A 113948-nucleotide genomic window follows, 5' to 3' on the forward strand; every position below is an offset into this window, starting at 1 on the left:
TGCACTTCACGCCCACCTCGGCGTCATGGATCAACCTGGTCGAACGCTTCTTCGCGCTCATCTCGGAACGCTGGATCAAACGCGGTTCGCATCGCAGCACTCGGGAACTCGAGGATTCCATCCGCGAATACCTGGAGACGTACAACGATGAACCCCGACCGTTCATCTGGCGCAAAACAGCCGACCAGATCATCGCGTCCATCGCCCGTGTAAGTGATCGCCTCAATAATGATGCGAACTATTGTTAAAGGACACTAGGGAGACGCTGATTTAATCGCGCGTTCGCGCTCGAGTCGCTTTTGCGTGCGAACAAGGCGCGGTGACTGCCGTGCAGTCACTCTGCACAAGGGAGCCGCAACGCTGTTCGCGCGCCCGTTTTTGATCAATAACGGGCGGCCGAGCCCGCTCTTTCAATGATTTGTCGGGTTGGTGCCCCTGTTCCCCGATCCTGCGTTGCGCCACTTGCGGGTAGAACCACTACCCGCTGCACGACGCGCCTTGGCTCGGGAAAAAGGGGGCACCAACGCGAACGCGCGATTGAATCAGCGTCTCCCTAGAACGGAAGGACGGCCTGCTGCCACTGCTCCATCGCCCCCTGCCGCGCGTCCAGGGCCCGCTTGCCTATCCGCACCCCCAGCAAGCGCATGGGGCGATCCAGCGGAGTACGGCGCAGGCAGTCGCGGGTGGCCGCCAGGATCTGCTCGGGATCGGCCGTCCAGGCCTCAAGCGTCAGATCGCGCGTGGCCGTACGGAAATCGTCATACCGGATCTTGATACCAACCGTCCGCCCCAGGTAACCCGTGGTCCACAGATGCGGCACGATCCTTGGGCCTGGCTGACTCTCGTTGCTAATCAGGTTTTCGTTTGCGCTGGCACAAAGGATTCGAACCTCCGCTCAACAACCCGGTTCGATCCCGAGCGCAGCGAGGAACGTGTCGACCGCAGGCCGCCACCCGGAAGGGCGAGACGCGCAGCGTCGCCGCTATCCTTCCGGGCACGCCACACTCCAGAGAAAGGGCACCCCATCCGGGTGCCCTTTCTCGTTATGGGCTCCAGGGCGTTGGTGACCCCCTCTTACCAGTCACGGCAGGCCCCCGTCGTACAAACCATCCAGCAGACCTCTGACGCTGCCCCCCCCTCGCGCAAACACCCTCGAACAACCCCGATCTGACAATTGAAGCGCGCCGGAACTGAGAGTCCGTTTGGCGCTTATCCGGACCGTGTTTCTCTGACCAGTCCTGAGGCCTCCCCCTTGTCGCTGCATCACATCTGCGTGAACCCCACCGTGCGCTGGCGAACATACGGCGCTGACGCAAGGTGCAAGACTGAAGTCGTTGCCTACGACGGGGTAGGCCAGCCCGGCCCTGACCCACCTGCGTCCGGACAAGGAGAAGGTCATCGACATCAAGGCGTTCGGATCTTCCTCGCGTACGCGCGAGGCGCTTCGCCACGACCGCGACACCGAGTTGCTGCGTTCGGAGCTTCTGAGCGTCGAGCAGCTCAAGCGGCATGCGGTCACGCTGGCCGAGCAGCACCGTATCGATCCCCGCCCCGGACCGGACCGGCTGCTGCCGCGCCTGGCGGACAATGAACAGGTCCTGATCGCGGCCTACGATGTCATCACCGCGACCCGTGCCGAAGTACCGGGCCAGCGAATCGTGCCGGACGAGGCGTGGCTGCTCGACAACTTCTATCTGATCGAGCAGCAGATCGCGATGGCACGACGCCATCTGCCCGACGGCTACAGCCGGCAGCTGCCGCACCTGGCCGATGGCCCCTCGGCGGGATTCCCGCGCATCTACGACCTGGCGCTGGGACTGATCTCGCACATGGATGGGCGGGTCGATCGCGACAACGCCACCGAGATGATCGCCGCCTATCAAACCGTCGAGCCCCTGAAACTGGGTGAGCTGTGGGCGTTCCCGATCATGCTCCAGCTGGCCTTGCTGGAGAACCTGCGCCGCGTCGGGGTGCGCATCGCCCAGCGTCGCGTGGAACGTGACGCGGCCATCACCTGGGCGGACCGCATGCTCGCGGCCGCCGAACGCGAACCCGCGCAGCTGATCCAGTTGCTGGCCGAGTTTGCCAGTGCCGATGTACCGCTGACGGCGCCGTTTGTGGAGGAGTTCTACGGCCGGCTCCAGGCGCAGGGGCCGGCCATGGCCTTCGTGCAGACCTGGGTCGAGCAACGGTTGCAGGAACAGGGGGTCACCACTACCGGGTTGTCCGAGGCGTATGGACGCACGGCGGCAGCCAACCAGATTTCCATCGCCAACTGCATCGGTAGCCTGCGGTTCATCTCCTCGATGGACTGGAAGCAGTATGTCGAGTCACTCAGCGTGGTGGAGCGGATTCTGAGCGAGGATCCAATGGGCAGCTACGCCGGCCAGGACTTCGCGACCCGCGACCGGTACCGCCACGTGATCGAGGAAGTGGCTCGCCACAGCGGCCGCAGCGAACCGAGCGTCGCGCACGAAGCCATCGGTCTGGCGCAAGCGGCAGCCACACACCGGAACCACCGCGACCGCAATGTGCATGTGGGCTACTACCTGGTCGACCGGGGACGTCCGGACCTGGAGCATGCGGTGGGCTACCGGCCCTCGTGGAGATCCCGCATCCGCGGGGTGTTCCGGGAACACAGCCTGCCCCTGTATCTGGGGCCCATTGGGTTGCTCACACTCCTCATCGCAGGGGGTGCGGCAGCCCTTGGTGGCTTCTTCGGCGCCGGTTCCGGGTGGAACTGGCTGCTTGCGCTTCCGCTCTTGATCGCCGCCTCGGCGCTGGCGATCGCCCTGGTGAACCTGCTGTACACGCGCGTTTTGCCACCACGGGCCTTGCCCCGCATGGATTTTTCCCACGGGATTCCCGACCGCCACCGCACCATGGTGGTCGTACCCACCCTGCTGGGAAGTCCGCAGGATGTCGATGATCTGCTCGAAGCCATGGAGATCCGCTATCTCGGGAATCGCGATCCCAACCTGTTTTTCGCCCTGCTGACGGACTTCCGCGACGCGCCCGAACAAACCATGCCCGGGGATGAGGCGCTGCTCGCCCATGCGCGCAGTGCAGTCGAACAACTCAACCAGACCTACAGCGACGACCGCCCCTGCATCTTTTACTTGTTCCACCGGCCCCGGGTGTGGAATCCGTTCGAGCAGAGTTGGATGGGCCATGAGCGCAAGCGCGGCAAGCTGGAGCAGTTCAATGCGCGGCTGCGAGGCGAAGCCCTGACCGCCTTCTCCGATCTTGTTGGCGATCCGTCCGTGCTCGCGTCGATCCAGTACGTCATCACCCTGGATACCGATACACAGCTACCACGCGACGCAGCCCGCGCCCTGATCGGCAATCTGGCGCATCCGCTCAACCGCCCGGTCTACGACCCCGACAAGGGCCGCGTGGTGGAGGGCTATGCGATCCTCCAGCCCCGCGCGATGATCAGCCTGACCAGCGCCGAGCAGTCGCACTTCAGCCGATTGTTTGCCGGTGAGTCCGGCCTCGACCCGTATACCCGCGAAGTGTCGGACGTCTACCAGGACGTCTTCTGCGAAGGCTCGTTTATTGGCAAGGGCATCTACGACGTGGATGCGTTCCGCCAGGCCGTCGACGGACGCTTTCCGGAAAACCTGATCCTCAGTCACGACCTGCTCGAAAGCGGGTATGCGCGGTCGGCCCTGGTGACCGATATCGAACTGATCGAGGAACACCCGGCCAGCGTTGCCACCGAGGCCAGTCGGCGCCACCGCTGGATACGGGGCGACTGGCAACTGGCAGGCTGGCTGCGCCCGCGGGTACCGGGGCCGCCCGGCCCGGACGGATCCATGGGACCGCGCCAGCCGAACCCGCTCTCGGCCCTGTCGCGCTGGAAACTGTTCGACAACCTGCGGCGCAGCCTGGTCGCGCCCGCGCTGGTGCTCCTGCTTGCAGGGGGCTGGCTGCTGGGACCGGCGTGGCTGTGGACCCTGCTGGTCGTGGCCGTGGTGCTCCTGCCCACCCTGCTGTCCAGCATCATCGAGCTGATCGACAAGCCCACCGGACGCGACTGGGCGCCACACTTGAACCTGACCGGACGGTCGACCGGCCGGCCGCTGCTGCTCGCCCTGCTGACCCTGGCCTTCCTGCCCTACGACGCGCGGATCAGCGTGGGTGCGATCCTGCACTCGGGCATCCGCATGTTGTACACGCGCAGCGGCCTCCTGCTGTGGCACCTGCCATCGTACGCGCGCCGCAATGCCCGCCAGACGCCGGCCGGCTTTTTCCGGGAGATGGCGATCGCACCCGGCCTTGCCGTCGTGCTGGGCGTGCTACTGGCCCTAACCAGCAGCCCGGCGGCGATCTCGCTTGCTGCCGTCCCGATCCTGCTGCTGTGGCTGGTCTCGCCGGCGATCGGCTGGTGGATCAGCCGGCCGCTGAGCGTTTCCACTCCGGACCTGAGCGCCGATCAGCGGGCCTTCCTGCGGGCCGTGGCCCGACGTACCTGGCGCTACTTCCTGGACTTCGTCGGCCCCGAAGATCACTGGCTCCCACCCGACAATTTTCAGGAATCCCCCGCCCCGGCCATCGCCACGCGGACCTCGCCGACCAACATGGGCATGGCGCTACTGGCCGATCTGGCGGCGGTCGATTTCGGCTATCTCACGACCGTGGAATGCCTGGAACGCATCGGCAATACCCTGGGCTCGATGGAGCAGCTGGAGCGCTATCGCGGGCATTTCTACAACTGGTACGACACCCGCACGCTGCAACCCCTCCAGCCGCAATACGTATCGTCGGTGGACAGCGGTAACCTGGCCGGCAGCCTGCTGACCCTGCAAGCCGGCCTGGAGGAACTAAAGCACCAACCGATACTGACCGCGAACGCGTGGCAGGGCCTACAGGACACCCTGGAGGTGCTCGCCGAACACTTGCCCCCTGCTTCCGCGCCCGAGTTGACGAAAACCGTCGGCCGGCTGCAGGAGACCCTGCGCACCCTGATGCTGAACGGCCCCCCGCAGACCCTGGATGCCGCCACCCGTGCGCTCGGCGAGCTTCACCGCCTCGGAGGCATGCTCCTCGAGGAGCCGTCGCCAGGTACCGAGATCGACCCTGAACTGGAGGCCTGGACGCAGGCATTCCAGCGCCAGGCCAAGGCCCTCCAGGAAGAGTTCGCGCAGCTGGTTCCCGCCACGTGGCCGGACAACGGCCTCCCGACGCTGGCGGAACTGGCCCGGGCAGATTCCGGAGGTGGCGCCGCCCGGGAACAGATCGACCGCATCGATGACCTGATCGGGCGTTGCAGCGCACTGGCGACCATGGATTTCGAATTTCTCTACGACGCGCCGCGCGACCTGCTGGCCATCGGCTATGACGTGACCGAACGGCGGCGTGACCCATCGTGCTACGACCTGCTGGCATCGGAAGCCCGCCTGGCCAGTTTCCTGCTCATCGCGCAGGGACAGGTGCCGCAGAAACACTGGTTCACGCTCGGCCGCCTGCTGACCCGCCATGGTGGCGACATCAGCCTGATCTCATGGAGCGGCTCCATGTTCGAGTACCTGATGCCGCAGCTCATCATGCCGAGCTACGCCAATACCCTGCTGGACCAGACCGGCAAGGCGGCCGTGGCGCGGCAGATCGAATACGGCCGTCAACGGGCAGTGCCCTGGGGTATATCCGAGTCCTGTTACAGCGCCACGGATCTCCATCAGGTGTACCAGTACCGCGCCTTCGGCGTTCCCGGCCTCGGGCTCAAGCGGGGGCTGGGCGATGACCTTGTGATCGCACCCTACGCCAGCGCCCTGGCCCTGACCGTGGCACCGCAGGACGCCTGCCGTAACCTCCAGAACCTGGCGGATCAGGGATTCCTCGGCGCCTACGGGTTCTACGAGGCGATCGACTATACGGCGACCCGGGTGCCGCACGGCAATCCGCATGCCGTTGTGCGCTCCTTCATGGCGCATCACCAGGGCATGAGCCTGCTCGCCTTTGCCCATGTCCTGCTCGATCAGCCAATGCAGCGCCGTTTCATGTCCGATCCGCTGGTGCGGGCGACCGAATTGCTGCTCCAGGAACGGGTGCCAAAGAAGGGCGCCACCGTGCACCCGCACGCCGCGGAGGTCAGTGCCGCCGCTCGACCCTCCGGCGCGGACACCGGTTCGATCATGCGCATGTTCACCGACCCGGACACGCCGATGCCCGAGGTTCATCTGCTGTCGAACGGTCGTTACCACGTCGTGGCGACACATGCCGGCGGCAGCGCCAGCCGCTGGCGCGACCTTGCCGTCACCCGCTGGCGCGAGGATGCCACCACCGATGGCTGGGGCACGTTTATCTACCTGCGCGACCGCGACAGCGGCACCTACTGGTCGACAGCCCACCAGCCCACCCTGCGCCCCGCCGACCACTACGAGGCAATCTTCGTCCAGGGGCGGGCGGAATACCGCCGCCGCGACCACGCGATCGAGGCCCACACCGAGATCTGTGTCTCGCCCGAGGACGATGTCGAGATCCGCCGCGTCACCCTCACCAACCAGTCGTCCAGTACCCGCCACATCGAGGTGACCAGCTACGCGGAGGTGGTGCTGGCGCCGTTGAACAACGACCTCGCGCACCGCTCGTTCAGCAATCTGTTCGTGCAGACCGAGATCCTGCCGGAGCGCCAGGCGATCCTCTGCACGCGGCGCCCACGCACGCCGGGCGAACAAGTGCCCTGGATGTTCCACCTGATGGCGGCCCCGGGTGCGACAACCGACGAACCCTCCTACGAGACCGACCGTGCCCGCTTCATCGGCCGCGGGCGCAGCGCCGCCAACCCGCTGGTGCTCGACAAGCCGGACAGCGAAGCGACCCTTTCCAATACGGATGGGCCGGTGCTCGACCCCGTGGTCGCGATCCGCCGCACCCTGACCCTGGCGCCCGACGAGTCGGCCAGCGTGCAGATCATCTCCGGGGCCGTGGACACCCGCGAGACCGCACTGGCCCTGCTGGAAAAGTATTGCGACCGCTACTTTGTCGAGCGGGCATTCGAGATGGCCTGGTTCCAGAGCCAGGAGGTGCTGCGCCACATCAATGCCACCGAAGTCGATGCCCAGCTCTTCGGTCGCCTGGCCAGTTCCGTCGTCTACGGCAACGCCCTGCGCCGCACCGAGCCCGCCACCATCGCGCGCAACCGGCTGGGCCAGTCCGGGCTGTGGCGCTTCGGCATCTCGGGGGACCTGCCCATTGTCCTGTTGCACATCCGTAACCTGGATCGCATCGGCCTGGTCAGACAGATCCTGCAGGCCCACACCTACTGGCGCCTGAAGGGCCTTGCCGCGGACCTGGTGATCGTGAACGAGGACTTCTCCGGCTACCGCGCCCTGCTCCAGGATCAAATCATGGGGCTGATCCACGCCGGACCCGAGGCGCAGGTCGTCGACCACCCCGGCGGCGTCTTCGTGCGCCGTGCCGAAGAACTGACCGAGGACGAACGGGTCCTGCTGCAGACGGTGGCGCGGATCGTCTTCAGCGACACGGCCAAGACCCTGAGCGAAGAGATGGACCGGAGGCTGTCGGCCAAGTCGCTGGATCGGCGGGTCTCGAACAAGGGACGATCGGTGGATCGGCGCCGCTCGAAGCCGGGCCGATCGGTGGACCGGCGCGTGACCGCAACGCGTGCCTCCGATCTGCTGGAACCCGCCAAGCCCGCCACCCCCGAAGCGGTTCATCCGCTGGCGTCACGCGAGCGGGTATTCAGCAACGGGCTGGGCGGCTTCACCCCCGACGGGCATGAATACGTGGTCACCCTGGAACCCGGCCAGACGACCCCGGCGCCGTGGGTCAACGTCATCGCCAGCCCCCACATTGGCACGGTCGTCAGCGAGAGCGGCAGTGCCTACACCTGGGTCGAGAACGCGCACGAGTTCCGCCTCACCACCTGGCATAACGATCCGCTCTCCGACGCCAGCGGCGAGGCCTTCTACATCCGCGACGAGGAGACCGGGATGTTCTGGTCACCCACGCCGCTGCCAGCCCGCGGCCAATCCGGCTACGTATGCCGGCACGGGTTTGGCTACAGCGTGTTCGAACACACCGAATCGGAGATCGCCTCGGAGCTGCATACCTACGTCGCCATGGACGCGCCGGTGAAGATCGTGCGGGTCAAGCTGAGCAACACATCGCAGCGGCCACGCAGCCTGTCGCTGACCGGGTACTGGGAACTGGTGCTCGGCGAGTGGCGGCACGCGAACATGATGCACATCGTCACCGAAGCCGATGCGCAAACCGGGGCGCTGCTGGCCCGCAATGCCTACGGCCGCGAATGCGCCAACCGGGTGGTGTTTGCCCATGTCGGCGGACGCGAGCGCTGGATCAGCGGGAGTCGCAACGAATTCATTGGCCGCAACCGCTCGCTGGCCAGCCCGGAGGCGATGCGCCGTAAGCGGCTGTCCGGCAAGACCGGACCTGGCCTCGACCCGTGCGCCGCGCTCCAGACCCGGATCGAACTGGCTGCAGGAGAGGAACAAGAGATCGTGTTCGTGTTCGGTGCGGCCGCCAACGCCGACGAGGCGCGCCAGTACATCCAGCGATTCGGCGGACGCGCCGGCGCGCGCCACGCACTCGAAGCGGTCTGGGAATACTGGAATCACACGCTGGGCGCGGTGCATGTGGACACGCCCGACCCCGCCCTGAACGTGCTGGCCAACGGCTGGCTGGTGTATCAGACGATATCGTGCCGGCTGTGGGGCCGCAGCGGCTATTACCAGTCCGGCGGTGCCTACGGGTTCCGGGATCAGTTGCAGGACACCATGGCGCTCGTCCATGCCACGCCCTGGCTGGCCCGCGAACAACTGCTTCGCTGTGCCGGACGCCAGTTCCCGCAGGGCGACGTGCAGCACTGGTGGCACCCGCCCAACGGCCAGGGCGTGCGCACCCGGTTCTCCGACGACTACCTGTGGCTGCCCTATGCCGCCTGTCGCTACGTGGCAGCCACCGGGGACAGCGGCGTGCTCGACGAGTCCATCGCGTTCCTGGAGGGCCGCGAACTCCATGCGGACGAGGAGGCCTACTACGACCAGCCGCAGACCTCGTCGGAATCGGCCAGCCTCTATGAACACTGCGTGCGCGCCCTTCGGCACGGCCTGCGTTTTGGCGAGCACCACCTGCCGCTGATGGGTTGCGGCGACTGGAACGACGGCATGAATCTGGTCGGCAACGAGGGCAAGGGCGAGAGCGTATGGCTCGCGTGGTTCCTGTTCGAGAATCTCGAGCAATTCGCCGACCTCGCGCGCAACCACGGCGACGCGGACTTTGCCGAGTTGTGCACCGCGCAGGCCGAAGCGCTTCGCGACAACATCGAAGCCGAAGCCTGGGACGGTGCCTGGTACCGGCGCGCCTGGTTCGACAATGGGACTCCGCTGGGTTCGTCCAGCAACGGGGAGTGCCAGATCGATTCGATCAGCCAGAGCTGGGCGATCCTCTCCGGGGGTGGCGACCCGCTGCGCGCCCGTCAGGCCATGGCGGCGGTGGACACGCGCCTGGTGCGACGCGACGCGCGGATCATCCAGCTGCTCGACCCGCCCTTCGACCACTCCGACCTGGAACCGGGGTACATCAAGGGCTACATCCCCGGTGTGCGCGAGAACGGCGGCCAGTACACCCATGCCGCGATCTGGACCACGATGGCATTCGCCAGGATGGGCGACACGGAACGCGCCTGGGAGTTCTTCGCCATGCTCAATCCCATCCACCAGGGCAGCACCCCGGAGGCCATCGAACGCTACCGGGTCGAGCCCTACGTGATGTGTGCGGATATCTACGGCGCCCCACCGCACACCGGCCGCGGCGGCTGGACCTGGTACACCGGGGCGGCCGGCTGGATGTACCGGCTGACGGTCGAGACCCTGCTGGGCCTGCACCTGGAGGCCGATCATCTGCGCATCGCGCCCCGCATCCCTGCGGACTGGGACGCCTACCGCATCCACTACCGCTACCGCGAGACGGTCTACCACATCACCATCCGGCCGACCGGGGAACCTGAAGGTCAGGCGACGCGCATGACGGTGGACGGTGTCGAGTGCCCGGATTCACGCATCCCATTGGTGGACGACCACCAGGAGCATCATGTCGAACTCCATCTTGTTACAAAGGCGTGATCACGCCCCCACCCACCAGCGACCGCGGCCGCATGGCCCACACGGCCCGGCCCATCGGCCCGGAGGGATGGCCACACCCATTGAACCGGCCGCATGTTCGCTAGCGCACAGACCCCCTGGAGGGTCGGTGCCAGGGTTGGGCATGAGCGTTCGACCCCGCGCGGACACCGCGCCGCCCTGCCAGCATCATGCGTCCGGTCGAATCGTTTGTGATGAATCTTACACCTGGGGGTACACGCATGCGGCCACGAGGCGTGCCGAGCATCGAATGCGACAGGGACGATACCATGAGGCTTGAGTACCAGATGAGGGATGAGTACCAGACCAAGAACGCATTGCGGCGCGCGGCGGAGGCCCGACTCGCAAGGGTCGCTTCCCGGGAGCCCCCCGAATCGACCCAGGCGCTCGTGCACGAACTCCGGGTTAACCAGATCGAGCTGGAGATGCAGAACGAGACCCTGCGTCAGGCCCAGCATGAACTGGAGGAATCGCGCAACCGCTATGTCGATCTCTTCGAATCCGCCCCGGTGGCCTATGTCATCGTTGCGCGCGATGGCCGGTTGACCGACGCCAATCAACTCGCCACCCGGCTCCTGGGCCTCACCCAGGCACAGTTGCTTGAACATTCCTTTGACCAGTTCATCGCTTCCTGCGACCGGGAGCGATGGCAGGAACGCGCCGCGGCCGTGTGGGCCGGCCGCCTCGACACACCCCAGGAGCACGAACTTCTACTCCAGAACGCGGAGGGCTCACAGTTCCCGGCCCAACTGCAATGCGGCGCGCTGGACCGCTCCCACACCGGGAACACCATGCGCATCGCGTTTTTCGACATCACTGAGCGCGCCGAGGCCGCAGCCGAGATCCACCGGCTCGCCTATTTCGATGCGCTGACTGGCCTTCCCAACCGACGTCTGCTGCTGGACCGTCTGGCCCAGACACTGGCGGCATCCGAGCGCAAGGGCCTCTACGGCGCGATCGTGTTTCTCGACCTCGACGATTTCAAGGTGCTCAACGATACCCGGGGTCACGACGCCGGCGATCGACTCCTCGCCGAGGTGGGTCAGCGCCTGCGTGCCGGGCTGCGCGAAGGCGATACCGTGGCGCGCATGGGCGGCGACGAATTCGTGGTCATCCTGGACGGTCTCGGCCCAACGCGGGACAGCGCCGCCCTGCTCGCCCAGAGCATTGGCGAAAAGCTGCGTCAAAGCATTGCCGAGCCCGTCGATTTCGGCGACTTCGCGTTCCACTGCACGACCAGCATCGGCGTGCGCCTGTTCGGTCCGGGCGAAACCCAAGCAGAATTGCTTCAGCATGCCGATCTGGCCCTGTACCGGGCGAAATCGGCCGGGCGCAACCGGGTAATCTTCTTTGACCCGTCGATGCAGGCAGTGCTCGATGCCCGGGGCATCCTGGAGGACGCACTGGGCCAGGCACTCAGCAAGGGGCAACTCGAACTGCACTACCAACCCCGGTTCGATGGAACACGGCGCGTGGTGGGAGCCGAGTCGCTGCTCCGCTGGCGACATCCGAAACACGGATTGATGGCGCCTGGCGCCTTCCTCGGGATGGCCGCACAGACCGGTCTGATCCTGCCCATCGGTCGCTGGGTTCTGGAGATCGCCTGCGCCCAGCTCGCGGCCTGGGCACAGGATCCCACCACCCGCGAACTTACCCTGGCGGTCAATATCAGTGCGCTGGAGTTCCGGCAGGACGATTTCGTCGATCAGGTCCGCAAGGCACTGGAGTCCACTGGCGCCAATCCGGAAAGGCTGACCCTGGAGCTGACCGAGGGCGCGACCCTCGACAGCAGTGAAGCGACCATGGCCCGGTCGCGGCAACTGAGGGAGATCGGCGTTCGCTTATCGGTGGACGACTTCGGAAGGGGTTGGTCGTCCCTGTCTCGCCTTACCCGGCTGCGGCTGCAGGAAATCAAGATCGACCCCTCGCTGGTGGCCAGCATGGGCCAACCGGGTGCCGACACCACCCTCGTTACGGCCATCCTCGCCCTGGCCAAGAGCCTGGGGCTCGCGACCGTTGCCGAAGGCGTGGAAACCGAGGCACAGCGCCGCCTCCTCGCCGACCAGGACTGCGATACCTTCCAGGGTTTCCTGTTCAGCGCGCCACTGCCACTGGACGACTTTCAGCGCCTTCTGCGCAAGGCAGGGCCGTGCCCTTAGCCGTTGCGGTGAGCAGCGCTCGTCGAGGTTCGGCTCCGCATTTTCTGCCGCAGCCGTTCCTGCCCGCTCCAGATTCTGGCAAGGGCACTCCTGGAGAAGACCGGGCCATCGCCCCCGTCTGCGCAGCTACCCGTACGGTCGAGCGCATCACCGGGGGCGTTTCCGAGCTCGTTGGCGGCCATGATCACTCCTCTCTGCGGACTGAATGCGAGTTCCACAGCGCGGACGGCCCGTCTCGTCCAGGCTCCCCCGAGTAGAAAACCGACAGCCCGCTACCCGGGCTGACCCGACTTAGGGAAACGCTACCGAACAAGAATGCCATTTTCCTGCGGACGACTCTGTTCGCCGCCGAACATAATCACCTTCCGTGCACGGCCCCTCCGATCGCCCACCGGCCCAGGCGAGGCGTACCCGCCCCTTGGTCCACACGGTTTGGGTGGGCCACGCGCCGGGTGAACTCAAGCCCGCAAGCCTGCTCGCCGGCCCCGCCTTAATGCCCGGTCTTTCTCGCCTCGGGAAAGACCCGCTATGTGTGCGGGATCGTACAGACAGCCCATCGGGTACACGCCAGACTTTCTCACAGGTGCTGGTCAAGAAGACCCGGCCACAAAACGGCCCACAACACTGAGGGAAACGCCATGACACTGGGAACCATTCTGCTCATCGTCCTCGTCCTGCTGTTGATCGGCGTGATCCCGACGTGGCCGCACAGCCGGAACTGGGGTTATGCCCCGGGCGGGGTAATCGGCGTGGTGCTGATCATCCTTCTCATCCTGCTACTCACCGGCCGGATCTAGTCCCATCGTTCCTGCCGACGGACAAGCCGCCACCGACACCCCGAAGTCAATGCAGCGCCTGACCGACACCGTCCACGGTGACCAGGTCCATACCCATCTGGAGAACAAGAAATGAGACAGTTGCGATATTTACCCCCGATCTTCCTGACCCTTTTGCTGGCCCTGCTCCTCGCGGGTTGCGCTGCATCGAATGAAAGACAGACGGTCGGCGAGTACGTCGACGACAGCGTGATCACCACCAAGGTGAAGGCGGCATTGTTCAACGAGCCATCCCTGAGCGGCTTCGAAGTCACCGTCGAGACCTACGAGGGCCGCGTGCAGTTGAGCGGCTTCGTCAGTTCCCAGGAGGACATCAACAAGGCCGTCGAGATCGCACGTGGCGTCGAGGGCGTACGGTCGGTCAAAAACGACATGCAGCTCAAATAGCGCTCGGACCCCGCTACGCACGCTCGGCCACCCTGCCGAGGCCGCGATCGCGGTGGCGCGCCGCCACTCGTCCATGCTCCATGACGGCCCGCCCATTGGGGCGGGCCGTCATCGGTTTGGCTACTCCCGCAACGCGGCTTCCAGCCTCTTGGTCTCGGTGATATCGACCATGGTAATCACCACCCCGTCGATCACGTTGTCCACCCGCCGATAGGGCATGATGCGGACCGTGAACCAGCGCCCGTCGTCGGTCGTGATCTGTTTCTCCGAGACCGCCAGGGTGCGCAGGGTATCGCGGGCATCGTCATGCAGGTCCGGGTATTCCAGGCTGGTGGTCAGATCGCTCAGCGGCCGGCCGACATCGCTCTCCCGGAGACGAAAAATCCGGGCCGCCTGATCGGTATAACGCCGGACATCCAGATTCTGATCCAGGAACAGGATGGCGATATCGATGCTGTTGAGCACGTTCTGCATGTCGCTCTGCGCGAGCGCGAGATCGTCCAGCTTGGCCTGCAGCTCGGCATTGATCGTCTGCAGTTCCTCGTTCATGGACTGCATCTCTTCCTTCGAGCTATTGAGCTCCTCGTTGGTCGATTGCAGTTCCTCGTTGGCGGATTGCAGCTCCTCGGTCGCAGCCTGCGAGTCTTCCCGGGCTGTGCGCGCCTCCTCGCGCAAGGCCTCGATCTCGGCACGGTATTGCTGCAGCTGGGCGGCATGCGCGGCCGGCATTGCCCCCTTGCCCTTGTTCCTGCGCCCACCCTGCCCGGCCGTGCTCGGGGCCAGATCACGGAATACGATCATGGTCATGCCCCGCAAGGGGGATGCGTCATGAAAGGCATGCACGGTGACATCGACGCGCTGCACTCCGGCGTGCGTGGGCACTTCCAGGCTATGCAGATGCACGGGGCGGTCGGCCTTCGCGGCCTGCTTCAACGCCCCGACCAGAGGTCCACCCAGGCCTTCGCGCGCCATGGCGAAGATATTCCAGTTGGCCTTGCCAGCGGCCGGCTCGAGGTACTTTCCGGTATGGCCGCTGACGTAGACGATATCCCCATCGGCGTTGAGCACCACCGCGGCCGGCGCATACACCTGCAGCAGGACCTGATCGGCCGCCTCCTGCAGCGCATCGGTGGGTTGGGAGGAAACCTCGGATGGGGACACGGGACGCTCCTTGCTCGGGCCCGACAGCGGCGGGAAGGCATGCAGCAGGAAATCACGCCCACCCATGTAGGTGTGATCCTGGCGCTGATAGAACCGCAGCCGCGACTCGATCGGTGTGAACAGATGGTTGAATTGCCCGACGGTCTCGGAAGTCCCCAGAAACAGCACGCCACCCGGGCGCAGGCTGTAGTGGAACAGGGGCAGCAGCTTGCGTTGCAATTCCGGCCCAAAATAGATCAGCAGGTTGCGGCAGGCAATCAGGTCGAGCTTGGTGAATGGCGGATCGAGGATCACGTCATGCTGGGAGAACAGCACCATGTCCCGAATGCCCGGTATCACCTGATAGTGGTGTTCATGGGCGGTAAAGAAACGCGCCAGCCGTTCGGGCGACACATCATCCGCGATCGCGAGTGGGTACCGGCCCCGTCGCGCGGTCGCAATGCCGTCCGGACTCAAGTCCGACGCGAAGATCTGCAACGTGACGGCAGGCGGCGGCTGCGATCGCTCCATGACCTCGGTGAACACCATGGCCAGCGAATAGGCCTCCTCGCCGGTCGAACAGCCAATCACCCAGGCGCGAAGCTTCTCTGCCCCCTTCTGCCGCTCCAGAAGCTCGGGCAGCACCGTATCCGCCAGATACTCCCAGGCGGCGGGATCACGGAAGAAACTGGTCACGCCGATCAGCAGTTCCTTGAACAGCAGTTCGGCTTCCTGCGCGTTGTGTTCGAGGAACGCTGCGTACTCCTCCAGCGAGGCGATGCCATGGATGGCCATGCGCCGTTCCGTCCGGCGCTGCAGCGTGCTGGGCTTGTACAGCGAAAAGTCATGGCGAATCCGCTGCTGCAACGCGGCAACGATCCGTTCCAGAGGCGTGGAGCTATCCGAGGGGAGCGCCTCTTCCGCAACGGCGCTCGCCTCGCGCACGACGGCCAGAATCCGTTCCGGCAGCTCGTTCGGCGTCGCCACGATATCGGCACACCCCGCATTGATGGCGCTTCGGGGCATCGAGTCGAACTGCGCCGATTCGGGGTCTTGCACCGCCGTCAGGCCGCCCACGGCCTTGATCGCCTCCAAGCCCGCCGTACCGTCCGAGCCCATACCGGAGAGCACCACTCCGATGGCGCGCTCGCCCTGCCCACTGGCCAGCGACGAAAACAGGACATTGACTGGTAAGCGCATGCCGCGCGGCTCCGCGGGTGCGGCCAAATGCAGTGTCGTGCCGACTACGGTGAGTTCCGTGTTCGGCGGAATCACATACACGTGACCCGGTTCGATGCGCATCCCCTGTTCGGCCGCACGCACTGGCATGGCCGTAACCCGCTGCAGCAGTTCGGGCAGCAACCCCTTCTGGGTGGGATCAAGATGCTGCACCACGACACAAGCAATGCCACGATCCGGCGGTATACGGTGCAGAAACTCCTCCAGCGCGACCAGACCGCCGGCCGATGCCCCGATTCCTATAATACGTACCGCCTCCGGAGCATCGACAGGGGAACGGTTACCCATGCTCAGCGCCTCCCGGGCAGGCTCATCGCGGCGATGATTCGCACCTCGAGACGATCAGCAATACGTCCTCGCCCCCCGGGCCCAGGCTCGCGGTGATTCGCAACGGCTCCGCGCCATTACCCCCTCGACCGCTGGATTCGACCGAGCAGCAGACACCCCCGGCGCCTTCCCGGCACGCTTCAACCACGCCCTGGATCGCCGAGTGGCTGCCCTGCGCGAACCACGACGCCAGGGGCTCGCCCTCGAGTCCATCCGGTACCGTACCGAGCAGCTCCGCGCCGGCACGATTGCCTTCGAGAATTCTTCCATCGAGCCCAACCACCAGATACCCCACCGGCGCAAACTCATAGAGACCCCGATAACGCGCCAGGGCGTGATCCAGTTCCTCCTGGTCGGTTCTCAGCTGGGAGTTCTGCAGATCCAGCTCGACCTGGTGGGTCTGCAATTCACTCAGCAGCCTGAGCGCATCCGCGGCGGTATCGGGGTCGCTTGCCAGGCGATAAAGGAGCGTCAGCGAATCCGGGCCAACCGTCCAGCCACCATTAGGCGGAGCCGAGCCCTCTTTTAGCCGGGACTCGGCCTCATGGCGCAATTGCAACTGTCTCTCGAACTCCGGGCTCAGCTTCCGCATCGGTCCTCCAGTCAAATCCATCCCGAGGTCACGACCTCTGGTGCCCGCATGATAGCCCGGTGCCGGGTCGCTCTGCTTCCCGGCGCACGCACCGCGATCGCAGCCGGTGACCGGGGTCACCCGTCGGAAGTCCGGGTCAAGTGGAATCCTTGATATCCTTCTTCAGGTTGCCATACCCCGCCTGGAGCTTACCGCCCGCCTTCTGAGCGCGCCCTTTCACTTCCAGCTCCTTGTTGCCAACGACCTTCCCGGCCGTCTGCTTTGCCTGGCCCTTCGCCTCTTCGACGCGGCCCTTGATCTGGTCCTTGTTCATGCTTGTTCTCCCATTAACGGTTGTCGATAAAAAGGAGTCACGTCCGGGATGGCCGCCCGGCCCATCCGTCATTCACTTACGGGACCCGACCCGCGTCCCGGAGGCGGTCTCCGGCGTGCTCGAGCGACCGCCCACGTTCTCGGCGTTTCGCCAGCTTCAAGCTACGCGGGCCCCAAGCCCGGCGTCTGTCTGTTGCCGAACAAAACCCGGCAGCCGAACACAATGCGTCCTGCTTCGGCATGCGGCCCTGCGGGTGTCTGTGCGCCACAAGCCAGCCAATGCAGTGACCTCGCAGCTTGCGCGGCCCGCTTGAATGAGTCCCGAAACGCCCTGTGCGGTGCCGCACCGACGGGCAATCCGGCCACGCATACGCTTGAAGGCGAATCACGGGGTTCGGACAGCCTGTTGCCGAACCCGTCCAACCCAGGAAAGAGCTCATGAACCAGATCATCTACATCGTCGGCGCCATCGTTATCGTCCTGTTCATACTGGGATTCTTCGGACTCCGATAGGACCCGCATCGTCGCCGCGGAGGATTTGCCCGCAGCTTTGCCGGGCCGCCGAACAGCCCGCCGGTCATTCGGGGAGCGACCACAGGCCCCCATCCGCCAGACAGGGTGCACGATCCGGCATGGCCGGTTGCACGCGAGGGAGACCCTGATCCATTCGCACGTCCGGCACCGGCGGCCGACACACGCGTCGAGCGCTGCCGGAGACCCCGCGCTGTACGCCTACGCTCGTACCGGAGGTGTCTGCGTGCTTGCGTGTTCGAAGGGGACCAGACGCTGCCGCTCCTCGTCCCACAGGGCGAGCCGGGCGCAATGGAGGCTTTGCTTCAGCGTGACACGGCTGATCTTGCGAAGCTGCGGATGGTCTTCCAGCACCTCGGGCAATCGATAGAACGGAATGCGGCTGGCGAGGTGGTGGACGTGGTGTATCCCGATATTCGCGGTCATCCAGCGAAGCACCGCAGGCAGCTCGTAATAGGAACTCCCGTAAAGCGCCGTTTCCTGGAAGCTCCACGCCTCGTCGTGCGCCCACCGCGTATTCTCGAACTGGTGCTGGACATAGAACAGCCAGACACCGATCGCGCCCGCCAGAACCGCGATCGGCAGGTGCACCAGGAGGAAGGTGCCCGCACCCACCAGCCACATCATCCCAACGACGACCAGCGCAATGCCTGCATTGGTACCCATGGTGCTCAACCAGGGCATCCATCCCGCGCGCAGGAACCCGACGGGTAGGCGGTTGCTCAACATGAAAAGGTACACCGGACCCAGCCCGAACAGGATCAGCGGATGCCGGTACAGCCGGTAACGCAGGCGTTGCGAGGCAGACAGGGCCTGGTATTCCCGCACACTCAAGGTATCGATGCTCCCCTCGTCCGCGCGATCCAGATTGCCGGAGTGCGCATGATGGAGGGCATGCGTGCGGCGCCAGAAGTCGTAGGGCGTGAGCGTGAAGATGCCCAGTGCCCGTCCGACCCAGTCATTCGCGCGCCGGGACGGGAAGAATGACCCGTGCCCGCAGTCATGCTGGATCATGAACAGCCGCACGAGAAATCCGGCAGCGGGAATGGCCAGCACCAGGCCGATCCAGTAGCCGGCGCTCACACTGGCCCAGGTCAGAAACCAGAAAAGGCCGAACGGGATCACGGTAACGACCAGTTCAAACACGCTGCGCGCGAGAAGCGGCGTACGATACGCGGACAGTGCGCGCTGTAACGCTCGGGGATCATCGGCGGGTTCGACAACCGCTGCTGGTGGCTCCATGCTGGGACTCCGTACTTGGCTCGACTCCAGCGGCCGGGTTCGCAACCCACCGCCGGCGAGCCGGTTTCTAACACCGGGCTTTCGGTCTCGATACTAGGAGCGGGTCCGAAAGCCGTACACTTCCAGCCTATACTGGGGCCAGGCGCGTTCACCGTATGTTCGATCCCGCACATTGCGCCTGCTGCACCATGGCAGCTTCCGCTCCGCCCCCCGCGAGCCTTGTCGTCTGTTCGCCTCCGCAAGTTCGTGCAGACGCCCGGGTCACGCCAATTGGACACGCACATTGAACGTGGAACGTCCAAACCTCTGTAGCACCCGGGTGTTACTCGATCTGCCCGCCATGCAGGCTCGGCGCCGCGTGGCCCGGGGCAACCCGTGTAGGAGTGGACGCCCCCGAAAGAATCCTTTCAAATTCACGTTCACGTGAATCAAGCGTTGACGTCCAGCAGCCGTGAGGCTATTAAAACAACATGGCTTGGTAACGATCGAATCCATGAACACTTCAGCCAGCAGCGATGGAGCACCGTCGCGCTTGCGGCCACCGGGGGGGGCTTATGTACTGATTCAACCTTCGGGCAGGGGGGCCAGGATGCCGTACTCCGATAGACTTCGCGCGAACCAGTTGCTCGCAGGACTTCCGCTCGACGATTACGCGCATCTTTCCCCGCACATGGAGGCGGTACCCATGCCGCTGGGGGAGGTCCTGGCCGAACCCGGACACCCAATGCGCTACGCCTACTTCCCCACCACGGCCATCGTGTCCCTCCTCAACGTGATGCAAGATGGCGGAACGACCGAAGTTGCCGTGGTTGGATACGAGGGCATGATCGGGGTCTCCTTGTTCATGGGCGGCGAAAGCACATCCAGCCGCGCGGTCGTGCATAGCGCCGGACACGGGTTTCGGCTGAAGGCCCAGGTCCTGAAAGACGAGTTCACCCACGGTGGGCACATGCAGCAATTGCTGTTGCGCTATACCCAGGCGCTGCTGACCCAGATGGCACAAACGGCGGTATGCAACCGCCACCACACCCTGGACGAGCAACTCGCCCGCTGGCTGCTACTGAATCTCGACCGTCTGCACGCGAACACCCTCGAAATGACCCAGGAACTGATCGCCCATATCCTGGGCGTGCGCCGGGAAGGCATCACCTGCGCCGCCGGAAAACTGCAAAAAGCGGGCCTGATCGAGTATCACCGCGGGCACATCACCGTGCTCGACCGGCCCGGTCTGGAGGCGTGTGCCTGTGAATGCTATGCGGCGGTGCGGGCGGAATACCATCGTCTGCTGTCAATGCCGCCCGAGCGGCAGCCGGGGGGCCGATTAAGCGTGTCTCGCTGACAGCCCCCGCGATCGCCATGGATGCAGCGCCTGGTGCCGGGCCCATCCACCACGAACGTCGCGGGCCCGGGTGCCATTCGCATGCTCTCGCACGCCTCCCCATCGCCGCAGTTATACAAGAACCGCCGCAACCTCCAGCCAGCCCTCCTGCCGCAAACCACACGATACGATCCCGGGCGCCTCGACCCGCCGTACCCATGAATGGGTGTCTCCCTCCGCGACAGCATGCCGGTCAATCCCCCTCGACGCGGTAATGATCGTGTTTCTTGCGCCCCGGCCCGCCGCACCCTAGCGTGGCGGGCTTACTCAGGCACGGATCGACCCATGCGCCAGATGTCTCCCCGAGAACTACAGGACTACCTCGCCCAGGCGGAGCACCCGCCGTTGCTCCTGGATGTACGCGAGCCCTGGGAATACGAGCACTGCCACATCGGGGGCTCGCAACTGCTCCCGATGGGCCAGATTCCGACGGCCTATCAGGATCTGAACGCCGAGGGCGAGATCGTGGTGATCTGCCACCACGGGGTGCGCAGCCAGCAGGTCTGCGGATTCCTGGACCGGGCCGGATTCCAGCACGTGATCAACCTGACGGGCGGCGTCGATGCCTGGGCGCGCGATGTCGACCCCCACATGCCGACCTACTGACCCACGTGTCCCGCAGACCGGCCCTGTCGATCATCATCCCGGCCTGGAACGAGGCCGAATGGCTGCCGCGCACCCTGGCGGCGGTGCAGGAAGCGCTATCCGGCATTGACCGGAACAGCGAGATCATCGTGGTCGACAACGCTTCGACCGACCGCACGCCACAGATTGCCCAGGCCGCGGGATGCCGCGTCGTGTTCGAACCCGAGCGCCGCATCAGCCGCGCCCGCAATGCCGGCGCGGCCGTAGCCTGCGGCGATTACCTCCTGTTCGTCGATGCCGACACCTGGCCCGACCGCGCCCTGTTGCAGGCGACACTGGAAGCACTGGACAGCGGCGACGTCTGCGGGGGCGGCGCACGGGTCACCTTCGACCACCTCAGCCACCGGATCTATCGCTGGGGTGCCACCGCGTGGAACACCCTCTCCGCGCGCCTGAGCCTGGCGGCGGGTTGCTACGTCTTCTGCACCCGCGAGGCCTTCGCGGCGGTGGACGGCTTCAGCGAGGCCGTGTACGCGGGGGAAGAGGTGTTCCTGTCCCGCGCGCTGAGACGCTGGGGCCGCGCGCACGGCCAGCGTGTCGAGATCCTGGAAACGCCCGTACTGACCTCCGGCCGCAAGGCGGACTGGTTCCATCCAGGTCGCCACATCCTCGTGGTGACGCAGGTGTTGCTGTTCCCCTGGAGCCTGCGCTCACGCCGCCTCAGCTGGTTCTGGTACACCCGCCCACGACGGCAGTAAGAAAGAGACCGAACGCCGAAATCGGGCCCCGATGATCACGATATCGACAACGTCGGCCACCGAACCGTCGATCCACCACGACCTGAACTCGTTCGGACATCGTGCTCCCCCGCCCCGAGTATCAACGCCGCCCCATCTCCCCTTCCACCACCAGGCGGCGCCAGCGGAACAGGCCCTCGACGTCAATCCGGTAGGGGCCCGGACCCAGGTCCCCCGCCACATGGACCCGGATCCCCTCGATCTCGCGCTCCGTGTAGCCGTCGGCCCGGCGGGGCGCGCCGCGCTCGGCCACTGGAACCGCCGCCTGGCCGCCACAACAACCGTGGCGCGTGGACCATCGCACCACCACCTCGCCGCCCTGCCCGGCCAGCCACTCGCGCGCGGCGTCGGTCAGGGTGATCGTGGTCATGCCGGTTTCGCCTCGGTGTCCGTCGGGAACCAGTGGCGGGTGCGATTGGCGATGCGCACCAGCGCCAGCATCAACGGCACCTCGACCAGCACACCCACCACGGTCACCAACGCCGCCCCCGACTGCAGCCCGAACATCGCGATCGCCGCGGCCACCGCCAGCTCGAAGAAATTGCTCGCGCCGATCATCGCGCCGGGGGCCGCTACCGCATGACGCACCCGCCAGGCCTTCGCCCAGTAGTAGGCGATGTAGAACACCAGGAAGGTCTGGATGATCAGCGGGATCGCGATCAGCACGATATGCCCCGGGTTCTCCAGGATGCGCTCGCCCTGGAAGGCGAACAGCAGGACCAGCGTCACCAGCAGGCCGATCGGCGTGACCGGGCCCAGACGCTTCATGAACACGTTGTCGAACCACTCGATGCCCTTTTTGCGGATCAGCCAGATGCGCGTCAGGTAGCCGGCGACGAACGGAATGACGATGTACAGCAGCACCGACAGCGCGACCGTGTCCCAGGGCACGTGGATATTGGACACGCCCAGCAGGAGCACCACGATGGGCGCAAAGGCGAACAGCATGATGATGTCGTTCACCGCCACCTGCACCAGCGTGTAGGCGGCATCCCCGCGGGTCAGGTAGCTCCAGACGAACACCATCGCGGTACACGGCGCCGCGCCCAGCAGGATCGCCCCGGCCAGGTATTCACGCCCGAGGTCTTCCGGGATCCAGGCGGCATACACCACCATGAAGAAGAACCAGGCGATCGCGAACATGGTGAACGGCTTGATCAGCCAGTTCACCGAGGTGGTAATGGCCAGGCCCTTCGGCTCGCGGCGCACGCCCAGGATGGCGGAGAAGTCGATCTGCACCATCATCGGGTAGATCATCGCCCAGATCAGGATGGCCACCGGGATGGAGACCTGGGCGTACTCCCACTGCGACAGGGTCTCCGGCACCACCGGCAGGAACTGCCCCAGGGCGACGCCTGCCACGATGCACAGCGCCACCCAAACGCTCAGGTAGCGCTCGAAGATGCCCATGCCTTCCTTCGTCGAGATCTCCTCGACGGAGGCGTTCCGGTCGGTCATTGCTTCCTCCGTATCTGCCCAGGTAACGCGTCAACAACAACCCTTGGCTTCATTGTCACTAGCTGGCCCGCACGAGAAGGTTGATGTCCCTTCCGGTACACAGCAGTCACCGGTCCCTTCATCCTGTGCGCCGAACATCGGGATGCTTCCGAGCGTTTGATAGCTCTCCCACGCGATCCCGGCCGGATCGGTGGTCCAGTACTTGTCGGATTGCGCGTAGCAGCAATGCGTGCCCATCTCCTCGCGCACGTCCGCGTCGATGGCGTCCAGACGCTGGCCCAGCTCGTCGAGCTCGCCCGCCTCTTCGGCCTGGATGCCGAGGTGGTTCAGGCCCACCGGCGCACCGCGGGCCGACACCGCGAAATTGACCCGCGGGTCCTCCAGCATCCATTTCGCGTAATCGCCCTTGACCACGCTCGGCTCGGCCGCAAACAGATGCGAATAAAAGCGGATCGCCGGTTCCAGTTCCGGCACGGAAACGTGCAGGTGCATGCGCTTCATGGATCAGACTCCTCGATTCACTCCATCTCGCGGATCGGCCCGGGGTCCCACCGGCCATCCCGGGTGGACCCGGCCTGGCTCGGTTGTTGCAGCCCCCACCCGGGCGCGTGGTCTATCGAACGTGCCGGCCCGGCACTTGCGGAGCCGCTGTGGCTTCCGTATCCCCTGCACAGTCCAGGGCCGCAGGCAACGCGCAGCCGTCGGAGTCGGCCGCGCAGCAGTTCTCGGTCAGGTAGGCGACCAGCTCCTGCATCGCGTCGAGATTCACCCGATAGCGCTGGTAGCGCCCTTCCTGCGTGACGGTCAGCAGGCCCGCCTGCGTCAGGGTCTTGAGGTGAAACGAGAGGTTCGTGCGCGGCAGTTCCAGGGTTTCGGCGATTTCGCCGGCGACCCGCCCAGCGTGGCCATAACGCACCAGCAGGCGCACGATATCCAGGCGAATACCGGAGGCCAGCGACTCGAACATGTGGGTGGCGGTGACCTTGTCCATGGACGAATATTTCAACTCTCCTTGCATCGTTGTCAAGTGACAGGACCCAGTCGCCGTGGCCGCGCGCGCGCACCTTTTTCTCAAGAACCGCCCGATGCCTCCCCGCTCATCCTGCAGGGTTCGCGCCGGACCACCCGGTCGCCGCCGGTCTGTCGGGGTTTTCCCGCGGGGCATCGAGGCCCGGTATACTGCGCGGTCTTCCGTTCAACTCCGACCACGACGCCCGAGCCGCCATGAACCCGCGCCTGGACCGGCTACAGCCCTATCCGTTCGAACGCCTGCGCCGGCTGTTCGCGGACCTGCAACCGCCTGCGGACCGGGAGCCCATCGCACTGTCGATTGGCGAGCCGCGTCACGCACTGCCCGATTTCGTCGAACCCGTCCTGCGGGCCTCCCTCCAGGGCTTCAACCACTACCCGACCACACGCGGTGAACCGGCCCTGCGCGAGTCCATCGCGGCGTGGCTGCAACGGCGGTTTGACCTGGGCAATGTGGACGCGGAACGGCAGGTGCTTCCGGTCAGCGGAACCCGCGAGGCCCTGTTCGCGATTGCCCAGGCGGTCGTGGCGGAGAAGCCCGGCGCCCGCGTGCTGATGCCGAATCCGTTCTACCAGATCTACGAGGGCGCGGCGCTGCTCGCCGGGGCCACGCCGGCCTTCTACGACCTGGCGCCGGAGAACGGCTACCTGCCCGACTTCTCGGCGGTCGACGCGGCCACCTGGGAGGACGTGCAGCTCGTCTACATCTGCAACCCGGGCAACCCCGCCGGGGCCTGCATGTCCGAGGCCGCGATGCAGGATCTGATCCGCCTGGCCGAGCGCCATGACTTCATCATCGCGGCGGACGAATGCTACTCCGAGATCTACCACCCCGATGGCGAGCCGCCGGCCGGCCTGCTGGGGGCCGCGGCGCGCATGGGCAACGCCGCGTTCGAGCGCTGCATCGTCTTCCACAGCCTGTCCAAGCGCTCCAACCTGCCGGGGCTGCGGTCCGGTTTCGTGGCCGGCGATGCGGCCCTGCTCGACCGCTTCGCGCTGTACCGGACCTACCATGGCTGCACCCTGCCGCCGCCGACCCAGGCCGTCAGCCGCGCCGCCTGGTCAGACGAGGCCCACGTGGCCGAGAATCGTGCCCTCTATGCCGAGAAATTCGCTGCAGTGGTCCCGATCCTGGAATCGGTGATCGACGTGCGAGCACCCGCCGCCGGCTTCTACCTGTGGCCGCGCGTGCCGGATGGTGACGACGAGGGCTTTGCTCGACGCCTCTACGGCGAGGCGGGGGTCACGGTCCTGCCGGGGCGCTACCTCTCCCGGACCGACCCGGAGACGGGGCACAATCCCGGGGCCGGACACGTGCGCATGGCGCTGGTCGCCGCGCCCGCCGCCTGCATCGAGGCGGCCGAGCGAATCACTGCGCTTTATCGTTAACGCCACTCATCAATTTATTTTTCATTGCCTTAAAGGGAATACCTAATGTCCGATATCCAGAGCACCATCGAAGCCGCCTTTGAACGCCGCGCCGACATCAACCCGCGCAACGTGGAAACCAACGTCCGCGACGCCGTGAACGAGGCGCTGGATATGCTGGACACCGGCCGTGCCCGCGTCGCCGAGAAGAAGGACGGCGACTGGGTGGTGAACGAATGGCTCAAGAAGGCCGTGCTGCTGTCGTTCCGCATCTCCGAGAACGAGTTCATCAAGGGCGGCTTCACCAACTACTACGACAAGGTCCCGTCCAAGTACGCGGACACCTCCAGCCGCGACTTCCGCGAGGCGGGCGTGCGCGTCGTGCCCCCGGCCACCGCCCGTCGCGGGAGCTTCATTGCCCCCAACACCGTGCTGATGCCGTCCTACGTGAACATCGGCGCCTATGTCGATGAAGGCACGATGGTAGACACCTGGGCCACGGTCGGCTCCTGCGCCCAGATCGGCAAGAACGTGCACCTCTCCGGCGGCGTGGGCATCGGCGGCGTACTGGAGCCGCTGCAGGCCGCCCCGACCATCATCGAGGACAACTGCTTCATCGGCGCACGCTCCGAGGTGGTCGAGGGCGTGATCGTCGAGGAAGGTGCGGTCATCTCCATGGGCGTGTACCTGGGCCAGTCGACCCGCATCTACGACCGCGAGAACGACGAGATCCTCTACGGCCGCGTGCCGGCTGGCTCCGTGGTCGTCTCCGGCAACCTTCCGTCGAAGGACGGCAAGTACTCGCTGTACTGCGCCGTGATCGTGAAGCGCGTCGACGAGAAGACCAAGGCCAAGGTGGGCCTGAACGCCCTGCTGCGCGATGTCTGAGATCGCGCTCTACGGCATCGCCAACTGCGATACCGTCCGCAAGGCCCGTCGGTCGCTGGATGCGGCCGGCGTGGGCTATCGTTTCGTGGACGTTCGCAAGGACGGGCTGGCGGCGGATCGGCTGCGCGGCTGGGTCGACGCCGTCGGCTGGGAGACCCTGGTCAACCGGCGCGGGACGACCTGGCGCCAACTCCCGGACGATCAGCGCGAGGGACTGGATGCGGAACGCGCCATCGCGCTGATGCTCGAACACCCGGCGCTCATCAAGCGGCCCGTCATCGAACAGGACGACGCGATCACCGTCGGCTGGACCCCCGAGACCGCGGCCCGGTGGGGAGCGGCCTGAGGCACTCGCGGCCATGCTGAGACGGGCCAGCATCCGTTGGCGGGCCTTACGCTGGCGCGCCCACAACTGGCTGGCCCGTCATCCGCGCCTGCATTCCGGGTTGCATGCCGCCGGGAGCATGAAGAGCGGCCCGGAGGCGCTGGCCCGCGGGGTCGCGATCGGGCTGTTTATTGGCCTGACCCCCACGGTCGGCTTCCAGACCGTGTTGATGATCATTCTCTGCATTGCACTGGCGGGCAATTTTCCGACGGCGTTCGTGGCCTCGTTCGTCAGCAACCCCTTCACCGCCGCGCCGCTGTATTGGGTCTTCCACGAACTCGGCGAGGCCGTGTTCTATCATGTCCCCCTGATCTCGCACGACCCCGACGCCTGGTATCTGCAGGGCATCGGGGACGAGATCACCTATACCCTGATGGGCAGCCTGCTGATCGCCACGCCAACCGCCATTGCCGGCTACTGGGCCTCCCGCCGCCTGTCGGCCGCCTGGCAACGCCACCGCGACCGGCGCCGTGCCGAACGCGCTGCACAGCGGGAGCGTTAGAGAGCCACTACTGGACCCCGCTCCGAAGTCGTTCACGCCACACCGAATCACCCGGGTCCGGGTCACCAGCAGGCGCCTCCAGCCACGCATCCAGCAGCTCCACCTCGCCACCATTGCGCTCCAGCGGGGGCACGTCGGCGTAGGGATCGGGGTTGAGGCGGCCGTCATGCCAGGCCCAGGTGAAGTACCCCAGGTTCACCAACGCGAGAAACAGGATCAGCCAGCGCATTCGGCGCCCTCCCAGCGCGACAGCTCCCAGAGGCCGTCCAGCACCAGGTTCGGGAAGATCGTGGACTCTGCACGCAACACCGGCGCCAGCCAGTAGGCATCGCCCCCCGTCAGCCAGCAGGCCGCGTCCGCCCGCTCCGCGGTCCGCGAGCGCGCGATCAAGCCATCCAGCGCGCCGGCCAGCCCCAGGCTCCATCCGCGCTCCAGGGCCTCGGTGCTGTTCAGGCCCGGCGCGGTCTCCAGGTCATCCGGCCACTGCGTGGCCTCGCGCGGCGCAATGCGATCTGTCAGACGCGTCTGCAGCGCCTCCCAGCCGAGCTGGCGCCCCGGTAACAGATAGCCTCCCGCATGGCGACCATCCGCCTCCAGTACATCCACGGTGACGGCGGTGCCGGCATCGACCAGGATCATCGGCGCATCGCAGCGGGCCCGCGCCGCCACCAGCGCGCAGTAGCGATCCACGCCCAACTGCCCCGCCGCATAGTCGATCCGCAGGCCATGCGGGCCGTCCGCCGGCACCGTCACCGCGTGTACCGGCGCGTCGATCCCGGCAGCCGCCAGTTCGACCGAGAACGCCGCCTCGCGCTCGCCGGGCCCGACCCGCGACAACCAGACGGCCGTGAGCGGGGCCTCGCACGCCATCGAGGCCAGGCCACGGACACAACCGGCCGGGTCACGATTCGCCCCGGACCCCAGCACTTCGCCCTCCGCGTTGCGCACCTGCCACTTCACACGGGTACTGCCGATATCCACCAGGGCAATGTCAGACATGTTCGCAACTCCGTACCGAGACCTCGCCCGAATGCAGGTGCCGGATCGCACCGTCGTCGAACTGCACAACCAGGCAGCCGCTCGCCGGATCGATTCCATGCGCCTGTCCGCGGACGCCGTCATCCAGGATTTCGATCGGCCGGCCGCGCAGGCAGTCCAGCCGCACCAGCTCACGCTCCAGCGGCACAAGCCCTTCGCCCATCAACAGCGGATGCAGGCGACATTGCTCCGCGATCACCCGGGCTGCAAGCTCCAGGAGATCCGGAACCAGACCGGGGAGCTGGGTCGCGAGATCGGTCACCGCACGGTCCAGCTCCAGGGCACCGGCGCCTTGCCGGTTGAGACCAATCCCCACCACCAGCCAGCCTGGCTGGCCACCACTCGCCGCGCGCTGCTCCACCAGGATGCCGCCCAGCTTGGCGGCATCGACCATCAGATCATTGGGCCACTTGAGTCGCACACCTTCCAGACCCAGCGCTTCCAGCGCACGGATGACCCCAACGCCAACCCCGACCGGATAGGCGGGCGGCACCCGCCCCTGCATGATGGGCCATGCCAGCGACAGCGCCAGGCTCGCCCCCGGAGGCGAATGCCAGACACGACCGCGCCGCCCGCGACCCGCTGTCTGGGCCTGCGCCACGCAGGCGCGTGGCAGATCGCCCGCCTCGGGGCGGGTCTCCAGCAGATAGCGGTTGGTCGAGTCCACCGACTCCAGCACCTCGACCGCCGGCGGCGTCACACCCGCCCCGTCGACCAGGCGTTCGACACGCGCTTTCAGGCGTGCGCTCTCCGGCGCCATAATGCAAACTGTGAACGCGGTCTCGGTCATCGGGATCAGTACTCGGCTCGCATCCGGGCCAGGGGGAACAGGGCTTGCATACAAGGCACCATGGTAAGCATTCCGGTCGGACGGTGCTGCGCCTGCTGATACTGGTGGCGGGGCTGGCTCTGGCCGGCACCAGCGCGGCCGAGCTCTACTCCTTTCGCGATGCCTCCGGGGCCCGGGTCCTGACCGACGAGCGCCCGCAGGGCGTTCCCTACGAGACCATCCGTTCGCCCGGCGGTGCCGGCACGGTCACCTCGACACCCGGCGGTGGAAACTGGTCACCCAGTCAGATCTTCGTGTTCCAGGGCCCGGGTGGAGAGCGCCTGATCACCAACCAGCGTCAGCAGAATAGCGGCATGGAGTTGATCGCCACCTACGGCCGACCCACCGCCCGCGCACGTTGCGGTGCCCGCGCCCGCAATGCCCTGGCCACCGGCGGTGGCGATTTCGCGGACCTCATCCACAACGCCGCCCACCGCCAGGGCGTGGACCCGGCGCTGGTGCAGTCGGTGATTCACGTGGAGTCCTGCTTCGATCCGCAGGCGGTATCCCGGGTGGGCGCGCACGGCTTGATGCAGCTGATGCCCGCTACCGCCGCCGATCTCGGGGTAACCGACCGCTTTGATCCCGCCCAGAATATCGATGGCGGCACGCGCTACCTGGCCGCCATGCTCGATCGCTTCGAGGGGGATCTGGATCTCGCCCTGGCCGCCTACAATGCCGGCCCCGGCGCGGTGGAACGGCATGGCGGCGTGCCCCCGTTTCGCGAGACACAGAACTACATCCAGCGCATCCGCGCCCAGTACGACGGCAACGGGCGGCCCGACTGACGACCCCGACTGACGACCCTCAGGCCTTGGGCTTGTCCCGGCCGCAGTTCCAGCACTGGGTGAACTGCGGCTCGATCACCTCGCCGCAGCGCGGGCACTTCCAGTCGCGGCCGTCGTGTTCGGGCTCGCCCTCCAGATATTCCAGGATGATGGCGCGCGCCTCCTCGGCCTGTTCCTCGTGCACCACCATGATGCGGGCCCAGGTCTCGGTCGGCGGGACTTCCCCGACGGCACCGTAAAGCCCGGCCTGGTTCACGTAGGCCGGGATGCCGGCCTCCTGCAGCAGGGTCTCGATGAACCCGGCCATCACCGGGTCGGCGGCAGAATAGACGGTCCTCATGATCGCGACCGTAGCACGCAGCCCGGACCCGGCGCAGCGGCGGCAGTGCCTACTGCACGGTGCCCTGGTTGGCGGCCTGGAAGTACTCCATCGCCTTCTGGATGGCGAAGAACGGGGCCTCGTCGAGGGCGATCTGCGTATGCGGCAAGTTGATGTCCGCGTAGTACTTGCGCATGGCCAGCACGTGGATCGGCAGCTCGCGCGCGAACATCGGATTTTCGAAGTTGAAGTACTGCCCGAGCCCCAGCACGAGGTCCTGGCGTTCTTCGGCCGTCAGGCTCTCCGGCGACACCACGACATCCGGCAGCTGCCCGGCCTGGCCATCGACCGAGACCACCACCTGGCGATCGCCTTCGGCCGCGGCGGGGACATCGTCCCCAGTCACGAGCTGCAGGTTCTCGGACAGGTCCAGGTAGCCCTTGGACAGGATATGGCCGTGGGGCTGAAACACCTTGCTGGACATGTTCACTGCCCACAGCTCCAGGGTCTCCTTGAGGTCCTGGGCCGCCTGCACCTCGCCCAGGGCGAACAACTGCCGGGCGTAGAGGATGTCCCAGACCCAGACCTGACCGTATTCGGGCAGCTCGCCTTCGGCGACCACCGAGACCTTGTGCAGCTCCGGCTGTGCCTCGTCGCGCGCGTGCAGTGTCAGGGTAAATTCGGCCAACGGACTTCTCCTTACGGCAGCGCGTTTCGCGCTGCATGATCAAGCATTCAAGTATAGCCACCAGCGCCGAGACAGCGCAGTTCAGGTACGCCGCCCGGGGACTTCCAGGACCGTTCCGGGCCGTCCCAACCGACCCCGGTTCACGGAACTGACATAATGCCGTCATAGACTCTCGGTCCCACTTCTGCCGCGAGTCGTGCATGCCGGATGCCGACGTGACCCAAACCGACCTGTTCCTCAACCGCGAGCTGTCCCTGCTGGAATTCAACCGCCGGGTACTCGCCATCGCCCAGGACCCGGCCTTCCCGCTCCTGGAACGCCTGCGCTACCTCAGCATTTCCTCCACCAACCTGGACGAATTCTTCGAGGTCCGGGTGGGCTCGCTGCGCCAGCAGGTCGAACTGAACGTGCAGGCCCCGGGCCCGGATGGCCTCTCGGCCGCCGAACAGCTGCGCCAGATCGCGCCGCGCGCCCACGACCTGGTGGAACAGCAGTACAGCACCCTGAATGACGAACTGATCCCGGCACTCGCAGCGGAGGGGATCCACTTCGTTCGGCGCACCCACTGGGACGCGGCCCAGCGGGACTGGGTGCGGGAGTACTTCCGCCAACAACTCCAGCCGGTCCTCAGCCCGATCGGCCTGGACCCCGCCCATCCGTTCCCGCGCATCCTCAACAAGAGCCTGAACTTCATCGTCACCCTCAAGGGCAAGGATGCCTTCGGGCGGGAATCCGGCCGCGCCGTGGTCCAGGCCCCGCGTTCCCTGCCGCGCCTGGTACGGCTACCGCGCGAGGTCGCCAGCGGCGACAACGACTTCGTGCTGCTGTCGTCCATCCTGCATGCGCACGTGGACGAGCTGTTCCAGGGCATGAAGGTCACCGGCTGCTACCAGTTCCGGCTGACCCGCAACTCGGACCTGTTCGTGCAGGAAGAGGAGATCGACGACCTCCTGAACGCCCTGGAGGGCGAGCTGCCCCAGCGCAACTACGGTGCCGGCGTGCGCCTCGAGGTCGCGGACAACTGCCCGCAGGAGGTCGCGGAGTTCCTGCTGCAGCAATTCCACCTGGAGCCAGACGACCTCTACCAGGTCACCGGACTGGTCAACCTGAACCGCCTGATGGCCGTGCACGAACTGGTGGACCGGCCGGACCTCAAGTTTCCCCCGCTGGTCCCGGCCCTGCCCCGCAGTGACACGAGCGGCAGCGGCATCTTTGCCTGCATCCGCGACCAGGAGTTGCTGCTGCATCACCCCTACCAGTCGTTCATGCCGGTGGTCGACTTCCTGCGCCAGGCGGCGGCGGATCCGCGGGTGCTGGCCATCAAGCAGACGCTCTACCGCACCGGCACCCGCTCGCCGCTGGTCGAGATCCTGATCGAGGCGGCGCAGGCCGGCAAGGAGGTCACCGTCGTGATCGAGCTGCGGGCGCGCTTCGACGAGGCCGACAACATCGAACTGGCCAACCGCATGCAGGACGCCGGGGTCCACGTCACCTACGGCGTGGTCGGCTACAAGACCCACGCCAAGCTGGCGCTGGTCGTGCGCCGCGATGGCGACCGCATCACCCGCTACGCCCACCTGGGCACCGGGAACTATCACTCCGGCACCGCCAAGGCCTATACCGACTTCGGCCTGCTGACCGCCGACCCCGTGCTTACCGAGGACGTCCACCGCGTGTTCCTCCAGCTCACCGGCCTGGGCAAGGTGACCCGACTGCGCCAGCTGCTCCAGGCGCCGTTCCGCCTGCATGCCGCGATGCTGGAGAAGATCCAGCGCGAGATCGACAACCACCAGGCCGGGAAGCCCGCCCGCATCGTCGCGCGCATGAACTCGCTCAACGAGTCGAAGATCATCCAGGCCCTCTACAAGGCTTCGCAGGCGGGCGTCCCTATCCAGCTGGTCGTGCGCGGCATCTGCAGCCTGCGCCCCGGGGTGCCCGGCATCTCGGAAACCATCGAGGTGCGCTCGGTCCTGGGCCGGTTCCTGGAACACTCCCGCGTGTTCTATTTCGAGAACGGCGGCGACCCCGAGGTGTTCCTGTCCAGCGCCGACTGGATGCCGCGCAACTTCTTCCGCCGCGTCGAGGTGGCCTTCCCCGTACGCGACCCGGAACTGCGCGACCGCGTCGCCGAGGAATCCCTGTTCAACTACCTGCAGGACAGCTCCACCGCATGGGCACTGCAGCCCGACGGCAGCTACCAACGCATCCGGCCAACCGCGGGCGAGATCCCCTATTCCGCCCAGGAATCCCTGAGCGCCCAACTGTCGGGTGCCACCACGGGCTGAGCGACCCTCTGTCTCGCCGACTTCAGACTCCCTCATTGGCAACGAGCTTCAGCCAATTGCAGGGAACGTTCTTCCAGGCGTTGGCTCCCTTCCGCCGCGGTAGGGTGCCGTTGAGCGCAGCAAAACGCACCATTTCCCGCGTCATGCCAATCCCTTGATGGGATTCGCTGCGCTCATCCCATCCTGCGACCCGGCGGCTGGCTGAACGTCATGGCTGTCAGGTCAGGATTTGCCGTGGTCCCGGTCCGCTGAAGCGGTGCCGGAACGCGGGACATCGTGCATCCCGCCCAGCAAGCTGACCTCGGCGTCGCCGTGCCGCAGCAGGTCCTGCAGCAGGACCACGATCCCGGCCACGCAGAGGAATAGCCCGAAATTCAGGCCGATCGACTGCACATGGCGGAGCAGGACGGGCAGTGCCAGCAACCGGTTGTGTCGCATCAACCGAAACCCGGTCGCCGACCACCAGATGCCGATCCACTGCGGCACCGCGAGCACTTAGATCCAGACCACCAATGTCAGAATCCTGCGTTCCTTGTGTCAGGTTCGGAATAGGGGCTCACTCGAACTCCAGTTCCAGCTTGTGGCGCGCCCAGTCCTCGCGTTCCGCATCCAGATCGGCGCGCGTTAGCGGGTGGGTATCCAGCCAGTCAGGCGCGAAGGTCAGCGTCAGACCCTCCTGTGTCGCCTCGATGCGCTCCAGCGGCACCGGATCCGGCGCGCGCGAACGATGCAGCAACACGGCCAGACGCAGCAGGGCCGCCATGAACAGCAGCGGCCGCGCGCGATCCTCTCGCACCCCGGACAACAACTTGGGCTTCAGCCCGCCCCGGTGCAGGCGCACCAGCCACGCCAGCTCGGCCTGTTCGGGCTGCGAGAAACCCGGCAGGTCGGCCCAGGTGAGGATGTACTCCCCATGTTTGTGGTATTTGCTGTGGGCCAGTGCCAGGCCGATCTCGTGCAGTTCGGCCGCCCAGTCCAGGCGTTCCGCGTCGTCCTCGCCAAGCTCCCAGGCAGCGCGAACAGCGGTCACCAGGCGCGCCACCGTCGCCTGCACCCGCTCCGCCTGGGACGCATCGACTGCGAACCGCCGGCGCAGATGGTGAATGGTGCTGGCACGCACGTCCTCGTGCCGAAAACGTCCCAGCAGGTCATGGATCACGCCCTCGCGCAGGGCCCCGTCCGAGGGGTGCAGCCGCTCGATCCCCAACGCCTCGAAGGCACCCAGAAGCACCGCAAGGCCACCGGCAATCACGGGCGCCCGGTCCTCGGCCAGACCGGGCCATTTCAGCCGCTTGATGGCCCCCTGCTCGATCAGCGCATCGCGCAGCCGCTCCAGGTTCTCGCGGCTTACACCCGGCGTCTCCTCCAATTCCCCCTCATGCACCATGCGGTCCAGGGCCAGGATCGTACCCGACGCCCCCAGCGCCTGCTCCCAGCCGGCCGCGCGGTAGGCACTCGCGATGGGTTGCAGCTCCCGCTGCGCCTGCAGTTGCGCGGCCGCGAAGGCCTTGCGCGTCAGTTTGCCATCGGCGAAGAAGCTGCGGGTGAACGTCACGCAGCCCATCTCCAGGCTCTCGGCCAGGACCGGCTCGAAGCGCTCTCCAATAATGAATTCGGTACTGCCGCCACCGATATCCATCACCAGCCGGCGGCCGCTATCGTCCGCCAGCGCATGCGCCACGCCCAGGTAGATCAGCCGCGCTTCTTCGCGCCCGGCAATGATCTCAACCGGATGCCCCAGGGCCTCTTCCGCCGCGCGCAGGAAGGCGCGGCTGTCGTCCATCTGGCGCAAGGTGTTGGTGCCGACCACGCGCACGCAGCCGCGCGGCAGCTGGCGCAGTCGCTGGCCGAAGCGATCCAGACAAGCCAGGGCACGCTGCCCCACCTCCGGATCCAGCTGTCCATCGGGATCCAGACCGCTGGCAAGACGCACCGTTTCCTTGATGCGGTCGACCTTCAGGACCTCGCCGTCCTGGCGCCGTGCCACGATCATGTGAAAGCTGTTGGAACCCAGATCAACGGCCGCAACCGTCTCGGCATCGTTCTCCGTGTGCATGTTCAATCCGCCTCACCGCCGGCCAGCCGTTCGAGGATACGTCGAGGCAGGTGCCAGGCGAGCTGCATGGGGCCCGGCAGCGCGCCCGTCAATCCGCAGGCATCGCCCTTGCCCATATGAACCAGACTCCGCCCGCCCGTCGTGCCCAGCAGACAGCTTACGAGCAGCGACAGGTCCGGCTCGTGTCCCACGATCACCAGGCCGCCATCCGCCGGGAGATTGCGGGCCAGGGCCTCGACCTCCAGCCCCGTGGGTTGCCCGGGCGCCAGCCATTTCTTCTGCCGCACCGGGACATCCAGCGCCTGGGACAAGGGGATCGCCGTCTGGCGGGCACGCAGATAGGGGCTGCAAAGGAGCTCGACCGATCCCGGCAGCAGATCCCCGAGCGCCTGCGCCATGCGTACCGCACTCACCTGGCCCTTGTCGGTCAGCGGCCGGTCACGATCCGCCCCGTCCCAGTCGCCGGGGTTTCCGGCCTGGGCGTGCCGCACCAGCACCAGCCGCGGTGCGCGCATCCCGCTCAGTCCGCCCCCGGCCGCAGCAGAAACAGGGAGTACCACTCCTCGGGCGCCGACCACTGTGCCGCATGTTCGAGACCGGCCGCCGTCAGCAGACGGTCGATGGCCTCGCGGCTGAACTTGCGCGAGATCTCGGTCCGGATCACCTCGCCTTCGGCGATCTCCAGAACCGCCTCCGGCTCCGACACGCGCACCGTCTGCTGCCGCCGCGACACCAGGTGCATCTCGATCCGCGAGAGGTCTTCGACGAACGGAGCGCGATGCTCGAAACCCTCCGGATCGAAGTCCGCCCCCAACTCGGTATTCAACACCGACAGCAGGTTCAGATTGAATGCCGCGGTTACCCCCGCCGCATCGTTGTAGGCCGCCTCCAGGACCGGGCGCGGCTTGACCCGGTCCAGCCCCAGCAGCAGCCGGTCTTCGGGGTTCATGGTGTCGCGGATGCGTCGCAGCAGTGCAGCCGCCTCGGCGTCCTCGAAATTCCCCAGACTGCTGCCGAGAAAGGCAAACAGACGCGGACCGTCGGTTTGCGCACCGGAAACATCGGCCAGATGGGTCAGCGCCGCCGCATAGTCCCCGCACAGGCTGTCCACCCGCATCTGATCGAAGCGCTGCAGGAGTCGCGCGCCGGCCTCGTCGAGGATCTCGGCACAGACATCGTTCGCGACGTAATGGGGCGCGGAGACGCGGGCTTCCAGCGCCGCCAGCAGGTACTCGGTCTTGCGCGACGTCCCGCTGCCGAGTTCAAACAGCGTGCGCGCCCCGGACGCCTCCAGGATCGCTTCGGCATGCCGCTCCAGCAGGTCGGCCTCCAGGCGCGTGGGGTAATACTCCGGGGTATCGCAGATCGCATCGAACAGCTGCGATCCGCGCGCATCGTAGAAATACTTCGGCGGCAGGGACCGGGGCGGCTCGAGCATCCCCGCGCGGAAATCGGCCAGCAAGTCGGCGTGGGCGTCGCGTTCCTCCACCACCTGGCGGCTGTAACGAGGGGAAATAGAGACAGCACTGGGTTCGGCGGACATCCGGGCTTCCGTATCGGGGTGGTTTGCGGCACGCTAGCACGAAACCCCGGACGCCCCAACTGACCCTAGCCATGTGCCGACACCTCGCCTATCTGGGTCCTTCGATCACGCTGCGCAGCCTGATCCTGGATCCGCCACACAACCTGATCGAACAAGCCATGGCCCCGCAGGAGCTGGTGTATGCCCGCGTCAACGCCGACGGCTTCGGCTTCGGGTGGTTTGGCGAGGGGGGCATTGCGCGCCACTACCGGCGCGCCGATCCGCTCTGGCAGGATCCCAACCTGGTGGATCTGGCCAGCGACATGACCCAGCCCCTGTGGGTTGCCGCCATCCGCAGCGCAACCCCCGGCTTTGGTGGCGACACCGTCAACGCCCAGCCATTCGCCCGCGATGGCCTGCTGTACAGCCACAACGGCCTGATCAGCCGCTTCCGTCCCGACATCCGGCGCCAGATCCAGAACATCCTCAGCCAGGAGGTCGAATCAAGCATCGAGGGAACCACCGATTCCGAATACCTCTTCGCCCTGGTCCGGCAATACCTGGCCGATGACGACAACGCGACGCTGGAGGGCGCCCTCGGCGAGGCGTTCTCCACCGTGGAGACCTGGCTGGGTTCCGACACCGCCCTGCTGAACGTAATCCTGTCCGACGGCCGCCGCATCATCGCCAGCCGCCATGCGGTCAATGCGCCCTGTCCCAGCCTCTACTACACCACCGATGACGAGACGTTCCCCGACGACAGCGTGGTCGTGGCCTCCGAGCCCCTCACCGACCGCGAACGCTGGCGTCCGGTCCCGCCCGGCCATCTTTTGATCCTCGATCCCGACGAACCGCCGGAACTCCTGGCGCTCTAACACGCTCCACCGGATATGAATGCCGCCCATCCGCAGCCGAGTGCAAGCCCGCACCCATCCGACCTCCTGGACTGCCTGGCGACCCAGCACGACCGCCTGAACACGGCACTGGAGTCGACACCGGGGAACGAATGGCGCAATCAGTATCACCCGGACCTGAGTCCCATCGGGTGGCACTACGCCCATTGCCATTTCATCGAGGCGGTATGGCTACACGAACGCATCCTGGGTGAACCTCCGCCCGACCGGCGCGACTGGCACGATCTCTACTTCCCGGAACAGAGCCCGAAGTGGCGCCGCGGCGGAAGACTCCCGACGCGCCCATCCCTGCTGGAATGGGGCAAGGCCAGCCAGCAACATCACCTGGACTTGTTGCACAACCATCCGGCGGTGCGGCGCCATCCCCTGCTCGAGCGGGACTACCTGACCGGTTTTCTCGCGCAGCACCACGCCATGCACCTGGAAAGCCTGGAGCAGGTGCGCTGGTTCGCCCGCCTGCATCGCCCCGCCCCACCCCAAGCGCAGGAGCCAAAACCCGCACTGGCGGCCGGCGGCGACTGGATCGAATGCCCGGGCGGCGAACATGTCAGCGGCAGCGACGCGGCGACCGCCTTCGACAACGAGCGTGGCCTCCACCCGGTCCGGCTCGCGCCCCACACGATCCGCTCGCATCCGGTCTCCAATACCGAGATCGCCGCGTTTATCGAGGCCGGAGGCTACCGCCCGGGCCCCCACTGGGACCCGCCGGGTCGAACCTGGCTGGTACAAACGGGCATCGAGGCACCTCTCGGGTGGTGGAAGCTACCCGACGGGACCCGGGTACAAACCCTCCCCCACGGCACCCAGACACTCGATCCGCATGCACCCGCCGTGGGACTCTCCTGGTTCGAGGCCTCGGCCTACGCCCGCTGGGTGGGTGCCCGCCTCCCCCACGAACACGAATGGGAACACGCCGCCCAGGCCGGGCGGTTGCGCGCCACGGGCCAGGTATGGGAATGGTGCGGCAACACCTTTCAGCCCTACCCGGGCTTCCAGCCGTTCCCGTACGAGGAATACTCCCTACCCTGGTTCGACGGCGAACACTACGTTCTACGCGGCGGAAGCGCCTGGAGCGATCCATTGCTCACCCGCTCTACAATGCGCAACTTCTTCACCCCCGAAAAACGTCACGTGTTCGCCGGCCTCCGGCTTGCGCGCAATCTGTAGAGGTTCATGAACATGCCACCGAAGAACACCCCCCTCGCGTCCCGCCCGTCCTGGCTCGTCGCCGGGCTCGCCGCCCTGGTCCTGGCGTTTCCGGCTACGGCCATCGCAAGCGACGGCGGAACCACGCTGGCCCTGACCGGCAAGGCCGAGCGCCAGGTCGCCAACGACCACATGACCGTGCTGATGACGACCGAGGCCCGCGCCCCGGAGGCCGCCTCGGCCGCTGCCACCGTCAACCGAAACATGCAGGCCGCACTGGAACGCGCCGGCGAACAGGATGGGATTGACGCCCGCACCATCGGCTATTCCACCCGCGCCATTCACGACTCCGACGACCGCAGCCGCATCAATGCCTGGCTGGTCCAGCAGAACCTGGAACTGACCGGAGCCGATTTCGATCGGTTGACCGAACTGGTCGGCGCGCTCCAGCAGCGGGACCTCAACGTCAGCCAGATCCGATTCTCCCTCAGCCCCGAGGCACGCCAGGAACATCGCGAGGCGATGATCGAAGAGGCTATGGAAGACCTGAAGGAACAAGCGCGCGTCATCGCCCGCTCGCTGGGGGCCACGCACCTGCGCACGCTGGAAGTGGAATTGCCGGACGACCACTACGATCGGCCGCAGCCCATGATGGCCATGCGCGCCATGGACGAGTCAGCCAGCCAGCCGTCGCTGGAGGCCGGACATTCCACCCTGACCCTCAGCGTGCGTGGACGCCTGCAGGCCCTGGGCGCCGAGACCCTGCGCGTCACCCCGCGTTAGCACCTACCTCACCGTAGGGTGTTGTGAGGTGCCAGCCGAACCGCACCGTTCCCATGCAGGCCCCGGTCCCCGAGCGCCCCGCGCCACCATCGGTGCAATTCGCTGCGCTCATTGGCACCCTACGTCGTTCATGATCAGGGATAGCCCTCGGATATGTAGAGTCCGTAAACCGCCCCTCGGCGGGCTACCAACGGGCGCCTCAAGGCCGTACGCAGCCCAAGCCGACGCCCGCAGCAAACAGCCCCCAATCCTCATCCCGGCCACAGCGCTCCCATTCCCGTCATCCCGGCCGTAGCGCTCCCCTCCCCGTCATCCCGGCCGTAGCGCAGCGAAGAGCCGGGATCTCCTCACGCACGAACACCCCGACGTCTCTACGCCTTCCAACGATGGAGATCCCGGATAACCGCTGCGCGGTTTCCGGGATGACGAGGGTTGGGTGGTCATTCCGAGGGTTAGACGGTCATTCCGAACGTGGGTGCATCCATCCAGCCCCAATCCCCCCGGCCGTTATCGCGGCGGGACCCTGCTTTCCCATCATCCCGGCCACAGCACCCCCTACCTCGTCATCCCGGCCGTAACGCCCCCGTTCTCGTCATCCCGGCCGGAGCGAAGCGAAGAGCCGGGATCTCCCCGCGCACAAACACCCCGACGTATCTACGCCTTCCAACGATGAAGATCCCGGATAACCGCTGCGCGGTTTCCGGGATGACGGGCTCACGGTGAGGATCCGGGCGGCCGATGGGCTTGGGACTCCATGCCATCGCCGTTTATGCGTTGCGTCTCCCGGAGGATCGAAACGCATCAGGAGAACCGCAACCGCCCCGCACTCCTCCGCGCCTACTAGAGGCACTGACGGAAAGATGAACGCGTGCGGGAAACAGTGTGATTCGCGGACGGACTCGGGGGCGGCTTTAGCGGGCGAGTTCCAGCACCAGTTCGCCGTCGCGGACCTCGATGGACTCGATGCCCGCGCGCAGTTGCTGGAAGGGCTCCAGCGCCAGCAGGTCTTCGTCCTTCAGCCCGCCCAGCCAGGCATCCGGCAGCGGGATTCCCGCAACACTGACGCCGACCAGGCGCGCATGCACCCGCCCATCCTCGGTCTCGAAGCGCACCCCCGAGCGTACATTCAGGACACGACCTCCCAGCAGTGGGATATCCGCCGGAACGTCGATGCGCACCCGAGTGCTCACCTGCCCCGGCGTAAGACGCATGGCCACGCGTCCGGCCAGGTCCGGGTCCTGGGCGATCAGGGCATTCAGTTCGCGCTCGCTGAAGCGCACGCTGCGCGCCTCGGCGCGTTCCTCGTAGAGTTCCGGGACCAGCGGCTCGGCCTCGGCGTCGAGATCGATGATCGGGTCGCCGGGTGCCTGATCCGGGCGGGGCTCGGCATCGCGCGGCCCCAGCGCCTGCAACTTGGCCTCCAGCTCGGCCTGCTCCTCGACGTCCAGCGTCACCGCCTCGGGCTCGCCCGACTGCAGGTGAATAACGCCCCAGAAGCCCGCCCACAACGCAGCCAGGATCAGCAGGACGATCAGATAGCGCGGGGGACGCCCGGTGGAACGGTACTGGATGGGCGCGGAGGGTTCGTTGTTCTTGGCCATGCCGGACTCTCGCAGATCAGGACGGCGTCATGGTCGCACAAAGGCGCAACCATGGCCCGCCCGGCCAGGGAGACGGATCAGAGGAAATCGAACAGCGACAGGCGGTTCACCTGGGTATAGGTCTGCTGCGCGGCCTGCAGGGCCACCTGCTGCTGGTTGAAGCGGCTGATCGCCTCGGCGTAGTCCAGGTCGCGAATCTCGGACACCGCGCTATTCAGGTCCACCAGCCGGTCCTCGTTCAGATCCTTTTGCTGATCAAAGGTCTTCAGGCGCGACCCCACCTCGGCGCGGATATCGCTGAAATTCCCCAGCACGGTGTCCAGGTCGGCCAGTGCGGTATTGCTGGCCGTCGCCAGATTCGCCCGACTGGGGCCATCGGCTCCGCCCTGTTCCAGGGCAGCAATGATGGCATCCAGGGTATCGAAGACACTCTTGTTCTCCGCCGGCCTGGACAGGACCATGTCCTCGTCATCAGGCGTGCCACTCACTGTGACGGAACGCCCTGCAAACTCAATCGCGGCGCCCGGCACGTAATCGCCTGTCACTGCTCCACCGTTAACTTCGAGCGGCTCTGGATTACCATCTTCATCCTCCACCAGCTCGCCATCCTCGTCCGCCTGGTACACGTGATAGCTAAAGCTACCCTCAGGACCTTCCTTAAACTGAATCAGAAAATTGTCATCGGTGTTCAGGGCGGCTTGGTCACTTACCCCAGTCTGCTCCACAACCAGCCGACCGGTGTTTTCGGGATGCGCGGCGGCCCCAACCCGTCCGTCGTTCTCGGGGATGGCCATGAACACTCGTTCGCCGGTGTCACCCACCGCAACCTTCCGGTTCGGGGAGATTGCGACCTCGCGAACGCTGCCCGTTCCCTTGGCCCCATCGTAGATGACTTCCCCGTCGCCATTCTGGCGGAAGGGCTGATCCAGGGACTTCGTGCCGGCGAAGAGATATTCGCCGTTCGGGTCCTTTGTGTTCGCGATATCGAACATCCCTTCGCGCAGCTGGCGCAGCTCGCCGGCGAGATAGCTACGGGTCTCGTTGGTCTGGCTGTCGTTGTTGCCGGCCACCACCAGTTCGCGTGCGCGCTGCAGCAGGTCGGTCCCGCTTTGCAGGACCGATTCCTCCTGCTGCAGCCGCGGCTGGGTGTTGTCGATGTTGCGCTGGTACTGCTTGGTCGACTGGATGATGCGTTCGAACTGATTGACCTGGGTCGCACCGCTCGGGTCATCGGATGGCGACAGGATGCGCTCGCCCCGTCCCATCTGCAGCGAGGTCCGGTTGAGCTCGGTCTGGCCGCGCTGGATCTGGTCGATCCCGGTCTGGAAAATCTGGGTGGTCGAAATGCGCATGTCCGTGTCTCCCGATGGCCGCTAGCGGCGGACCGCGCCGAGCAGTGAATCGAACAGCGAATTGCTGACCGAAATAACCTGGGCCGCGGCCTGATAGGCCTGCTGATAGCGGATCAGGTCCGCCGCTTCCTCGTCCAGGTTGACGCCGGACACCGCCTCGCGCTGGGCGCGCGCCTGCTCCAGTTGCGCATTGGCCGATTCCTGCGCGACCTGCGCCTGGCGGGTGCGCGTGCCGACATTGGCCAGCAGGCTGTTGTAGCCATCCCCGAAGGTACGATCACCGCCTACCAGCCGTTCATCCGACAGCTCGTTCATCGCCAGCATGTTGCGGTTGTCACCCGGATAGCCCACGTTGCTACTCACATCGAAGGTGTCCCCCGCCTCCGGCGTGCCCCGGATCTCCATCTCCCAGCCATTGAACGCAATGGTTGTCACGCCGTCAGGGCCAGGCTGAATGGGTGTGTCGTTATCGCCGTTGACGATGAAATTACTACCATCAAATTCAACGCTAATCGCGTCCAAGTCGAGGGTGTCAGCGTCCACGGCGCGAACCGAGGCGATCGTGGCATCCCCTTTGTTATCCTCGCCGAGGTCGGCCCGCACGGCGGCGGCGGCTGCAATCCCAGCCGGATCGGTCATTTCAACGGACAAATCCCGCGCGCCGTTGCGCGTCGGCTGGATCAGCCATTGGTCACCCTCCTCCGCCTCCAGGCCGTCCACGTGGATGACCAGACCGTCCTCATCCTCGTCCTCGGGTGCGACCAACAACAAATCGTCGTCCGGGACGAGGGTAATGTTTTTGCCATCAGACAACCGGGTCAACTCGTATTCACCCCCGACGTAGCGCAGGCGGTAGTCGGACGAGGTGATGGCACGGACATCCGAGACTTCCACCTCCGGGATACCATCGGACCCATTTCCCGGGAACCCACGCACGGTCGGCTCACTGATCCCGAAGATATTCGCACCCAGATTGCCCTCCAGGTCCAGCCCAAGGTTGTTCTGGTTGTTGAATTCCTCTCCGATGCTGATCGCGAGGCGGCCCAGGGTGTTCTGGGCCTCGTCGATGATGCCGGTCCGGGTCTCCAGCAGTGCACCCAGCTCGCCGCCCTGGATGAAGCGGGAGATGTTGACCGGATCGCCGCTGGTGGCCAGTCCGATGTCCGGCGAACGCGGGTCCCCGGTCAGCGACTCGGCGACCAGTTCGCGGTTGTTACCGCCCAGCACCAGCGCCTGGCCGTTGCCGACAAACACATTGACCGCGCCGTCGTCCTGCTCGGTGATGCGGACGTTCACTTTCTCCGCCAGCTGGTTCAGCACGCGGTCGCGCTGGTCCAGCAGATCGTTGGGGGTGCCTTGGGTGGACTTGGACACGATCTCGCGGTTGAGCCCCGCGACCGCCTCGGTCAGCGAGTTGATCTCGTCGACGTTGGTACGGATCTGGCCGTTGATGATGTCGCGCTGCTCCTCGATGCGCCGGTCGATCGAGGCGAATCGCTCGGCCAGAGACTCCGCTTCGGTCAGGAAGACCGTGCGCGCGGCGCTGGAGGTGGGGTCGTTGGCCAGATCCTGGCCGGCGTCGAAGAAGTCCTGCAGCACCGGCGTCAGCCCGGAACTGGAGCTGCCCAGCAGGTCGTCGATGCGCCCGGCCAGCGACGCCTTCAGCTCGGCATTCGACTGATCGGAGATCGAGTTGCGTAGCTGGGTATTCACAAAATCGTCGGAGATACGGCGGATCGTGTCCACCTGCACGCCCTGACCCTGGAAGCTGCCCCCCAGGAACTGCGGCGTCAGGTTGGACAGCTCGGTGCGCTGGCGGCTGTAGCCTTCGGTCGCCGAGTTCGCAATGTTGTTGCTGGTCGTGCCAATCGCGCGCTGGAACGCCAGCAGCGCGGAGGTGCCGATGCCGGACGCGCTCATGCCCGTGCCTCCCGCGACAACGCCTGTTCAATCACCGGATTGGGCCATTTCTGCTTCATGCTCTACCCCTTGGTACGGGTAACGGCCGCATCGGCCGCGACTTGAGTCGATCCGCTGTCACGATGCGCGGCCATCTGGTCGCGCACCCGCAGGACCTTGTCCGCGTAAGCCGGGTCGGTGGCATAGCCGGCGTCCTGCAGCTCGCGGATGTACTGCGCGTCATCGCCGGCCTGCAGGGCCCGGTGGTAACGCGGATTGTTGCGAATGAAATCGACGTAATCGGAGAACGACTCGGACGGATCGGCATAGGCCCGGAAGCGTGCCTGTTCGCGCTGGGCGACGCCCTCGCGGAACTCCAGCGTCCCCACGGAGACGCGATCGCCATCCCAGCGGCTGTCGGCCTTGATCCCGAACAGGTTGAAACTCGGCTGGCCATCGGCCCGCGACGGCACGTGCTGCCCCCAGCCGGTCTCCAGCGCGCTCTGCGCCAGCAGGATGCCGGGCTCGACGCCCAGCTCCGCCGCGGCATCCCGCGCCAGGGGTTCCAGGGTCTGCACAAAGTCCGCGGCATCCCGCGGCGGCCACGCGATGGGGGCCGGTTGCGGCGCCGCCTTGCGAGCCGCCTCCGGCGACACAGCTTCCGGGCGTTGCGGGCCCACCGGGCGCAACTCGAATTCCGCCTCGCCCTGCAACGCCCGCAGGGTATCCAGCTCCGACCGTCGACGCGGCATTTCAAGGGCCGCCTGGCGATCCGGATCATTCAGTGTCTCGGGATCGACAGGCTGCTGGGCGGAGAGCTGGCGCATCAGGGCATCACGGAGGCCGATGCCGTCGCCCTGGCTCATGGCCTTGGCGAACTCCTGATCCTGCATCTCCAGGTACATCTCGCTCTGGTCGTTGTCGAACAGGCCGTCGCCCAGAGAGGCCTCACGCATCTGCTTGAGCATCTGGCCGATCAGCATGGCCTCGAACTCGCGAGCCACGGCCTCCAGACCCTTCTGATCGCCCGAACGCGCGCCCCGGGCCAGGTCCTGCAGACCACTGGGGTCCGAGGCCATGGCCGCGCGGGCCTGCATCTGGGTATCGACGCCCGAGCCAATCATCAGATCACCACCAGCTCCGCACGCAGGGCACCGGCCTCGCGCAGGGCCTCCAGGATCGCGACCAGATCGCCCGGGGCCGCGCCCACGTTGTTCACGGCGCGGACAATCTCGTCCAGCGAGGTGCCCGGGTCGAACAGGAACATGGTGTTGTCACCCTCCTCGATCGCGATGTCGGTATCCGGCTGGATGGCGGTCTCGCCCCCACCAAAGGGCGCAGGCTGGACCACTTGCGGTGCCTCGCTGATGGTGACGGTCAGGCTGCCGTGGGAGACGGCCGCAGGCGTCACCTGCACACTGGAACCGATCACCACGGTCCCGGTACGCGAGTTGACGATCACGCGCGCCGGCGGTGTGCCGCGTTCGATCGGCAGGTTCTCCAGCTCGGCCACGAAACCGACCCGGTGATCCGGGTTCGCCGGCGCCCGCACCCGCACGGACGAGCCGTCCAGGGCATGGGCCACGCCATGGCCGAAGGTATCGTTCACCGTCTGCACCAGGCGATTGGCGGTGGTGAAGTCCGGCCGGTTGAGGTTCAGGGTGACGTGATCGCCCTGGGCAAACGCGGTCGGGACCTCGCGCTCCACGGTTGCGCCGTTGGGGATACGGCCGACGCTGGGCACGTTCACGGTGATGCGCGAGCCATCGGTGCCCTCGGCGCCAAAGCCACCCACGATCAGATTGCCCTGGGCGATACTGTAGGTCTGGCCATCCGCCCCCTTGAGCGGCGTCATCAGCAGCGTGCCACCGCGCAGGCTGGTCGCGTTGCCCATGGACGACACGGTGATATCGATCCGCTGGCCCGCCTTGGCGAACGGTGGCAGTTCAGCCGTGACCATCACCGCGGCCACGTTGCGCAGCTGCGGGTTGCCCGCATCCGGAGTCAGCCCCAGCTGGCCCAGCATATTGTTCAGGCTCTGCACGGTGAACGGGGTCTGGGTGGTCTGGTCCCCCGTACCATCGAGGCCGACCACCAGGCCATAACCGATCAGCTGGTTATCCCGCACGCCGGAGACACTGGCCACATCCTTGACCCGCTCCATGTAGCTGCGCTCCTGCATGGCCACCTGCTGCTGCATCGCGGTTTGCGCCGAGACCGCGGCACTCCCCAGCCCCGCCACCAGCAGCGCCGCCAGGAGCAGCAGTCCCAGCCGGCGCCAGTCGCCGAACGGCGCAGCCGGTAAGCCTGAGGCGCGTTGTGTCGTGCGTATGGGATCCATGTCGTACCTCGCCACGGTCATGCCGGGTCAGAAGGGCCAGATCGGGCTGTTGAAGAAGCGCGTGATCCACCCGGGTGTGTTGCTGTCCGCCAGTACGCCGGAACCGCCGTAGTACACACGGGCGTTGGCCACCTGGGTGGAAAGCACGGTGTTGTTGGTAGTCACATCCACTGGGCGCACGATGCCGCGAAAGCGCACGTACTCCTCGCCCTGGTTGATGCCCAGCCATTTCTCGCCCTGCACGACCAGGTTGCCGTTCGCCAGTACCTCGGCCACGGTCACGGTGATCTCGCCGTCGAGCTGGTTGCTCTGCGAGGAGTCCCCGGACCCATTGAAGTCCCGCGAACTCGAGTTGCTCGCCCCAAACAACGGGCGACCGTTGAACGTGGCATCGCGGCCGAAGGCCGAGAGATTGCCCAGCTCCAGGTTGGAATCCTTGCCGGTGGAAGTCGACGCCGACTTCTGCGCGTTGGTGCTCTCCGCCAGGATGACCGTCAGGATGTCGCCGACATTGCGCGCCTTGTAGTCCTCGAACAGCCCCTGGGAGTGGGCGGCCTGGTAGATGCCGCCATTGTTCTGCGACTGCGGGACCGGCTGCGCCGGCATCACCGGCTGGTACTCCGGGTTGTCGTCCGGCTTGGTCGTCTGGGTGGCGGCGCAGGCGGACAGCAGCAACGCGGCGGTCACGGCCAGGGCCGGGCGGAGAACGGTTCCGAGGCGCGTCATCAGATCACCCGATCGTCTGGTTGACGAACTGCAGCGACTGGTCGGCCGCGGAGATCGCCTTGGAGTTGACCTCGTAGGCGCGCTGGGTCTCGATCATGTTCACCAGCTCCTCGGCAATGTTCACGTTCGAGGTCTCCAGTGAGCCCTGCACCACGGTGCCGGTGCCGTTCAGGCCCGGCAGGGACTGCTGCGCCACGCCCGAGGCCGCAGACTCGCGGAACAGGTTCTCGCCCACCGCCTGCAGACCGGCCGGGTTCACGAAGTCCGCCAGCTGGATATTGCCCAGCTCCACCGGTGCGGCCTGCCCCGGGATCTGCGCGGTCACCGTGCCGTCCTTGCCGATCGAGAGGGACTGGGTGTCCTCAGGCACGAACAGGCCTGGCTGCAGCGGGTAGCCATTGGACATCACGACCTGGCCATCCGAATTCAACTGGAAGCTGCCGTCCCGGGTGTAACCCACATTTCCGTCCGGCAGCAGGATCTGGAAGAACCCGCGGCCCTCGATGGCCATGTCCAGCGAGTTGTCCGTCTGCTGCAGGTTGCCCTGCTGGAACATCTTCTCGGTGGAGACGGCGCGCACCCCGGTACCGATCTGCAGGCCCGAGGGCAGCTGCTGATCCTGAGTGGCCTGGGCGCCTGGCTGGCGCACGGTCTGATAGATCAGATCCTCGAACACCGCCCGGTCCTTCTTGAAGCCGGTGGTATTCACGTTGGCCAGGTTGTTCGAGACCGTCGACATGCGCGTGTGCTGCGCGTCGAGGCCGGTCTTGGCGATCCACAGTGCCTGGTTCATGGTGTTCTCCTGTTTTCTCTCAAGTGCCGCGCGAGTCCCGGGAAATTACCCGAGGCCCAGCAGGCGGTTGCTGCTTTGTTCAAGCGTGTTGGCGCTGTCCATCATCTTCACTTGCATCTCGAAGTGGCGGGACAACTCGATCATCCGGGTCAGCGCCTCCACCGTGTTCACGTTGCTGCCCTCCAGCATCCCGGAGACCACGCGCACCTCGGCATCCGCCGGCGCCTCGCCCCCTTCCGCCAGGCGGAACAGGCCGTCATCCCCGCGCTGGAGCTCGTCGGTGTCCGGGTTGACCAGGCGGATGCGTTCCACCGCCGCCAGGGCCTCCGGGCCCACGCCCAGGGGGCGCACGCTGATGGTGCCGTCGGTGCCGATCTCGATCTGCTCCGCCGGCGGGATGGCAATCGGACCGCCATCCCCCAGTACCTGGTGACCCTGCGCGGTGCGCAGCAGCCCAAAGGCATCCACATGCAGCGAGCCGGCGCGGGTGTAGCCTTCCTCCCCGTCCGGGCCCTGCACCGCGATAAAGCCTTCGCCCTCGATGGCGATATCCATATCGCGCCCGGTGCTCTGCATCTTGCCCTTGGTGAAGTCCACCGCATCGTTCCCGATCTGGGTGTAATCACGCGAGGCATGGCCCGGCCCGCGCACCGGCAAGGTGTCCGCCGTAGCCAGGGCCTGGCGAAAGCCGTCGGTATTGGCGTTGGCCAGGTTGTGGTTATTGATGGCCTGTGCGTGCATCGTCTCCTTCGCACCGGACATCGCGATGTACAGAAATCGATCCATGCTCAAGCCCTCTTCAGCGTCTCATCCGGGACTTAACGGATGTTGATGATCGTCTGGGTGACCTGATCGGCCGTGGAGATCGTCTGCGCGTTCGCCTGGAAGTTGCGCTGCGCGGTGATCAGATTCACCAGCTCCTGGGCAATATCCACGTTGGAGGCCTCCAGCGCACCGGCCTGGATGGTCCCCAGGTTGCCGGTCCCGGGCGCCGCAAACACTGGCTCACCAGCGGCAAAGGTCTCGGCCCAGTTGTTGTTCCCCAGCTGCTCCAGCCCCTGCGGATTGGTGAAGTTGGCCATCGCCACCTGACCCAGCACCGTCGACTGACCATTGGTAAAGCGGGCGAACACCACACCCGAGTCGTCGATATCCACGCCGGTCAGGCGCCCCGACGCGAAGCCGTCCTGATTGAGGTCGTTAACGGCAAAATCGCCGCCGTACTGCGTGGTACCGCCGAAATCGATTTCGAACTCGAGATCGTCCGCGCCATTGTCAAAAGCCACGGTCACTTCGGGCGGGGTACGCTCAACGCTTTCGATCGAGCCACTGCCATCGAAGGTAAGTTCGTATGGCGTGTCATCCGCTACACCGTCCACCGCGACATGAGCCGCCCATTGACCGACCTCTTCACCCTTGACGAAGTAGATGCTTGCATCACGCGCGGTGCCAAGCGAGTCATACAGTGTCAGCGACGTTGAAAAGTTGTAGGTATCGGGCTCATTCAAGTTGAATGGCTCCTCCGGCGGCCGTTCGGCATCGGAGCGCAGATTGAGCAGAGCTTCCACCGAAGTTGTCGCGTTGGGCGGTGCCGCGCCGGTCTGCAGGCGAATGTCTTCAAGCTGCCCCGTGTTGAAGTTCGGGTCGGCCGTATTGGGGTCCTGCGGGGGGTAGCCCTGCAACTGCTGGCCCTGGTTGTTTACCAGGAACCCGTCGCGATTGACCTGGAATTCACCGGCGCGGGTATAGGCGGTGCTGCCCTGGTCGTTCAGGACGAAGAAGCCCTCGCCGTTGATGGCCAGGTCCAGGCCGTTCTCGGTGAACTCGGTGCGGCCCTGCGAGAACTGCTGGGTCACCGCCTGCAGGCGTGTGCCGGAGCCGATGGCCGTCTGGCTAATGCCACCGAAGCTCTGGGCAAACACGTCACCGAATTCCGCCCGCGAGCGCTTGAAGCCAGTGGTCCCCGAGTTGGAGACGTTGTTGCCGGTGGTCTGCAGGTCGGCCTGGGCCGCGTTCAGTCCGCTCAATCCGATATTGAAGGGCATGGGGTGTTTCCTCCGTTAGGGTTCGTTCGACGCGCGCCGGCCGTTAGCCGCCAATCCGCCGTACATCCGAAAAGCTGATCTCGCCCAGGCCTTGCACGGTCAGTGCCAGCCCGGAATCATTGCCCACCGCGACGCTCTCCACGCGGGCATCCAGGAAGGTATCCACGGCCTCGGACTGAGTCCCGGAGCGGGCCGTGGCCTTGAACTCGTAGACGCCCGGGGGTGCGAAGGTCCCGTCGTCGCGCATGCCGTTCCAGCTGAACTCCTGCAGTCCGCTGCCGGCGGCCCCCAGGTTCATGCGGCGGATGCGCTCGCCGTTCGGGCTGTACACGTCGATCTGCAGCTCCTCCGTGGAGCGATCCAGGTCCACCGCACCCTTGACCATGCCGTCCGGACCCAGCTCGCCGAATTCGACGGGAACCAGCACGTCCTTGCCTACCAGTGAGGCGGCCTGCAGCGTCTGGTTCTGGCCCAGCGACTGCGCCAGCTGCTGGAAGGACTTGGACAGTTCCTCGATGCCGGTCACGGTCGAAAACTGCGCCATCTGGCCCAGGAAGTCGCCGTTGTCCATCGGCTCCATCGGGTCCTGATTCTCCAGCTGGGTCGTCATCAGCTTGAGGAAGTCGGACTGGCCCAGGCGGTCCATGTCCTTGTCCTGTTTCTGCTCGGGGCGCGAGAGGCCCAGGCGATCCAGCAATTCGGGGGATATCTGTGTCATCGATGGCTCCCTAGCCTTGACCGATCTGCAATGTGCGCTGGAGCAGCTGACGCGAGGTCTCCATCACCTCCACGTTGGCTTCGTAGTTGCGCGAGGCGGACATCATGTTGGCCATCTCCTCCACCACGCTGATGGCCGGACGGAAGATGTAGCCCTCCTCGTTGGCCTGCGGGTGATGGGGTTCGTAATGCGCATGCGGCGCTGCCTGCGACTCGGTCACGCCGGCCACCCGAACGGCCGTCGACGAACCGTTCGGATTGGCCTGGTCCATCACGCTCTGGAACAGCACCTGTTTGGCGCGATAGGCCTCGTCGGGGTTGGTCGCGGCGGTGTTCGCGTTGGCCAGGTTCGAGGCCACGGTGTTCAGGCGCACCGACTGCGCCGACAGCGCCGAGGCGGAGGTGTTGAACAGGCTGAAAAGGTTGCTCACGACATCGATCTCCCGATCAGGTCCGCGTTAGCGGTCGCCCCGCAGGGCTTCGCGGATGCCGGAGACCCGGCGATTGAGGAATTCCAGGCTGCTCTGGTATTGAACGGCGTTCTCGGCAAAGGCGGCCCGCTCCATCTGCGGGTCCACCGTGTTGCCATCCAGAGACGCCTGCGAGGGGACGCGGTAAAGCGCCTCGACCTGCCCGTTCATCGCGCCGGCGTTGGGGTCGAGATGCGCCGCCTGGCTGCGCGCCATGGGCAAGCTATTGCCGCCGCCGGCCGCGGATTCGAGCACCGACCGAAAATCGATATCCCGCGCCTTGTAGTTCGGGGTATCCGCGTTGGCGATGTTGGAGGCCAGCAGCTCCATGCGCTGCGCCCGCACATTCACAGCCTGCGGAGAAATACCCATCGCCTTGTCGAGAGAGAGACTCATCGCTTCCGTCCTGTCCGCCCGTGGCGGACCCTCGCTTGGAGAACGGGGCGCACCGATTGCGACCCTTCGCAGGGGGACTGAAGCAATCGTTATGCCACTCTCGAGCGACGCGCCGCAGGGGCGCAGGCACAGCGGGCAGCCAGGGGAAGGGATGGAACGACTCGCCGCCCGCATTGCACGGGCGTTCCCGGGAATCAGCCCCGGGGCTGGATTACGTCAGGACTTCAGACGAAGTACCGAGCCGTACTCGGTTCGTACGGTCTCGAAAGCCTGGGTATAGGGCCCTGCGGTCTCGGAAGCGCCAAGAAACAGATACCCGCCCGGATTCATCTGCCGGGCGATAGCGTCAAGAACCTGTCGCTTGGTGTCGCCCGAGAAATAGATCAGCACGTTGCGGCAGAACACCAGGTCAAACTTGCCCAGCGCCGCATAGCTGTCGATCAGGTTGAGCTTCTGAAAGCGACAGCGCCGCTGCACATCCGGGATCACCTTGTGGCCATCCGCGACGGTCTCGAAGAAGCGCGCGCGCCGGCTCTCGCTGAGCCCGCGCACGATGCTCAGGCCGTCGTACACGGCCCGCCGCGCATCGTCCAGGATCTTCTCTGACAGGTCCGTGCCCAGAATGGAGACCGGAAGCTTCCGGGCCGGCCGCGACTCCTCCCATTCCGAGACTACCATCGAGATCGTATAGGCCTCCTGCCCACTGGAGCAGCCCGCGGACCAGACCTTGATGCTGCCTCCCTTCGCGGCCAGTTCCGGCAACAGCACGTGACGCAGGATCTCGAACGGAAAGCCATCGCGGAACCAGGACGTCTCGTTGGTCGTCATCGCATCGATCACGCGGGTGCGCAGGCGCGGATTCGGGGCCTGCCGCATGGCATGCAGCAGTTCCGGGACGCTCTTGAAGTCAAACTCGTCGAGCAGGCGCGACAGACGACTGGAAACCAGGTACTGGCGGCTGTCGCCCAGCACCAGACCGCAGCAGTCCTGCAGAAAGCGGGAGAACTCCTCGTAGTCGCGGGAATCGATCACCGAGTCATCCCTGAGCGCTGTCCATCGTGATTAGGCATCCTGATGACGAATCCTTGACCGGGGCCTCTTGGCCGGAAAACCGGGGTGATCCCGAAGATCGGATCGAGTATACGGCGTCGCGCGCATGGCACCATACAGCCCGAGTGGCGGCCACCCGTCGCCGCTCCGGGCTTGCCGAGCGGCAACGCGGTTCCGCCCGACCGGTCATTCGGCCTGTTGATCCGGGCGCCCGGTCTGGTCCAGCACCGCATTCGCCAGCTCGTCGGGATTGAACTTGGACAAAAAGGCATCGGCCCCGGCGCGCTTGACCATATCCGTGTTGAATTCCCCACTCAGTGAGGAGTGCAGCAGCACCCGCAAATTCTGCAGCGCGGGATTGTCCCGGATGCGCGCGGTCAGGGTGTAGCCATCCATGCGTGGCATCTCGATATCCGAGATCACCAGTTCGACCTGGTCGCCTACCGGCCCTTCCGCGGCCTTCTGCTCAAGGAAGTCCAGTGCTTCCTGGCCATCCTTGAAGACATCGTATTCGAAACCGAGTCCCTTGATCGCCCCCTCGATCTGCTTGCGCGCCACCACCGAGTCATCGACGATCACAACCTTGCGCCCGCTGGCCTCGCGGGCGTTCTCGCGGATGTATGGCGATATCTCGCTGGGCAGCGGGTTCACGATGGAGAGCACCCGTTCGACATCGATAATCTCGACCAGCTTGTTGTCGATCTCCGTGACGGCCACCAGGAAGGATTCGCGCCCGGTTCCGCGCGGGGGCGACTTCACGTCCTGCCAGTTCACGTTGACGATACGGTCCACGGCCGACACCCAGAAGCCCTGCACCGAACGATTGAACTCGGTGACCACCACCTTCTGCTCCCCGTTGTCGACCGCCCCGACGGCGCCACGCAGGCCCATCGCTCGCGCCAGGTCAATGATCGGCACGGTACCGCCACGCAACGTCGCCACTCCGCGTACCACGCTCATGGAGCCGGGAATCTGACGCAGCGGCGGCGACGGAATCACCTCGCGGACCTTGAAGACATTGATCCCGAAGGTCTGCGACCCGCCCAGATGGAACAGCAGCAGCTCCATGCGGTTCTGCCCCACCAACTGGGTTCGCTGATTCACATCGTCAATGAATTGACTCATCGTGCCGCTCTCCTTGCCCCGATTGCTCTTAGCACCGGACAGGCCTCAAAGGCCAAGTGTGCACCGCGCAACCCCGGCCTGTCATTTGCATTTGCGTGCATGCGCCTTCTGACGCCGCCTCATGGCCATAACGGCCGCCTCCGACGGGCCTTGAATGCGCGCGCGGCGCGGGGTGCCCATTCATTGGCACGACATCTGCATGTTTTTGCGTACTGAAACCGCACGCGACTCGCTCGACATCGACGCAAGATCCGTCAAACCCGAGCCATTCGCGCACAGTCCGACGCCCGCACCGAACTGGCTGCGCAGGACAGGACCAAACAGGACCGCAACATGAACCAGCGCCGACCCATTTCAGAATTTTCTTCCGCTGCCAGGAAGACGCTGATCCGTTCGCTCGTTCGCGTTGGGGCCTCATTCGTTCCAGGAAAAGGCGGGCCCTCCGGTGCCTCGCCAGCGAGCGTGATCGACTCGAGCGCAAACGTGCGAGCCATTCCGCGTCTCCTTGCCGGAGTCGCCCTCTTGTTCACCCTGGTACTGCTGTCTACCAGCGTCCGGGCCGAAGTCCACCCGGTTGACGACATCCGCCACGCCGCCGAGCAGTTCCTGATTCAGGAACTGGGCGTTACCGATACCGAGAAGGATGTTTCCATCGAGATTGGCCAGCTCGACAAGCGTCTGCGCCTCGTCCCCTGTACGGACGGCCTGGAAGCGCGTTTCCCACCCGGCGGGCGGCGTGACGGCAACACCGCTGTCCATATCCAGTGTGCCGGCCCGGTGACCTGGCAGTTATACGTGCCGGCGACGGTCGAACGTTACGCCGAAGTGCTGGTTGCGAACCGTACCCTGCCGCGCCAGCACACCCTCTCGGCGGGCGACCTGCGTTTCCAGCGAATCGAGACCTCGCGCCATGCCGGCAGTTATCATGAGGAAAAGAATGCCCTGATCGGCCAGCAGACCCGGCGCAGCATCCGCCCGGGTCAGATCATCGGAACCCAGCACGTGAGCCCGCGCGAGATCATCAGTCGCGGCCAACGGGTTACCATCCTGGCAGAGAACGGCTCAATCGCCATCCGCATGCAGGGCGAAGCGCTGGAGAACGGGACGCTGGGCGAACGAATCCGCGTCAAGAACGCATCCTCCGGGCGCGTCGTCGAAGGCGAAATCCAGGCCTCCGGCCACATCCGGGTAGCGCTTTGAGGCCTCGCCCCACCATGCACGCCAACGATCTTCGAGGCGGACTGTGAAGCCCGTTACACTTTTCCGCCCCCGAGGCCTACAGTTTCAGCAACGCTGGCCGTAAACAATTGCAGCACAGTTACAACGACAGGAAGGCATCATGGATATCAAGGGCCTCAATACGAACAGCCTGCGCCCCGACAGCCAGAACCCCGGGGTAAAGGGTCGCGACGAGTCCGGCAACACGGCAAGCCGTGCCCCGGCCTCCGGTAACGCATCGACGGCAAACAATGATTCGGTCACGCTCACCGGGGCCGCCCAGGCAATGAATGCCGCGGCCGGCGCGGGCGACACCGCCCCCTTCGACGCCGCCCGCGTTGCCGAACTGCGCGAGGCAATCTCCAGCGGCAACTATCCAGTGGACAACCAGCAGCTGGCCGATCGCATGATCGACCTCGAAAGCCTGCTGCGCTAACCCGGTCTATCGCCCATGAATGCCGACGCGCACCATAAACTGCAACGCTCGCTCGAGACCTCAATCCGGCTGGCTCATCAGCTGGAAGAGAGTCTGCTAAAGGAGACGCGCGCGGTCGAAGCGCGCCAACCCGATACGCTGCAGGACGTGGTGACCGGCAAGCAGACCCTGCTGCATGAACTGGAAACCGAGACCCGCAACCAGCAAGGCCTGGTCGAGGCCGCCGGCGAGGCCTTCAGCCCCGAGGGCATCGCGCGCCTGTTCTCGAAGATGGACGATGGCGTCGTACTGAACGACCTTTGGCAAGCCCTGCGCCAGTCCATCGAACGCTGCGACACTCTGAATCAAGGCAATGCGCGCCTGATCGACCGTGACCGCCAGCGCGTGGAACTCTCCATGCAGATCCTCCGCGGCGAGGAAACCGGCCCCGCGGCCACCTACGACCCGTATGGCCGCGCCCGGCCCGGAAACCGCGGCGGACGCCAGATCACCCAGGCCTGAGAGGCCGGTCCTGGTGGAGGCTGGCTTTTCGCGGCATCCACCAGTACCTTGCGTCCTCACACCTTCCTAACACTTCGGACGCATGGACGACACGGACTACACCGTCGATAAGCCGGACCGGATTGCCGGCATCCTCAAGGACCTCGACCACAAGCTCACCGTCGTGAGCGTTCGCGTGGATACCGACGGCCCCCTGTACACCTCGGCCCTGGTCCGTCTGGACCCAGCCGCCAAGGAACTCTTTCTCGACGAGCTGACCCCGCCTCGGGCGCACCAGCAGGTCCGTGCCGGCATGGACTTGCGCGTATTCGCGGCGCTGCGCGGGGTCGCAGTGCGATTCGGCACGCACGTAACACGCATCGAGCAGGAGCAAAAAGGCGCGCTCTACGTCTGCACCTATCCGGAGACTTTGCACTACCTGCAACGCCGCGAAACGTTCCGCGTGCACATCCCGATGGCCCAGCGGCCTCAGATCGAACTCCATGCGAAGGCCTGGAAGGATCCCGTGATTGGCGAGGTTGCCGACCTCTCTGCCCAGGGCATGTGCATCGAGTTGTCCACCACCCTTCTGGATGCGCTTGAGGACCAGGCGAACCTGGCCTTCGAGAACCTCTTGCTCCCCGATGTCAGTGAACGCCTTTCCGGGGACCTGCGGCTAGCCAACCGTCGCCGCAGCACGCGTGATGGCTTCGAGTTTGCGGGCTTCGAGATCGTCGGAATGACCCAGTGGATGGAACGCCAGACCAACATCGCCCTGCTCCATTACCAGCGCGAGGCGCGCCGCCGCTCGATGGATTGAGCCTGAGCCCAGGCGACGCCGCCACCTGCAACTCCGAACACAAAAAAGGCCGCTTGAAGCGGCCTTTTTTGATCGTTCCCGTTTGGTCGGGACGGCAGGATTTGAACCTGCGACCCTCTGCACCCCATGCAGATGCGCTACCAGACTGCGCCACGCCCCGAAGCCGCGAACTATATCCGATTCCCCGCCTTCACGAAAGCATCGGCCACCCCATTGCTGCGAGATCCGTGCGGACCATTCGTGTCACGTACACCGAGAATGGCCCGTTGATGCGATTCGCTACGCTCATCGCATCCTACAGAGGGGCAATTTCGAATTGGAGTTGGGTTCAGACGGACACCGTAGGATGCGACGAGCGTAGCGAATCGCATCAACACAACGTCCGGGCGCCCCCCTAGGGTCGGAGCCTCAGGCGCGCAGAACGCGCAGAACCGACTCGAGCTCGGAGATGGTGTCCTGGATGATCTGCTGGGCCTGCTGACGATCACCCTTGGCCTCGTCGCCGGAGAGCTTCTGACGGGCACCATTGATGGTGTAGCCCTCTTCGTACAGCAAAGCGCGAATCTGACGGATCAGGATCACGTCCTGACGCTGGTAGTAGCGACGGTTGCCGCGCCGCTTGACCGGCTCCAGCATCGGGAATTCCTGCTCCCAGTACCGCAGCACATGCGGCTTGACCTGGCACAGCTCCGCGACTTCGCCGATGGTGAAGTAGCGCTTGCCCGGGATGGCGGGCAGTTCCTGGTGGTTACTCGCCTCCAGCATAGCTCTCTACCCGCTCGCGCAGTTTCTGTCCCGGCCGGAAGGTCACCACACGACGCGCGGAGACCGGAATCTCTTCGCCCGTCTTGGGATTGCGCCCTGGCCGCTGGTTCTTGTCGCGCAGGATGAAATTCCCGAACCCGGAAAGCTTCACGCCCTCGCCGGTCTCCAGCGACTGCCGCATCTCCTCGAAGAACATCTCGACGAATTCCTTGGCCTCGCGCTTGTTGAGACCCAGTTCCTCGTTTAGCGCGGCGGCGAGATCCGCCTTGGTTACAGCTGCCATCGGCTATTGTCTCAAGGTTGCGTTGAACCGGGCCTGGAGATGCTGCACCACCGCATCGGTGACGCCAGCCACGTCCTGTTCGCCTAGGGTGCGATCAAAAGCCCGTAAAATCAAGCCCAAAGCCAGGCTTTTTTCGTCCGGATTCAAGCCTTTGCCCTGGTACACATCGAACAGGCGAACGTCCTGAAGGATCTCCAGGCCAAGCTCGTCGATAGCCGCCAGCACATCACCCGCCGCCACCGACTCGGCCACCACCAGCGCCAGATCCCGACGGATGGACGGGTACGGCGACAACGGCGAGAACTGCGCCACCGGGGCGCGCACCACGGCGGTCGCGTCCAGATCGAACAGGTAGACCGGTTCCACGTCGAAGCGCTCGCACAGCGCCGGGTGCAGGCGCCCGACCCAGCCGATCGGATGGCCGTCGACCAATACCCGTGCGGATTGCCCGTCATGCAGCGCCGGATGACGTTCCGCGCGAAAGCCGAGCGCGCCAGCGACACGTTCGCACAGGCCTTCCACGGTGCCCTTGGCGTCGAAGAAATCGACCTTCTTCGCCTCGCCTTCCCAGGCTTCCGGAGCCACCCTCCCGCCAAGCAGGCCGGCCAGTCGCGACTCCTGCCGCAGACCGGACGCATCCGGAACAAAGCGCAGGCCATGCTCGAACAGGCGCAGGTCCGATTGCTGGCGCGCCTGGTTGTAGGCGGCAGTGGTCACCAGCCCGGGCCACAACCCCGGGCGCATCACCGCCAGATCGGACGAAATGGGATTCGCCAGCGCCAGGGGTTCCACGTCCGGGTAGAACGCACTGGCGGCCTCGCGAGCGATAAAGCTGAAGCTGATCACCTCATGGAAGCCCTGGCGGGCAAGCCCGTTGCGCAGTGACGGCAGACCCGACTCCGGCGTCACCGGCGCAACCGGCTTCGGGAGTGTCTGCGGCAGGGCGTCATAACCGTGCACCCGGGCCAGCTCTTCGATCAGATCCTCCTCGCGTTCGAGGTCGAATCGGGCCCGCGGGGCGCGTACCGACCAGCCGCTCGCGCTCGTTTCGATGCGGCAGTCCAGTGCCTCCAGGATCCGCTCGACCTCGGAAGCCTCAAGGGTCACCCCAAGCAGGCGCTGGACACGATCCGGGCGCAGGACGATCGCCTGTTCCGCATGGGAGGCCGGCGTCGCGCCCACTTGCTCGACCGGGCCGCACTGGCCGCCGCAGAGTTCCAGCAGCAGCTGGGTCGCGCGTTCCATCGCCTGCGGGACCAGGGTCGGGTCGACACCCCGCTCGAAACGGTGGGAGGCATCGGTATGCAGGCCGTGGGCCCGCGCCCGACCGGCCAGGGCGCGCGGTGCGAAATGCGCACATTCGAGGATCACGCGGGTGGTGCTGGCATCGACCGCGCTGGCGGCGCCGCCCATCACTCCGGCCAGCGCCAGGGGGCCGTCATCACCCGCAATGACCAGATCCTGCGGCGACAATTTCACCGTCTGGTCGCCTCCGAGCAGCGTCAGAGTTTCCCCCTGTTTGCCCTGGCGCACCTGGATCGGGGCGCCCGTGCGATCGGCATCAAAGGCATGCAGTGGCTGGCCCAGTTCCAGCATCACGTAATTGGTCACATCCACGATCGCGCTCAGCGGGCGCACCCCGGCGCGGCGCAGGCGTTCGGTCATCCACAGCGGCGTCGCGGCCTTGGCGTCCAGGCCCTCCAGCACCCGGGCGGCATACAAGGGGCAGGCCTCCGGGTTTTCGATGATCACGCTCACCCCGGCATCGCTGGCGACGTCCACGCCCGGCATGGCCGGGGCATGCAGCGGCCGGTCCAGCAATGCCGAGCACTCCCGCGCAATCCCGCGCATGCCCAGGCAATCGGCCCGGTTCGGCGTCAGGTCCACTTCCAGGATGGTGTCGTCCAGCCCCAGCGCCTCACGCAGGTCCTGACCGGCCTCCAGCGTCGTCGGCAGCGACATCAAGCCTTCGGCATCATCCGCCAGGCCAAGCTCGCGAGCGGAGCAGAGCATGCCCTCGGAAGGCACGCCGCGTAGCTTGGAGCGCTTGATACGGAAATCGCCGGGCAATACCGCACCGACCACCGCCACCGGCGCCCGCATCCCTTCATGCACGTTGGGCGCGCCACAGACGATGGTCAGCGGCTCCGCCTCTCCCGCTTCGACCCGGCACACCCGCAGGCGATCCGCGTCCGGGTGCGGATCGACCGCCACCACATGGCCCACCCGCACCCCACTGAACGCGGGCGCCGCCGCTTCCATCGCATCCAGTTCCAGACCCGCCATGGTCAGGCGATGGCCGAGTTGTTCCGGGGTCTCGTCGATCTGCAGCCATTCCTGCAGCCACTGCACACTGATACGCATTAGCCTGTCTGCCCGAATTGCCCGATGAAGCGGATATCGTTGTCGAAGAACAGCCGGAGGTCATTCACGCCATGCCGCAGCATCGCCATGCGCTCGACCCCCAGGCCAAAGGCAAAGCCGGTGTACTGCTCGGCGTCGATCCCCACATGACCCAGCACGTTGGGGTGCACCATCCCGCAACCCATCACCTCCAGCCAGCCGGTGTGGCTGCATACGCGGCAGCCGTCACCGCCGCAGTGCACGCACTGGATGTCGACCTCGGCCGACGGCTCGGTGAACGGGAAGTACGACGGCCGAAAGCGCGTGGCCAGATCGTCCCGATCAAAGAAGGCCTGAAGAAATGCACTCAACACGCCTCGCAGATCCGCGAACGTGATATCCGTATCCACGCAAAGCCCTTCCACCTGGTGGAACATCGGGCTATGCGTCAGATCCGAATCGCAGCGATACACGCGCCCTGGCGCGATCACGCGAAGCGGCGGGCGCTCCTGTTCCATGGTGCGGATCTGCACCGGCGAGGTATGCGTGCGCAGCACGCGGTGCGCATCAAAGTAGAAGGTGTCGTGCATCGCCCGCGCCGGGTGATGCTCGGGGATGTTCAGGGCCTCGAAGTTGTGGAAGTCATCTTCCACCTCGGGGCCCTCGGCCACGCGGAAGCCCAATCCGGCAAAGAAGGTCTCGATGCGTTCCAGGGTTTGTGTAATGGGGTGCAGCGCGCCATCAGCCTGACGCCGCCCCGGCAGGGTCACGTCGACCTGTTCGCCCGCCAGCTGTTCCGCCAGTGCGCTCTGCGCCAGGGCCTCCTTGCGCGACTCGATCAGGCCGGCGACCTCGGTCTTGGCCTCGTTCACTTTCTGCCCCGCCGCCGGCCGTTCCTCCGCCGGTAGCTTGCCCAGCTCCTTGAGCTGTGCCGTGAGTGCGCCCTTCTTGCCGAGATAGTGCACCCGGACCTCGTCCAGCGCCTTCAGGTCCGTGGCCCCTTCGACGCGCTCGCGCGCCTCGGCGACCAGCTGTTGCAGTTGTTCCACGACTTCCCCCGACTGGTACGGGCCTCCACGGCCCCCTATTCGCCTGCAAGGCAGCGGCCCCCGAGTGCGGGCCGCTGCCTTGCAGGCGCCTCGTTTCCTGTTCCCGAAACAAAAAAGGGAGGGCATCGACCCTCCCTTCTCGGGACCCGCCGGCACACCGCCGGCGGGCAGTCCTTCAGGCCCTGCGGCTCAGGCCGGCAGTGCAGCCTTGGCCTTCTCCGCGATCTTGCCGAACGCGGTCAGGTCGTGCACGGCCAGATCGGCCAGGGTCTTGCGGTCGATATCGATCTCGGCCTTGTTCAAACCGTTCATCAAACGGCTGTAGGAGAGATCGAACTGACGGGCCGCCGCATTGATGCGGACGATCCACAGCGACCGGAACTGACGCTTCTTCTGGCGACGGTCACGGTAGGCATACTGACCGGCCTTGATGACGGCCTGGTTGGCAACGCGGAAGACGTTCTTCCGGGCGCCGTAGTAGCCCTTGGCTTGCTTCAGGACTTTCTTGTGACGGGCGTGAGCGGTTACACCGCGCTTGACTCGTGGCATGTCTCGATTCCTCGGTCAGTTCAACGGTACGGCAGCAGCTTGCGCACGGCCGGGGCATCCGACTCGTGCACCATCGCCGGACTGCGCAGGTGACGCTTACGCTTGGTAGGCTTCTTGGTCAGGATGTGGCTGCGGTGCGACTGGAACCGCTTGAACTTCCCCGACCCGGTACGGGTGAAGCGCTTGGCCGCACCCCGATTGGTCTTGATCTTCGGCATTACTCTCTCCGGCATTTTGGGCCGTACCCACTGCGGGCCGACCGTTTATGAAAAAGCGATGCGGGTATGCGGAAACCCGATCGCCCTTGTCGTCTGACGGACTTACTTCTTCTTGCCCGTCAGCACCATGATCATCTGGCGTCCTTCCATCTTCGGCCGCTGTTCCACGATCGCGATGTCGGCCATGTCTTTCTCGACCTTGTCGAGCAGCTCGCCACCCAGTTCCTGGTGGCGCATCTCGCGCCCGCGGAAGCGGATGGTCACCTTGCCCTTGTCACCGGCCTCGATGAAGCGGCGCAGGTTGCGAAGCTTGACGTTGTAGTCGCCCTCGTCCGTACCCGGACGAAACTTCACTTCCTTGATCTGGATCTGCTTCTGCTTCTTCTTGGCTTCCTGCGCCTTCTTCGCCTGCTCGAACTTGAACTTCCCGTAATCCATGATCCGGGCCACGGGAGGCTCGGCATTCGGCGAGATCTCGACCAGGTCCAGACCACCTTCCTGGGCCATTTCCAGGGCCTCTGCAGTGCTGCAGACACCGCGATTCTCGCCTTCGGCGTCGATCAGTCGGATCTGCGGACTCGTGATCTGATCGTTCAGGCGGACCGTTTTCGCTGCGCTAATAGCCTTCTCTCCAGTTCAGGGTTCAGTGTTGGCGACTGCCGACCTCCTCCCGGAGGCGTTCGCCGAAGTCCTCGAGGCGCATCACGCCGAGGTCTTCCCCGCTCCGCGTACGCACCGCCACCTGCCCATTTTCCATCTCCTTGTCTCCAAGGACCAGCAGGTACGGCACGCGCTTGAGCGTGTGCTCGCGAATCTTAAAGCCGATCTTCTCGTTTCTCAAGTCGGCCTCGACCCGGAACCCCATCGCGCGCAGTGTCTTCGTGACCTCGCGGGCGTATTCGTCCTGCCTTTCGGTAATGGTCAGCACCTCGGCCTGCACCGGGGCCAGCCACGCCGGGAAGTGTCCGGCATAGTGTTCGATCAGCACGCCGAAGAAGCGTTCCACCGAGCCTAGCAGCGCGCGGTGGATCATGATCGGACGGCGTCGCTCGTTGTCCTCGGCGACGTATTCCATGTCGAAACGCTCGGGCAGATTGAAGTCCAGCTGTACCGTGGAGCACTGCCATTCGCGGCCGATCGCATCGTGGATCTTGATATCGATCTTCGGACCGTAGAAGGCACCGCCGCCCTCGTCCACCGAGTATTCCAGGCCCTTCTTCTCGATCGCCGAGCGCAGCGAAGCGGTCGCGTGTTCCCAGATTTCATCCGACCCGACCGCATCCTCGGGCTTGGTCGACAGGTTCACGTCGAACTTCTCGAAGCCGAAGGTCTGCAGAACCTCGAGGGTCAGATCGATCACGCCCATGACCTCGGCCTCGATCTGGTCCTCGCGGCAGAAGATGTGGGCATCGTCCTGGGTAAACCCGCGCACGCGCATCAGCCCGTGCAGCGCACCGGACATCTCGCGGCGGTACACCGTGCCCATCTCCGCCCAGCGCAACGGCAGGTCGCGGTAGGAATGCAGCCGGTCCTTGTACATCAGCACATGAAACGGGCAGTTCATCGGCTTGAGCTGGAAGGACTGGTGCTCGTCCTCCATCGGCTCGTACATGGACTCGGCGTAGAAATCCGCGTGGCCGGAGGTCTTCCACAGCTCCAGGTTCGCGATATGCGGCGAGACCACGAAGTCGTAGCCGGCCTTCTCGTGCATGTCGTACCAGTACTTCTCGATCTCGCGGCGGATGCGCGCGCCCTTCGGGTGCCAGAACACCAGGCCACCACCGGCCTCGTCCTGGATCGAGAACAGATCCAGTTCCTGACCGATCTTGCGATGATCGCGGCGCTCGGCCTCCTTCAGCCGATCCAGATGCTCCTTCAGCTGGTCCTTGTTCGGCCAGGCGGTACCGTAGATACGCGTCAGCATCTCGTTGTCGGAGTCGCCGCGCCAGTAGGCGCCGGCCACCTTGGTCAGCTTGAAGGCCTTCAGCTTGCCGGTGGACGGGATATGCGGGCCCCGGCAGAGATCGACAAAGTCGCCCTGCTTGTACAGCGAGATGTTCTCCCCCTGCGGGATGCTCGCGATGATCTCGGCCTTGTACGCCTCGCCCATGTCGCGGAAGTACTTCACCGCCTCGTCGCGATCCATCAACGAGCGCTCGACTGGCAGATCCTGCTTGGCCAGTTCCTTCATGCGCTTCTCGATCTTCTCCAGATCCTCCGGCGTGAAGCCGCGGTCATAGGCGAAGTCGTAGTAGAAGCCGTTCTCGATGGTCGGGCCGATGGTCACCTGCGCGTCGGGAAACAGCTGCTTGACCGCCTGCGCCATCAGGTGCGCGGTCGAATGCCGGATGATCTCCACCCCTTCCGGGTCGCGGTCAGTCACGATCGCCAGCGCGGAGTCTGTGTCGATCTCGTGGCGGGCATCGACCAGTTCGCCATCGACCTTGCCGGCCAGGGTGGCCTTGGCCAGGCCGGGACCGATGTCCTTCGCCACGTCCAGCACGGTGACCGGGTGATCGAACTCGCGGCGGCTGCCGTCGGGGAGGGTTATTGCGGGCATTGCGAGGCTCCTTCGCCGACCCATACGCGGGGTCGAACGTCGCGTATCAGAAATTTGGAGTTGCCGGAAACGACAACGGCGCGAAGCATACCATGTGCCCCGCGCCGTCGGCAGATCTCCCGGGCTGTGGCCGGGATTACCTTGTGGTTGTTACATGTTGCCTTCGATGAACAGGTAGGTCCGGTTCACGTTCGGGCGGTGCCAGTCATCGTAGTGGCGCAGGTGCTTGAACTGTTCCAGATCCGCCAGGCGGTCGACCACCTCGTTAAGCGACTCCCAGTCCTCGATGCCTGCCGTCACCTCGCGCACCAGGAGTTCCAGGTAATCCCCCGTGTCCTGGCGCGCCTCGGCCATGTCGGTCGCGCGGCCGTGCCCCGGCACGACGATCTCCGGATCGATGGATTCCAGGTGCCGGAAGGCCTCGAGCTTCTCCACCGGGTTGCTGAAGGGATGGATGCCCAGCATGCGCTCGGTGTAGACGATGTCACCGGTAAAGACGACGTCCTCGCCCGGAAGGTGAACCATGATGTCGCCCGGGAAGTGGGCATCCCCGGCATAGATCAGCTCGAAGTCCACACCGCCGACGGTCAGGGTGTATTCATCGGCATCGATGGGGTTCGGTGCCGGAACCGGCTGGGTGCCCTCCATCGCCTCTTCGCCCACGGAGTTAGCCAGCGAGGCGATCTGCCCCTCCCCACGATCGGCCTGGGTGCTCGCGGTCCGCTGCAGCGCAACCAGCTCCGCCCCCTGCTCGTGGAAGTAGCCGTTGCCCAGCCAGCGGTGGTCCTGGCTGCCCACCGAGATCACGTGCGTGATCGGCTTGTCGGTGACCCCGGCAATCGCCTTCTCCATGCGCTGGGCGACCTGGTAGCTCGGCCCCGAATCGATCAACACCACGCCTTCGTCGGTCACCACGAAGCCGGTGTTATTGGTGAAACCGAGATTGGTCGGCGTGCGGTTCTCGAGCGAGCCGTAGAAGTAATGAACCCGGTCGGTCAGCTGAATCGGCTCCAGCACCTTCTCGATCGGACGATCAAGCGACGCTTCCTCCGCCTGCACGGCGGCCATGCCGAAGCCGATCAGGCCCAGCGCGAGGAAGGCCACCTGACCCTGGCGCAACAAAACATTCAATGTCATGGAAAACTCCTTGTGTCGTTCGCGCCCCGAGTCGGACAGCGCACGCAATATGTGACGGGATCGTTCGTTGAACTTCCAGATTGTGTCCGGCGGCGCGCGCTCCACGGCCACCTCCCAACGGTAAACCCTATTATATACGCGATGGCAGATACTGCGTGCGGGTTAGTCCGCGCCCGGGTTCTCCAATCGAGCCCGCCTGCGGCGCACGGCATTCACCAGCCACCGCGCCAGGAGCGGAAACAACCCCGTGGCAACCAGGGACAGGACCAGCACCGGCGAGAGAATGCCCTCGATGCCATCAAGCCGCCCCAACTGCGTCCCGGCATTCGCGAACACCGCCGTGGCCGGCAGCATCCCCACGAGTGATACCCAGAAATACGTCCAGAGCCGGATCGGCAACAGGCCCATCCCGGCGTTGATCAACAGGAACGGGAACACCGGAATCATCCGCAGCGCGAACAGGTAGAACGCGCCCTCGCGCTCAAAGCCCGCATTGATGCGCCCAAGTTGGTTCTTGTAACGATGCTGAACAGCATCGCGCGCCAGCGCCCGCGCCACAACAAAGGTCAGGGTCGCCCCCAACGTCGAAGCCAGCGACGACAGCACGGTGCCCCAGACCACGCCAAACAGGGCACCGCCGGCCAGGGTCATCACCACGATCCCCGGCACCGAAAAGGCGGCCACCACCATGTACAACAGGAAGAACACCCAGGCCGTGACGAACGGGTGCGCGACCCGCCAGTCCTCCACCTGCAGGCGCGCGACCTGCAGGGTCTCCAGATCCAGACCCGGGCCCATCGCAACCACCAGCCAGACGGCGACGAGACCCACCAGGGCAACAACCAACCCCCAGTAATAGCGATTCAATCGCGACTCCTCGCGGTCAATTTGCCGGAACCATGCGCGGCAAACCCGTACACTGCAAGCATGCATGCACATCCGTACGACGAACTGAAACCCGGTGTCATCCTCGACGCGGTGGAAACGACCGGTCTGCGCTGCGACGGGCGCCTGCTGGCCCTCAACAGCTACGAGAACCGCGTCTACCAGGTCGGCATCGAGGACACCACACCGGTCATCGCCAAGTTCTATCGTCCGCAACGCTGGACACCCGCCGCCATCCGCGAGGAACACGGCTTCAGCCAGGAACTTGCAAGCCGCGAGATCCCGGTAGTCGCCCCTCTGGCCGATCCTGAAGGCGAAACCCTGCACGATCACGCCGGGTTCATGTTCGCCGTCTACCCGCGCTGCGGCGGCCGCGCGCCGGATCTGGAGCAGCGCGAAACCCTGGTCCGCATCGGCCGCTTCATCGCCCGCATCCACGAGGTCGGACGCGCCGCCCGCTTTCACGAGCGGCCCGTGCTCGATCCCGTCCCGCGTGGCGAGGAGGCACGCCAGGCCGTGCTCGACTCCGGCTATCTGCCCCTGGAGCTGGAATCCGTGTACCGCGATCTCAGCGCCGACCTCCTGGGGCGGATCCAGCGGGACCTCGACACGATCGGCCCGGTCCCACAGCTGCGCCTGCACGGCGACACCCACCCCGGCAACATCCTGTGGACCGACGACGGCCCGCACTTTGTCGATCTGGACGACGCCTGTACCGGCCCCGCCATGCAGGACCTGTGGATGTTCCTGTCCGGCGAACCGCCCGAGATGGCCTGGCAGATGCAGGCCCTGTTGGAAGGCTACGAGACCTTCGTACCGCTGGATCGCCGCCAGCTCGGGCTGATCGCCCCGCTACGCACCCTGCGCATCCTGCGCCACGCCGCCTGGCTGGCCCGGCGCGCCGACGACCCGGCCTTTGTCGACGGCTTTCCGATCTTCTACACGCCGCGCTTCTGGGAGGATCACATCCTCACCCTGCGCGAGCAGGCCGCCGCCCTCGACGAACCCGCCCTCGACCTGGGTTACTGAGGCCCGGTCTCACCGAAGGTTCCGGATCAGCTCCAGCACCGAGTCGCGTGTGTAATCGAGGGAGGAGAGTGCCATCTGCGAAGAGACAATGGCGACGCTGCGCCAACGCAACTGCGGGCGCATCCGATGGCCCCTGGGGGACAGCGACTTCCTGCCTCCCTTGCGGCTGCCCTGGACGTTCGTTGCCCATGCCCAGGCGTCCGGTACTGCGACGTCCGCTTCCAGTCCCTCCGTCTCAGGCGGACGCGCGGTCAGTCCGGGTCCCCACGAGGGCCCCCAGCCCGCGGTAGTGCTCCAGCAACTGGCGCCCACTGGCCACCAGCTCGTCCGAGAGTTCCAGCCCGAAATCGCCGGCCACCCCGCGGATCTGTTCGTCGCCGGTCGCCGGTGTCTCGATCACCCGCCACAGCAGCCGGGCGCCGAGCGGGTTCAGCTCGGCAAACCGCACCCGCTCCTCCCCGGTGCGGTACGCCAGCAGGTAGGTGGGCACCTCTCCCGGTTGATCGGGCTGGAAGTCGGCCCCGATCCGGTGCACCGGGTACTCGTAGGCCAGCAGCCGCGCGGCGGCCGAAAACACCGGAACCTGAACCATAAGGTCACCATCCGGCTCGACATCTGGAGGCGGCGTGGCATCCGCATAGACCAGTTCGGTCTCCACGCGCTCGTAGTGGGCCAGCTCGGCCAGGAAAGGCAGATCGCCGGGCTGCGCCGAGCGTTCCTCCGCCAGGTAGCGCACGAACTCCGCCGCCAGCTGCGGAAAATACGGCGTCTCGCTGCCATGATCGCGATAGAAGTCGCGCACCAGCTGTCCCCAGGCGGCCGCCTCCAGCAGTCCCCGCAGGACCGGGAACCCCTTGGCCAGCAGGTTCGCCACGTTGTTGAAGAAAAGACGCCGGTAGATCGCCAGGCGCCGGCTCTCGATCCCTTCCGGGGCCGGATAGCGCTCCGGGTCACGCAAGTGCCGCGCGAATGCCTCCTGTACCTGCTGGAAATCCGCCTCAGGCATGCAGGAGCCGCTCTTCCTGGCCGGCGCGCGCCCGCAACTGCAGATCCCGTATCCGGTCGGTCTCCGCCAGCAGCTCCTCCAGCGGCGGAAAGTTGAAGTCGCGCTCGAGCAGGGTCGGCACCGGCCCGATGCGGGCATAGGCGGCCTCCAGCAGCGCCCAGACATCGGAGCAGATCGGCTGGCCATGGGTATCGACCCGCAGGTCCGGGGCCTCCTCATCGTGCCCGGCAATGTGTAGGTAGCGCACTCGCTCCAGCGGCATTGCATCCAGGAACTCGGTCGGCTCGTAGCCGTGATTAATGCTGTTGACGACGATGTTGTTCACGTCGAGCAGGAGGTCGCAGTCGGCCTCCTCCAGCACCGCCCGCACGAAGGTGATCTCGTCCAGTTCGGCCCCCACCGGGGTGTAATAGGAGACATTCTCCAGCGCCATCCGGCGCCCGAGGATGTCCTGCACCTGGCGCACGCGATCGGCAACGTAGCGCACCGCCTCCTCGGTGAACGGGATCGGCATCAGGTCGTACAGATGCCCCTGGCCGTCGCCACAGGCCGAGAGGTGCTCGCTGTAATCCTCGATCCCGTGGGTATCCAGGAAAGTGCGCAGGTCCTGCAGGAAGGTCTTGTCCAGCGGGCGCGGCCCGCCGATGTCGAGAGACAGCCCGTGGCATACGAAGGGCTGGGCCTCGGTGTATTCGCGAAAGATGCGGCCCAGACGTCCGCCCAGGTGCATCCAGTTCTCCGGCGCCGCCTCGAAAAACCCCAGGCGTTCCGTCGCCTCCGGGGCCTCGGCCAGCGGGCCCAGCAGGGCCCGCCGCAAGCCGAGCCCGGCGCCGCTGACGCGGGCCGGGTTGGCAGGGTGGACGACCTTAGCCGCCACAGGTCCCCTCGCCACAGGCGCCTTCGGAATCCTTGTCGTCGCCGTCCGAACCACCGCAGGTGCCCTCGCCGCAGCTGCCTTCACTGTCCTTGGTATCGCTCGCGCCACCACAAGTGCCTTCGCCACAGGAACCCTCGGCCAGCATCAGCGGCGACTGGCCGCCCTGCTGATAGCCGTGGTTCAGGTCGGCCGAGGCAAACACCGGGCTGGTGGCCATGGCCATGCCGATTGCCGCCGTGCCGACGGCACCGGCCAGGGTCTTGGTGGAAAACAGATCGTTCTTCATGGTCGTACTCCTCGTGTTGCGATTATGGATCCGCTGGACCCGTTGTGTAATGGCTGCTGAAACAGCTCTTGGAGTTATCCCCTGCTCATCATCCTCCGACGGATGTAATAGTCGATGCTGACATAGCGTCCCGCTCCCCAGAAGAACAGGACCAGCAGCATCACGAAGAAGGTCGCGGCCATCTCGATCCCGTTGTTCACGATCGCGAAGTTTCCGGTCTCGGTCAGCCAATTGTAGTTGCCGTGCTCCTGCAAAATGGACTTGGCCCGATCCAGGCGCATCTGTGCCTCCTCGATCCCGGAACAGTTGAACAGACACATCATCGGGTCGGAGATCCGTTGCCACCCGTGTTCCAGATGCACGGTCACGGCCGCCACCACCATCGTGATCATCAGCGGGATCGAGAACCAGCGCGTCGCCAGACCGAGCAGCAACGCAATCGCACCCAGCACCTCGGCATACGCCGACAGCATCACCATCAGATAGGGGAAGGGCATGCCCAGCCCCCAGTCCGCGTTGCCGTACCACATCACCACGTTCTCTTTCGGCAGGATCCCGTCCAGCTTGTTGGTTCCCGCCATCCAGAACACCGGCGCGAGGTAGAGCCGCAACAGCAGGGGCGCCAGGAAGTCCGCGCCTCGCGTCCAGTCCAGCCAACCCTGCAAGCGCACTGCCAAGGTTCCAGTCGCAACCATCGTCCTGATCTCCTTTTCCCCTTCTACTGGGTATAAAGCCTAGACCCCGGGCTCGCGCCGTACGCGGGGTGATCCGCCGGCTTTTATGTCCGATCGTCCGGGACCACGGGGAGAGGCCCGTGACGCCCGGCAACCGGGCGCCCAAAGGTCTAAGGTGAAGAAAGGCAAAAGGAAGGTTTGATGGACATCAGCCCCCACGAAGACGTGCTGTCGACGGTTCTGGCCGCCTACAACTTGCGTGCCCGCATCGACACCAACCCGCGCCTGTGCGGGGAGTGGCAGCTCAGCACGGCGGGCTCGGGGAATGCCAGCTTTCACCTGGTGGGGGAAGGCGGATGCTATCTGCACATGGAGGCGATGGCCCCCGTCTGGATGGAGGCCGGCGATCTTCTCCTGCTGCCGCATGACGACTGGCACCTGATGTCCAGCCGCGACACCGTGCCCGACCGCGACAACCATCTGACGCTGGTGGAAGGCGAGGATCCGCCGGATATCCCGGTCACCCAGCTCCTGTGCGGCCACTTCGAGTTCGATTCAGGCCGCCGCAACCCGATCCTGGCCGCACTCCCCGACCACATCATCATCCGCCGCCGCGAATCCGGCGACCGGCTGTCACACCTGGCGGACCTGATGAACATCGAACTCGCGGAGCGTTCGTCGGGCTACCGGCCGGTCCTGGACCGCCTGGCGGACACCCTGTTCGTGATGGCCGTGCGCCATCACATCTGCTCGCAACGCGAACACTCGGAGGGATCGCTGATCGCCGCCCTGGCCGACGACCGCATCCGCCGCGCACTGGATGCCCTGCACGCCCACCCGGAGGCGGCCTGGACCCTGGAGGGGCTGGCCAGCGAGGCGGCCATGTCGCGCAGCAGCTTCGCGGAGCGCTTTCATGTGCTGGTCGGACAGACGCCCATCGACTACCTGACCCAGTGGCGGATGGTCCTGGCGGAACGCCTGCTACGTGACGGGCGGGAGTCGGTCGCGGGCGTGATGGACGCGGTGGGCTATACCTCGGAGGCGGCCTTTCGCAAGGCCTTCAAGCGGGTGCACGGGTTCGGGCCGGGGCGCATCCGGCAGCTACTGCGCCGGCTCGGTGCCGGCCAGGCTTGACTGCCGAAAAACCGATTCAGAAGGTGTTGGCGACGCTGGCCACGCCCGGCGCACGCGACCGAACCAGGCGTTCGACCACATTCTTGAGGTCCAGCGTGGAGCGCGGACAGCCCACACAGGCCCCCTTGAGCCGGACCCGCACGGTGCGCCCATCGAGCTCCACGAACTCGATATCGCCACCGTCCTGCATCATGATCCGCCGCGCCTCCTCGATCGCGGCGCGCACCGCGTCGACGTCGATCGGGCCATCGGCCGGCACGTCGGCCGCCTCGCGTTGCGCATGGGTCTGGGCCCGGTCCAGGCGCAGCGCGAGCTCCGGATCAAGTTCCTCGATCGCGTCCAGTTCATCCTCGCTGTACACGTGATCGGGCTCGTCACTCAGCAGGTGTGACACGTCCACCATCACCTGCGCATTGTCGGGTCCAGCCATGTTCGGGCCTCCGGGTACTCGGCTTTTCGCCAGTATAGCAACGCCCCGCTCCACCCCCGCGCGAAGCCGCACCCGCCAGCCGGGATCCACCACCTCGCGCGCGGGCGACCAGCGCAACCGCACGCGCAGACGGCGCAGGTCCTCCGGATGCATGCGCCCGGCGTGCAGCCACAGGCGCCATACCCGGCCGGTCGCGGGCACCCGAACAACCAGGATGACGATCCGGCGCAACACCCGTGTATCGGGAAGCACCTCGACCCAGTCCACCTGCTCCTGGCGCAGGCCCTCGGCGGTGGCCAGCCAGGTTGCACCCTCGGGCGTCTGCCCCAGCCAGTCCCAGGCCGGCGGTTGCGAGCGCCCTTGCCACCACCACCCGGCGATGGCCAGCCCGAAGACCGGGGCCAGCGTCCACAACGGGCTGTACACCAGCACATAGGCGGCCACAGCCAGGAGCAGGAGGATCTGGCCCGCGAGCGCGAGCCGGGGAAGAACCGGGTCAGGCCGGAGCCGAAGCCTGAGTGGCGGCGCGGATCGCCGGGACAAGACGGGCTATCCCCTCGTCCACCGTGGTCTGGCGACCCATGACCACGTCCAGCAGCACGTTGTCGGGGTAATCGAGCAGGCGCTCGAAGGCATCGCGACCCTCCTGGTCCAGTTGCGCATATCCCTGCGCGAGAAAGTGGCCGAGCAGCCAGTCGTTCTCCAGCATGCCGCGGCGGCAGCGCCAGCGTGTCCGGTTATCGGGTTCCATCACCCAAACACCCGTCCAGGCCCCCTGTGGGAGCCTGCTTGCAGGCGAAGCCCCTGCCCGCGTCCTGCTTTGGCAGGGGCATTCGCCTGCAAGCAGGCTCCTACCGGGGTGGAACAACCGTTGGGGGTCGCGCCAATCACAGCGATTTCTTGAGCATGGTGCGGCGGATGTCGCTGATCGCGCGGCTCGGGTTCAGGCCCTTCGGGCATACCTGGGTGCAGTTCATGATGGTGTGGCAGCGGTAAAGCTTCCAGGCATCATCCAGCTGTTCCAGCCGGTGCTCGGTGGCCTCGTCGCGGCTGTCGTGGATGAAGCGCGCGGCCTGCAAAAGCGCCGCCGGCCCCAGGAACTTGTCCGGGTTCCACCAGTAGGATGGGCAGGCAGCGGAGCAGCAGCCGCACAGGATGCACTCGTAGAGCCCGTCCAGTTGTTCGCGGTCTTCGGGGCTTTGCTTGCGCTCCACCTCGGGCTCCGGGCTGTCGTTGACCAGCCAGGGCTCGGCCTTGCGGTATTGCTCCCAGAAGTTGTCCATGTCCACGATCAGGTCGCGGATCACCGGCATGCCCGGGAACGGGCGCAGGGTCACGGGTGAGTCCAGCTCCGCCAGCGGCGTGATGCACGCCAGGCCATTGGTGCCGTTGATGTTCATGCCGTCGGAGCCACACACCCCGTGCTGACAGGAGCGGCGAAAGCCCAGGGAGTCGTCCTGTTCCTTCAGCAGAAGCAGGGCATCCAGCAGCATCATCCCGGGCTCGACCTGGTCATCGGGCAGGCTGAAGCGCTGCATCTTCGGCAGCGTGTCCGTCTCCGGATTGAAGCGGTAGATCGAGAACTCCATCGGTATCTCCTGTCGGTGACCGCGGCCACCGTTGTCACACGCTGCGGTAAGCCCCAATCAATCCTGTTCCTGCGCCTCGGCACAGGCAATGCATCGCTCGGCCGACGGGTCGATCTCCAGCCGCGAGCGCGCAATCGGCTCCAGGCAGTCGATGCACAGTCCACCCTCGCCCTCCTCCAGCCGCTTCAGCGCCCGGCGGGCACGAACACGCTGGGCCTCGCGCCGCTGCTGGCTCGCCTTGGCCATGGCCTGGCCCTGCAGCGCGTCCATCCGCGAGAGCCGTCCGGTGCGTTGCTGGTCCAGCTCCACGGTCGCACCGCTGTCGGCGGCGCCCGCGAGCGCGGCATCCAGCTCCGTCAGCAGCACCTCGAGCTGCTCGTGCAGCCACGCCTCGGGTACCGGTTCGGCAGGGTTGCTCATTGCTCGTCTCCCATTGGGCACAATGCCCATGGTTGAACGCGCGGGCTGCCATGCCCCCTGATGCGATTCGCTGCGCTCATCGGCATCCTACGGCCTGTATTGATGCACCGGTGTCGTAGGGTGCGTTGAGCATCGCGAAACGCACCGATGCCGGTGGGAATATCCGCCACATGATGCGATTCGCTGCGCTCATCCGCATCCTACGGTCGAGTCGACCCATCAATAGACGCGTTCCTTCGGCGGGAACGAGGCGACGGTATTCGGCTGCGTCCGCACCGGCTTGTAGTCCAGGCTGTCATCCGCCAGCGAGTACAGGCTGTGCTTGAGCCAGTGCTGATCGTCGCGCTCGGGGAAATCGATCCGCGAGTGGGCGCCGCGGCTCTCCTCGCGCCCCAGTGCGGAGCGGATGGTCGCGATCGCGCAATCCATCAGATTCTCCAGCTCCATCGCCTCCACCCGCGCGGTATTGAACGTGCTGGAGTGATCCGCGATCACCGCATGGTTCAGGCGCTCGCGCAACGCACGGACCTTCTCCACCCCCTCGCGCATCACCTCGTCGGTGCGGAATACCGAGCAGTGGTCTTCCATCACCTTGCGCAGGTCGCGCTTGAGCGGCTCGACCTGCTCGGCGGAGCCATCGCCCGGGTCCTTGCGATCCCAGCGCGTGAGCCGCGCCATCGCCTGTTCCACGGCCGACTCGTCCAGCGGCCGGTGATAACGGTTCTCGGCCAGGTACTCGAGGATGTGATTGGCCGCCGCGCGGCCGAACACCAGGATGTCGAGCAGTGAATTGCCGCCCAGGCGGTTGGCCCCGTGCACCGAGACACAGGCCGTCTCGCCGGCCGCGTACAGCCCCGGGACCGGGTCCTCCGGCGTGTCCTTCTCCGGCGCCACCACCTGCCCGAAGCGATTGGTCGGGATGCCGCCCATGCTGTAGTGGCAAGTCGGGAAGATCGGGATCGGCGCCTCGATCGGATCGACCCCGAGAAAGGTCATGCTCGTCTCGCGAATCCCCGGCAGGCGCTGCATGATCGTATCGGCCCCCAGATGGCGCAGGTCGAGCAATACGTGATCCGTATTGCGCCCGCAGCCGCGTCCCTCGCGCACCTCGGTGGCAATGGAGCGGCTCACCACGTCGCGCGAGGCCAGGTCCTTCGCCCGCGGGGCGTAGCGCTCCATGAAGCGCTCGCCCTCGGAATTGATCAGGAACCCGCCCTCGCCGCGCGCGCCCTCGGTAATCAGCATGCCGCGCCCGGCGATACCGGTCGGGTGGAACTGGACAAACTCCATGTCCTCCAGCGGCACCCCGGCGCGCAGGGCCATCGCCATGCCGTCACCGGTGTTGATCAGCGCGTTGGTCGTGGTGCGGAACAGCTGTCCCGCCCCGCCGGTCGCGATCAGGGTGGTCTTGGCCTCGATCACGATCGGCTCGCCGGTCAGGATCTCGAACGCCAGCACGCCCAGCACGTAGCCCTGCGCGTCGCGCAGCAGGTCCACCGCGAAGTACTCGTCGAAGAAGTGCGTGCGCGCGCGCAGGTTCTGCTGGTACAGCGAGTGCAGGATCGCGTGCCCGGTGCGGTCCGCCGCGGCGCAGGTGCGCGCCGCCTGGTCCTGACCGAAGTTCTGGCTCTGCCCGCCAAAGGCGCGCTGGTAGATGGTGCCGTTGTCCAGGCGCGAGAACGGCACGCCGAAGTGGTCCAGCTCGTAGACCACCTTGGGCGCGGCGCGACACATGTATTCGATCGCGTCCTGGTCGCCCAGATAGTCCGAGCCCTTAACCGTGTCGAACATGTGCCAGTGCCAGGAGTCCGGCAGGACGTTGGCCAGGGCGGCGTTCACCCCGCCCTGCGCCGCCACCGTGTGCGAGCGCGTGGGAAACACCTTGGAGACCACCGCGACCTTGGCATCGCCATTGGACAGCTGCAGCGCCGCGCGCAGGCCGGCCCCGCCGGCCCCGATGATCAGGGCGTCGAACTTGCGTCGCGCCACGTTCATGCCAGTCCCTTCATGCCAGTCCCGCCCGAATCAGAATGAAAAATGCCCACAGCCCCGTCAGGAGCAACCCGCCGGCGGCCAGCACGAACACCAGGAGCCGCGTGCCGGGCGCATGCACGTAGTCCATCACCACGTCGCGCAGCCCGATCCACGCATGCAGGAGCATCAGCAGCACGAACACCGCCGTCAGCAACCCAATCACCGGGTGCCCGACCACACCCAGCCATGCGGCATGATCCGCCGGCGCGGCCAGCACGAAGAATCCGAGGGCCAGGATCACGTACACGCCCACGTACACCGCCGTGATGCGTTGCAGCAGCCAGGCGCGCTGTCCGCTCAGGAGCCTCACAGCACCAGCCCCAGCCACACCAGAACGGTGCCGAGGATGCCTGCGTACAGGGCATCGCGCGCCGTGCGCAGCGAGCCCGAGTGATCCTCGCCAATGCCGAATTCCATCAGCAGGTAGCGAATCCCGGCAAACAGGTGATGCAGCAGCCACCAAAGCCCCAGGGCCAGCGCCACCAGGCCGATCGGGTGATAAATGATCGCCACGACCTGGGCGAAGCCCTCGGGGCTGGCCAGCGAGCGGTCCAGCAGCCAAAGCAGCACGGGAATCGACAGAATCAGGAAGACACCGGTGATCCGGTGCAGAATGGAGACCACGGCATTCAGCGGCAGTCGGATCTTGCGCAAATCCAGAAAGACGGGACGTCCCTGCCGAGTCATGCCACCTCCAAGGGGGAGAAAGGAAACCAGGGCTGACACCCTGCGAATGGTTCGTCTACTATCGAGCCGCTTGGTTCAGCTTACCACCTCAAACCCTGGCCGTGCGCCCCGGATACCGATAGCCAATCGAGCCCGACGGCGGACGACAGCGAGCGCTTCCACGGGAGATTTCCGATGCGCGAAGACTGGAAAAACCACTTGATCGATGCCGGCGCCGAGTTCGAGGAGGACGACCTCCTGCACTACGGCAACCCGGAACGCGAACGCCGCATGGCCATCAACGGCGAGGTGATCTGCGACCTCTCCCATCGCGGCCTGCTGGAGGTTCGCGGCCACGACGCCACCGACTTCCTGCAGGGCCAGTTCGGCAACGACATCCGTGCGGTGGATGCGCAACACAGCCAGCTGTCCAGCTACTCCAGTCCCAAGGGCCGCGCCTACGCCGTGTTCCGCGTGCTGCGTACCCGCGACGGCTACCTGCTGGAGATGCCCGCAGACCGGATCGAGCCGGTGGCCAAGCGCCTGCAGATGTTCGTGCTGCGCGCGAACGTGATCATCGAACAGGCCGGCGACTCCCGCATCCACTTCGGCTGCTCCGGGCCGGATGCCGAGAAGGAGCTGCAAAGTGCGCTGGGTGTCTGTCCCGCCGAGGTCGAGGAGGTCGTCGAGAAAAACGGCGTCACCGTGGTCCGGGTACCCGGGGTCCACCCGCGCTTCGAGCTGTTCGGCGAGATCGACGCCATGCGCAAGGCGTGGGACGGCCTGAACGTCCACGCGGCCCCGGTGGGCCCGCGCGACTGGGCACTGCTGGACATCCTGGCCGGGGTCCCCACCGTGGTGGAGGAAACCAGCGAGAAGTTCGTGCCGCAGATGCTCAACCTGCATGCCCTGGGCGCGGTCAGCTTCGAAAAGGGCTGCTATCCGGGCCAGGAGGTCGTGGCACGCATGCACTACCTGGGCAAGCTCAAGCGGCGCATGTTCCGCCTGGCGATCCATACTCAGACTCCCCCCCAACCCGGCTCGCCTGTGTTCCAGGCCGGCGGCAACCCGGACCAGTCGGACGGCGAGATCGTCGCAGCCGAATTGCACCCGGACGGGCTGTACTCCGCCCTGGCGGTACTGCAGGTCGCGGCCGCCAAGGGCGAACTGCGCTGGGACGCACCCGACGGCGCCAAGGCCGAGGTCGTCGAACTGCCCTACGCAGTCCCCGAAGGAGCCTGACGCATGCGCTTTTTGTTCTTCTTTTTCGTCCTGATCCTGCTGGCACTGTGGGCGGCCTTCTTCAGCCGCCCCGACAACCCCACGCTATCCAACTGGCTCTACGCCCTGGCCGGTGTATTGGCAGTGCTGTTCCTGATCGGCTATTTGCGCCTCGACGGGGTCATATGACCCGAACCCTCTGATCCGCATCGCCGCCCCCCGCGGGCCCGGCACCGGCCGGGCCACGCGGCTCAGGACGCCAGCCGGGTTCGGGTATCCGCCACCGGCTCGCCCAGGCGCGTCTCCAGGTCCCGCGCCTGGCGTGCATGGCCACCCGACAAGGCAAACCCCTCGAGCCGTGCATCGGCGTGATACTCCAGGTGACGCCCTTCGCCGTCGCCCGAGATCTCCACCCATTCGCCCCCGTCCGTCTGCGGCGGGCAGACGTTCAACGGCAGGCTCCCGGTCTTGACCTGCACGATCCCGGCATCCGGCCGGTACACCGTCGGCTCGCCGGACAGCGTTCGCGCCAGTGCAGCTGCTTGCCCGCGCAGGGTCTCCACGTAGGGGCGTAACTGGCCGTCGAACTCGCAACCATCGCCCAGGGCGAAGACCGCCGGGTCGGTGGTGCGCAAGAGTGCGTCCACCTCGATCCCCGCGTGGCAGGCCAGACCGATCCGCTCGGCCAGCTCGCGGTTGGGCACCAGCCCGAGCGCGCTGATGACCACCTCGGCCTCTACCGATTCGCCGCTGGCAAGGACGAGACGGGTCGTTCCCTCCGCCACCGGTTCGGTGCGCTCGACGGTCGCCTCGGTGTGCCACTGCACGCCGCGGTCGGCCAGCGCCTTCTTCAGATCGACGCTCAGCGGCTCGGGCAGCAGATTCGGCAGCGGCCGTGACGCACACTCGATCAAAGACACCGGATAACCACCGGCCGCCAGGTCGTCCGCCAGCTCGCAGCCCACCAGGCCGGCGCCGATGATGGCCACACGGGTATGGGCCGGTGACCCGGCTTGCGCCTCGAGGGCCGCACGCAGCGCGCGGTAGTCCTCCAGCGTGTTCACCGACAGCGGCGCCCCGGCCCCACCCGGGAACGCCATTTGCCGCGGACGCGCCCCGGTGGCCAGCACCAGCTGGCCGTACGGCACGCCGCCACGGGCGGTGATGATTTTTTGCTGCGCCCGCTGGACATCCAGCACACGGACAAACGGCATCAGGTCAATGCCGAGCCGGGCCGCCCGCGCCACGCCAGTCTCCTCCACCAGATCCGCGACCGCGACGCCACGGGCAAAGGCATTGGAGATCCGCGGCTTGGTGTAGTAATCACCGGAATCGGCGGTCAGCAGGCGGATCGTGCGCCGCGGATCCCGCTCGCGCAGGGCCTCGGCCAGGGCCCAGCCCGCCATGCCGCCGCCGACGATCACCACCGCGTCCGGATCCGCCGCGCCGGCTCCGGCACTCCAGGCCATCGCGGCGGCACCGGCGTCCGCGGTCTCGGCGCGCGGCTCCAGGGCGGTGAAATCCGCCTTGGTCACATTACAGTCGGGGCAATACCAGTCGTCGGGAATATCCTCGAAGCGGGTCCCAGGGGCCAGACCGGAATCCGGGTCGCCCTTAGCCTCGTCGTAGATATACCCGCAGACCTTGCAGATATAGCGCTTGAACTCGTCGGTTTCGGTGCTCATCACGCGGCCTCCACGGCATCGAGAATGGCCTTCAGCTTGGGGTCCAGTTCGGACCCGATGGCGTCCAGGTCGGGGTTGGCCCATGGCGCGAACACGTCCCCTGCGGAGCGCGCGCTGACGCGCAGCATCTCGCCATCTCCGGAGACGTGGATGCGCAACGGGATGTCGATGCCGGCCGGCTTGCAGGCCTCCCAGACACGCACCGCGTAGCTCGGGTGAAAGATCTCCAGGATCTGGTCGGTCGGGACCTCGACCCCGATCTTCGCGGCATTGGCCTGGCCGTTGATGTGCGAGACCAGCTTCAGCCCCTGGGCGTCAATCGCCTCCTTCAGGGTCGCGACCGCGGTCTCGGGGTCCAGTCGGGTAGTGGTTTCCAGCATGACGATTCCTTCGTTCGGTGCGGGGCCCCGGTAGGCCCCGACCGTGGGTGGTGGACTAGTGCGCGTGGATCCGCGCCAGCTCCTTGCGCAGGTGCTTGATGGCCGGGGTCACGATGGCCACGAAGTACGACTCGCGCAGCTTGCGCTGGGCGGCGGCGTTCGCCAGATACCCCCGGGCCCCGGCATGCAGCAATGCCGACTGCGACGCACGCAGCGACAACTCGGAACCGGTCAGGCGCATCTGCAACACATCGGCAAAGAAGCGCTCGGATTCATCAAAGGGGGTCTCCGACAAGGCATAACAGGCCGAACGACCATCCTCCAGTGCCTCTTCCAGCTCGCCCACCTGGTCATCCAGGTAGCCATTTACATGGGCCAGCGTCTCGTTGGCCTCGCGCATGGTCTGGATGCAGCCATCGATCAGCCCCAGCCCCATGCCCATCTGCAGCAGCACGAACCCCGGTCGGATCCGGCGGATGTATTCGGGCAGGGCGTCGGCCAGCACGTGCTCATCGGGCACGAACACGCGATCGAAATGGCAGCCGAAAGTGCGCGAACCCTCCAGCGCGGTGAACTCGGGGCAGGCCGTCAGGCTGAACCCGGGGTCGGAGCAGTTGATCAGCGCCATGACCGGCCGCGGGTTCGCGCCGGTGGTGCGGAAGATCGCGCCGAAGTAGTGGTCCTCGCCCAGGTTGGATACCCAGGGCAGCGCACCGGAGACCACATAACCGCCGTCCACACGTTCGGCGGAGAGCTTGAGGTCCTCGATATTGGCAAACCACTTCATCGGGTTGGACAGCGCGGTGGCACCCAGTGCCTCGGCATTTGCCAGCCTCGGCAGGGCCTCGCGCTTCAGGGTGTCCGAGGCACTGTTCTCCACATACCAGGCACAGGCGTTCTGGCACCAGGCGACAAAGCCGGTGGTCATGCACTCGGCCGAGATCACCTCGGTCGCGCGGATGGCACTGGCAATATCCGTGGTGCCGCTGGCGTTCTGGCTGGCCAGGTGGCGGTTGAAGGCGCCGAGGCGACCGGCCTCGCGCAGGAAGTCTTCGGGGTACAGGCCTTCGCGGTCGATACGGGCGGTCAGCGGAGCCAGATCGCGCTCCACCAGCGCCTGCAGCGCGGCATCGGCATCCGCCGGCCCTGCGGCCGGCGACACCCCCGTCACGTCGTGAGTGCGGGTTTCAAGCATTGGGGTTTACTCCCGTTGGGCAGCAGGACCGGAATCAGGCCAGCTCGACGCTGAGCTTGACCGGGTTGCGCATGGTGTTGGCCACCGGCGACCAGAAGTCGGCATGGGCGACCAGCTCCTTCAGCTGTTCCTCGCTGGCATCCCCTTCCAGATTCGCCTTGACGCGGATATCGGAGAAGCCGAGGTGCTTGTTCACATCGGTATCCCCGACGCCCCATACGGCGGTCACGTTGATGTCGCCCTCCAGGGTCAACTCGAGCTTGGTCAGGGTGATACCGCGATCGATGGCGTTGGCGTGCATCCCCACGGACAGGCAGGCACCCAAGCTGGCCAGAGCGGCCTCGGAGGGGTTCGGCGCGGTGTCGTCGCCCAGCAGGTGCGGCGGCTCGTCGATCACGTGGGCCTCGAGGTCGCGCACGAAGGTCAGGTTGCGGAACTTGCCTTCGCAGACCGTGGTGGCCTTCAGCGTCACGATGTTCTCGGGGTTGGCCTTGCCCTTGGCGGCGAGGTTATTGAGGCCATCCTGGTCGATCGGCTCCAGGGCGTTGATGGACAGGGAGGTGGTGGCTTCGGCTGCAGACATGGTGGTGCTCCTGATAGTTGGGATTCGTGGATCCCCGGCATTCGACCGGGTCGTCCATCCCGGTGCAGAAGCCGTGCCAAAACCGTGCGGACCGCACCACAAAGCCATTTCCAGCCGGGCCACCCGAATCCAACCCATCCCCCCGTCGGACAATCCGTCCGCTTTGTCCACTCGAACTGGTCCGCATTGTCCGGATTGTCCACTTCTCGCCCCCCCACGCCGGATCCCCCCGCTTCTGCGATGCCTCGTTCGCCGCTCACTGTATTGCGCACCAGCGCGCCGTTTCGCCCCCGGTCCGGACGAAATTCCCGGGCAACACGACGGGTTTGGCACGCCCCTTGTAAGGAACCCCCTTGAACGCGCCGCCGATCCGATCCATCCGGCGGCTCATGAACGAAGGTCAAGAGGGAAACGCCATGGGCGCCGCCATCTCCATCGACTACATCACCCACCACTATCCCGGGCAGGAAGCCCCCACGCTCAAGGACATCCAGGTCACCGTCGCACCGGGCGAGACCGTCGCCCTGATCGGCCAGAGTGGCTGCGGCAAGTCCACCCTGCTGCACATGCTCGCGGGGCTCCTGCTGCCGAGCGAAGGCTGTGTACGCATCAACGGCCACCAGGTCATCAAGCCGAGCCCGCGCTGGAACATGATGTTCCAGAAGCCCTCGCTCTACCCCTGGATGACGGTGCGCAAGAACGCCTCGCTGGGCCTGATCTTCCAGGGCCGCAAGACCGACATGCGCGAACGCATCGACCAGCTGCTGGAGACCGTGGGTCTGAGCGAGAAGGCCGAGGTCAACGTGCAGTCGCTCTCCGGCGGCCAGCAACAGCGCGTCGCCCTGGCCCGCAGCCTGGCCACCGACCCCGAGCTGCTCCTGCTCGACGAACCGTTCTCGGCCCTGGACGCCTTTACCCGCGTCGCCCTGCAGGACGAAGTCACCCGCCTGGCCCGGGAACGCGGGATCTCGGTGGTGTTCGTCACCCACGACATCGAAGAGGCCGTCGCCATGGCCGACCGCGTGCTGGTCATGGGCTCCAACCCGGGGACCATCACCGCCGAACTGCCGATCGACATTGCCCACCCGCGCGATCGCAACAGCCAGGCCTTCGTCGACCGCAAGGCCGAACTGATGGGCTACTTCGGCGCCACCCGCACCCCGGCCGCTGACAAGGGTTCAGCGGAGGCCGAAGCCCCGACGCCGGATACCGAAAGCGAACAAGACGAGTCTTCTTCATCCGAATCCCGGGCGCGCGTACGCGCCGCCTGATCCATCACCCCACTGCCCCGAACCCGAGCGAGGAACCGCCACCATGTGCAACTGCGACAACCACCACGACATCGACAGCGAACTGGACCGGCTGCTGGATCGCAGCTTCTCCCGTCGCAACTTCCTGCGTACCGCCGCCGTCGGCGGCCTGGCCGGGAGCGGGCTTGCCCTGCCCGGTTCCCTGTTCGGGGCCGAACCCGGGAGCCTCGAAGAGCCCGAAGGCGTCGTCAGCGACTTCGACGGCGTCGTGCGCATCGGCTACATCCCGATCACCGACGCGGCCGCCCTGCTGGTCGCCCACTCCGAGGGCTATTTCGAGGACGAAGGACTGGAGGTCGCCGATCCCCAGCTGATCCGCGGCTGGTCGCCGCTGATCGAGTCCTTTGCCGCCAACCGATTCAACCTGGTGCACCTGCTGAAGCCGATCCCGCTGTGGATGCGCTACCAGAATGACTTCCCGGTGAAGATCATGTCCTGGGCCCACACCAACGGCTCGGCCGTGGTGACCGGCCGCCATGTGGATGTACAGAGCTTCGCCGATCTCGGCGGCAAGAGCGTGGCCGTGCCCTATTGGTACTCCATGCACAACGTGGTCATGCAGATGGCCCTGCGCGATGCCGGCCTGACGCCGGTGATCCGCGATCAGGGCGACGCCCTGGAGGCGCACGAGGTCAACCTGATGCTCATGCCGCCGCCGGACATGCCGCCGGCCCTGGCCGCGCGCTCCATTGATGCCTACATCGTCGCCGAGCCGTTCAACGCCGCCGGCGAACTGCTGGCGCGCGGCAACGTGCTGCGCTTCACCGGCGATATCTGGAAGAACCACCCCTGCTGCGTGGTCTGCATGAACGAGCGCCTGACCGACCGCGAGCCGGAGTGGACCCAGAAGGTGATGAACGCCGTGGTCCGCGCCCAGGGCACGATCCAGGAAGACAAGAAGAGTGTCGCCACCATGCTCTCGCGCGACGGCAAGGGGTATCTCCCGATGCCCGCCAACGTGGTGGAACGCGCGATGACGAACTATCACGACGACAGCACCTACGCCGACAGCGGCGCGATCCGTCACCCCGAATGGGAGAACGGCCGCATCGACTTCTCGCCCTGGCCCTACCCGTCCGCGACCAAGATGCTGGTCGGCGCCATGAACGAGACCCTGGTCGGCGGCGACACCACCTTCCTCGAAGGCCTGGACCCGGACTTCGTCACCGACGACCTGGTGAACTACGACTTCGTGCGCAAGGCGATGGAAAAACACACCGCCTGGCAGGGCGCCCCGGGCGTGGACATGGATTCGCCCTATGCCCGCGAGGAGGTGGTGGTCCTATGAACCGCGAAGCCACACTCTCCGTCGACACCGCGACCGTGGAGCGGCTCATGCCGGTGCTGCGGTTCGCGGACCAAGCGCGCCGGGCGCTGCAGTACCCGGCGCTGGGCATCGCCGGCCTGTTCGCCCTGTGGTACTGGGGCGGCTGGGCCATCGGCAACAACGAGGACACGATGGCCTTCGCCAGCTTCGCCCCCGGGCCCACGCTGGCGGCCTTCTGGGACATCGTCAGCTCCGGGGCCGTGTGGTCGCCGATCGAGTCCAGCCTGTACCGCGTGGGCTGGGGCCTGGCCTACGCCATTGCCATCGGCGTGCCACTGGGCGTAATGATCGGCTATTTCCTGACGCTGAAGCAGGTCACCCACGTCCCGTTCCAGTTCCTGCGGATGATCTCGCCGCTGGCCTGGATGCCGGTCGCGGTACTGGCCTTCGCCACCTGGGATGCGGCCATCATCTTCCTGATTGCCATCGCGGCCGTCTGGCCCATTACCTACGCCACCGCGCACGGGGTGCAACGGATCGATCCGATGTGGCTCAAGGTGGGCAACAACCTGGGCGCCAATCCGTACCACACCCTGCGCTACATCGTGATGCCCGCGATCGCCCAGGATGTGTTCGCCGGGATCCGCCTGGCGGTGGGTGTGGCCTGGATCGTACTGGTGCCGGCCGAGTACCTGGGCGTCACCTCGGGGCTGGGCTACGCCATCAACGATGCCCGCGACACCCTGGAGTACGACAAATTGGCCGCATTTGTCCTGGTCATCGGCATTATCGGCTACATGCTCGACGCCATCTGCGTACGCCTGATCAAGCGCAGCAGCTATCACGCGGAGGGCTGACCCTCCAGACCATGCCCGGGCCCGGCCATTCATGGCCGGGCCTTTTTGTGCGCCCGCAAAGCGGGCAAGCGCAACCCAACAGTGCAAGGCCCTGCCCCGCCTCGAGGCAACCGCGTCATCCCGACCCTGCCAGACGCCCCCGAACGCCCACCAACACGTCGTTTTCGCACTGGCAGGCTTTCTGCATAACCCACGGCATGGCACTCCACCGCATATCCGATTCGACCCCACCGGACCTGGCCACCCGGGAGCAGGAGATCACCCTGCTGCTGGAGGTTGCCAAGCTCATGGGCCGCTCCGGCGACCCGGATGCCGCGATCTACCGCATCCTCGGGATGATGTCCCAGCTACTGGGACTCAACCGCGGCCGCGTCCTGTTGCCGGATCCGAACAGCGGCCAACTGCGCATCCGCCACGCCTACGGCCTGACCGATGCCGAGCGCGACCGCGGCAGCTACAGCCTCGGCGAGGGTGTCACCGGGCGCGTCATGAAGACCGGCCAGATCGCCCTGATCCAGGACATCGACAACGAGCCCGAATACCTCGCGCGCGCCATTGACCGTTCCACCCTGCCGCAGGAGACCGTCGCCTACATCGCCGTGCCCATCGTCCAGGACGAACACGCCATCGGCGTGCTGGGCGTGCACCGGCTGCGACGCCGCTCGCGCCAGTTCCAGGACGACCTGAACCTGCTGCGGGTGATCGCGAGCATGATCGGCCAGGTCCTGCGCATCCACCAGCTGATCGCCGAGCGCACCGCCGAGCTGGTCTCGGAGAACCGCTACCTCAAGAGCGCCCTGGATACCCAGGGCGGGCAGTACGGCATCCTCGGCGAGAGTCCGGCCCTGCGCCATGTCCTCAAGCAGGTCCACCGCATTGCGGATACCCAGGCCACCGTCCTGATCACCGGGGCCTCCGGGACTGGCAAGGAGAAGATCGCGCGCATGGTCCACCGGATCAGCCAGCGCAATGCAAAGCCGTTCATCTCCATCAACTGCGCCGCCATCCCGGCCGACCTGCTGGAATCCGAACTGTTTGGCCACGAAAAGGGGGCCTTCACCGGCGCGTCCAGCGCCAAGACCGGCAAGATCGCCCTGGCCGACGGCGGCACGCTGTTTCTGGACGAGATCGGCGACATGCCGGAGGCGTTGCAGTCGAAGATCCTGCGTGTACTGCAGGAACGGGTGGTCCAGCCCATTGGCGGCAACCGCGATCTCCCGGTGGACGTACGCATCATCGCCGCAACCCACCAGAACCTGCAGGCCGCGGTGAACGCCGGGAACTTCCGGCTCGACCTGTTCTACCGCCTGAACGTGATCCCGCTGCACATGCCGGCCCTGCGCGACCGCGCCAGCGACATCCGCCTGCTCACCCGCCACTTCCTCGACCGCTACACCCACCTGCACGGCTGGAACGTGGTCGTCGACGAGGGCGTGCTGGAACGCCTGGAGGCCTTCGACTGGCCCGGCAACATCCGCCAGCTGGAGAACGTGCTGGAGCGCGCCGTGCTGCTGTCCACGGATGGCCGCATCGGCACGCCGCTGATCGACGAGATCCTGCACGAGGAATCCCGCATCAGCCCGTTCGAGGGCGAGAGGCACGGCCTCCGAGACGAGCATGCACCGGCACCATCGCGGCACAACGAGCCCCGAACCCTGCCCTCTTCCGGCGCGTCCTGCACCAGCGCGGTGCGCCCATATCAGCGCGTGCACGCCACCGAGGCGGAGCGCCTGAAGCGCGCGATCGAGCAAACCGGGGGCAACAAGACCCGCGCCGCGATGGACCTGGGCCTGACCCCGCGGCAATTGCGCTATCGCCTGAAAAAGCTCGGCATAGAAACCACTTAGGCCCACCGCTCAGACACCAGCGGACCTTTTGTCCGCTTCGTCGACAATGTCGACCAATGGTCCGATCTCCCGGCACTCGCGCGCCGCCCTGGCGGCCCATTCCCCACGCTTGGCATGGCACCTGCAATGACCCTCGACATGCGCGGCAACGATGCCCGCATCGATTCGACCCACGAGGAGAGCCGACCATGCCGACCAAGAGTCTTCACGATCCCTTTGACGCCAACGCCGACCTGCGCCACGGCTCCAGCTGCCGCCACGGGCACACCGGTCCCGGCAGCTGCAGCTGCTTCGACACCGCGTCCCCGGACCTGGAAGAGAAACTGGAACGACACGCCACCCATGAGCCCGTACAGGCCGATGCCCACACCACCGGCGAGGACCTGAGCGACGAGGCCATGGTCGATCGCGCAGTGGAGAGCGCCATCGTGCGCGGCATGTTCGGCCACAACGAGATCAACCGCCGCCGGTTCCTGCAGATGATCGGGGGCGGCACGGTGGCCGCCGCCCTGGGCTCCATCCTGCCGCTGGACAAGGTCAAGGCCGCAATCAAGGACGGCGGGCCGCTGGAAAAGACCAAGCTGCGCGTCGGCTTCGTCCCGATCACCTGCGCCACGCCGATCATCATGGCCCACCCCATGGGCTTCTACGAGCGCCATGGCCTGGACGTCGACGTGATCAAGACCGCCGGCTGGGCGGTGGCCCGCGACATGTCGCTGTCCGGTGAGTACGACGCCTCGCACATGCTCTCGCCGATGCCGCTGTCGATGACCCTGGGCTCCGGCTCCTCGCGCGAGCACTACATCATGCCGGCGGTGGAAAACATCAACGGCCAGGCCATCACCCTGCACAACAAGCACAAGGACAAGCGCGATCCCAAGGACTGGAAGGGCTTCACCTTCGCCGTGCCCTTCGAGTACTCCATGCACAACTTCCTGCTGCGCTACCTGGTGGCCGAGCACGGGCTGGATCCCGATCGCGACATCAGCATCCGCGTCGTGCCGCCGCCGGAGATGGTCGCCAACCTGCGTGCCGAGAACGTCGACGGCTACCTGGCCCCCGACCCCTTCAATCAGCGCGCAGTCTGGGACGGCATCGGCTTCATTCACATGCTGACCAAGGACATCTGGGACGGCCACCCGTGCTGCGCCTTCGCCTGCTCCGCGGCGTGGGCCGACGAGCATCCGAACACCTTCGGTGCCCTGTTCCGCTCGCTGATCGAGGCCACGCAGTACAGCTCGGACATCAACAACCGGGCCGAGATTGCCGAGGCCATCTCCCCGCGTGCCTATCTCAATCAGCCACAGTCCGTGGTGGAGCAGGTGCTCACCGGTCGCTACGCCGACGGCCTGGGCAACGTGCAGAACGATCCGCACCGGATCGACTTCGACCCTTTCCCCTGGCACTCGATGGCGACCTGGATCCTCACCCAGATGAAGCGCTGGGGCTACGTGGACCGCGACTTCGACTACAACCGCCTGGCGGAAGACGTCTTCCTCGCCAGCGAGTGCGCCGAGGTCATGACCGAGCTGGGCTACGAAGCGCCGAGCGACACCTACAAGAACTTCGAGATCATGGGGAAGGTGTTCGACTACACCGACCCGGAAGGTTATCTCGACAGCTTCGCAATCCGCAGGAGCTAAGCCATGTTGAGCAATCTCAACTTCCGGGCGACCGTTCTCTCGCTGGTGATGCTCGTGGTCTTCCTGGGCGTGTGGCAGCTGGCCACCGCCCCGGAGGTCCTCGCGCCGCAGCAGGGCGAGCTGAGCGAATACGAACAACTGATGGGGGGCGGGACCGATCGCAGTTCCAGCAGCGGCATCCCGGCCCCCACCCAGGTGTTCAGCCACGCCTTCAGCGAACTGAGCAACCCGTTCTACGACGCGGGCCCGAACGACAAGGGCATCGGCATCCAGCTGGCCTACTCGATCTACCGGGTCCTGCTGGGCTTTGCCCTGGCCGCGCTGATCGCGATCCCGCTCGGCTTCGTGATCGGCATGTCGCCGCTGCTGAACAAGGCGTTCGATCCGTACATCCAGATCCTCAAGCCGATCTCGCCACTGGCCTGGATGCCGCTCGCCCTGTTCGTGATCCGCGACTCGAACATGTCGGCGATCTTCGTGATCTTCATCTGCTCGATCTGGCCGATGCTCGTGAACACCGCCTACGGCGTCGCCTCGGTGCGCAATGACTGGCTGAACGTGGCCAAGACCCACCAACTGTCGAACCTGCGCACCGCGTTCACCGTGATCCTGCCTGCCGCGGCCCCGACCATCCTCACCGGCATGCGCATCTCCATCGGCATCGCCTGGCTGGTCATCGTCGCCGCCGAGATGCTCGTGGGCGGCACCGGCATCGGCTACTACATCTGGAACGAGTGGAACAACCTCGATCTCGCCAGCGTGATCTTCGCGATCATCATGATCGGCATCGTCGGCTTCCTGCTGGATGCCTCCCTCGCCCAGGCCACCAAATTCGTGCGCTACGCCGACTAAGTCGGCGCAGCCCAACCAGGAGACCTATCATGAGCAAGGGATTCCTCGAAATCGAGAACCTGAGCCAGCGCTTCCCGCAGCCCGACTCCAGCGAACTGATGACCGTGTTCGAGGGCGTCGACGTGACCATCAACAAGGGCGAGTTCGTCTGCCTGATCGGTCACTCCGGCTGCGGCAAGTCCACCATCCTGAACGTGCTCGCCGGTCTGGCCACACCGACCGACGGCAACGTGATCATGGACAACAAGGAGATCAACGGCCCCAGCCTCGACCAGGGCGTGATCTTCCAGAACCACAGCCTGCTGCCGTGGCTGTCGGCGCGCGACAACGTGATGTTCGCGGTGCGCGCCCGCTGGCCGAACTGGAGCAAGGCGCAACGCCTGGAACACGCCGAGCGCTACCTGCACATGGTGGGCCTGGACCACGCCATGGACCGCAAGCCCTCGCAACTCTCCGGCGGCATGCGCCAGCGCGTCGGCATCGCCCGGGCCTTCGCCATCGAACCCAAGCTGCTGCTGATGGACGAGCCGTTCGGAGCCCTGGACGCCCTGACCCGCGGGGTCATCCAGGAGGAGCTGCTGAAGATCTGGTCGGAGACCCACCAGACCGTGTTCATGATCACCCACGACGTGGACGAGGCGATCCTGCTTGCCGACCGCGTGCTGCTGATGACCAACGGGCCGCATGCCCAGGTCGCCGAGTCGGTGAAGATCGACATCCCCCGGCCGCGGGAGCGCGCCAGTCTGCATCAGCAGGAGGCCTACTACCCGATCCGCAACCACCTGGTCGACTTCCTCGTGAACGGCGCCAAGGAGATGTCGGCCAAGGCCCAGGCGGGCGCCGCCCGCGGTGACAACCCGCGCCACAGCCCGCGCATCGTCAACCCGGCCAAGCCCGAGGCCAACCCGGAACCCGGTCCGCGCATGGTTCGCGCGGTCTGACCCCCAGTCCATCCATCGCATTCAAGGAGCACATGATGAGTCTCAGCAAGAGCGCCATGACCACCACCATCCTCGAGGCCAAGGAGAACCGCGGAACCACCTGGGCCGCGATCGCCGAGGCCACCGGGCTGCACGAGGTCTACGTGACCTCCGCCTGCTACGGCATGAACCACCTGGAGGGCGACCAGGCCGACAAGCTGGCGACCTTCCTCGGTCTCGGCCCCGAGGTCTCGCAGGCGCTGCAGGCCTTCCCGCACAAGACCTGGGACAAGACCATCCCCACCGACCCGGTGATCTATCGCTTCTACGAGGCGATCAACGTCTACGGCGACACCATGAAGGCGCTGATCCACGAGAAGTTCGGTGACGGCATCATGAGCGCCATCGACTTCACCATGGACATCGACAAGGTCGAGGACCCGAAGGGCGACCGCGTGAAGATCACCTGGAACGGCAAGTTCCTGCCCTACAAGAGCTGGTAGCGTCCCCATCGGTCACGCGGCGGCCGGGCTCGCCGCGTGACCGCCCTTTCCCGCGAGCCGGTACCCCAACGCCCGTTCGCGCCCGAACGTGTACGGCAAGTCCCTTCGCATAGTAGGCTCTTGCCGATGCGCCATCCATCCACCCTGCCCCGTCTGCTGATCCTGCTGATCAGCCTGTCCGTTGCTGCCCCCGCAATGGCGGCAAATAGTGACGACGCCAGCGTATACACCATCGGCGTGCTGGCCTTTCGCGATGCCGAAGAGACCACGGCCCAGTGGCAACCCACAGCCGACTACCTGAGCACGCAGGTCGACGCGGCCGAATTTCGCATTCAGGCACTTAACTATCCGGACCTGGAGCAGGCCGTCGCCACCGGAGGCGTTGATTTCGTCCTCACCAACACCGGCCATTACGTGCGCCTGGAGGCGCAACAAGGCATCACCCGCCTGGCCACCCTCATCGCCGAGGAGCAAGGCCAGCCCATTCGTCAGTTCGGCGGGACGATCCTGGTCCTTGACGAACGCAATGACCTCCAGTCACTGGACGACCTTCGTGGGCAGCGGTTGCTGGCGGTGGAAGAAGACTCTCTGGGCGGTTGGCTGGCCGGTTACGGGGCCCTGCGCAGCGCTGGCGTGGATCCGTTCGAGGACCTGGCGTCGGTCCACTACACGGGCATGCCCCACTACCGGGTGATCGAGGGCTTGTTAACCGGCGAGGCCGACGCCGGCATGGTGCGCACCGGCGTGCTGGAGGAGCGGCTGCAATCGGGCGACCTGCCCGCCGACACCCTGCGCGTACTGGCGCCCCGCAAGACAGCGGGGTTTCCATTTGCCCACTCCACCCGGCTTTATCCTGAATGGCCGTTCTCGCGTCTTGGACACACCCCTGACCAACTGGCCGAAGCCGTCACGATCGCCCTGCTGAGCCTGCCCGCGGATCACCCCGCGGCGCGTGAAGGCGGCTACCACGGCTGGTCAGCCCCGTTGTCCTACGGGGCGGTACACAAACTCCTGGAAGAACTCGGCTACCCGCCCTACGACCGCACCGTGGCAATCAGCCTGCGCGCCTACTGGGAGGCCCGGCCGGAGGTCCTGCTCGGCTTCATGGCGGGGCTATTGCTGCTGAGCGGGTTGGCTGCGCTCTACTACCGGCGTCTGACGCGGCGGCTTTCACTGGAGGTCGAGCAACGCCGCGCGGCGGAGGGCCGCCTGCGCGCACACGAAGCTCGCCTGGCGTACCAGGCCGGGCATGACCCGCTGACCGGACTGCCCAACCGCACGCTGCTGCAGGAGCACCTTGACGAGGCCATGCAACAGGCTCGCCAGCGGCAAGGCCTGGTGGCCATCCTGTTCGTGGATCTGGACCGCTTCAAAAACATCAATGACAGCCTCGGCCACCGCGTCGGCGATGACCTCCTGCAAATCCTGGGCGAGCGCCTGAAGACGCGCTTCGAGGCCCGCACCGTGGCCCGGATTGGGGGCGACGAATTCATCGCGGTAATCGACGACGCCGCAGAGCATCAAGAGCTCGAGGCCCGCGCCCGCCAGCTTCTGGAGCTCATAGCCGAACCCTTTGCCGTCGGCGGCTGGACCAACTTGCAGGTAGGCGCGAGCATCGGTATTGCACTGTTCCCGGAGGACGCCACCGAAGCCGGTGAGCTTCTCACTCAGGCCGATGCGGCGATGTACGAGGCCAAGGACGCCGGGCGCAACACCTTCCGCTTTTACCGTACCGCCCTCACCGATGCCGCCAACCAGCGCCTGGAGATCGAGAACCGGCTGCGGCACGCCCTGGCCCAGAACGAACTGGAGGTGTTCTACCAGCCTCAGGTACACATGACGTCCGGGAAGATCACCGGGATCGAGGCACTGGTGCGCTGGCGTGACCCCGAACGCGGCCTGATCGCGCCGGACGTGTTCATACCGCTGGCCGAGGAAACGGGCCTGATCGCCGCCGTCGGGGATTTTGTTCTGCGCGAGGCCTGCCGCCAGGTCGTGGAATGGGATCGTCAGGGCCTGCCGCCGCTGGAAGTCTCGGTCAACCTGTCGGCGCGCCAGGTCGCCGCACCGGGCCTGCTCCATCAGCTCCGCCAGGTCCTGCACGAATCCGGACTCCCCGCACAACGCCTGACCCTGGAGCTCACCGAAAGCACCCTGATGGAACAGGCCGACACGACCCGTGGCACCCTGCAGCAGATCAAGGGCCTGGGCATCGCGCTGGCCATCGACGACTTCGGCACCGGGTATTCGTCGCTGGCCTACCTGAAGGAATTCGCGATCGACATCCTGAAGATCGACCAGACCTTCGTGCGCGACCTGCCGGAGGACCGCAACGATGCCGAGCTGGCCATGACCATCATCGACATGGCCCACAACCTGGGGCTGGATGTGCTCGCCGAGGGGGTTGAAACCGAGGATCAGCTCGGATTTCTGGCCGCAGAGGGCTGTGATGCCTGGCAGGGCTATTTGTGCAGCCGCCCCCTGCCCGCCGCATCCCTGGCCGAGCTCGTGAGCCACCACGAACCCGAACCGTTCGCGCGCCGGGCCCCGGTAAAGGCCGCCATGGCCCCACGGGGCCACCTGCGCAGCTGAACCTGAAAAAGGAAAAGGCCTGCGAAAGCAGGCCTTCTCCTTGGTGTTTGGTGGAGCGGAGGACCACCGCCCCGGTGTTTCAATAGGTCTCACAGAGCCTCTCTATCTCTCTGGTTCTTCGGCCCTTTTCCGGACTCCCCGTTCTCTCCTTGTTGAACTTCGTCTCAACCTGTAGCATCCAAGAACATCTTTTTTGGGTATACAGGAGGCACTACACAAAAAGCCTCCACATAACTCTGTGAGGGACACCGTGCCGAAGAAGGCGAAGGAGCTAACCGCCATTGAGGTCAAACGGATCGACCGTCCAGGCTTCCATGCGGTGGGCGGCGTGTCCGGCCTGACGCTGCGGGTGACGGACACCGGATCGCGGCAATGGGTGTTACGCGCGCGCGTGGCCGGAAAGCGGCGCAACTTCGGTCTTGGAGGATTCCCCGATGTCATGCTCGCACAAGCCCGTGAGCGGGCGCGGGAGCTGAAGGATCAACTGTGGCGGGGAATCGATCCAGTAGCCGAACGCAGAGCCGAAGAAGACGCGAGGCGCGCCGAGGAAGCCAAGCGGCTCACCTTCGCCGAGGCCGCCCACCAATGCCATGCCGCGAAGCAAGACGAGTTCCGCAACCTGAAGCACCGCAAGGATTGGATTCGCTCGCTGGAGCACTACGCCTTCCCGACGATGGGCAAACTTCCGGTCTCCGCTATCGAGTTGGGGCACGTCAAAGCCGTATTGGACCCGATCTGGAAAGAAAAGACCGAGACGGCCAGCCGGATACGCCAGCGCATTGAATCGGTGCTCAGCTGGGCCACCGTGAGCGGTTATCGCGAAGGCGACAACCCGGCCCGCTGGAAAGGGAACCTGGAGGTTGCGTTGCCTGCCCCGCGCAAGATCCGCAAGCGCGACCATTACCGAGCCCTGCCCTGGAACGATGTCCCAGCATTCATGGAGGCGCTGCGCCAACGGCCCGGCATGGGCGCACGGGCGCTGGAATTCGCCATCCTGACGACCGCCCGATCGGGTGAAGTGCGCGGCGCAACGTGGGATGAAATCGATCTGGACGCCCGAACATGGACAGTGCCTGCTGAACGGATCAAAGCGGGCAAACAGCACAGGGTTCCGTTGTCCGATGAAGCCGTGGCCCTGCTGGAAGCCCTGCCCCGCTTCGCGAACTCCAATTTGCTATTCACCGCACCCCGAGGCGGTGCGCTGTCCGATATGAGTATCAGCGCCGTCTGCAAACGCATGCAGGTGGACGCGGTACCGCACGGATTTCGATCGACGTTCAAGGACTGGGCCCGCTCCTGCACCACCTACGCCGATGAGGTGAGCGAATTGGCGCTGGCACACGTGAACAGCGATGCCACACGAGCGGCCTATGCCCGCGATGAGTTGTTACCTCAGCGGGCGCGACTAATGGCCGATTGGGCGCGGTTTCTCCGCGAAGGGACGCCAGACGGGGCCACCGTTACCAGCATCGAAGATGCTCGGGCCTGACAGGCCTGCGCAAAGAGAATCGACGTCGAGACCCTGAACGTGAACATCGCCTCGGGCATCCCGGTCCACTTTAGTCCTTCACCTTCCGGCCGCCTTCGACTTGCTTCAGCGTCTGAACAATCTGGCTTTCCGTAAACCGACTCTTGCGCATCTCGGCCTCCTTTGGCTCTAGTGTGCCCGGAGACCTCCAGTTTTCAATGGACCGAATTTACGGGAAGGCGACAACTCGCTGGCAGTAACTCAGCTCGACCGGGTCCGAGTCCCCTACGTGCAGTTTCGGTGCACCCTCTTCCTCGTCCACGAACCGAAAGGTTCGACACCCATCGCGTATTTCCGATATGAACGCCACCTCCAGGTTCATGTGCACGCGCACGGCATGCAAAGCCTCCTGCAGGAGATCCGCCGAACCACCTTGCCCGTCGAACGGTAGGTCGAGTCCTTCTGCGATCATCGGCATTTCCACACGATACGAAGTCACTCCCGCCATTTCCCTCTCCTACCACAATCCTTCACATCACCTTCGCTCGACCATACAGACCCGTGAAACACGTTCGCAAGGGACGGCTCTGTCGGCATCCGAAAAGGACTTGACGGTGTTACGGGCGTTCGCCGACAGAACGAGAAGCGGAGGAAGCACGAAGCCCACAGGCACCTGTTCCAAGGGCTTCGCAGGATCTCGCGGACAAGGCTACAGACCCGTGCTGCCGTTGGAGTTCCTCGCAGGTTGCAGGGCTAAGAGTCCCTGCGCGCCGAATACCTTATTGAAACACTCAGGAATTCCATTAGCGTGACCTAACGCAGGTGTCGATAAGGCGGTTCGCCCGTTCGCACCGACGAGGTCCGGGAGCCAGTGAGGCAACTTGCACGGATCGAAGAGGAGCAAAGCCCGCGAGGTGGCCGGTAGCAGTCTTGTCCGGCTCTGCTCAAGGGCCCCATGGCTTTTCGTCGGGATTCCAACCCACGGGGCCCGAGAGCCCCGGAAATCCCGCAAACCCGAAAAACGGAGTAGAGGCATGTCGACAGAGCCGAAAGACATCGAGCAACTCGTCAAGCGCGACTACAAGTGGGGGTTTTCGACCGACATTGATCAGGACATCCTGCCGCCCGGCCTCGACGAGGATGTGGTCCGCGCGATCTCGCGCAAGAAGCGCGAGCCGCAGTTCATGCTGGACTGGCGCCTTGCCGCATACCGCGACTGGCTGGAGATGCGCGAGCCCAACTGGGCACATGTCCATTATCCAAAGATCGACTTTCAGGCCATCTCCTACTTCGCGGCCCCCAAGTCGAAAGACGATGCCCCGCAAAGCCTGGACGAAGTCGATCCCAAGCTGCTCGAGACGTACGAAAAGCTCGGTATCCCGCTGCACGAGAGGGCGCGTCTGGCTGGTGTCGCCGTGGATGCCGTATTCGACAGCGTCTCGGTCACAACCACCTTCAAGGAGAAGCTTGCCGAGGCGGGCGTGATCTTCTGCTCCTTCTCCGAGGCATTGCAGAACCATCCCGAACTCATCAAGAAGTATCTCGGGACCGTCGTGCCACGCAACGACAACTACTTCGCCGCGCTGAATTCCGCTGTGTTCTCTGACGGTTCGTTTGTGTACATCCCCAAGGGCGTGCGTTGCCCGATGGAGCTGTCCACCTACTTCCGGATCAATGCCATGGACACCGGGCAGTTCGAACGGACCCTGATCATTGCCGAGGAAGGCTCCCACGTGAGTTACCTGGAGGGCTGCACCGCGCCCCAGCGAGACGAGAACCAGCTGCATGCCGCCGTGGTCGAGCTGGTCGCCGAAAAAGATGCCGAGATCAAGTACTCCACCGTACAGAACTGGTATCCAGGCGACGAGGAAGGCAAAGGCGGCATCTACAACTTCGTCACCAAGCGCGGCGAGTGCCGTGGCGATAACAGCAAGATCGCCTGGACCCAGGTCGAGGCCGGGTCGGCGATCACCTGGAAGTACCCCAGTTGTGTGCTCACCGGCCACAATTCGGTGGGCGAATTCTACTCCGTCGCCGTCGGCAACAACTTTCAGCAGATCGACAGTGGGACCAAGATGATCCACATCGGTCGCAACACGCGCAGCACCATCATCTCCAAGGGCATCTCGGCCGGTCGCGCCAACAATGCCTACCGCGGTCTCGTGCGGATGACACCCGGAGCAGAAAACGCACGGAACTACACCCAGTGCGACTCTCTCCTCCTCGGATCCACCTGTGGTGCTCACACCTACCCCTATATCGAGGCCAAGAACCCGAGCGCTCAAATCGAGCACGAGGCGACCACGTCGACCGTTAGCGACGACCAGATCTTCTACCTGAAGCAGCGGGGCCTGTCGGAGGAAGACGCGGTCAACATGATCGTCAACGGCTTCTGCAAGGAAGTCTTCGGCGAACTTCCCATGGAGTTCGCAACCGAGGCCGAAGCATTGCTGGCCGTGTCTCTGGAAGGCGCAGTCGGCTAAGGCCTCGACCCGACCAGAGCCGCACGGCGCGCCATGCACGAACCGCGAGGACCAAACGACATGAACGAGCAGGAACTGATGACGGCCTTCGAGATGCTTCCGGACTGGGATGACCGGTTCAAGATGATCGAGGACCTCGGCAGCAAGATGCCCGCCTTGCCGGACGAAGCGCGAACCGAGACCCATCGCATAAAAGACTGCAACACGAAGGCGTGGCTGACCGCTCACCTGGACGATCAAGACCCACCCCGGCTGGTATTCCACGCGGATGCCGAAACCTCGATGGTACGCGGCTTGATGGCTTTGATGCTGCTGCCGTTTCGCGACAAGACGCCGGAAGGCGTCTTCCAGACCGACCCTTATGAAATGTTCGGTCAGATCGGTATCGATGAGGCGCTCAGCCCCACCCGCCGAGCCGGCATGGAGGCCCTGATGTTCCGCATCCGGGAGCTTGCTCTGGAACACATGCCCGCTCGGGCCTGATGGCCTCGCCTATTCAACAATCGGATTCCTGGGAGAACACCACATGCTGAAGATCGAGAACCTGAAGGCAGACATCGACGGTAAAGAGATCCTCAAAGGCATCAACCTCGAGGTTAAACCGGGCGAGGTGCACGCGATCATGGGCCCCAACGGCTCTGGCAAGAGCACCCTTTGCCAAGTGCTCGGGGGGCGTGATGGCTACGACATCACCGCGGGTTCCGCGACCTATCAGGGGGTCAACCTGCTGGAAATGGAGCCCGAAGTCCGGGCGCGCGAGGGACTGCTACTGGGCTTTCAGTACCCGGTAGAGATCCCCGGCGTGAAGAATATCTACCTGCTCAAGGAGGCCTACAACGCCCAGCGCAAACACCGAGGCGAGCCAGAAGCGGACACCTTCCAGTTTCTGAGCATGGTGCGCGAGAAGATGAAAATGATGCAGATGGATGAGAGTTTTCTACACCGAGCGGTCAACTCGGGGTTCTCCGGCGGCGAAAAAAAGCGCAACGAGATCCTGCAGATGCTGGTACTCGAACCCCAACTGGCCCTTCTCGACGAGACCGATTCGGGCCTCGACATTGATGCGCTCAAGATCGTCTCCGAAGGGGTGAACCATCTGCGCTCCGCGGAACGCGCGATCGTCCTGGTCACGCATTACCAGCGACTGCTCAGCCACATCGAACCCGACTATGTGCACGTACTCTCCGGCGGTCGGATTATCAAGTCCGGTGACAAGACCCTGGCTGAAGAGCTTGAACGCGATGGATATCAGGGGATCATCGAGGAGGCCGCATGAGCGCGATCAGCCAGGAAAACCACTACACCCTACAGGCAGAGCAACTCGACGATGCGCTCCCGCCCCACCTCCCGCAATGGCTTCTGGAAAGGCGGCGGGCGGCGGCCCGCCGATTCGTCGAAACGGGCTTCCCCGACCCTCGCGACGAAGAATGGAAGTACACCAACGTACGCCCGCTTACCAACAAGGCGTTCGCCGCAGCTGGACGGCGCGACAGCCTCGATGCCGCGACCGTCGCCGGGCACACCCATCAGGGTCTGGAACCGATCCAGCTGGTATTCGAGGACGGGCACCTGCGGCCGGACCTGTCGGAACTGGGTCCCCTGCCAGCGGGAGTACAGATCCACGGCCTCAACAGCGCGATCCATGAAAATCCGGATGAACTGGAACCGCACCTGGATGCCGTTGCACACGACTGGTTCTCGCCATTCCCAACGCTGAACACCGCCTTCCTGACCGATGGCGTCCTGATCCATCTGGCCCGGGGCGTAACGCTCGAGCGCCCCCTTCAGATTTTGCTTTACGGCAATGCGGAAAGCGAGGCGCTCTGGTGCCATCCGCGTATTCTGATCATCGCCGAGGAGCAGGCCGCTGCCACGGTGATCGAGCATTACGTGGACGCCGAAGGCGCGCGCGGTTTCACCAACGTGGTGACCGAAATCGTGGCGCACGCCGGGGCGCAGGTACAGCATTACCTGCTACAAGATCATAGCGACACGGCCTACCACGTCGGGAACGTGTTCGTGCGCCAACACCGCGACAGCGTCGTCACATCACACAACGTGAATATGGGGGGGCGGCTGGTTCGTCATGACCTGAACATCGACATGATCGAACCCGGCTCCGAGGTCCACCTCAATGGACTCTTCCTGGTAAGCGGACGACAGCATGTCGATACGCATACCCGCGTGCATCACTCGGTACCGCATACCCGGAGCCGGGAAGAATACCGTGGTATCGCCCAGGGCCATGGCAGGGGTGTTTTCAAGGGCCGGGTGCTGATTCAGGAAGGCGCACAGAAGACGGAGGCCGAGCAGCACAGTGCCAACCTGCTGTTGTCGGACAAAGCCGAGATCGATACCAAGCCGGAACTCGAAATCTACGCCGATGACGTCAAGGCCGCCCATGGCGCGACCGTCGGCCAGCTGGACGCGGAGGCCCTGTACTACCTGGCCAGTCGCGGCATCCCCCGCGAGACCGCGCGCGCCATGCTGGTTCATGCCTTCGCCGAGCAGGTCCTCGAGCGGATCGCGCTCGAGCCCGTACGCGAGGCCATGCGCGACCGCCTGTCCCAACGACTTCCGGGGACGATCGAAGACTCGATCGGCCAGTGAGTTCCTTTCGGGAGGATTCTTTCATGCAGACACAGGAAATCATCACTCTGGAACGCGACACGCTGGCGGTCGCCGTGCCGGCCGGCCACCAGGTCATGATCGGCGAAGGCAGCAAGCTGGCACTGGTGCAGGCCCTGGGCGGATCCTTCACCGTCACCGCCCAGGGCCGCATGTTCCGTATCAGCGGCCAGGATGCCGACGCGCTGGGGAAGACGCCCCTGGCCCCGCCACAACTCCCCGAGAACGCCACGGACGCCGACGTCGAACATCTGGTCTGGGAGCAGATACGCAGCTGTTATGACCCCGAGATCCCGATCAACATCGTTGAACTCGGACTAATCTATCGCTGCGAGGTCGAGAACCTGAGCGACGGCATGCGCCGAGTATGGATCGAGATGACCCTGACCGCGCCGGGCTGCGGCATGGGCGACACGCTCGCCAATGATGTCCGGAAACGGGTGATGGAGGTCCCGACCGTGACCCAGGCCTCGGTCGAGATGGTCTTCGACCCGCCATGGGACGCCTCGCGCATGAGCGAGGCCGCACGCCTCGAGACCGGGATGTTCTGATGAGTGACTGGGTGGATGTCGCCCCGGCCACAACCATCGAGCCGGGCCAGTACCGCATCGTGGACGTCGACGACGTACCCATCGCGGTGTTCAACGTGGAAGGGGCTTTTTACGCCATCGAGGATCTGTGCTCCCACGAGGAATATCCTGTCGCCGATGGCAAGATCGTAGGTGACCGGCTGACCTGCCCGCATCATGGTGCGGAGTTCTGTCTGCGTGATGGCCGGGCCCTGAGCGCACCCGCCGTGGAGCCCCTCACCTGTTTTCCCGTACGCGTACACGACGGAACGGTCCAGGTCCGCGATGACCGCTGGGATTGAACCGGAACCCGACGCCCCCTCCTATCAAAAGCGCCGATCAGACGTTGGCGCAAACCATTAAACAAGGAGCGATCGCCATGTCATCAGCTCTCGACCAAACACCCAACACACCCGTCGACGTAGCCCCCGACGACCACCTGCGCGCCACCGACCGCGCAGTGGAACACATTCTTGGCCAGATGCAGACCGACCCGAAGGCCAGCGGATTCCGAATCGAGATCAAACGGACCGGCTGCTCGGGCTGGATGTACGTAGTGGACCTGGTTTACGAGGCGCGCCCAGACGACCTGGTCTTTCACCCTGATGACCGACTCGCGATTCATGTCGACCCGAAAAGCTTCGAGTTCGTGCGCGGCATGGAGATCGATTTCAAGGCCGAGGGCCTGACCCGGCAAATCGTATTCAACAATCCGAACGTCACCGCCGCCTGCGGCTGCGGGGAAAGCTTCTCCGTCGACTGACGGCAACCCGCCGGGACGTTTCCGCCCGAGAAAGTCGCGGTCGTCCCGGTGGGCGCACCTCGAACGCATCCGCGCACGATCGGGAGGGGCCGCAGCCACCACCACCAGGAAAAACGCCCGTGCCTGCCGGACGATTCGCGCCGCTGCAGCCTATTCGGTGAGCACGGCGGGCATGATCAGCTCATAACCGTACTTGCGTATGGAGCGGATAGCCGGACCCTCGACCCCCACCTGGCGCAGCTTCTGGCGCAGCCGCGCCACCCGCACGTCGACCGCATTGGCCGTCGCGTCCTCCAGATTGACCCCCAGAAGTTCGGCAACCTCCCACCGCTCGAGCCCGCGGGAACCGGCAACACCCAACTGAGAGAGCAAACGCCCCTCGGTCGCGGTCAAGCGGACTTGGGCGTCGCGATAGATCAGCACACCCGTCGACCGATGGAGGCGAAGGCAGGGCTTTTGCGCCGCGCGCACCTGCAGTCGCCCCAGTGCCGCAAGCAGCACATCCGGCTCCACCGGCTTGGTCAGATAGACATCCGCACCAACGTCGTAGCCACGCGCAACATCCGCCGTGCGATGACGTGCCGAAACGACGATCACACCGACCTCGACCGAGGTCCTGCGCAACCCCTCAATAAGAGTGTAGCCGCTCATCTCGGGCAGATTGAGATCCACCACATAAAGCTTGGCCGAGGGAGCGCGTTCCAGCAGATCTTCGGCCGAATCCAGGGCAACCACCTGATAACCCTCGCCGCGCAGAAACTCGGCCGTCACCTCGCGCAGTTCGTCGTTGTCCTCGACCAAAACGACACTCGTCATTGCACCCCACCTACCGATGTTCTTTCTGCAAACGGCACCCGCAGACTCACCACCAACCAGTTCGCCTCGAGCGTCATGGATACCTCAACCCCCATCCGCTCGCACAATTGCCGAACGATAAACAGTCCCAATCCCGTGCCGGGCTTACTTCGGGCGTTCGACTGGCGATAGTACTTCTCGAATGCCCGCTCGGGATCGGGTGACCATCCGGGCAAGACAGTATTCCCCAGCTGCAGGACAACACCGTCCGCATCCGCGTCCAGCGACGCCACCACCGACGTGCCTGGCGATCGATACTTGGCCGCGTTGCCAAGCAGATTGTTCAGTACAACCTTCAGCAGGTCCGGGTCCGCCCGAGCAGGGGGTGCATCGCCCTCGATGGTCACGTCCAGCCCCAGATCGAGAGCACGCTCCACGAGCAGTTCGCGCAGATGGACCGACTCCGGCAGAGGCAGAAGCTTGCCCTCGTCAATCTCTTCCACCCGACCGGCCTGCCCAAGTGCATGGTCGATATTACCGATCGCCCGCTCGACCACTTCCGGTCGCAGCGCCCTCATCCGCTGCCCCATGCGCAACGTCCCCAGTGGCGTACGGATCTCGTGAATCAGCATCCCCAGTAACCGACCCACTTCCTCGCGTTTTTCACGCTCCGCGCGCGCCCGCATGGCCGCTTCGCGCGCTGCCGACTCCCAAGCCACCCGCTCATGCGCAAGCAGGCGTTGGCGGCGAAAAAGAACGTATGTGACGTACCCGGCAGGCACGATCGCGTAGGCGACGAATCCCAGCTCCAGCAACGTCCCGAAACCGACGCTCTCAATGGCCGCCGCGTAATACAACGCAACCAGTGGCAACGCCTGCAGCAGAAAGTACAGCGCTATCGCCCCACGCCGGATCGGGTAGACCGACCGATGCCTGGCCGACGCCAGCGGGATCAGCCCGAACCCCAGCACCAGCGTGACCAGTGCAGAAAGGTTATTGAGCTGCAGGGCAAGGCTGGTGTCACCGCTCACGAATGCAGCCGTCTTGCCCAGCGCAAAACCCAGCACGACGACCAGAAACAGCCCGGCAAGGCGTCGCCGGAGCCCCAGCTCTTGCAGCAACAGAAAATCGAACACCTGGGCCAGCGAGATATAGGCCAGTGCCGTCAGATTGTGCACCCGATCCTGGGAGGGCAAGGCTTCCCCGTCCAGGAAGGCGCGCAACAGCCCCAAGTGGACAACAAGAACCACCAGGTACAAAGCCAGGCGCGCGGACCAGACGATCAGCAATGGCGACGGCCGGCCAATCGTCGCCGCCACAGCCCAGAACAGGTAGAACAGCGTGGCACTGAACGCCACACTGAACAGCAAAAAGAACTGCGTGTTCTCCCGCTGCAATTCACCAGGCGTCAGTACCATCACCCGCGGCGTCATGATATTCGCCGACTCCAGCCGGATCATCAGGCCGTCGCGCAGGTGCGACTCCTCCAGCAGCACGCTGTAGCCATACCGCACGGCCGGGTCCGTTGGCGGCCAGCGGTCGCCGGCCTGCAGGATCGGCCGCGGCTCGCCGGACGCTGCGTAGACAGCAACATCGTCCAGGTGGATCGGCTGGATCACCAAATACCGCAGCGCGCCGTCCAGTACCTCAGGGTCGAAGCGCACCCGCATCCACACCGGTTCAGCCACAAAACCGAGGCTGCGCCCGGTCTCGAACCCGTGCCAATCCGCCCGCGGCCCCGGGGGCACCCTAGCGGCGGGTTCGCCAATCACGTAGTCGACGGTCGCAACCGCGCCATTATCCGTTCCGCCCCCCGACACCGGCGCCGCCAGCAGGATCAGCATCCCGCAGACGAAGACACCCGCCCAGCGGACGGCGGTCGTCAACATCGGCACAGCCCGCGCGGATCTTCAGGGCCACTGCCCTGGGCATCACCGACCGACCGGGCAGCGAGCGGGTGCCCGCCAGATCGGACATCGCACCCATCGCCGTGGTCAAGGCGCGCCGGATCCCGCCGTTGCATCCTTCACCCTCATCAGGCCTGTTCTGCTCACACCGAACGCCGAATCGCGTGGCCCGGAGCCACCCAAGCCAGCGTCAGCGGCAACACGCAGGTCAGCACCCGGCTCGGGATTCCACACAAGCGCCATTTCATGATGGGACCGGCCACTGACGCAGTATGCCGAGAACCGCGGGCGAAGAAGCGCGTTTTTGTCCCGCTTTGCACGGACTTGCTTCCGTTTTGGTTCCGGTTTTCGCCCGCTACGGCGCCTTTCCCCTCGCAAACAATCGGTTATGCCGATCGCGCCGCGCCCCGCGCCCCGCGCCCCGATGTCACGTTCTGTCAGGTTCGCTATCACCACTCCGCTACGTTCTTACCGGACATCAACCGCCCGGTTGGTCGCTTCAATGCCCCGAGGGCACTTTCAAAAGGAGCTTCATCATGAACCGACACCCTGTATCGATCCGCCGCGCTCTGCTGGCCACCGGCATCGCCGTAGGCCTGGGCCTGTCCCAAACCGCGCTGGCGGATACCGCCGAAGATCAACTGGAGATCACCGCCGGCCTGGCCGAGGCGCTGACGCTGAGCTGTGACGCGGCCCTAAGTTTCGGAATCACACGGGTCGGCGAACTTGACCGTACCGGTGCAACCACCATCACAGTTGACGCCAGTGACTCCAGCATCACTGTGGGCGGCGATGACTCGAATGTCACCGCTGGCAACGGTCAGGCTGGGGGATGCACGATTGCCGGGTCGAATGCAGATGAAAACGACCCCGTGACCGTGTCGATTGGTGGAACCGTAGCCGACCTCGTCTCAGGCGTCACCGTCAACCTGGATGGCGATGCCTCCGCATTCAGCGGTCTCGAAGCGCCGGATACAGCGTTGTCAAACCTCGAGGTCAGCAACTTCACGCTCAATGACAGCGTTAGCATCAACGCCAGTGGCGGCGCCAGCTTCACCATCGGCGGCCAGCTCACCATCCCGGAAACGCTCATTGGCGACAACCTTGGTGGCTATGCGAACACAGTCACCGTCTTGGTCGATGACGGGTTCGGCGACTAAACGCGCACTCGCCTGACCTAGGTGAACGGCCCATTCCACCCGGCCTCCTCGGCCGGGTGGAACCTTTGAACGGATCGGGCCGTGCCACTCCATCGAGCCATGACAAGGGCATTGCGATGAAAAGATCAATGCGACGGGATCGCGGCGCCGCACATCGGCGAGCCTGGTCGGCGCTGGGTGGCCTGGTATCCCTGGCTACCCTGGGTTTCGCGGCGCCGGCGCTGGCCGATGTCGCCACCGACGACTTGCAGGTCAACGCGGGGCTGGTGGCGGGGTTGACGTTGACCTGCGACAAGCCGCTGACCTTCGGCGTGTTGCGCATGCAGTCGCTGGACCTGGGTGTTACGGCGACCCAATGGCGGCTAACCCCCAACCTTCCCGAGCAGCTGCCCAGCTTCAATCAGACCGCGGGTGCCTTCGGCACGGCTACCAGTGTTTTGCCAGGTCCGGGTCAGGGTGAATGCGCCGTGGTGGGTTCCGTGGCGCCCGACGACACCACCATCGGCATCAGTTTTGCCAGTTCTTCGGTCACGCTCACCGGGGCCGAGGTTCTTGATCTATCGGCGGCGACGCCGCCCGAGCCGGGTCTGACAGTCGACCGGTTTCGCACAAATCCAAGCCTACCGACGATTGTAGACGGCGAGACGCGCTTCGCGATCGGCGCCGATCTGAACATTCCCAACAATTTGGTGACGGAAAACTTTGGCGGGTACACCACCACCGTCACCGTCACCGTTGAGGAAAATCTGCCGTGAGTCCGCGACAAACTGGAAAGCGCCAGCCATTGCGCCGGTCGGCACTCTTTTGGACGACCGGCCTGCTGGCGGGCTTACTCCTGACGGGGCCGGCACACGCCATTTCCGTATCCCTCAGCGACAATGTGGTGGTGCTGGACAACCGGCAGCGCTCCGGCGAAATCGAGCTGCTGAGCATGACGCCCTCGCCGGTGGAGTTCGAGGTGGAGGCCATGACGGTGCCCGAAGGCATACAGGATGGCAGCGATTACCTGCGCTGGTCCCCCGCGCGGACGCTGGTGCCGGCCAATCGGGCCAGCCCACTGCGCATGGTGTTCCGGCCACCCGCGGACCTGCCTCCGGGAGAGTATGTGGTGCGCCTGGCGGTGAAATCCCGCCAGGTGGATTTCCAGCCCTCGTTCCAGCAGGGCCCGGATGATGAAGTCCCGCCACAGGACGGACTCGCCATTGGTGTGGCCATCCAGCCGGTGCTGCCGGTCACGGTTTACATCCGTCACCAGGTGGACTCGCCCGCGCTGACCATCGGCACCTTCGAGCCGGCAGCCGATGACGAGGGCAGCCATGGGCAATTCATGGTCCGCAAGGCGCCCGAGGCTGTGAGTTTTGTGGGCACCGTGGCGCTGGTGGGCCAACGCTCCGGAGAGACGCTGACCAGCGGCCGGCTGCGCATGGGCCAGACCGCAACCGAGCGCCGCATCCGCGTCCCCCGCCGTGAGGGTGAGGAGGCACTGGGCGAGCCGGTGTGTCTGCACATCTGGCCCAGTTTCCCTGCGCGTGGTGCACTGGAGCAGCGAGTTTGCAGTGAGTGAGAGGCACGCATCTTGCCCGCCTCTGGCTGTCGGTCTTCATCCTCGCCGCAGGATCGGTGAAGCCCGGCGTCGTTGCGGCGGACGCTAAGTCATCCGAAGCGCTTCCGCCTGTCGAGCTACTTTTGGTGGAGATCCGTCTTAACGGGCGTCGATTGCCGGATTTCGAAGATCTATTGCAGACCCCGGACGGAGACCTGTGGCTGCCGCTGGAACCGCTGGTCCGGGCCGCCGAAGGAGAGTTTCTCGAGATCGATCAGGGCGACTACCGGGTGGCACTGGGGGTGGTCGCCGAGGACGTGCGCATTGACATTACGGCCGAGCAGCTACAGATCAACAGTCGCGCGCGCGAATGGCCACAGGTCGGCCTGCGAGTCGAGAACGAACAGTTGTTTCTCGATGAGACACAACTCGACGCCCTGTTCGGGTTGACCGCCACGCTCACCGACGACGGACTGCGGGTGAACGTGGATAGTGCCCGACCGCTCCCTGTCGATCTACGCCGAATGCGCGAGCGCCGCTGGCAGCGTTTCGAGCAGGGCTCCGCGGAGACCACTCAGCGCTATCGCGAGGTCAGTGCACCCTATGCGCTGTGGGGTACGCCGCGGGGCGAGTTGCGCCTGTCGGCGGCTGGCAGCCGCTCCCATTCACGTATCGAAACGCGAGCGAGCGGACGTTTAGAAGTGGAAGCGGCGTACATCTCCAACCGGGTCTTCTTCAACCTCGACGATCGCGACGGGCTGCAGACGCTACGGTGGACCGGCGGGCGCACATCGCCGGAGGGCCGTGCGTTTGGCATTGATGGCCTTTATCGCATGGAGTTCGGCGATGTATCGTCGTTCAGTCTGCCCCTGGTGGGCCGCGGCGGCAGTGGGCGCGGCGTCAGCTTCAGCACCGCACCCTTGTCGCGCCCCGATCTGTTCGACGTAATCCGGATCGAGGGCGACGCCCTGCCGGGCTGGGATGCCGAACTCTACCGGGGCACCGAACTGATCGACTTTCAGTCGATCGATGCGGACGGGCGTTACGATTTCGACGAGGTTCCCCTAGGTTATGGTGGCAATACGTTCCGCGTGATGCTGTACGGCCCGCAGGGGCAGGTGCAGGAAAGCACCATCCGGCGAGCCATACCCAGTGGCCAGCTTCTCCCGGGTGAGTGGCACATGCGCGGTAGTATGGTCCAGACAAACCGGCCCATGGTGGACTTGAGCAACCATCGCCGTGACTCGGGTGAACAATTGAATCTGCGGGCGGATTTCGGCCTCTCCGCCCGGCTCACCGCGAGTGCTTTGCTGGGAGTCGACCGCGAGCCCTGGTCGCGCCACGGGCGTCAGCAACCCGGGGCCCCTGGTATGTTGGACGATGCGGAAACCCCCTATCTGACCCGTTCCCATGTCGGGATCGCCATCCGACCGACGCTGGGCCACACGCGCTCCGAATGGGTCGTAATGCACCAGGACGGTGGTGGCACGGCCTTGCAGGCAGACGCGGCCTGGTCGCTTTGGGATACCTCGTTTTCAGTCGGCTACCATCAGTACGGTGCCGGTTTTGTAACAAGCAAGCGCGCAGTTGGTGGGCGCCTGTTCGACAGCCGGCTCCGAGTGCGCTCCAGTCGCCGCATCGGGGACCTGGGGGCCCTCAATCTGGGCTCGCTTGGGGTCGAGTATGACCGCTACAACCTGAGCGACGGCTCCCACCGCGAGGAATTCGGGATCCGATGGCGGCATCGCGTGGCCGCCGTACAAGCCGCGCACGAGGTGGACCACATCCGGGTGCGCGGACAGGCCTCGACGCGCTACCGGTTCCTGGGCTCTTACCGCAATGGCCCATTCAGCGCCCGCGGTCAACTCCAGGCGGCCGGTCAAGGTAGTTCCAGCCTGTCGGTTGGCAGCGTCTCGGGCGTCCTGGACTACCGCCGGGATGAGCACCGCAACCTGGGCGCAAGCGCTTCCTATAATCTATCCAGCGGCGGCTGGAGCGTTGGCGCCCGTTTCAGCCAGCGCCTTGCGGTGGGTGACCTGGGGCTCTCGACCAGTGTGAACGACGCGGGCGAGTGGTCCGCGGGCCTCAACCTCACGGTGGGCTTTGGTCAGGAAAGCCCCAATAGGCTGTCGCTGATGCCACCGGGGCATGTGGGGGGCGGTGCCGCGGCGATACAAGTGTTCGAGCCGAACCGGACCGATCTTGAGAATGGATCAGACCGGGACCAGCCGGTACCCGGCGTCGGGTTCCGGGTCGACGGCCGGCCGCACACCGCGGTCACGGACCCAGACGGCCTCGCCGTGATCCGCTCCCTTCCCATCGACCGCCCGGTCCGGATCGAGCTCGATCGTGACACGCTGGATGACCCTTTCCTGACCACCGAAAGCCCCAGGGTTCGATTTCAGGCGCGGCCTGGGTACAGCTTTGATCTGACGATGCCGCTACTGGATAGCGCCTTCGTCAGCGGGTTCGTGCAGCAGGGTGAGTATCGGCGTCCGCTGGCGGGCGTCACGGTGGTAGCCCGCCGCAAAGACGGTCTGGCCGAAGCGTCCACTCGCGCCCTCGGGGATGGCTACTTCGCCTTCGAGACCCTGAGCCCGGGGGAATGGACTGTGAAGCTCGACTCGGGCGAACTGCCGGAAGGCTGGAGCGGCTCCAGCCACCTTCTGACCCTGGAGGCCGGGCAGGACGTGCCGGACGTCATCCTGCGGGCGATACCCCCTGCCCTGCCACAATCACCATGATCCCGCTGATGGCCCGCATCGTCGCTCAGCCCGCACCCGTACCCGGAAAGCGGGCTTCGCCCCGCCTTGGCCGCGTCTCGCGGACCGCCTTACTGCTCGCCGCCCTTGTCGGCCCGCTCCTGCCCCGAGTCGTCGAAGGCAACAACGCCCCCTGCCCCGACATCCGGATCCAGGCAGAGACGGGCCTCGCCCTGGGTACCGTTCGTACCCTGCCGGGTGCTCGGGGGTTCCTCGAACTGCATCCGCGCCATGGCATATCCACCAGCAGCGACGGTGTTGTCCATCAGGGACCCTGGGGCCACGCAGTGCTGTATCTGACGGGCCCACCGGAACAGCGCGTCGACCTGGAGCTGGCGGTGCAGCAGACCTCGGACCACCATACCGCAAGTTTGCACCTCGCCGAGCTGATCGTACGCCATAGTACCGAGACAACGCGCCTGGAAGCGGCTGGCGAGACCCTGAGCGTGCGCTTGCCATCGCGAGAAAGACCGGATGGGAGTGCCCGCCTGCAACTGGAAATCGGCGCCGTCGCCGCCTTTCGCCACCATGTTGAGGCCCAGCAGGCCCATTACCGACTGACGGCAGCCTGCCTGTCCACGCGGCCATAACACGAGAGCCGTGGCAGGGATGCCCCGCCAATCAGCTTCGAGGGTGACACTCAGGTCCCCATCGATATCGAAGGAGCGCAATACGGTAGCACCAAAGGCTCCGCAGTCACCGCGCCTTGTTCGCACGCACAAGCGACTCGAGCGAGAGCGCGCACAACTAGGCAAACAGGTCCACTAGGGAACCCGGTCGGTAACCGTCGGCGGGTTGCTCGAACTGTTCCAGGGGGCGTTTTACGTGAGTGCCCTGAATTTGCACTTCCAGTATCAAAGAGGTCACAGGCTGTCGGTGAATCTGTGGCCGGGCGGTCGGGTCATCGCCGTAGTCAATCAACGCGCCCTCGGCACGATGCTTTTCGCGCACCAGAATGGTCGAGGCCTGAGCATCATGAAACCGCATAGCCTCGAGTATTTGCTACGACGAGTCGGGCCGCCGGCCAATTGATCTCGAAGCGGAAGGACTTACGTCACGCCGTGCCCAGCGGGCCCATCGATGGCCCTCTCAAATCAGTAAAACGCTGGCTCCGGGCGACAAAATGCCGTTCCGACTTGAAAGCATTCTTCGCCGCGGGCCCCGCCGAACCCGGCCGCCGCGATGCCGTGTTCTCCAAGTTTACACACCCCAACCGCGCAACCATCGCCCGGTACGAGGTTCTCGGCGCACGAAATCCCGCAACCCGCAGCGGACGTTCGTTGAATCAGCGCATCCCTGGGCGCATAGAAAGCATTCGCGGCCAGCGCGTCTCACGGGGAAATCGGGCGTACAGCCCAGAAACAAGAAAGCCCTCGCGAACGATCACAGGGCTACGACTACAGGGGGATAGAGCCGCAACCTTGCTTTCGCGGGAACTTGGAGGATCCGGACGGAGGCTGGCAGCCACGTCCACGCCAGAGCAGGGTTCCCATTCGCGAGGGCTAAGCAGAATGCTAGGTGCCACAGCTCAGCGGGACAACAAGAATCCCTTCCACGATCGTTCCACACTGCAACAACCATCTTGCATGGATCGTTAGCGAAGCACGGTGCCGTGTTTACTTCGCGTGCCGATCTACGGTCGCTCATCGGGTTGGACCCGGCGGCTCGAGGAAAGTCGCATTCATGCAGTATGGCGCAAGGAGGAACCAAATTCGGTACCCGGCCCTACCCGTCCTTCAGCAGAGTCCATCAAGGTACTCATGCATGCGATTCCAGCCCGAGTCCGTCAGATTCACCCGGACCCGGCGCTTGTCCATAGGATCCTGAAACCGCTCCACTAGCTCCTCCTTTTCGAGCATGTCCAGATACCGCGACGTGGTCGACAGGGGGACCCGCGCGCCGACTGCCAGGCTGGATACGTAGGTCAGGTGTCCCGATAACTGGTTCTGCGCAAGGTCCAGCAGCATATCCCATGCGGGATCCGACAAAAGACTACCAGGGAAGTACTCCCGCCTCCGCTCGCGCTCGGCGATCAACCGGCGGACCTGATCCAGGAGCGAGGATACCTCGACCGGATCCCCCGGGGGGCTCTGGCCCAGGGCGGGATCCTCGTGCGAATGAGGTCCGCGGCTACCGCGGGTCACCCCGACCCGCATGGCGACCTGTGACACCTTCGACTGCAGGTCGCTCAGAAGCGAACGCATCACATCATGCTCTCCCTCCCGCTGCCGGGCTTGGCGCGCACTCTCCATCGCCGCATGCACGCCATTCAACAGGTCAGTCCTCGATACGGGCTTGGTCAAACAATCCCGTGCTCCATGCCGCATGGCCAATACCGTCGCCTCCATATCGAGATGGCCGCTGACGCATACGATCGCCGGCGCGGCGTGTGGCGAAATGGAATCTCGTATCGCGTGCATCAGGGCGAACCCGTCCATTTCCGGCATCCGAAGATCCACAAGCACCGCAAGCAGCGACGGATATCCCCGCAGGAACGAGAGCGCCTGACGACCATTCTCCGCCCCAATACACTCGATCCCGTCGGAACCAAGGGTGGCGAGGATCTCGTCGAGTACCGTCGCATCGTCGTCGACAACCAGGACTTCGGGCTGCCGGGTTGCGGACGAAATGACCTTGCTGAGCGTTTCACCGTCGGGGTTGTCAACGTCCACGTCTATTGCTCCCTTGTGCGTCATCGAGGCTAATAGCTCGAGAAAACCACGCATTCCTCTCGCTTTCAGAAGTATCGCTCTCAGAATGGAAGGGTTGCATATAACCTCTGTGTTGTGGCGCCCAAGGCAAGTGGCGGCCCAACGCCAAGCGGGCAGACCCAGCAACCGACCTGAAGCAATGAACAAAGGCCGCGAATTCGGCCGCACCGTTGTAAGGATGAGTCCTGGCCACACTTCCGTGAGGGTCTCGGCCGTTTGAAAACTCCTTCCATACTGGAACCATTCAGGAAATACCCCATCGTACTTCGCGCCAGCGCAACGATAGACTGCGAGCAGGATCAGGGAGATCAAGGGCACCATGGTCTTCGTACGCGCCCGCAAGCGTACGCCAAAGCCTTCCGAGACAAGGCGGGTCGTGCAGCAGTAGTGGGCCTACCTAGCCGTTCATGCTGTATGTGCCCCGCACCTCGCGAACGGCTCGATCCCGCTAGGGGCCTCGGAGATATGGATGGAGACAAACCAGTGATCGAACACGTACTCGTCGTGGATGACTCGACGGAGACCACCGAGGAAATCATGGCCACCCTCGGGCGGCTCGGGGTCAAAAGTTATGCAGCGAATGACCTCACCTCGGCCAACCGCATTCTAGAGCGGACCCGAATCGACCTTGTGCTGCTCGATCTACGCCTGGGGAACGAAAACGGCCTGGATCTGCTGCCAAGGGTAGCGGCTCTGCCCCGCTTACCACCCCCGGTCGCTTTCGTGTCCGGCCTGGACCCCGATATCCTGATCAGTGCCGAGGATGCCGCGCGACGAGCGCGGCTACCAGTTGCCGGACACCTGGCCAAACCCCTCGGAACGCAGCAGCTTGCGGAACTGCTCGACTCGGTATCCCAGCGTCCCCTTCCGGAACACGTCGAGCCTCCGCCAATGGAGCCCTTGTCCATGGATGCCATGGAGCGCGCACTGGAACACGGCTGGGTGGTACCTTTCTTTCAGCCTCAGTATGACCTCGTGGACGGGACGTTGAGCGGTTTCGAGGCCCTGGCGCGCTACTTCCCGCCGGACCGCCCGGAACCCGTCGGTCCGGCCGCCTTCGCGGTCTATCTTGATTCCGAACGTTTCGCCTGGCGGATCTTCGAGTCGATGGCATGTCAGTCACTCGATCTCTTTGAACGTATGAACCACGGCGACCCGAATACCCGCCTGAGTATCAACCTGCCTGCGGAAATTTTCGCCGATCCCCGCTTCCCGGGAGAGCTGATTCGCTGGTGCCGCGACCGCGCATTT

The 113948-nt window shown here is 65.3% G+C and carries 109 protein-coding genes, 1 tRNA gene and 1 pseudogene (1 of these 111 running past the window's edge); 48 read left to right on the top strand and 63 right to left on the bottom strand.

All coding sequences use genetic code 11. The features are described 5' to 3' along the window. Positions 1-248: pseudogene (locus D579_RS14260) on the top strand (IS630 family transposase); the annotation flags it as partial. A gap of 305 nt (positions 249-553) precedes the next feature. On the opposite strand, the gene D579_RS0110405 reads toward D579_RS14260, so the two are convergent. Further along, positions 554-820, bottom strand: a complete 267-nt coding sequence (locus D579_RS0110405; RefSeq protein ID WP_018951972.1) for a hypothetical protein — start codon at positions 818-820, stop codon at positions 554-556. A gap of 646 nt (positions 821-1466) precedes the next feature. Between D579_RS0110405 and D579_RS0110410 the strand changes: the two genes are divergently transcribed. The 4 genes from D579_RS0110410 (at position 1467) to D579_RS0110425 (ending at position 13509) form a co-directional block, all read left to right on the top strand. Then, positions 1467-10109 (top strand): GH36-type glycosyl hydrolase domain-containing protein, encoded by an 8643-nt coding sequence (locus tag D579_RS0110410; protein ID WP_018951973.1) that lies wholly within the window; start codon positions 1467-1469, stop codon positions 10107-10109. A 407-nt stretch (positions 10110-10516) separates the two neighbouring features. Continuing rightward, on the top strand, positions 10517-12286 hold the full coding sequence (locus D579_RS0110415) for an EAL domain-containing protein (RefSeq protein WP_018951974.1): 1770 nt from the start codon (positions 10517-10519) through the stop codon (positions 12284-12286). 638 nt (positions 12287-12924) lie between these two features. Then, positions 12925-13083: a DUF3309 family protein gene (locus tag D579_RS14855; RefSeq protein ID WP_018145506.1), complete on the top strand. Its 159-nt coding sequence runs from the start codon at positions 12925-12927 to the stop codon at positions 13081-13083. Between the two features lie 111 nt (positions 13084-13194). After that, positions 13195-13509, top strand: a complete 315-nt coding sequence (locus tag D579_RS0110425) for a BON domain-containing protein (protein WP_018951975.1) — start codon at positions 13195-13197, stop codon at positions 13507-13509. Positions 13510-13629: 120 nt separating this feature from the next. On the opposite strand, the gene D579_RS0110430 is transcribed toward D579_RS0110425, so the two are convergent. From D579_RS0110430 to D579_RS0110445, 4 genes are all read right to left on the bottom strand, one after another. Then, positions 13630-16176, bottom strand: a complete 2547-nt coding sequence (locus D579_RS0110430) for a chemotaxis protein CheB (RefSeq protein WP_026289508.1) — start codon at positions 16174-16176, stop codon at positions 13630-13632. 22 nt (positions 16177-16198) lie between these two features. Continuing rightward, positions 16199-16807: a PAS domain S-box protein gene (locus tag D579_RS0110435; RefSeq protein WP_018951977.1), complete on the bottom strand. Its 609-nt coding sequence runs from the start codon at positions 16805-16807 to the stop codon at positions 16199-16201. A 136-nt stretch (positions 16808-16943) separates the two neighbouring features. Next, the gene (locus D579_RS0110440; protein ID WP_018951978.1) at positions 16944-17120 is read right to left on the bottom strand and encodes a CsbD family protein; all 177 of its coding nucleotides are present in this window, start codon (positions 17118-17120) and stop codon (positions 16944-16946) included. Positions 17121-17851: 731 nt separating this feature from the next. Next, positions 17852-18892: a fatty acid desaturase gene (locus tag D579_RS0110445; protein ID WP_018951979.1), complete on the bottom strand. Its 1041-nt coding sequence runs from the start codon at positions 18890-18892 to the stop codon at positions 17852-17854. A 685-nt stretch (positions 18893-19577) separates the two neighbouring features. On the opposite strand from D579_RS0110445, the gene D579_RS0110450 reads away from it, so the two are divergent. The 3 genes from D579_RS0110450 to D579_RS0110460 all read left to right on the top strand — a co-directional run bounded on the left by D579_RS0110450 (position 19578) and on the right by D579_RS0110460 (position 21613). Further along, positions 19578-20231, top strand: coding sequence for a Crp/Fnr family transcriptional regulator (locus tag D579_RS0110450; RefSeq protein ID WP_018951980.1), 654 nt, complete (start codon positions 19578-19580; stop codon positions 20229-20231). 324 nt (positions 20232-20555) lie between these two features. Next, on the top strand, positions 20556-20876 hold the full coding sequence (locus D579_RS0110455) for a rhodanese-like domain-containing protein (protein ID WP_018951981.1): 321 nt from the start codon (positions 20556-20558) through the stop codon (positions 20874-20876). A gap of 5 nt (positions 20877-20881) precedes the next feature. Then, a complete protein-coding gene (locus tag D579_RS0110460; RefSeq protein WP_018951982.1) occupies positions 20882-21613 on the top strand; it encodes a glycosyltransferase in 732 nt (243 codons plus the stop codon). A 121-nt stretch (positions 21614-21734) separates the two neighbouring features. On the opposite strand, the gene D579_RS0110465 is transcribed toward D579_RS0110460, so the two are convergent. The 4 genes from D579_RS0110465 to D579_RS0110480 form a co-directional block, all read right to left on the bottom strand. Next, positions 21735-22022, bottom strand: a complete 288-nt coding sequence (locus D579_RS0110465) for a CC/Se motif family (seleno)protein (RefSeq protein WP_018951983.1) — start codon at positions 22020-22022, stop codon at positions 21735-21737. Next, positions 22019-23110, bottom strand: coding sequence for an ACR3 family arsenite efflux transporter (arsB, locus tag D579_RS0110470; protein WP_018951984.1), 1092 nt, complete (start codon positions 23108-23110; stop codon positions 22019-22021). The genes D579_RS0110465 and arsB overlap by 4 nt, the downstream gene beginning before the upstream one ends. 30 nt (positions 23111-23140) lie before the next feature. After that, entirely contained in the window at positions 23141-23611 is a 471-nt protein-coding gene (locus D579_RS0110475) for an ArsI/CadI family heavy metal resistance metalloenzyme (protein WP_018951985.1), read from the bottom strand. A 112-nt stretch (positions 23612-23723) separates the two neighbouring features. Further along, positions 23724-24101, bottom strand: a complete 378-nt coding sequence (locus tag D579_RS0110480; RefSeq protein ID WP_018951986.1) for a helix-turn-helix transcriptional regulator — start codon at positions 24099-24101, stop codon at positions 23724-23726. A 233-nt stretch (positions 24102-24334) separates the two neighbouring features. On the opposite strand from D579_RS0110480, the gene dapC reads away from it, so the two are divergent. Genes dapC through D579_RS0110500 form a run of 4 tightly spaced genes read left to right on the top strand, consistent with a single transcriptional unit; the run spans position 24335 to position 27282 of the window. After that, a complete protein-coding gene (gene dapC, locus D579_RS0110485; RefSeq protein WP_018951987.1) occupies positions 24335-25528 on the top strand; it encodes a succinyldiaminopimelate transaminase in 1194 nt (397 codons plus the stop codon). A 45-nt stretch (positions 25529-25573) separates the two neighbouring features. Further along, a complete protein-coding gene (dapD, locus tag D579_RS0110490) occupies positions 25574-26395 on the top strand; it encodes a 2,3,4,5-tetrahydropyridine-2,6-dicarboxylate N-succinyltransferase (protein WP_018145491.1) in 822 nt (273 codons plus the stop codon). Then, the gene (locus tag D579_RS0110495; protein ID WP_018169941.1) at positions 26388-26741 is read left to right on the top strand and encodes an ArsC family reductase; all 354 of its coding nucleotides are present in this window, start codon (positions 26388-26390) and stop codon (positions 26739-26741) included. Before dapD ends, D579_RS0110495 begins: the two co-directional genes overlap by 8 nt. Before the next feature lie 13 nt (positions 26742-26754). Beyond that, positions 26755-27282, top strand: coding sequence for a DUF2062 domain-containing protein (locus D579_RS0110500; protein ID WP_018951988.1), 528 nt, complete (start codon positions 26755-26757; stop codon positions 27280-27282). 7 nt (positions 27283-27289) lie between these two features. Here D579_RS0110500 and D579_RS0110505 read toward each other — a convergent pair whose 3' ends face one another. The 3 genes from D579_RS0110505 to D579_RS0110515 are packed head-to-tail and all read right to left on the bottom strand — an operon-like array spanning position 27290 to position 29080. Next, on the bottom strand, positions 27290-27511 hold the full coding sequence (locus tag D579_RS0110505; protein WP_018938504.1) for a hypothetical protein: 222 nt from the start codon (positions 27509-27511) through the stop codon (positions 27290-27292). Continuing rightward, complete coding sequence (locus D579_RS0110510) at positions 27499-28281, bottom strand: type III pantothenate kinase (protein ID WP_018951989.1); 783 nt, start codon at positions 28279-28281, stop codon at positions 27499-27501. Before D579_RS0110510 ends, D579_RS0110505 begins: the two co-directional genes overlap by 13 nt. Continuing rightward, positions 28274-29080, bottom strand: a complete 807-nt coding sequence (locus D579_RS0110515) for a biotin--[acetyl-CoA-carboxylase] ligase (protein WP_018951990.1) — start codon at positions 29078-29080, stop codon at positions 28274-28276. The genes D579_RS0110510 and D579_RS0110515 overlap by 8 nt, the downstream gene beginning before the upstream one ends. Before the next feature lie 113 nt (positions 29081-29193). Between D579_RS0110515 and D579_RS0110520 the strand changes: the two genes are divergently transcribed. Further along, entirely contained in the window at positions 29194-29937 is a 744-nt protein-coding gene (locus D579_RS0110520) for a lytic transglycosylase domain-containing protein (protein WP_018951991.1), read from the top strand. 19 nt (positions 29938-29956) lie between these two features. Here the strand turns inward: D579_RS0110520 and D579_RS0110525 are convergent, their stop codons facing one another. Together D579_RS0110525 and D579_RS0110530 are read right to left on the bottom strand one after the other, a co-directional pair. Next, entirely contained in the window at positions 29957-30277 is a 321-nt protein-coding gene (locus tag D579_RS0110525; RefSeq protein ID WP_077276935.1) for a DUF2007 domain-containing protein, read from the bottom strand. Positions 30278-30326: 49 nt separating this feature from the next. After that, positions 30327-30944 carry a hypothetical protein gene (locus tag D579_RS0110530; protein WP_018951992.1) on the bottom strand — a complete coding sequence of 206 codons (618 nt, stop codon included), beginning with the start codon at positions 30942-30944 and terminating at the stop codon, positions 30327-30329. A gap of 200 nt (positions 30945-31144) precedes the next feature. Between D579_RS0110530 and ppk1 the strand changes: the two genes are divergently transcribed. Beyond that, on the top strand, positions 31145-33229 hold the full coding sequence (ppk1, locus tag D579_RS0110535; protein WP_018938509.1) for a polyphosphate kinase 1: 2085 nt from the start codon (positions 31145-31147) through the stop codon (positions 33227-33229). A gap of 222 nt (positions 33230-33451) precedes the next feature. On the opposite strand, the gene D579_RS0110540 is transcribed toward ppk1, so the two are convergent. From D579_RS0110540 to egtD, 4 genes are all read right to left on the bottom strand, one after another. Further along, positions 33452-33724 carry a hypothetical protein gene (locus tag D579_RS0110540; protein ID WP_018951993.1) on the bottom strand — a complete coding sequence of 91 codons (273 nt, stop codon included), beginning with the start codon at positions 33722-33724 and terminating at the stop codon, positions 33452-33454. 61 nt (positions 33725-33785) lie between these two features. After that, positions 33786-35285: an exopolyphosphatase gene (gene ppx, locus D579_RS0110545; protein WP_018951994.1), complete on the bottom strand. Its 1500-nt coding sequence runs from the start codon at positions 35283-35285 to the stop codon at positions 33786-33788. A gap of 2 nt (positions 35286-35287) precedes the next feature. After that, positions 35288-35800, bottom strand: coding sequence for a histidine phosphatase family protein (locus D579_RS0110550; RefSeq protein WP_018145479.1), 513 nt, complete (start codon positions 35798-35800; stop codon positions 35288-35290). A 5-nt stretch (positions 35801-35805) separates the two neighbouring features. Next, complete coding sequence (gene egtD / locus D579_RS0110555; RefSeq protein ID WP_018951995.1) at positions 35806-36828, bottom strand: L-histidine N(alpha)-methyltransferase; 1023 nt, start codon at positions 36826-36828, stop codon at positions 35806-35808. Positions 36829-36899: 71 nt separating this feature from the next. Between egtD and egtC the strand changes: the two genes are divergently transcribed. From egtC to D579_RS0110570, 3 genes are read left to right on the top strand one after another with little or no spacing between them, the layout of a single operon-like run. Beyond that, a complete protein-coding gene (egtC, locus tag D579_RS0110560) occupies positions 36900-37682 on the top strand; it encodes an ergothioneine biosynthesis protein EgtC (protein WP_018951996.1) in 783 nt (260 codons plus the stop codon). A gap of 15 nt (positions 37683-37697) precedes the next feature. Beyond that, the gene (locus D579_RS0110565) at positions 37698-38888 is read left to right on the top strand and encodes an SUMF1/EgtB/PvdO family nonheme iron enzyme (protein ID WP_018951997.1); all 1191 of its coding nucleotides are present in this window, start codon (positions 37698-37700) and stop codon (positions 38886-38888) included. Positions 38889-38900: 12 nt separating this feature from the next. Beyond that, positions 38901-39650 (top strand): SIMPL domain-containing protein, encoded by a 750-nt coding sequence (locus tag D579_RS0110570; RefSeq protein ID WP_018938515.1) that lies wholly within the window; start codon positions 38901-38903, stop codon positions 39648-39650. 911 nt (positions 39651-40561) lie between these two features. Here the strand turns inward: D579_RS0110570 and D579_RS0110575 are convergent. From D579_RS0110575 to D579_RS0110640, 14 genes are all read right to left on the bottom strand, one after another. After that, positions 40562-41251 carry a hypothetical protein gene (locus tag D579_RS0110575; protein WP_018650019.1) on the bottom strand — a complete coding sequence of 230 codons (690 nt, stop codon included), beginning with the start codon at positions 41249-41251 and terminating at the stop codon, positions 40562-40564. 77 nt (positions 41252-41328) lie between these two features. Beyond that, the gene (flgL, locus tag D579_RS0110580) at positions 41329-42603 is read right to left on the bottom strand and encodes a flagellar hook-associated protein FlgL (protein ID WP_018951998.1); all 1275 of its coding nucleotides are present in this window, start codon (positions 42601-42603) and stop codon (positions 41329-41331) included. Positions 42604-42624: 21 nt separating this feature from the next. Beyond that, complete coding sequence (flgK, locus tag D579_RS0110585) at positions 42625-44523, bottom strand: flagellar hook-associated protein FlgK (protein ID WP_018951999.1); 1899 nt, start codon at positions 44521-44523, stop codon at positions 42625-42627. A 62-nt stretch (positions 44524-44585) separates the two neighbouring features. Further along, positions 44586-45626, bottom strand: coding sequence for a flagellar assembly peptidoglycan hydrolase FlgJ (gene flgJ / locus D579_RS0110590; protein ID WP_018169957.1), 1041 nt, complete (start codon positions 45624-45626; stop codon positions 44586-44588). Continuing rightward, on the bottom strand, positions 45626-46843 hold the full coding sequence (locus D579_RS0110595) for a flagellar basal body P-ring protein FlgI (RefSeq protein ID WP_018952000.1): 1218 nt from the start codon (positions 46841-46843) through the stop codon (positions 45626-45628). Before D579_RS0110595 ends, flgJ begins: the two co-directional genes overlap by 1 nt. A gap of 27 nt (positions 46844-46870) precedes the next feature. Continuing rightward, a complete protein-coding gene (flgH, locus tag D579_RS0110600) occupies positions 46871-47569 on the bottom strand; it encodes a flagellar basal body L-ring protein FlgH (protein ID WP_018938520.1) in 699 nt (232 codons plus the stop codon). Between the two features lie 4 nt (positions 47570-47573). Beyond that, the gene (flgG, locus tag D579_RS0110605) at positions 47574-48362 is read right to left on the bottom strand and encodes a flagellar basal-body rod protein FlgG (RefSeq protein ID WP_018145468.1); all 789 of its coding nucleotides are present in this window, start codon (positions 48360-48362) and stop codon (positions 47574-47576) included. Positions 48363-48407: 45 nt separating this feature from the next. Then, on the bottom strand, positions 48408-49148 hold the full coding sequence (flgF, locus tag D579_RS0110610) for a flagellar basal-body rod protein FlgF (RefSeq protein ID WP_018952001.1): 741 nt from the start codon (positions 49146-49148) through the stop codon (positions 48408-48410). Positions 49149-49180: 32 nt separating this feature from the next. Beyond that, entirely contained in the window at positions 49181-50407 is a 1227-nt protein-coding gene (gene flgE / locus D579_RS0110615) for a flagellar hook protein FlgE (protein ID WP_018952002.1), read from the bottom strand. A 43-nt stretch (positions 50408-50450) separates the two neighbouring features. Beyond that, positions 50451-51125 (bottom strand): flagellar hook assembly protein FlgD, encoded by a 675-nt coding sequence (locus D579_RS0110620; protein WP_018145465.1) that lies wholly within the window; start codon positions 51123-51125, stop codon positions 50451-50453. Positions 51126-51135: 10 nt separating this feature from the next. Further along, positions 51136-51555 carry a flagellar basal body rod protein FlgC gene (flgC, locus tag D579_RS0110625; protein WP_018145464.1) on the bottom strand — a complete coding sequence of 140 codons (420 nt, stop codon included), beginning with the start codon at positions 51553-51555 and terminating at the stop codon, positions 51136-51138. Between the two features lie 27 nt (positions 51556-51582). Continuing rightward, the gene (gene flgB, locus D579_RS0110630) at positions 51583-51990 is read right to left on the bottom strand and encodes a flagellar basal body rod protein FlgB (protein ID WP_038050418.1); all 408 of its coding nucleotides are present in this window, start codon (positions 51988-51990) and stop codon (positions 51583-51585) included. A gap of 216 nt (positions 51991-52206) precedes the next feature. Then, the gene (locus tag D579_RS0110635; RefSeq protein WP_018952004.1) at positions 52207-53022 is read right to left on the bottom strand and encodes a protein-glutamate O-methyltransferase CheR; all 816 of its coding nucleotides are present in this window, start codon (positions 53020-53022) and stop codon (positions 52207-52209) included. A gap of 204 nt (positions 53023-53226) precedes the next feature. Next, on the bottom strand, positions 53227-54165 hold the full coding sequence (locus D579_RS0110640; protein WP_018938523.1) for a chemotaxis protein CheV: 939 nt from the start codon (positions 54163-54165) through the stop codon (positions 53227-53229). Positions 54166-54687: 522 nt separating this feature from the next. On the opposite strand from D579_RS0110640, the gene flgA reads away from it, so the two are divergent. From flgA to D579_RS0110660, 4 genes are all read left to right on the top strand, one after another. Then, entirely contained in the window at positions 54688-55365 is a 678-nt protein-coding gene (gene flgA, locus D579_RS0110645; protein WP_018952005.1) for a flagellar basal body P-ring formation chaperone FlgA, read from the top strand. 139 nt (positions 55366-55504) lie between these two features. Further along, positions 55505-55819, top strand: a complete 315-nt coding sequence (gene flgM, locus D579_RS0110650) for a flagellar biosynthesis anti-sigma factor FlgM (RefSeq protein ID WP_018938525.1) — start codon at positions 55505-55507, stop codon at positions 55817-55819. Positions 55820-55834: 15 nt separating this feature from the next. Next, positions 55835-56320, top strand: a complete 486-nt coding sequence (locus D579_RS0110655) for a flagella synthesis protein FlgN (RefSeq protein ID WP_018938526.1) — start codon at positions 55835-55837, stop codon at positions 56318-56320. Positions 56321-56402: 82 nt separating this feature from the next. After that, a complete protein-coding gene (locus tag D579_RS0110660; protein WP_018952006.1) occupies positions 56403-57119 on the top strand; it encodes a flagellar brake protein in 717 nt (238 codons plus the stop codon). A gap of 83 nt (positions 57120-57202) precedes the next feature. On the opposite strand, the gene D579_RS0110665 is transcribed toward D579_RS0110660, so the two are convergent. From D579_RS0110665 to D579_RS0110715, 11 genes are all read right to left on the bottom strand, one after another. Further along, positions 57203-57279 (bottom strand) — tRNA-Pro (locus tag D579_RS0110665). A gap of 248 nt (positions 57280-57527) precedes the next feature. Next, entirely contained in the window at positions 57528-57884 is a 357-nt protein-coding gene (locus D579_RS0110670) for a MerR family transcriptional regulator (protein WP_018140933.1), read from the bottom strand. Further along, a complete protein-coding gene (locus D579_RS0110675) occupies positions 57868-58167 on the bottom strand; it encodes an integration host factor subunit alpha (RefSeq protein WP_018140932.1) in 300 nt (99 codons plus the stop codon). Before D579_RS0110675 ends, D579_RS0110670 begins: the two co-directional genes overlap by 17 nt. A 3-nt stretch (positions 58168-58170) precedes the next feature. Beyond that, complete coding sequence (pheT, locus tag D579_RS0110680; protein ID WP_018952007.1) at positions 58171-60531, bottom strand: phenylalanine--tRNA ligase subunit beta; 2361 nt, start codon at positions 60529-60531, stop codon at positions 58171-58173. Further along, complete coding sequence (gene pheS / locus D579_RS0110685) at positions 60531-61559, bottom strand: phenylalanine--tRNA ligase subunit alpha (protein WP_018145455.1); 1029 nt, start codon at positions 61557-61559, stop codon at positions 60531-60533. The genes pheT and pheS overlap by 1 nt, the downstream gene beginning before the upstream one ends. A gap of 189 nt (positions 61560-61748) precedes the next feature. Continuing rightward, entirely contained in the window at positions 61749-62108 is a 360-nt protein-coding gene (rplT, locus tag D579_RS0110690; protein WP_018145454.1) for a 50S ribosomal protein L20, read from the bottom strand. A gap of 20 nt (positions 62109-62128) precedes the next feature. Then, entirely contained in the window at positions 62129-62326 is a 198-nt protein-coding gene (rpmI, locus tag D579_RS0110695; protein WP_017942014.1) for a 50S ribosomal protein L35, read from the bottom strand. A 102-nt stretch (positions 62327-62428) separates the two neighbouring features. Then, complete coding sequence (gene infC / locus D579_RS0110700; protein ID WP_077276933.1) at positions 62429-62947, bottom strand: translation initiation factor IF-3; 519 nt, start codon at positions 62945-62947, stop codon at positions 62429-62431. 22 nt (positions 62948-62969) lie between these two features. Continuing rightward, positions 62970-64886 carry a threonine--tRNA ligase gene (gene thrS / locus D579_RS0110705; protein WP_018952008.1) on the bottom strand — a complete coding sequence of 639 codons (1917 nt, stop codon included), beginning with the start codon at positions 64884-64886 and terminating at the stop codon, positions 62970-62972. Positions 64887-65036: 150 nt separating this feature from the next. After that, positions 65037-66023 (bottom strand): MBL fold metallo-hydrolase, encoded by a 987-nt coding sequence (locus D579_RS0110710; RefSeq protein WP_018938530.1) that lies wholly within the window; start codon positions 66021-66023, stop codon positions 65037-65039. A gap of 162 nt (positions 66024-66185) precedes the next feature. Then, a complete protein-coding gene (locus tag D579_RS0110715; protein WP_018952009.1) occupies positions 66186-66890 on the bottom strand; it encodes a TVP38/TMEM64 family protein in 705 nt (234 codons plus the stop codon). A gap of 60 nt (positions 66891-66950) precedes the next feature. Between D579_RS0110715 and D579_RS0110720 the strand changes: the two genes are divergently transcribed. Then, entirely contained in the window at positions 66951-67937 is a 987-nt protein-coding gene (locus D579_RS0110720) for a serine/threonine protein kinase (RefSeq protein WP_018176638.1), read from the top strand. A 235-nt stretch (positions 67938-68172) separates the two neighbouring features. Here D579_RS0110720 and D579_RS0110730 read toward each other — a convergent pair whose 3' ends face one another. The 4 genes from D579_RS0110730 to D579_RS0110745 form a co-directional block, all read right to left on the bottom strand. Continuing rightward, complete coding sequence (locus D579_RS0110730; RefSeq protein ID WP_018952011.1) at positions 68173-68943, bottom strand: DUF2063 domain-containing protein; 771 nt, start codon at positions 68941-68943, stop codon at positions 68173-68175. Further along, on the bottom strand, positions 68936-69820 hold the full coding sequence (locus tag D579_RS0110735; protein WP_018952012.1) for a DUF692 domain-containing protein: 885 nt from the start codon (positions 69818-69820) through the stop codon (positions 68936-68938). The genes D579_RS0110730 and D579_RS0110735 overlap by 8 nt, the downstream gene beginning before the upstream one ends. Continuing rightward, complete coding sequence (locus D579_RS0110740) at positions 69810-70106, bottom strand: hypothetical protein (RefSeq protein ID WP_018176635.1); 297 nt, start codon at positions 70104-70106, stop codon at positions 69810-69812. Before D579_RS0110740 ends, D579_RS0110735 begins: the two co-directional genes overlap by 11 nt. A gap of 74 nt (positions 70107-70180) precedes the next feature. Then, the gene (locus D579_RS0110745) at positions 70181-70801 is read right to left on the bottom strand and encodes a DoxX family protein (RefSeq protein WP_018952013.1); all 621 of its coding nucleotides are present in this window, start codon (positions 70799-70801) and stop codon (positions 70181-70183) included. Positions 70802-70981: 180 nt separating this feature from the next. On the opposite strand from D579_RS0110745, the gene D579_RS0110750 reads away from it, so the two are divergent. Then, a complete protein-coding gene (locus D579_RS0110750; protein WP_018952014.1) occupies positions 70982-71914 on the top strand; it encodes an AraC family transcriptional regulator in 933 nt (310 codons plus the stop codon). Between the two features lie 16 nt (positions 71915-71930). Here D579_RS0110750 and D579_RS0110755 read toward each other — a convergent pair whose 3' ends face one another. The 7 genes from D579_RS0110755 to sdhC all read right to left on the bottom strand — a co-directional run bounded on the left by D579_RS0110755 (position 71931) and on the right by sdhC (position 77074). After that, positions 71931-72788 (bottom strand): NifU family protein, encoded by an 858-nt coding sequence (locus D579_RS0110755; protein WP_018952015.1) that lies wholly within the window; start codon positions 72786-72788, stop codon positions 71931-71933. Between the two features lie 52 nt (positions 72789-72840). Further along, positions 72841-73095, bottom strand: a complete 255-nt coding sequence (locus D579_RS0110760) for a succinate dehydrogenase assembly factor 2 (RefSeq protein WP_018938539.1) — start codon at positions 73093-73095, stop codon at positions 72841-72843. Positions 73096-73231: 136 nt separating this feature from the next. Further along, positions 73232-73933 carry a succinate dehydrogenase iron-sulfur subunit gene (locus D579_RS0110765; RefSeq protein ID WP_018169984.1) on the bottom strand — a complete coding sequence of 234 codons (702 nt, stop codon included), beginning with the start codon at positions 73931-73933 and terminating at the stop codon, positions 73232-73234. 57 nt (positions 73934-73990) lie between these two features. After that, positions 73991-74353 carry a TraR/DksA C4-type zinc finger protein gene (locus D579_RS0110770; RefSeq protein WP_018145439.1) on the bottom strand — a complete coding sequence of 121 codons (363 nt, stop codon included), beginning with the start codon at positions 74351-74353 and terminating at the stop codon, positions 73991-73993. A 219-nt stretch (positions 74354-74572) separates the two neighbouring features. Beyond that, on the bottom strand, positions 74573-76348 hold the full coding sequence (gene sdhA, locus D579_RS0110775) for a succinate dehydrogenase flavoprotein subunit (RefSeq protein ID WP_018952016.1): 1776 nt from the start codon (positions 76346-76348) through the stop codon (positions 74573-74575). A 10-nt stretch (positions 76349-76358) separates the two neighbouring features. Further along, positions 76359-76697, bottom strand: coding sequence for a succinate dehydrogenase, hydrophobic membrane anchor protein (gene sdhD / locus D579_RS0110780; protein ID WP_018952017.1), 339 nt, complete (start codon positions 76695-76697; stop codon positions 76359-76361). Continuing rightward, complete coding sequence (gene sdhC, locus D579_RS0110785; RefSeq protein WP_018952018.1) at positions 76694-77074, bottom strand: succinate dehydrogenase, cytochrome b556 subunit; 381 nt, start codon at positions 77072-77074, stop codon at positions 76694-76696. The genes sdhD and sdhC overlap by 4 nt, the downstream gene beginning before the upstream one ends. 174 nt (positions 77075-77248) lie before the next feature. Between sdhC and D579_RS0110790 the strand changes: the two genes are divergently transcribed. Both D579_RS0110790 and D579_RS15240 read left to right on the top strand, forming a co-directional pair. Further along, complete coding sequence (locus D579_RS0110790; RefSeq protein WP_018952019.1) at positions 77249-78295, top strand: folate-binding protein YgfZ; 1047 nt, start codon at positions 77249-77251, stop codon at positions 78293-78295. Between the two features lie 3 nt (positions 78296-78298). Next, positions 78299-78463: a hypothetical protein gene (locus D579_RS15240; RefSeq protein WP_018140916.1), complete on the top strand. Its 165-nt coding sequence runs from the start codon at positions 78299-78301 to the stop codon at positions 78461-78463. Positions 78464-78525: 62 nt separating this feature from the next. On the opposite strand, the gene D579_RS0110800 is transcribed toward D579_RS15240, so the two are convergent. Genes D579_RS0110800 through D579_RS0110815 form a run of 4 tightly spaced genes read right to left on the bottom strand, consistent with a single transcriptional unit; the run spans position 78526 to position 82117 of the window. Next, positions 78526-79959 carry an FAD-dependent oxidoreductase gene (locus D579_RS0110800; RefSeq protein WP_018952020.1) on the bottom strand — a complete coding sequence of 478 codons (1434 nt, stop codon included), beginning with the start codon at positions 79957-79959 and terminating at the stop codon, positions 78526-78528. Then, entirely contained in the window at positions 79959-80339 is a 381-nt protein-coding gene (locus D579_RS0110805; protein WP_018952021.1) for a DUF302 domain-containing protein, read from the bottom strand. The genes D579_RS0110800 and D579_RS0110805 overlap by 1 nt, the downstream gene beginning before the upstream one ends. A 55-nt stretch (positions 80340-80394) precedes the next feature. Next, positions 80395-81534, bottom strand: coding sequence for an acyl-CoA dehydrogenase family protein (locus D579_RS0110810; protein ID WP_018952022.1), 1140 nt, complete (start codon positions 81532-81534; stop codon positions 80395-80397). Between the two features lie 34 nt (positions 81535-81568). Further along, positions 81569-82117 (bottom strand): OsmC family protein, encoded by a 549-nt coding sequence (locus D579_RS0110815; protein ID WP_018145431.1) that lies wholly within the window; start codon positions 82115-82117, stop codon positions 81569-81571. A gap of 416 nt (positions 82118-82533) precedes the next feature. Between D579_RS0110815 and D579_RS0110820 the strand changes: the two genes are divergently transcribed. The 10 genes from D579_RS0110820 to D579_RS0110865 all read left to right on the top strand — a co-directional run bounded on the left by D579_RS0110820 (position 82534) and on the right by D579_RS0110865 (position 95397). Continuing rightward, positions 82534-83388, top strand: coding sequence for an ABC transporter ATP-binding protein (locus D579_RS0110820; RefSeq protein ID WP_026289509.1), 855 nt, complete (start codon positions 82534-82536; stop codon positions 83386-83388). A 43-nt stretch (positions 83389-83431) separates the two neighbouring features. Beyond that, a complete protein-coding gene (locus tag D579_RS0110825; RefSeq protein ID WP_018952023.1) occupies positions 83432-84715 on the top strand; it encodes an ABC transporter substrate-binding protein in 1284 nt (427 codons plus the stop codon). Further along, positions 84712-85551, top strand: a complete 840-nt coding sequence (locus D579_RS0110830; RefSeq protein WP_018145428.1) for an ABC transporter permease — start codon at positions 84712-84714, stop codon at positions 85549-85551. The genes D579_RS0110825 and D579_RS0110830 overlap by 4 nt, the downstream gene beginning before the upstream one ends. Before the next feature lie 197 nt (positions 85552-85748). Then, a complete protein-coding gene (locus tag D579_RS0110835) occupies positions 85749-87398 on the top strand; it encodes a sigma-54-dependent Fis family transcriptional regulator (protein WP_018952024.1) in 1650 nt (549 codons plus the stop codon). Positions 87399-87586: 188 nt separating this feature from the next. Continuing rightward, complete coding sequence (locus tag D579_RS0110840; protein WP_018952025.1) at positions 87587-89041, top strand: CmpA/NrtA family ABC transporter substrate-binding protein; 1455 nt, start codon at positions 87587-87589, stop codon at positions 89039-89041. 3 nt (positions 89042-89044) lie between these two features. Beyond that, complete coding sequence (gene ntrB, locus D579_RS0110845) at positions 89045-89893, top strand: nitrate ABC transporter permease (protein WP_018176619.1); 849 nt, start codon at positions 89045-89047, stop codon at positions 89891-89893. Positions 89894-89922: 29 nt separating this feature from the next. Continuing rightward, positions 89923-90834: an ABC transporter ATP-binding protein gene (locus tag D579_RS0110850; RefSeq protein ID WP_018952026.1), complete on the top strand. Its 912-nt coding sequence runs from the start codon at positions 89923-89925 to the stop codon at positions 90832-90834. Positions 90835-90869: 35 nt separating this feature from the next. Beyond that, the gene (gene cynS, locus D579_RS0110855; protein WP_018145423.1) at positions 90870-91316 is read left to right on the top strand and encodes a cyanase; all 447 of its coding nucleotides are present in this window, start codon (positions 90870-90872) and stop codon (positions 91314-91316) included. A 126-nt stretch (positions 91317-91442) separates the two neighbouring features. Further along, a complete protein-coding gene (locus D579_RS0110860) occupies positions 91443-93908 on the top strand; it encodes a bifunctional diguanylate cyclase/phosphodiesterase (protein ID WP_018952027.1) in 2466 nt (821 codons plus the stop codon). A gap of 238 nt (positions 93909-94146) precedes the next feature. Beyond that, positions 94147-95397: a site-specific integrase gene (locus D579_RS0110865; protein WP_018938553.1), complete on the top strand. Its 1251-nt coding sequence runs from the start codon at positions 94147-94149 to the stop codon at positions 95395-95397. A gap of 208 nt (positions 95398-95605) precedes the next feature. On the opposite strand, the gene D579_RS15245 is transcribed toward D579_RS0110865, so the two are convergent. Next, complete coding sequence (locus D579_RS15245; RefSeq protein WP_196800941.1) at positions 95606-95848, bottom strand: hypothetical protein; 243 nt, start codon at positions 95846-95848, stop codon at positions 95606-95608. A gap of 562 nt (positions 95849-96410) precedes the next feature. Here D579_RS15245 and sufB point away from each other — a divergent pair. The 7 genes from sufB (at position 96411) to D579_RS0110910 (ending at position 101819) form a co-directional block, all read left to right on the top strand. Beyond that, complete coding sequence (gene sufB, locus D579_RS0110880; protein WP_018952029.1) at positions 96411-97859, top strand: Fe-S cluster assembly protein SufB; 1449 nt, start codon at positions 96411-96413, stop codon at positions 97857-97859. A gap of 60 nt (positions 97860-97919) precedes the next feature. Next, positions 97920-98342: a SufE family protein gene (locus D579_RS0110885; RefSeq protein WP_018952030.1), complete on the top strand. Its 423-nt coding sequence runs from the start codon at positions 97920-97922 to the stop codon at positions 98340-98342. A 43-nt stretch (positions 98343-98385) separates the two neighbouring features. Then, a complete protein-coding gene (sufC, locus tag D579_RS0110890; protein ID WP_018952031.1) occupies positions 98386-99135 on the top strand; it encodes a Fe-S cluster assembly ATPase SufC in 750 nt (249 codons plus the stop codon). Next, positions 99132-100469 (top strand): Fe-S cluster assembly protein SufD, encoded by a 1338-nt coding sequence (sufD, locus tag D579_RS0110895; protein WP_018952032.1) that lies wholly within the window; start codon positions 99132-99134, stop codon positions 100467-100469. Before sufC ends, sufD begins: the two co-directional genes overlap by 4 nt. Before the next feature lie 23 nt (positions 100470-100492). Next, on the top strand, positions 100493-101038 hold the full coding sequence (sufT, locus tag D579_RS0110900; RefSeq protein WP_018952033.1) for a putative Fe-S cluster assembly protein SufT: 546 nt from the start codon (positions 100493-100495) through the stop codon (positions 101036-101038). Then, positions 101038-101358, top strand: a complete 321-nt coding sequence (locus D579_RS0110905) for a non-heme iron oxygenase ferredoxin subunit (RefSeq protein WP_018952034.1) — start codon at positions 101038-101040, stop codon at positions 101356-101358. Before sufT ends, D579_RS0110905 begins: the two co-directional genes overlap by 1 nt. Positions 101359-101435: 77 nt before the next feature. After that, on the top strand, positions 101436-101819 hold the full coding sequence (locus D579_RS0110910; RefSeq protein ID WP_018952035.1) for an iron-sulfur cluster assembly accessory protein: 384 nt from the start codon (positions 101436-101438) through the stop codon (positions 101817-101819). Positions 101820-101969: 150 nt separating this feature from the next. On the opposite strand, the gene D579_RS0110915 is transcribed toward D579_RS0110910, so the two are convergent. Next, positions 101970-102635: a response regulator transcription factor gene (locus D579_RS0110915; protein ID WP_018952036.1), complete on the bottom strand. Its 666-nt coding sequence runs from the start codon at positions 102633-102635 to the stop codon at positions 101970-101972. Next, positions 102632-104458: an ATP-binding protein gene (locus D579_RS0110920; protein ID WP_196800942.1), complete on the bottom strand. Its 1827-nt coding sequence runs from the start codon at positions 104456-104458 to the stop codon at positions 102632-102634. Before D579_RS0110920 ends, D579_RS0110915 begins: the two co-directional genes overlap by 4 nt. A gap of 599 nt (positions 104459-105057) precedes the next feature. Between D579_RS0110920 and D579_RS0110925 the strand changes: the two genes are divergently transcribed. The 4 genes from D579_RS0110925 (at position 105058) to D579_RS0110940 (ending at position 109968) form a co-directional block, all read left to right on the top strand. Continuing rightward, entirely contained in the window at positions 105058-105681 is a 624-nt protein-coding gene (locus D579_RS0110925; protein WP_018952038.1) for a hypothetical protein, read from the top strand. 128 nt (positions 105682-105809) lie between these two features. Further along, positions 105810-106436 (top strand): hypothetical protein, encoded by a 627-nt coding sequence (locus D579_RS0110930; RefSeq protein ID WP_018952039.1) that lies wholly within the window; start codon positions 105810-105812, stop codon positions 106434-106436. Then, positions 106433-107245 carry a hypothetical protein gene (locus tag D579_RS0110935; protein ID WP_155985609.1) on the top strand — a complete coding sequence of 271 codons (813 nt, stop codon included), beginning with the start codon at positions 106433-106435 and terminating at the stop codon, positions 107243-107245. Before D579_RS0110930 ends, D579_RS0110935 begins: the two co-directional genes overlap by 4 nt. 125 nt (positions 107246-107370) lie before the next feature. Continuing rightward, entirely contained in the window at positions 107371-109968 is a 2598-nt protein-coding gene (locus D579_RS0110940) for a collagen binding domain-containing protein (RefSeq protein ID WP_155985610.1), read from the top strand. Between the two features lie 89 nt (positions 109969-110057). On the opposite strand, the gene D579_RS15360 is transcribed toward D579_RS0110940, so the two are convergent. Next, the gene (locus D579_RS15360) at positions 110058-110252 is read right to left on the bottom strand and encodes a hypothetical protein (RefSeq protein WP_231376859.1); all 195 of its coding nucleotides are present in this window, start codon (positions 110250-110252) and stop codon (positions 110058-110060) included. A gap of 21 nt (positions 110253-110273) precedes the next feature. On the opposite strand from D579_RS15360, the gene D579_RS15365 reads away from it, so the two are divergent. Beyond that, entirely contained in the window at positions 110274-110576 is a 303-nt protein-coding gene (locus tag D579_RS15365; protein WP_231376860.1) for a hypothetical protein, read from the top strand. Positions 110577-111722: 1146 nt separating this feature from the next. Here the strand turns inward: D579_RS15365 and D579_RS0110955 are convergent. Then, complete coding sequence (locus D579_RS0110955) at positions 111723-112658, bottom strand: response regulator (RefSeq protein ID WP_231376861.1); 936 nt, start codon at positions 112656-112658, stop codon at positions 111723-111725. Positions 112659-113180: 522 nt separating this feature from the next. Between D579_RS0110955 and D579_RS0110960 the strand changes: the two genes are divergently transcribed. Next, positions 113181-113948 carry the start of an EAL domain-containing protein gene (locus D579_RS0110960; RefSeq protein WP_018952045.1) on the top strand. Its footprint extends 969 nt past the window's final position, so only the first 768 of its 1737 coding nucleotides appear in the window; its start codon is at positions 113181-113183; its stop codon lies off the right edge, out of view.

It is taken from the genome of Thioalkalivibrio sp. AKL12, assembly GCF_000377925.1.
GTDB classification, from domain to species: Bacteria; Pseudomonadota; Gammaproteobacteria; order Ectothiorhodospirales; family Ectothiorhodospiraceae; genus Thioalkalivibrio; species Thioalkalivibrio versutus.

What these genes read in the sequence shown, in the direction of transcription:
- flgK (WP_018951999.1), bottom strand. Translation starts at nt 44,523, where the DNA reads ATGAGCGCGTCCGGCATCGGCACCTCCGCGCTGCTGGCGTTCCAGCGC.
- D579_RS0110620 (WP_018145465.1), bottom strand. Translation starts at nt 51,125, where the DNA reads ATGACACAGATATCCCCCGAATTGCTGGATCGCCTGGGCCTCTCGCGC.
- egtC (WP_018951996.1), top strand. Translation starts at nt 36,900, where the DNA reads ATGTGCCGACACCTCGCCTATCTGGGTCCTTCGATCACGCTGCGCAGC.
- D579_RS0110860 (WP_018952027.1), top strand. Translation starts at nt 91,443, where the DNA reads ATGCGCCATCCATCCACCCTGCCCCGTCTGCTGATCCTGCTGATCAGC.
- D579_RS0110515 (WP_018951990.1), bottom strand. Translation starts at nt 29,080, where the DNA reads ATGGCGCCGGAGAGCGCACGCCTGAAAGCGCGTGTCGAACGCCTGGTC.
- D579_RS0110675 (WP_018140932.1), bottom strand. Translation starts at nt 58,167, where the DNA reads ATGGCAGCTGTAACCAAGGCGGATCTCGCCGCCGCGCTAAACGAGGAA.
- D579_RS0110445 (WP_018951979.1), bottom strand. Translation starts at nt 18,892, where the DNA reads ATGGAGCCACCAGCAGCGGTTGTCGAACCCGCCGATGATCCCCGAGCG.
- cynS (WP_018145423.1), top strand. Translation starts at nt 90,870, where the DNA reads ATGAGTCTCAGCAAGAGCGCCATGACCACCACCATCCTCGAGGCCAAG.
- D579_RS0110825 (WP_018952023.1), top strand. Translation starts at nt 83,432, where the DNA reads ATGTGCAACTGCGACAACCACCACGACATCGACAGCGAACTGGACCGG.
- D579_RS0110925 (WP_018952038.1), top strand. Translation starts at nt 105,058, where the DNA reads ATGAACCGACACCCTGTATCGATCCGCCGCGCTCTGCTGGCCACCGGC.
- D579_RS0110910 (WP_018952035.1), top strand. Translation starts at nt 101,436, where the DNA reads ATGTCATCAGCTCTCGACCAAACACCCAACACACCCGTCGACGTAGCC.
- D579_RS0110720 (WP_018176638.1), top strand. Translation starts at nt 66,951, where the DNA reads ATGCATGCACATCCGTACGACGAACTGAAACCCGGTGTCATCCTCGAC.
- D579_RS0110800 (WP_018952020.1), bottom strand. Translation starts at nt 79,959, where the DNA reads ATGAGCACCGAAACCGACGAGTTCAAGCGCTATATCTGCAAGGTCTGC.
- sufT (WP_018952033.1), top strand. Translation starts at nt 100,493, where the DNA reads ATGCAGACACAGGAAATCATCACTCTGGAACGCGACACGCTGGCGGTC.
- D579_RS0110465 (WP_018951983.1), bottom strand. Translation starts at nt 22,022, where the DNA reads ATGACCACGATCACCCTGACCGACGCCGCGCGCGAGTGGCTGGCCGGG.
- sdhC (WP_018952018.1), bottom strand. Translation starts at nt 77,074, where the DNA reads ATGACTCGGCAGGGACGTCCCGTCTTTCTGGATTTGCGCAAGATCCGA.
- D579_RS0110750 (WP_018952014.1), top strand. Translation starts at nt 70,982, where the DNA reads ATGGACATCAGCCCCCACGAAGACGTGCTGTCGACGGTTCTGGCCGCC.
- flgB (WP_038050418.1), bottom strand. Translation starts at nt 51,990, where the DNA reads ATGAGTCTCTCTCTCGACAAGGCGATGGGTATTTCTCCGCAGGCTGTG.
- D579_RS0110850 (WP_018952026.1), top strand. Translation starts at nt 89,923, where the DNA reads ATGAGCAAGGGATTCCTCGAAATCGAGAACCTGAGCCAGCGCTTCCCG.
- D579_RS0110760 (WP_018938539.1), bottom strand. Translation starts at nt 73,095, where the DNA reads ATGGAACCCGATAACCGGACACGCTGGCGCTGCCGCCGCGGCATGCTG.
- D579_RS0110820 (WP_026289509.1), top strand. Translation starts at nt 82,534, where the DNA reads ATGGGCGCCGCCATCTCCATCGACTACATCACCCACCACTATCCCGGG.
- D579_RS0110765 (WP_018169984.1), bottom strand. Translation starts at nt 73,933, where the DNA reads ATGGAGTTCTCGATCTACCGCTTCAATCCGGAGACGGACACGCTGCCG.
- sufB (WP_018952029.1), top strand. Translation starts at nt 96,411, where the DNA reads ATGTCGACAGAGCCGAAAGACATCGAGCAACTCGTCAAGCGCGACTAC.
- D579_RS0110805 (WP_018952021.1), bottom strand. Translation starts at nt 80,339, where the DNA reads ATGCTGGAAACCACTACCCGACTGGACCCCGAGACCGCGGTCGCGACC.
- D579_RS0110525 (WP_077276935.1), bottom strand. Translation starts at nt 30,277, where the DNA reads ATGAGGACCGTCTATTCTGCCGCCGACCCGGTGATGGCCGGGTTCATC.
- D579_RS0110915 (WP_018952036.1), bottom strand. Translation starts at nt 102,635, where the DNA reads ATGACGAGTGTCGTTTTGGTCGAGGACAACGACGAACTGCGCGAGGTG.
- flgH (WP_018938520.1), bottom strand. Translation starts at nt 47,569, where the DNA reads ATGACGCGCCTCGGAACCGTTCTCCGCCCGGCCCTGGCCGTGACCGCC.
- D579_RS0110505 (WP_018938504.1), bottom strand. Translation starts at nt 27,511, where the DNA reads ATGCGCTGGCTGATCCTGTTTCTCGCGTTGGTGAACCTGGGGTACTTC.
- rpmI (WP_017942014.1), bottom strand. Translation starts at nt 62,326, where the DNA reads ATGCCGAAGATCAAGACCAATCGGGGTGCGGCCAAGCGCTTCACCCGT.
- D579_RS0110930 (WP_018952039.1), top strand. Translation starts at nt 105,810, where the DNA reads ATGCGACGGGATCGCGGCGCCGCACATCGGCGAGCCTGGTCGGCGCTG.
- D579_RS0110670 (WP_018140933.1), bottom strand. Translation starts at nt 57,884, where the DNA reads ATGCTGGAGGCGAGTAACCACCAGGAACTGCCCGCCATCCCGGGCAAG.
- flgL (WP_018951998.1), bottom strand. Translation starts at nt 42,603, where the DNA reads ATGCGCATTTCGACCACCCAGATTTTCCAGACCGGGATCGACCAGATC.
- ppk1 (WP_018938509.1), top strand. Translation starts at nt 31,145, where the DNA reads ATGCCGGATGCCGACGTGACCCAAACCGACCTGTTCCTCAACCGCGAG.
- flgJ (WP_018169957.1), bottom strand. Translation starts at nt 45,626, where the DNA reads ATGATTGGCTCGGGCGTCGATACCCAGATGCAGGCCCGCGCGGCCATG.
- ppx (WP_018951994.1), bottom strand. Translation starts at nt 35,285, where the DNA reads ATGCACACGGAGAACGATGCCGAGACGGTTGCGGCCGTTGATCTGGGT.
- D579_RS0110430 (WP_026289508.1), bottom strand. Translation starts at nt 16,176, where the DNA reads ATGGGTAACCGTTCCCCTGTCGATGCTCCGGAGGCGGTACGTATTATA.
- sufC (WP_018952031.1), top strand. Translation starts at nt 98,386, where the DNA reads ATGCTGAAGATCGAGAACCTGAAGGCAGACATCGACGGTAAAGAGATC.
- D579_RS0110640 (WP_018938523.1), bottom strand. Translation starts at nt 54,165, where the DNA reads ATGAGTCAATTCATTGACGATGTGAATCAGCGAACCCAGTTGGTGGGG.
- D579_RS0110920 (WP_196800942.1), bottom strand. Translation starts at nt 104,458, where the DNA reads ATGCTGATCCTGCTGGCGGCGCCGGTGTCGGGGGGCGGAACGGATAAT.
- pheT (WP_018952007.1), bottom strand. Translation starts at nt 60,531, where the DNA reads ATGCGTATCAGTGTGCAGTGGCTGCAGGAATGGCTGCAGATCGACGAG.
- D579_RS0110655 (WP_018938526.1), top strand. Translation starts at nt 55,835, where the DNA reads ATGAATGCCGACGCGCACCATAAACTGCAACGCTCGCTCGAGACCTCA.
- D579_RS0110475 (WP_018951985.1), bottom strand. Translation starts at nt 23,611, where the DNA reads ATGAAGCGCATGCACCTGCACGTTTCCGTGCCGGAACTGGAACCGGCG.
- sdhA (WP_018952016.1), bottom strand. Translation starts at nt 76,348, where the DNA reads ATGAACGTGGCGCGACGCAAGTTCGACGCCCTGATCATCGGGGCCGGC.
- D579_RS0110840 (WP_018952025.1), top strand. Translation starts at nt 87,587, where the DNA reads ATGCCGACCAAGAGTCTTCACGATCCCTTTGACGCCAACGCCGACCTG.
- D579_RS0110810 (WP_018952022.1), bottom strand. Translation starts at nt 81,534, where the DNA reads ATGCTTGAAACCCGCACTCACGACGTGACGGGGGTGTCGCCGGCCGCA.
- D579_RS0110745 (WP_018952013.1), bottom strand. Translation starts at nt 70,801, where the DNA reads ATGGTTGCGACTGGAACCTTGGCAGTGCGCTTGCAGGGTTGGCTGGAC.
- D579_RS0110570 (WP_018938515.1), top strand. Translation starts at nt 38,901, where the DNA reads ATGCCACCGAAGAACACCCCCCTCGCGTCCCGCCCGTCCTGGCTCGTC.
- flgF (WP_018952001.1), bottom strand. Translation starts at nt 49,148, where the DNA reads ATGGATCGATTTCTGTACATCGCGATGTCCGGTGCGAAGGAGACGATG.
- D579_RS0110495 (WP_018169941.1), top strand. Translation starts at nt 26,388, where the DNA reads ATGTCTGAGATCGCGCTCTACGGCATCGCCAACTGCGATACCGTCCGC.
- dapC (WP_018951987.1), top strand. Translation starts at nt 24,335, where the DNA reads ATGAACCCGCGCCTGGACCGGCTACAGCCCTATCCGTTCGAACGCCTG.
- D579_RS0110440 (WP_018951978.1), bottom strand. Translation starts at nt 17,120, where the DNA reads ATGAACAAGGACCAGATCAAGGGCCGCGTCGAAGAGGCGAAGGGCCAG.
- rplT (WP_018145454.1), bottom strand. Translation starts at nt 62,108, where the DNA reads ATGCCACGAGTCAAGCGCGGTGTAACCGCTCACGCCCGTCACAAGAAA.
- D579_RS15360 (WP_231376859.1), bottom strand. Translation starts at nt 110,252, where the DNA reads ATGGACAACACCGTCGCTGCTGGTGGATATGCCATGGCGCGGATGCAG.
- sufD (WP_018952032.1), top strand. Translation starts at nt 99,132, where the DNA reads ATGAGCGCGATCAGCCAGGAAAACCACTACACCCTACAGGCAGAGCAA.
- D579_RS0110730 (WP_018952011.1), bottom strand. Translation starts at nt 68,943, where the DNA reads ATGCCTGAGGCGGATTTCCAGCAGGTACAGGAGGCATTCGCGCGGCAC.
- D579_RS0110510 (WP_018951989.1), bottom strand. Translation starts at nt 28,281, where the DNA reads ATGTCTGACATTGCCCTGGTGGATATCGGCAGTACCCGTGTGAAGTGG.
- D579_RS0110425 (WP_018951975.1), top strand. Translation starts at nt 13,195, where the DNA reads ATGAGACAGTTGCGATATTTACCCCCGATCTTCCTGACCCTTTTGCTG.
- D579_RS0110790 (WP_018952019.1), top strand. Translation starts at nt 77,249, where the DNA reads ATGCGCGAAGACTGGAAAAACCACTTGATCGATGCCGGCGCCGAGTTC.
- D579_RS0110480 (WP_018951986.1), bottom strand. Translation starts at nt 24,101, where the DNA reads ATGGACAAGGTCACCGCCACCCACATGTTCGAGTCGCTGGCCTCCGGT.
- D579_RS0110550 (WP_018145479.1), bottom strand. Translation starts at nt 35,800, where the DNA reads ATGCGCGCACCGCGGCTGGTGCTGGTGCGGCACGCCCAGGCCGGAAAC.
- thrS (WP_018952008.1), bottom strand. Translation starts at nt 64,886, where the DNA reads ATGCCCGCAATAACCCTCCCCGACGGCAGCCGCCGCGAGTTCGATCAC.
- D579_RS0110660 (WP_018952006.1), top strand. Translation starts at nt 56,403, where the DNA reads ATGGACGACACGGACTACACCGTCGATAAGCCGGACCGGATTGCCGGC.
- dapD (WP_018145491.1), top strand. Translation starts at nt 25,574, where the DNA reads ATGTCCGATATCCAGAGCACCATCGAAGCCGCCTTTGAACGCCGCGCC.
- arsB (WP_018951984.1), bottom strand. Translation starts at nt 23,110, where the DNA reads ATGACCGACCGGAACGCCTCCGTCGAGGAGATCTCGACGAAGGAAGGC.
- D579_RS0110835 (WP_018952024.1), top strand. Translation starts at nt 85,749, where the DNA reads ATGGCACTCCACCGCATATCCGATTCGACCCCACCGGACCTGGCCACC.
- D579_RS0110710 (WP_018938530.1), bottom strand. Translation starts at nt 66,023, where the DNA reads ATGACATTGAATGTTTTGTTGCGCCAGGGTCAGGTGGCCTTCCTCGCG.
- D579_RS0110450 (WP_018951980.1), top strand. Translation starts at nt 19,578, where the DNA reads ATGCCGCTGGGGGAGGTCCTGGCCGAACCCGGACACCCAATGCGCTAC.
- D579_RS0110885 (WP_018952030.1), top strand. Translation starts at nt 97,920, where the DNA reads ATGAACGAGCAGGAACTGATGACGGCCTTCGAGATGCTTCCGGACTGG.
- flgE (WP_018952002.1), bottom strand. Translation starts at nt 50,407, where the DNA reads ATGCCCTTCAATATCGGATTGAGCGGACTGAACGCGGCCCAGGCCGAC.
- D579_RS0110815 (WP_018145431.1), bottom strand. Translation starts at nt 82,117, where the DNA reads ATGTCTGCAGCCGAAGCCACCACCTCCCTGTCCATCAACGCCCTGGAG.
- D579_RS15245 (WP_196800941.1), bottom strand. Translation starts at nt 95,848, where the DNA reads ATGATCGCAGAAGGACTCGACCTACCGTTCGACGGGCAAGGTGGTTCG.
- D579_RS0110740 (WP_018176635.1), bottom strand. Translation starts at nt 70,106, where the DNA reads ATGAAGAACGATCTGTTTTCCACCAAGACCCTGGCCGGTGCCGTCGGC.
- D579_RS0110455 (WP_018951981.1), top strand. Translation starts at nt 20,556, where the DNA reads ATGCGCCAGATGTCTCCCCGAGAACTACAGGACTACCTCGCCCAGGCG.
- D579_RS0110565 (WP_018951997.1), top strand. Translation starts at nt 37,698, where the DNA reads ATGAATGCCGCCCATCCGCAGCCGAGTGCAAGCCCGCACCCATCCGAC.
- D579_RS0110435 (WP_018951977.1), bottom strand. Translation starts at nt 16,807, where the DNA reads ATGCGGAAGCTGAGCCCGGAGTTCGAGAGACAGTTGCAATTGCGCCAT.
- ntrB (WP_018176619.1), top strand. Translation starts at nt 89,045, where the DNA reads ATGTTGAGCAATCTCAACTTCCGGGCGACCGTTCTCTCGCTGGTGATG.
- D579_RS14855 (WP_018145506.1), top strand. Translation starts at nt 12,925, where the DNA reads ATGACACTGGGAACCATTCTGCTCATCGTCCTCGTCCTGCTGTTGATC.
- flgG (WP_018145468.1), bottom strand. Translation starts at nt 48,362, where the DNA reads ATGAACCAGGCACTGTGGATCGCCAAGACCGGCCTCGACGCGCAGCAC.
- egtD (WP_018951995.1), bottom strand. Translation starts at nt 36,828, where the DNA reads ATGTCCGCCGAACCCAGTGCTGTCTCTATTTCCCCTCGTTACAGCCGC.
- D579_RS0110830 (WP_018145428.1), top strand. Translation starts at nt 84,712, where the DNA reads ATGAACCGCGAAGCCACACTCTCCGTCGACACCGCGACCGTGGAGCGG.
- D579_RS0110595 (WP_018952000.1), bottom strand. Translation starts at nt 46,843, where the DNA reads ATGGATCCCATACGCACGACACAACGCGCCTCAGGCTTACCGGCTGCG.
- D579_RS0110575 (WP_018650019.1), bottom strand. Translation starts at nt 41,251, where the DNA reads ATGGCCAAGAACAACGAACCCTCCGCGCCCATCCAGTACCGTTCCACC.
- D579_RS15240 (WP_018140916.1), top strand. Translation starts at nt 78,299, where the DNA reads ATGCGCTTTTTGTTCTTCTTTTTCGTCCTGATCCTGCTGGCACTGTGG.
- D579_RS0110500 (WP_018951988.1), top strand. Translation starts at nt 26,755, where the DNA reads ATGCTGAGACGGGCCAGCATCCGTTGGCGGGCCTTACGCTGGCGCGCC.
- D579_RS0110905 (WP_018952034.1), top strand. Translation starts at nt 101,038, where the DNA reads ATGAGTGACTGGGTGGATGTCGCCCCGGCCACAACCATCGAGCCGGGC.
- flgM (WP_018938525.1), top strand. Translation starts at nt 55,505, where the DNA reads ATGGATATCAAGGGCCTCAATACGAACAGCCTGCGCCCCGACAGCCAG.
- D579_RS0110770 (WP_018145439.1), bottom strand. Translation starts at nt 74,353, where the DNA reads ATGAGCAACCCTGCCGAACCGGTACCCGAGGCGTGGCTGCACGAGCAG.